The sequence below is a fragment of the Streptomyces sp. NPDC111656 genome, from assembly GCF_055656965.1.
The window spans coordinates 1-115,343 of the sequence record NZ_JBVKCA010000026.1; the positions used below are offsets into that span (position 1 = coordinate 1).

Genomic DNA, 115,343 nt, shown 5'->3' on the forward strand with positions numbered 1-115,343 from the left:
AATCCACACCGAACCGGAAGGCCCTCACCTGTTCAAGATCCCTCAGCCGAGACCTGGCTCACCCGTCCACAACCTCCCGGGGCAATACACCTAGGTCCTGTCGTCACATTCCCGTCGTCCGCCCGGAGGGCGGGCCCTGCGGCGTCATGGGGGTCCCCCCTGCTCGAGCGGAGTCGAGCACTTGGGGGCGCGTGCATGGCGTCGCGGGGCCGACGGGAATGTGACGACAGGGCCTAGCCCAGCGACGTACGTCATTGGGCCGTACGTCGCTGAGGACGCCCCCGCTGCTGGAGGCGCCCCCCGGGCACTCGGCTGAGGCCGCCTCAGACCGCGCCGGCACCCGTCAGCGACCGCACCTCGGTCTCGGCATGCTTGGCCTCGTCCGGCGGCTCCGCGGACGTCACCGTGCCCAGCCAGCCCGACAGGAAGCCGAGCGGAATCGACACCAGGCCGGGGTTCTGCAACGGGAAGTACTGGAAGTCCACGCTCGGGAACAGCGAATCGGGACTCCCCGACACCACCGGCGACAGCAGGACGAGCAGCAGCGCGGGCACCAGGCCGCCGTATACGGCCCACACGGCGCCGCGGGTCGTGAAACTCCGCCAGAACAGCGAGTACAACAGCACCGGCAGGTTCGCGGACGCGGCGACCGCGAAGGCAAGGCCCACCAGGAAGGCCACGTTCAGATCGCGGGCCAGCAGCCCGAGCGCGATCGCGACCACCCCGATACCCACCGCCGCCGTACGCGCCACGGCGACCTCGCTGCGGGGCTTCGCATGCCGGCGGCGCATCGAGGCGTAGAGATCGTGGGCCACGGACGCCGAGGACGCCAAAGTGATCCCGGCGACGACCGCGAGGATCGTAGCGAAGGCGATGGCCGCGACGACGGCAAAAAGAACCGTTCCTCCCGCGGAGTTCGCGCCGCCACCCAGATCAAGCGCGAGCAGCGGAACCGCCGTGTTGCCCGCCGCGTTCGCTCCCCGCACCGCCTCCGGGCCGACGATCGCCGCCGCGCCGAAGCCCAGCACGATCGTCATCAGGTAGAAGCCCCCAATGAGCCCGATCGACCAGACCACCGAGCGCCGCGCTGCCCGTGCCGTGGGCACGGTGTAGAAACGCGACAGGATGTGCGGCAGGCCAGCCGTTCCGAGTACCAGCGCGAGACCGAGGCTGATGAAGTCGAAGCGCGCCGTCCAGTCCCCGCCGTACTTCAACCCGGGTGCGAGAAACGCGTCACCATGGCCGCTACGCTCCGCCGCCGAACGCAGCAACTCGTTCACGTCCCCGTGGAACCGCACCAGGACGAGCACGGTCAAGGCGATGGAACCGCTCAGCAACAGGACCGCCTTGACGATCTGAATCCACGTGGTGGCCCGCATCCCTCCCAGCGACACATAGATCACCATGAGCGCGCCGACGCCGATCACCGTCCAGTTACGCGCGGCCTCGCTCGAGCCTCCCAGCAGTAGCGCGACCAGACTGCCCGCGCCCACCATCTGCGCCACCAGATACAGAACGGACACGGTCACCGAAGAGGTTCCCGCCGCGATCCGCACCGGCCGTTCGTTCATCCGGGCAGCGACGACGTCGGCGAGCGTGAACCGCCCGCAGTTGCGCACCAGTTCGGCGATCAGGAACAGGACGACCAACCAAGCGACGAGAAACCCGACGACGTACAGCAGCCCGTCGTATCCGTAGAGCGAGATGAGCCCCGTGACCCCCAGGAACGACGCCGCCGACATGTAGTCGCCCGAAATGGCAAAACCATTCTCCATCGGCGAGAACAACCGCCCGCCGGCATAGAACTCCTCGGCCGACCCATGCCGGTTTCGACTCACCCACGTCGTGATCCCCAGCGTCACCGCCACGAACGCGCTGAACAGCAGCAACGCCAGTGTCTGATGGTTGCCGGTCACCGCTCACCACCTCTGACGCTCCGGGTCAGCTCCTGGGTGTCCCAGCGCAGATCCAGCGCGGCCCGGTCCCTGCGCAGCCGCGCATGCCGCGCGTACGCCCACGTGAACAGAAACGTGCTGAGGAACTGCCCGAGCCCCGCCACCATCGCCACGTTCACCGCGCCGACGACGGGCCGGGCCATGAACCCGGGCGCCGTCGTCGCGGTCACCACATAGCTCACGTACCAGGTGAAGAACACGGCGACGCCGGGCACCACGAACCTCCGGTACCGGCTGCGCACCTCCTGGAAGGCCGCGCTGCGCTGCACCTCCAGATAGACGTCGGCCGTCCCGCCCGTGCGACCTTCGTGCTCCGGGCGCGCGGACGGTACGGCGGGAGCGGGCGCGCCCGTGCCGTCCAACTCACCCCAGCCGGAGCCGAGCGCGTCGTACCAGGGGTCATCGAACCGGACCTCCCCGGTATCGCGACCGTCGTGCTTCTCCACCGAACTCTCCTTGTCCGCGACCCTTTTTCCGCCGCGTGCCCAAGGATGGACAGATCGGGAAGATCCCGGACTCTTCTCTCCGCGCTCTTCACCCCATCAGGTGACTCATCCCGTCGGTGGCCGTACGAGACCTTTCCCGAAGGCGTAACGCACCGCCTGAGCACGATCCTTGAGGCCCGTCTTGGCGAAGAGGTTGTTGATGTGGGTCTTCACGGTGGCGGGGGAGACATGCAGTCTGCGGGCGATCTCCTGATTGGTGAGTCCCTCGGCGATCAGCAGCAGCACCTCGGTCTCCCGCGTGGTGAGCCCATCGGGCGGCTCCACGGGCGCAACGGCCGCGGGCGCCGGCTCCGACAGCCGCTCCAGCAGGCGTCGTTGGATGCTCGGCGAGAGTCCCGCGTCCCCGGACAGCACGCTTTCCACCGCGCGCACGATCTCGTCGCCACCCGCGTCCTTCGTGAGATAGCCACGGGCTCCCGCTCTGAGCGCGGGGAACAGCGACTCGTCGTCCGCGTACGTGGTGAGCACGACGACCTGTGTCCCCGGATGCTCAGCGCGAATGCGCCGGGTCGCCTCAACGCCGTCGCAGCGCGGCATGCGCAGGTCCATCAGCACGACGTCCGGGGCGAGCTCGGCCACCAGCGCCACGGCCTCATGGCCGTCCCCGGCCGCACCCACGACCTCGATCCCCGGCAGCAGGCCCAGCAGCATCACAATGCCTTCGCGCACCACGGTCTGGTCGTCAGCCACCACGACCCGAGCCGGCTTCCTGGTCTCCTCCTCCGTCATACGGGCACCCTCAGCGTCACCACGAACCCCTCCTCGTCCGGCCCGGCCTCCAACGAGCCGCCCAGCAGCTCAGCACGCTCCCGCATGCCCAGCAGACCGTACCCGGCCCCCGCACCGCTGAGTTCGCCCGGCGGTCCTCCCGAGTCCCGTACGCCGAGGGTCACTTCGTGCTCGCCGTACTCGAGCCGCATGTGGACCTTGGCGCCCGGCGCGTGCTTGCGGACGTTCGTCAGGGCTTCCTGCGCCACCCTGCGCACCGCCTGCGAGGCCTCGGCGGGCAACGGCTGCCGTTCACCCGCGACGGTGATGTCGGCGCCGTCCGCCGTGGCGACCAGCTCGCTCAGGAAGTCCTCCACCGGGGACATCTCCCCGCGAAGGGCGGAGAGCGCCTGCCGGGTCTCGGCGAGCCCCTCACGGGCCATCCCCCGTGCCGCCACGACCCGCTCGAGGATCTGCTCCCGGTCGCCGCCCCGCTCGATCAGCAGCCGGGCCGCCTCCAGATGCACCATCTGCGCCGAGAGACTGTGCGCCAGAACGTCATGGATCTCCCGCGCGATCCTGGCCCGCTCCGCGAGCGCCGCGGATTCCGCCTCGGCCACACGAGCCGCCCGCTCCTGAGCGAGCAACCGCTGGGCGCTGCCGCGGGCCTCAGCGTCGAGGCGCAGCACGTATCCGGCCAGGGCGAGCCCTCCGGCGGTGGCCGCCGTGGTCAGCCAGACGTCGTTGTTGACCACCGCGAACGCGCTCAGTGCCACGGAGGTGGCAGGCAGTGCCGCCACTAGAGGCAGCCTCTCCATGGCGCTGATGGCGCACCCGCACCACAGGACGATGGCCGGCACCCGGAAGCCCGTGCTCACTCCCACCGTCGCTATCGCGAGCAGCAGGGCGAGCAGCGCCAGAGACGGCAGCAGACGGTGTTCGAGCGTGGTCCGCCAGAAGGCCCACGCCGCCAGCCCGCAGACGAGGACCCCCAGAGCGCCCACCGTGATCTTCCAGGCGCCCAGATGGCTGCTCGCGAAGGTCGTCCACAGCAGCAGGCCGAGGGCGAAGAGGCGCACGGTCCAGGCGAGCGCGCGCCTGGACTTGACCATTCCCGCTCGGGACAGCGCCTCACGGGAGGGCCAGCGCTTCAAGGCGTTCTCCGTCACACGCGCTCCTTCCACGACCCCTGGGGCACGTCGTCACCGTACGCCGTCGCCTGCGCGACGGCCGGGTGCAGAGACTGAGAGCGCCAGGCCAGGATCCCGGAGCGGACCAGCAGAGTGGCCGCGAGGGCGAGCAACAGGGCGGAGCTGTCCTGATGGACGTCCAACAGGGTGCCGATGCCGAACAGTCCCAGCCGCAGGGCTATGCCCACGCCCCAGACGGCCGCGCTGGCCTTGGTGCTCTTGCTCCACACCGAGCCGTCCGGCTCCGCCCATATCCGTGTCGTCCACCCCCACGCGGCTCCGGTGGCCAGCCCGATGAACAGCTCTGCTCCCAGCAGCAGAATCGCCTCGGTCCGATGGTGGATGTCGATCAGGCCCGGCTCCCGCAGAGCGATCACGGCCAGGACTACGGGCACGATCCACCAGCGCCTGTCCGTGCTGATCCGGCGCGTACGGCACTGGCGCGCGATGACCAGCACAACAACGGCGAGGATCACCAAGGCATTGACGAGCCCGGACATCACGACCTCCGTGGGCGAGGAAGAGCGGGTTCCGACAGCGAGCGCTGTCGACGCCTTCGACGCTACGGAAATCGGCAGCTCAGCAGATCGGAGCTGGGGTGGATCGCGGGTGGATCCGCACCCACCCCATCCCTCCACCCACGGGTGGAGCCTCCACGGCCCGCACCCACCAACCGCGCTTCTCGCCCCCGCCGCCCCTACCCATCTCAGGGGCTGCGTCCCCAGACCCCCCGTCGGCCTGAAGGGCCTCGTCCTCAAACGCCGGATGGGCTGAAAGACGGGCACCGACGCTTCTCACGGGCGCGGGGAAAAGCACGCCCAGCCCCGCCCACCCGCTGCCGGCCCTCCCACGGAAGGGGCCGTGGCGGTGCGTCGCAAGCCCGTCGCTCACACCCGGATCGAGCAGCGGCTCCCTTGCCCGGCCCACGTCTGATCCAGCGACGAGCCCGACGCACCGCCGGCGCAGCGCCTACGCGTCGATACGCGACCGATCCAGCGTCGCCGCAGAGCTGGAGATGAACTCCTTACGGGGAGCGACATCGTTCCCCATCAGCAGGTCAAACACCTGCTCGGACGCCTCCAGGTCGGAAATGTTGATCCGCCGCAGCGTCCGGTGGCGCGGGTCCATCGTCGTCTCCGCCAGCTGATCGGCGTCCATCTCGCCAAGACCCTTGTAACGCTGGATCGAGTCCTTGTAGCGCACGTTCTTGCGCTGCAGCTCCAGCAGCGTCTCGCGCAGCTCACGGTCCGAGTACGTGTAGATGTACTTGTCCTGGCCCTTCTTGGGCTGGCTCAGCTCGATGCGGTGCAGCGGCGGCACCGCCGCGAACACCCGCCCCGCCTCGACCATCGGCCGCATGTACCGCTGGAACAGCGTCAGCAGCAGAATCCGGATGTGCGCACCGTCGACGTCGGCGTCGACGAGCAGGATGATCTTCCCGTACCGCGCCGCGTCGATGTCGAACGTCCGCCCGGACCCGGCCCCTATGACCTGGATGATCGCGCCGCACTCGGCGTTCTTGAGCATGTCCGTGACGGACGCCTTCTGAACGTTGAGGATCTTGCCGCGAATCGGCAGCAGCGCCTGGAACTCGGAGTTCCTGGCCAGCTTGGCGGTGCCGAGCGCGGAGTCCCCCTCGACGATGAACAGCTCGCTGCGCTCGACGTCGTCGCTGCGGCAGTCCGCGAGCTTGGCGGGCAGCGAGGAGGACTCGAGGGCCGTCTTGCGACGCTGCGCGTCCTTGTGCTGGCGGGCCGCGATCCGCGTACGCGCGGCAGCCACGGCCTTCTCCATCACGACCCGGGCCTGAGCGGCCGCGTCCCGCTTCGTGGTGGTCAGGAAGGCCTTGAGTTCGTTGGAGACCACGTTCGTCACGATCCGGCGGGCCGCCGAGGTGCCGAGGACCTCTTTGGTCTGCCCCTCGAACTGCGGCTCCGCGAGGCGCACGGTGACGACGGCGGTCAGGCCCTCCAATGCGTCGTCCTTGACGATGTCGTCCTCGGCGACCCGCAGCAGCTTCTTGGCCCGCAGCACCTCGTTCATCGTCTTGGCGACGGCCTGCTCGAAGCCGGCGACGTGGGTGCCGCCCTTGGGCGTGGCGATGATGTTCACGAACGACTTGAGGTTCGTGTCGTAGCCGGTGCCCCAGCGCAGCGCCACATCGACGCCGAGCTCACGAGTGACCTCGGTGGGCGTCATCTGCCCGTGGTCGTCAAGGACCGGGACGGTCTCCTTGAAGGTGCCCTGCCCGGAGAAGCGGAGGACGTCGCAGACGGGCTTGTCGGTGGCCAGGTACTCACAGAATTCGCTGATGCCGCCGTCGAAGCGGAAGGACTCCTCGCCCTTGCTGCCGCCCTCGCCGAGCCCGTACTCGTCACGGACGACGATGGTCAGGCCGGGCACCAGGAACGCGGTCTGGCGGGCGCGCTGGTGCAGGTTCTCCAGGGAGAGCTTGGCGTCCTTGAGGAAGATCTGGCGGTCGGCCCAGTAGCGCACGCGTGTGCCGGTGCGGGTCTTGGGGATCCGCTTCAGCTTGCGCAGCCCGCTGGTCGCGTCGAAGGCGGCTTCGGAACCGTCCGCCTTGAACACTCCCGGGGTGCCGCGCCGGAAGCTCACCGCATGGGTGTGGCCACCACGGTCCACCTCGACGTCCAGACGGGCCGAGAGCGCGTTCACCACGGAGGCACCCACGCCGTGCAGACCGCCGGAGGCGGCGTACGAGCCGCCTCCGAACTTGCCGCCCGCGTGCAGCTTGGTCATCACGACCTCGACGCCCGACATGCCGGTCTTGGGCTCCACGTCGACCGGGATGCCGCGGCCGTTGTCCCGCACCTCCACCGAGGCGTCGTCGTGCAGGATCACCTCGATGTGGTCACAGTAGCCCCCAAGGGCCTCGTCGACAGAGTTGTCGATGATCTCCCACAGGCAGTGCATCAGACCGCGGCTGTCGGTCGAGCCGATGTACATGCCGGGGCGCTTGCGTACGGCCTCGAGCCCCTCGAGGACGAGCAGGTGCCGCGCGGTGTAGTTGGAACCGTCCCGGTCTGCTCCGGTCAGCAACGCTGTGGACGGCACGGACGTGTCGGCGGTCACGCGGTTCGCTCCTCGCTGAATTTCAGATGGGACCCTTTTGGGTAAGGGGTCGGCTTCGGTCTCCGCTCAGAGGGTACCGAGGCCTGGTAGAGCCGTTGTAACGCCACCCTCGCATGAACTCAGACTAGTCCAGGCTCGCATGAGTGTTCGATCCCTCGATGGAGTGAAGTACATATCACGTTCCCTTCCAGGCATGAACCATTTAGGCTCCGGGCACGTCCTCATGAACAACCGGCAAGCCAGCCGGGGAGGACTGACCCTGACAGACAGCGCGAACCCGTAAGACACAAAGACACGTAATACGGCTCATTCGCCGCCACCCGGCAGCAGACAGCCGCCCCGGAAGAATTTTTCGAGGAAAAGCCACGAGCGGGAACGTTTTCGGCCTGGTTGGATGTTGACCCTGGTACGACAGCTCGTCGAGCTAGAGAAGAGGCGACGTGACTACTGTTCTGACCCCCGCGAGCCCGCTGACGGCCGCTGACCGCTGCGACCGTTGCGGCGCCCAGGCATATCTGCGCGTCGTCCTCCTCAGCGGCGGTGAACTGCTCTTCTGCGCCCACCACGGGCGCAAGTTTGAGCCGGAACTCAAGAAGATCGCCGCTGAGATACAGGACGAGACGGAGCGACTCACGTCGGTCCCGGCAACGTCCAACGACGAAGAGCGCTGACACTTCGCGTCAACGACGACGAGCCAGCTCTGGCAATAGGCCGGTGTACGGGCGGTCACCCCTGCTACTCGGGGTGGCCGCCCGTATGCGTACCGCTTCCCGGCGGTACGGTGCGCCACCGCCCGGAGCGTCACGGCCCCGTGCGGACGTGACGCGCACCGGGCTCACGCACTTCACCGCGTCACCGGTTCACACCCTTGCCGCGCACCTAGACGCGCCACTGGCCCGTACGGCTCCGGCGCACCTCCACGCACCACCGGCCCGAACGGCCCCGGCGCACCTCCACGCACCACCGGCCCGAACGGCCCCGGCGCACCTCCACACGTCACCGGCCCGAACGGCCCCGGCACACCTCCACACGTCACCGGCCCGAATCACTCCCGCGCACCCCCCACGCGCCGCCTGGTTCACTTCCCCGGCGCCCCGTGATCCGCGACCCGCCACGTTCCGCACCGCTTCCGCCCTTACGCCCTCAGCGGCTCGTGCCGAGCGCCTTGACGACGTCCGAGACCCGTGTGTAGACCCCGGGACTTCCTGCCTGCCCACAGCCGTTACCCCACGACACAAGGCCGATCAGCCGCCCCTGGGCCACCAGCGGGCCACCGCTGTCCCCCTGACAGGCATCCCGCCCACCCGCGACCTCCCCGGCGCACACCATGGAAGTGGCTTGATAGATTCCGTCTTCGCTCCCCGGGTAGGCCTGCGCGCAGACGGAGTCGGACAGTACGTTCACACTCGCGGACCGCAGACCGAGCGGGTAATTACCGGTGCCTGTCGTATCGCCCCAGCCGTAGACCGCGGCGGCCGTGCCGGGCGCGTACGCGGGATCCCCTGAGGGGGCCATACGGATGACCGAGCTCTGGGGCAGCGGGGAGGCGAGGGTGATTACGGCGAAGTCCCCGGCGTTCGTGGCGGCGTCGTACTGCGGATTGACCCAGGTGTCGCGGACCGAGATCTCCTTCCCCTTGCTGGACAGCAGGTCGGTACGGTCCGCGATGACCTTCAAGTCGTGCATCTGCTGCGGTGGCGCCCCCAGCACGAGCGGGCTCAGGCAGTGGGCCGCGGTCAGCACGCGCGTCGGGCCGATCACGGCGCCCCCGCAGAACTGCCCGGCCCGCGTTCCCCCGAACCGGTCACGACTGGACAGTGCCACCGTCCACGGACTCTGAGCGATGTCGACCGGATGGCCCCCGATGACGACGTCGTCGGTCGCGGCCGGGGCGGGGGATGCCAGCGGTATGAGGGCCGCGGCAGCCGCGAGGGCCAGTACTGGGGCGAAAGGACGGCGCATGCGCGTTCCTCACTCTGGGATGGTCATGGAAAACCCAGAGTGATCCAGTGGACGGCGGCGCGCACTCCATGGATGCGCTAAGAGCCCGGCTCCCCATCGGGAGTCGGGCCCTCGGCGACAGTACGGTCGAGACCTAGTCGAGGTAGTCGCGCAGCACCTGCGAACGCGACGGGTGACGCAGCTTCGACATCGTCTTGGACTCGATCTGACGGATCCGCTCACGCGTGACGCCGTACACCTTGCCGATCTCGTCGAGGGTCTTCGGCTGACCGTCGGTGAGACCGAAACGCATGGAGACGACGCCCGCCTCGCGCTCGGACAGGGTGTCGAGGACGGAGTGCAGCTGCTCCTGGAGGAGCGTGAAGCTGACCGCGTCGGCCGGGACGACGGCCTCGGAGTCCTCGATGAGGTCACCGAACTCGCTGTCGCCGTCCTCGCCCAGCGGAGTGTGCAGCGAGATGGGCTCGCGGCCGTACTTCTGGACCTCGATGACCTTCTCAGGGGTCATGTCGAGTTCCTTCGCCAGCTCCTCCGGGGTGGGCTCGCGGCCCAGGTCCTGGAGCATCTGGCGCTGCACGCGCGCGAGCTTGTTGATGACCTCGACCATGTGCACCGGGATACGGATGGTGCGGGCCTGGTCGGCCATCGCGCGGGTGATCGCCTGACGGATCCACCAGGTGGCGTACGTGGAGAACTTGTAGCCCTTGGTGTAGTCGAACTTCTCCACCGCGCGGATCAGACCGAGGTTGCCCTCCTGGATGAGGTCCAGGAAGAGCATGCCGCGGCCGGTGTAGCGCTTGGCCAGGGAGACCACCAGACGGAGGTTGGCCTCCAGGAGGTGGTTCTTGGCCCGACGGCCGTCCTCGGCGATGATCTCCAGCTCGCGCTTGAGCTTCGGGGCGAGCTTGTCGGCGTTGGCCAGCTTGTCCTCGGCGAAGAGGCCCGCCTCGATGCGCTTGGCGAGCTCGACCTCCTGCTCGGCGTTGAGCAGGGGGACCTTGCCGATCTGCTTGAGGTAGTCCTTGACCGGGTCGGCGGTGGCGCCGGCCGCGGCGACCTGCTGCGCGGGCGCGTCGTCCTCGTCCTCGTCGGACAGGACGAAGCCCTGGGCGCCGTCCTCGGCGGGCTCCTCGGCACCGGGCTTGCCCGGAGTCTCCTCGACCGCCTCGTCGTCGATCAGCTCGACGTCGTCCTTCTTGGCGGTGGTCTTCTTCGCGACGGCCTTCTTGGCGACCGTCTTCTTCGCGACGGCCTTCTTGGCGACCGTCTTCTTGGCAGCGACCTTCTTGGCGGACGCGTCCTCAGCCGGATCGTCGGCCATGGGCACCGCCGGGGCGGTGGTGGCGGTGGCCTTCTTGGTGGTCACCGTCTTCGCCGCGACCGTCTTGGTGGCGGTGCGCTTGGCCGGACTCTTCGCTGCGACGCTCTTTCGGGTGCGCTTGGGCTCCGCGGCACTGACCATCAGCGTCACACCCTCTTCCTCGAGGATCTGGTTGAGGCTGCGCAGTACGTTCTTCCACTGAGTGGCCGGAATCTGGTCAGCTTCGAAGGCCCGACGCACGTCATCGCCGGCGATCTGCCCCTCAGCCTTTCCCCGCTCAATGAGCGCCATGACAGAGACGGACTCGGCGATCTCCGGCGGGAGCGTACGGGATGTGCTGGCCGACACGAACAACCTCTCGGAACGTTGGAAAACGGCTTCCGGCCCCGTCCACTGCGGACAGGAGCCGACGACCGCCGACTTGGGGATGGGTCGACGGCGCGGGCGGGAGCCGGGAGGATGCACAGCGCCGTAAACGGCGTCCGTATTCCCTCCTCGGCTGTCACCTCTTAGGTCATCGCGCAGTTCCGAAGAGCGTTACGCCCAATCTGCGTGGCCCGAGTCACACCCCGTAAGTGCCCAAAAGCGGCCAGATGCGGTCAGAGGAGGTCAGCCGATGGACTCATCACCTCAAACCGATGGGTTCATCACCTCAACCGATGGCTTGATCACCTTCATCACATCGCCGGATCCCGCCGGATCCCGGAAGGATCCGACGGGGTCCGGCGGGAGATGCTCCGCCGACCAAGCAATGCCACGAGAGGGCACACGCCCCCCGACCGCGCCGCCCTCGGGGCGCGATCAGTGCTCGCGCGGCGCGGGCACCACGCGCTCCACCTCGGGGTGAACGGCGAGCAACTGCCGCATGGCCGCCTCGGCCGCCGCGCCGTCCGCCTCGGCCAAGGCGTCGACGATCCGGCCGTGGTGCGTCAAGGAGGTCTCGTTCGGTCGGTCACAGCCGGTGACAGGGCCGCCGGAGACCTGGAGCGCGGCCGAGACGATCCCGGAAAGGTGCTCCAGCATGCGATTGCCCGATACCTGGATGAGCAGCGAATGGAACTCCGCGTCGGCCCGCGAGAAGGTGAGCGAGTCACCCTGCGCCATGGCGTGGCCCATGATCTCGACCATGTCTCCGAGACGCTGCTGGACCTCCTCGCGCCCGTGTCCGGCGGCCAGACGCGCGGCGAGCGGCTCGATCGTCCAGCGCAGTTCGCTCAGCTCGCGCCGCTGGTCGTCGCGCTGCGGTCCGAAGGCCCGCCATTCGATGATGTCCGGGTCGAGAAGATTCCAGTCACTGACGGGACGCACGCGCGTGCCGACGTTGGGGCGGGCGCTGACCAGCCCCTTCGCCTCCAGGACGCGGAGCGACTCACGGACGACGGTGCGGGAGACCTCGAACCGCTGTCCGATCTCCTCGGGGACGAGCGGACGGTCCGCGCCCAGGTCGCCGGAGACGATCATCTGACCCAGCTGCTGAACGAGTTGGCCGTGCAGTCCGCGTCCGCGGCTGCCCGCGGCGCGCCGGCCGACGCGGCCCAGTTCCGGGTCCGCGCCCTCCCACGCGGAGGCGCCGACGCGTTCGGCACCAGGGCCCTCGGCGTAGGGGTAGCGGTCGAGTCCGCCCGGGCCGGCCAGGCCGGAGTCTGACGAGCGGGCGGCGGTCATCATGGTGTGCGCAAGGGTACTCACGGATCATTTGTCGGCGCTGTCTCCAACTCCCTTGAGGTCTTTGGTGAAAAGCACACGAAAGGGTGATCGCTCACCGCGTCGCAATTGACGCCTTATCGGAAAGAAATGGGCGTTCTCCGGGGAGTTGTGCGCACGGCGGGAACGGAAGGGTAAGGACGGTCGTCATCGCACTCTGCGTCGCAGGGTCGTGAGCAGATACGCGCAGAGCAGAGCGGTCAGCGACAACATCAGGGCACCGCCCACGGGTTGGGCGACAAGGCGCGCCCCGGCCCCGATATAGCGCGCTCCCCCGAACGGCCATTGCATCAGCAGGAGCTCGCGCAGTCGCTCGGAAAACCCGGCCGCCTTCCGCACGGACGGTCCCGCCAAGGTCTTTTGTACGAGTGGTACGACCACGACCGGGACGGCGAGCACCGCCGCGAGCCCGGCGGTGGTGGACCGGAAGATGCCCGCCGCCAGCACTCCCGCCCAGGCGCAGCCCACCGTGAGGCCGATCCAACTCGCGCTCAGCGAAAGCCAGTCCGCGGGAACTCCGACGAGTTCTCGTCCGTAGACGAGATAGAGCATTTCGAGGTCGCAGCCCACCGTGAGGACGGCCAGCGCCAGCGCGGTGACCGAGGCGACGAGGAGTTTGGCGGCGAGCAGTCCCAGGCGGCGTGGGACGGTGCCGCGGTCCGTGGCCAGGGCGGGGTGGCGGAACTCCTCGCCGAAGGCGAGCGCCCCGAGCAGCCCCGCACCGAGCGCCGCGGGCGGCAGGGGACATTCCCGCGGCCAGGCGGCCAGGAGCCGCGGCTGGGGTGTGTGACCGATTCTGGCCAGGAGTACGGACAGCAGGGCGGAGGTGACCAGCACGGTGATCGCGGTGAGGTAGCCGGTGCCCACTCCGGTGGCGCGCCGCAGTTCGTAACGCAGCGGACGCAGTGGGCTCGGGGCCTGGCGTACGGCGATGGGGGGCGGGAGCTGGGGCAGGTCCCGCGCGCCCGGCAAAGCGGCCGGACGGGTCCGCGCCTCGGTCGCCGGCCCCGGCTCGTCGGGCGTGTGCGCCCCGGTCGCGGCTACGGCGGTGGTGGGTTCGTCGATCGCGGGGGCGTCGTCCGTGGAGGGATCGTCCGTGGAGGCATCGTCCGTGGAGGTGGAGGTGGAGGTCGCGGAGGCAGAGGTCAGGAGGGCAGAGGTGACTACGGCCGCGGAGGCGAGGCCCTCGGCAGGGAGCGTGGCATGTGGCCCCATGTCGCCGGTCTCGTCGGCGAGTCGGTGTACGAGGATGCCGTGCCGGAAGGCGGTCTCGCCGATGTCGGCGCAGGTGCTGCCGTACACCGAGAGCCGGTTGCCGTCCTCGCGGACGACCTCGACGGAACGCTGCGCGGCGCGAGCCTCCTTGGCGAGCAGGTCTCCGAGGCGGGCGGCGTGCGGACTGCGGACGGCGACCCGGGGGCGGAGCCGGGTGCGGGCGAAGTCCGCGGCCTCCTGGTCGGCGACGAGCCGGCCCCCCTCCAGCGTGATGACCCGGTCGGCCGTCCGAGCGGCCTCCTTGGGGTCGTCCGTGCTGAACAGAACGGTACCTCCGTGGGCCGCGTGCGCCCGCAGAATCCCGTGCAGCCAGCGACCTTCGGTGACGGAGAGACCGCCGGCGGGATCGTCGAGGACGAGGGTGTGCGGATCGGACAGCAGCGCACAGGCCAGACCCAGACGGCGATCCATACCGCGCGACAGGGTGCCCAGGCGTTCGTCGCGCAGGCTCACGAGCCCGACGACCTCGATCACTTCGTCGACGCGCCGAATCGGGACGCCGACGGCCGCGCACACCATGCCGAGCTGTCCGCGGATCGTACGCGCGGGATGGCCCGGCACCTCGCTCAGGAGCACTCCGACTTCACGCGAGGGATGGGCGATCCGGTGCAGTGGACGGCCTCTGAAGTAGGTGATTCCACGGCCCCGCTGGAGTTCGAGCATGAGCCTCAGCGTCGTCGTCTTGCCCGCGCCCGGAACTCCGAGGAGCGCAGTGACACGACCTGGGCGCGCCTCGAAGGACACGTCGTCGACGGCGAGGGGAAGCTCCTTGCAGGGGTTGCTGGTCAATCCGATGGCCTGGATCACTCACAGCAAGATAGCGTGAAATTTACGGTTTTTCGGGCATCTTGCGGCTCATCCGAGGCAGCTCTCTCCACCTCTTTCGGCGCGAAGCGTCCCGTGAGTCGATCCGCCCTCGTCAGACTTCAGGGCGCAGCATCGGCGGATTGAGCAACGTGGCGCCGCCGGCGCGGAACAGCTGCGCGGGCCGGCCGCCCTGGCGCGTGGTCGTGCCGCCCGTGGGTACGAGGAACCCCGGAGTACCCGTCACCTTGCGGTGGAAGTTGCGCGGGTCGAGTGCCACCCCCCACACAGCCTCGTACACGCGGCGCAGCTCTCCGACGGTGAACTCGGACGGGCAGAAGGCGGTGGCCAGCGACGAGTACTCGATCTTGGACCGGGCGCGTTCCACCCCGTCCGAGAGGATCTGGGCGTGGTCGAAGGCGAGGGGTGCCGCCTGCTCTCCGTCGCGGCCGTAACCGCCCTGTTGCAGCAGCTCCTCCACGGGCGCCCAGCGCGCACTGTTGGCGTCGCCTCCGGCTCTGGGCGCGGGCAGATCGGGGGCCAGCGCGAGATGGGCGACGCTGACCACCCTCATCCGCGGGTCGCGCTTGGGGTCGCCGTAGGTCGCCAGCTGTTCCAGGTGCGCGCCGTTGTCCTGTGCCGGGGCCGAGGGGTCGTGGGCGCGCAGCCCGGTCTCCTCGACCAGTTCGCGCGCGGCCGCCTGCGCCAGGTCCTCGTCGGGCCGTACGAAGCCGCCCGGGAGCGCCCATCGTCCCTGGAAAGGCTGTTCCCCCCTCCGTACCGCCAGCGCACACAGGGCATGGCGACGCACGGTCAGCACGACCAGGTCCACGGTCACGGCAAAAGGCGGAAAGGCCGACGGGTCGTAGGGCATGCCGCGATCATAGTCGTCTGCCTGACGATAAACACGCCCTTCGTCAGTCGCTTCCACTGATGATCCACTTCCGTCCTGTACGGGTCCCACCGGCCGCTGCCGGTCGCCGTCCGAGGACGCGTCACGCGAGGTCACACTCCCAACTGCAGTCCGTCGGCCGCCTCCTCCACCATCGCGAGACCGAGTCTGCTGACGCGCACGGAGAACGCGGCGCCCGCGATCCGCAGTCCCGTCAGTCCGATCTCACCCAGCGGCGCGCTACTGACCGGGCGCAGTGTCACCGTCCGGGCCGGGGCGTCGGGGCGGATGCCCGCGAGGGAGGTGAGGAGCAGTACCCCGGCGGCCGCCGCCGTGGCCGCAGGCCGACAGGCAGCGGGGTGCGGGAGCGGGGCGCCGCCTTCCGTGCGCTGCTCGCCCGCGTACATCTCGGGCAGCCTGTTTCCGAAGGTCTCGGCGGCCGCCAGCAGCCCCCGGAGCAGAGCGCTCGCCTCCTTCTCGTAGCCGGCGGTGACCAGGCCGATGACGGCGGTCACGGTCTCCTGGACGCGCACGGCGCCGCCGCGATGTCCGAAGGGGTTGTACGCCGCCTCCTTGACACCCAGGCTGCGCAGACCCCAGCCGGAGTCCATGGCCGGGCCGCCGAGCAGCCGTGCGAGCTGCTCGGTCTGCACCTTGTCGAGGAGGCTGGGGGCGAATACGCCGGAGCCGAGCAGTCCCGTGTCGAGGAGGTGGGCGGTGCTCGCGCCGAGGTGGGGTACGAGGCGCCCGTCCGGGGCCCGGGCGGCCGCCGGTCTGCCGCCTCCCCGGTCCTCGGCCCAGAAGTCCCCGCGGAACGCGGTCCGCAGTTCCTGGGCCCACTGCACCAGTCCCTCGCCACCCGGTCGGCCGTACGTGTCGAGCAGATCGGCGCCCAGCAGTGCCGCGCGGTGGGCGTGCGCCTGCGTCTCGCAGCGGAACGGACCGCCGGGGTGCGGGTCGGACAAATAGGTGCCGTCACCGACGGTGGTCCGCAGCCATGCGAGGCACCGCTCGGCCGCGGGCAGCAGCTCCTCGGTCTCCTGCTCCGGAAGTCCCCAGCGCCTGGCCTCCGCGAGCAGTACGGGGAACAGCAGGGTCGCCTCGGTGGCCGTGCAGCCCGGAGGCAGGTGCGGGCCGGCGTCCCGGCGCGGGCCGGGGATCAGGCCGGACTGCGCTCCGGGGCCAGCGATTTGGGTGCGGGCGAGGGTCCGCAGCGTGCCCGCGGCGAGCCGGGTGCCGAGTGGCAGTGTCATCCGGGCCGCGACCAGTGCCTCGGCCGGCGCCAGGCCGCATCGCCACGGCGCCCCCGCCGCGAGGTGCGTGTCCGACGGGTGGGCGGCATCGCGCAGCAGTAGCGCTTGGAGGTCCTCGACGCAGGTGTCCATGAGCGCCTGGACCCTGGGGTCGTCGCCGGTGGCCCGGGCGGCGGAGAGCGGGCTCGTGGCGGCGCGGCCGACGGCTCTGGCCGGCCCCGCACCGCCCGGTCGCACCCTCAACTCCACGCTGCGGGTGCCACCGGGTGGCAGTTCGAGCTCCCAGCGGAGCAGTCCCGCGGAGGCCAGGGCATCGGCAGGTGGTGGGTCGGCGGTGACGATCGAGCTGCCGGTGGCACAGGACCATCGCAGGCCCGAGTCGTGGACGCTGGCGGGCAGTTCGGGCCCGGCTCGGCCCGAGGCGACGGAGCCGAGCTCCGCGAGATCCGTAGCGAGCGCGACCTCGACGGGCACACGCAGGGCGCGGGGGGAGGCGCTGCGCAGCGTGATCCGCTCCGTGCCGTCCGCATCGCGCGTCCGCTCCACGACCACGTCGGGATCCGGGCCACCGTCGGCGGAGGCGCGCACCGTCCCGACAAAGCGGGCTCTGTCGGCGGCGACCATTCGGGCCTGTACGGCGAGCGGTTCGCGACCCGCCACCCGCACCTGGCAGCGGGACAGCGTCCGGCGGCCCGCGCGGTAGAACCCCTCCAGCCCGCGGCCGGTCAGCTGCCCATGGTCCGTGGAGATCACCAGTCCCGGCAGGGCGACGCAGATCAGGGCGTTGTGCACGGGTGGCAGGTCCGTGGTCCGGCGCGGCCCGGGAAGCGGGGTGTGACGAGCCGCCGAACCGCCCAGCCGCGCGAAGGGGCTCAAAGCGCTCTCGACTCCTGCGAACGGGGCCTGCGAACCGGCGCGACGAGGGAAGGGCTGAGCGAGCCCGCGCACCGGCGGGAGGGCGCCGTCGGAATCGGAGGGTGGAATGGGCAGGGGCATGTGGCTTCCTCGGTCAGTGCGCCTGGGGCGCGCTCGGCGCCGGGTTGGGGGCTCCGGAGGGGCGAGGGCGTTCGGCGGCGCGGCCCGGCCACGGGTACCGCCGCACAGGTGAACGGAACGGCCCCGTCCGGGGTCACGCCCTGGGCCGGGCAAGCAGACCGGATGGCGGTGGGACGGTCGGTGGGGCATACCGCGGACGGCTGGTGCGGGTGCGGTGGGGGCCAAGGGTTCGGGCTTGGAGATTGCGGGCGCGCGCCGTCCGCCCGTGCCGCGCGGGCTGGGGCGTGCCGCCGCGTCGGGTGGAGTGGCATCCGGTGCCCGGAGCACCTCACGTGTCACCCGACCCGATAGCCGGCGGTCCGCCCCGCTCCCCACGCTCACGTCTCCTCCCCCACAACCCGCCGACCGCCCTTGCGGCGGGCACGTGCCCTTTCGCTCGCCACCTCAGGCTCGCGCCCAGGTCCCTCCCCGCCGGGCGCGGCCTCATCGGTGGGCCGACGCCGGCGGAGGCTACTCACCCCGGGGTGACGCCCGCTTCCGCGCGGTGTCCCGATCCCCGCTGTGCGTGCCCTGCGCCGACGTCGGTTCGAGGTGCCCGTCGGCTCGGCGACATCGCGCGGCGTCGAGCGATCGGGACCCGATGGCTGTTCCGCTTCCGCCCCGGTCCGGTCGGTGCGCTCCGCGCGCAGGCAGCGGCGGATCGACTCCGGGTCGAGGCCCTCGTTGCACGCCTGGTGCAGGAGACGGGCGAAGAGGTAGTCGGGATCGGCTCCGAGTGCCATCGCCAGGGCCTCGCGAGCCTCCAGTTCGTCACCGGTCGACCAGGCGACCCACCCGGCGAGGGTGAGGGGTGCCGCCGCGTGCTCGCCATAGGGGCCGACGCAGCGGCGGGCCAGCGCCCGCCAGAGGCGCAGGGCAGGGCCGGCCTCGTCGCCCTCCATCCACTCGGCGGCGCGGTCGCGGGTTGCGCGGTCCTGGAGTCCGAGGATCAGGGTGGCGGCCTCGTCGTGCTCCAGGAGGCCGTCGTCGCGCAGGTCCGCCGGGCGTGTGCCGGACACGGGCGGGGCGTCGGCGAACCGCTTCACGATCTGCCGGGCCAGCCCGAGGGTCTCCTCAGCCACCTCCGCACGGCCCTCACTGTCGAGGATCCTGGGAACCAGGGCCATGCTCGCCGTGTCGAGCGCGGTCTGCTGCTCCCGTGCGGCCGCGCCTTCCCACGGAATGAACCGAGCGGTGAATTCCCTCAGCGATCCGCGCACTTGGAGGCCGGCGTAGGTCGCGGCGGCGGCAAGGACGGAGGTGCCGGGCAGTCCCATCGGATGCCCCTCGGACGAACAGCACCCCTGTCCGGGGCAGCAGTACGACCAGAAGCGGCCGTCGGAGATGCAGAGGGCCTCGATGACGGGGACGTCGAGGCGACCGCAGGCCGTGCGCAGAAACTGCGCGAGCGGCCGCAGACGTTCCATGACGTCCCGCCCCGACTCTCCGGTCCCCGGCTCCTGGCAGAGGTAGGCGACCATGCTCTCGGGCCGTGCCCCTCTGCGCTCGCTCCCCTTCACCAGTCCTTGCGCCAGCTGATCGGCGACGGGCGGCCAGTCGTCCGCGTGGGCAGGGATGCCGAGCCGTGCCCGCCCGCCGAAGCGGCCGCGCCTCTCCCCGTCGTGCAGGGCTACCAGCACGATGCTGTCCTCGGGCCGGTAGCCGAGCAGGTAGGGCAGGGCATCGGCCAGTTCGGCCGGTGTGCGCAGGGTCACCTGGTGCTGCCCGGGCAGGTCGTGTCCATCGTGCGCGCCCCGTCCGCTGCGCGCGCTCGGCGCGTGGCCCGCGCCATCTCCCCCGTGCCGACCGCGCCCGCTGATGTCACTGTCACCGGACATGTCGGCTGCTTCGCTGTGATTCGTCATGCCGTGACCATCCCGCGGATCTTGAAATTCCGCTTTGCCCTGTGGATAACCCTGACCATGGCCACGACATGACTTGTCCACAACCCGGCGGCCTCGTTCGCGCGATGTCCGACCCATCGGGTTGCATGGGGCCATGAGCAACGACGACCCACGCCCCCCGACCCACACAGACCTGCCCAACGCCGACCTGCGCGCCGCGGCCGACGCCGTACTCGCCCGCCTTGTCGGTGCCCCGGCGGGCGAGGCCCGGCTGCGCGAGGACCAGTGGCGTGCCATCGAGGCCCTGGTGGCCGACAAGCGCAGAGCCCTCGTCGTGCAGCGCACGGGCTGGGGCAAGTCCGCCGTGTACTTCGTCGCCACCGCGCTGCTTCGCGAGCGGGGCGCCGGGCCCACGGTCATCGTCTCGCCGCTCCTCGCCCTCATGCGCAACCAGGTGGAGGCGGCCGCCCGCGCCGGTATCCACGCGCGGAGCATCAATTCGTCGAACACGGAGGAGTGGGAGACGATCCAGGCCGAGGTGGCCGCGAGCGAGGTCGACGTGCTCCTGGTGAGCCCGGAGCGGCTCAACAACCCCGACTTCCGCGATCAGGTGCTGCCCAAGCTGGCCGCGGCGACCGGCCTGCTCGTGGTCGACGAGGCACACTGCATCTCCGACTGGGGACACGACTTCCGGCCGGACTACCGCAGGCTGCGCACGATGCTCGCCGATCTCCCGCCGGGCGTCCCCGTCCTGGCCACCACCGCGACCGCCAACGCGCGCGTGACGGCCGATGTGGCCGAGCAGCTGGGCACCGGCGCCAGCACCGACGCACTCGTCCTGCGCGGGCCGCTGGACCGGGAGAGCCTGAGCCTCGGTGTGCTGCGGCTGCCGGACGCCGCCCACCGGATGGCCTGGCTCGCCGAGCACCTGAGCGACCTGCCGGGCTCGGGCATCATCTACACGCTCACCGTGGCCGCCGCCGAGGAGGTCACCGCGTTCCTGCGCCAGAGCGGGCACACCGTCACCTCGTACACCGGAAAGACGGAGAACGCGGACCGCCAGCAGGCCGAGGAGGATCTCCTCGCCAACCGCGTCAAGGCCCTGGTCGCCACCTCCGCGCTGGGCATGGGCTTCGACAAGCCCGACCTCGGATTCGTGGTGCACCTGGGCTCCCCCTCCTCCCCCATCGCGTACTACCAGCAGGTGGGGCGCGCGGGCCGCGGCGTGAAGCATGCCGAGGTGCTTCTCCTGCCGGGCAAGGAGGACCAGGCGATCTGGGAGTACTTCGCGTCGATCGCCTTCCCTCCGGAGGAGCAGGTGCGCCGGACCTTGGACGTCCTGGCCCGCGCCGGGAGGCCGCTCTCGCTGCCCGCCCTCGAACCCCTGGTGGAGCTGCGCAGGTCCCGTCTGGAGACGATGCTCAAAGTGCTCGACGTGGACGGCGCCGTGCGGCGTGTCCAGGGCGGCTGGATCTCCACGGGCGCGCCCTGGACGTACGACACCGAGCGCTACGCCTGGGTCGCCAAGCAGCGGGCCGCCGAACAGCAGGCGATGCGCGACTACGTGTCGACCACCGGCTGCCGGATGGAGTTTTTGCGGCGCCAGCTCGACGACGAGCTGGCGAAGCCGTGCGGGCGCTGCGACACCTGTGCGGGAGCCCGGTTCGAGGCGTCCGTGTCCCCCGCCGCGCTCGACGCGGCCAACGGCGAGCTGGGCCGCGCCGGTGTCGACGTCGCCCCCCGCAAGATGTGGCCCACGGGCCTGCCGGCCGTCGGCGTCGACCTGAAGGGGCGAATCCCGGCGGGCGAACAGGCCGCACCGGGGCGCGCCTTGGGGCGGCTCTCGGACATCGGCTGGGGCAACCGGCTGCGGCCGATGCTCACACCCCAGGCACCGGACGGGCCCGTGCCGGACGATGTGGCGAAGGCCGTGGTCGGCGTCCTGACCGACTGGGCGAAGGGGCCCGGCGGCTGGGCCTCCGGGCAGCCCGACGCGCAGCCGCGCCCGGTCGGCGTCGTCACCATGGCCTCGCGCAGGCGTCCACAGTTGATCCAGTCACTGGGCGCGCGGATCGCGGAGGTCGGCCGACTGCCGCTGCTGGGGTCCGTGGAGTACGTTGGCGAGGCCGTCTCACAGGTCTCCCGGAGCAACAGCGCCCAGCGGCTCAAGGCACTTGACGGGGCTCTGGCCGTGCCACCCGCGCTGGCAGCCGCCCTCAAGGAAGCAGGTGGTCCCGTGCTGTTGGTGGACGACGCAACCGAGACGGGCTGGACGCTGGCGGTCGCCGCGCGCATGCTGCGACGATCCGGGGCACAGGCGGTGTTGCCGCTGGTCCTGGCCGTACAGGCGTGACCCATGTGTCGCAAACAAGAACAGTGGGCAGGGATATACACGACGTATAGCCGGAAAACGGTCGGTGGCCCCAATTGCTCGTTGCCGCAACCAAGTTCGACAGGAAGAATTGAGGTCCGCTCCCCGCACGGCTCGCCCGTGATCCGGTAGGGCTCTGCTGCGGCGTGCGCTCCCCCAAGTCCGACCCCGCCCGCTGTGTGGGCGCGTAGCCGAAGGGAGGACCGTGACCTTCGGATTCGCTCCGTCCTCGGCGGCATCCATGTCGACGTCTGCCGATCTGTCCGCCGCTTCCGCCAACCCACTGACCCGTATGCTCGAACCCGCCGAATGGGCCGCTGCGGGGATTCCGCTGTTGCGCAATCCGCGGGAGGTCGTCAGCGGATTGCACGCACGGCACCGGCCGAGACCCACGACCGCCATCGTGGCCGTCCTCGACACGGACGAACGGCTACAGGCGAGCGCCTCGTTCACCCGACGGTCGGCGCCGGCCGACGGCTGGATGTTCCGAAACTCCCTGCTGGCACAGCTGCGCCGGGTGATCCCGCACGACCTGCGGCGCCGCACCCCGGTACGCACGGCGGTGCTGCTCTACTGCCGCGAGGGCGACGCACGGTGGACCGAGGAGGACGGGGCGTGGATGTGGGGGCTGCGGGACGCCTGCACCCTCCACGGGCTGCGCTGCGGGGCCTACATCACGCTGACGCACGACGGCTGGCAGGTACTCGGCGAGGGCCGTGGCGGACGCCGTCCGAGCGCGGACTCCCCACCGGAGTCCCTCGCCCTGACCGAAGCGCCGCCGCTCCCGCGCACCGGGGGCGCCGCGTCGGAGGTGCTGCGCCGGGCGGCCGCCCGCTGAATCGCCCGCGGCCGTGAGGCGTCGGCGCCCACCCAGGTGCCGACCCGCCTTGCAGGCCCCTGAAGAGCACTCGCCCCCGTGGCCCGGGCGCGTCCGCCCGCACCGTCGCGTCCGCCCGCACCGTGGTGGCCCCGCGGGACCGGGAAGAGGCAGTGCCGTAGTGCTTGCGCCCGCTCCAGCGACGCACGCGCACCGCCGCCATCATCGCCTCGGCGAGCAAGCACTCACTACGGGCCACGAACCACAGGCACATGAACCACAAGCACACTTGCTACTGGCACGCCGAAAGGACCGCCGTACAGGTGGTGCCGTAGTGGCACCACCATCACGCCCTGGACATCGCCCCAAGCATTGCCCGAGCGAATCCCGGACGGTGTCCGGGATTCGTTCAGACCCCGGCGCCCAGCACCGAGTTGATCTGCTGCGGGTCGCCGCAGACGATCAGCAGGGCGCCGGCCCGGCCGAGAGCCAGGGGCAGGGCGGTGGCGGCGGCAGCGTCGGGACCGCCGTTGACGGCGACCACGACCACGGGACGGGACGCGGCCCGGCCCGCGACGGAGGCGTCGGCGTAGAAGACGTCGTCGCCCGAGTCGTGCTGCGCCCAGTAGGCGGCTTCGCCGAAGGAGAGTTCGTGCGCGGCCCACGGATGCGGTTCGCCGGTGGTGATCACCAGCACCTCACCGGGGGCTCGGCCCGACTCCAACAGCAGGTCGACCGCTTCTTCGGCGGCGTCCAGCGCGCCCTCGGCCGAGGCCGGGATCAGCTGGATCTGTGGGGTGGCGGCAGCGGGCGCGGCCGCCGGGGCGGATGACCCCGGCGTGGCCACGACCGGCTCACGCGGGGTGCGTTGGGCCGGCATCGGCCGGACAGGCCCCGGACGTCCGGGACGCGGCGGAGCCGCGGGACGGGGACCGGGTACGGGACGGGGGGTCGGCGCGGTGCGGCCACTGGCCGGAGTCGCGCGGGGACCCTGGGCACTCTCGTGAATCTGAGGCTCCTCGGGAATGAGAGGCATGAGCTGATATTTATCAAACGCCGGTGCGACTCGCGTCGGCGGGTGGCACATGAGTGCGAGCGGAACCGTCAGAAATCGAAGCCGAGCTGACCTTCGATCTCCGGACCGCTTCCGTCCGCCCAGCTGCGGACCTTCTTGAGGTGCCGCCACTGGGGCAGCGCATCAAGATACGCCCATGACAGCCGGTGGTACGGAGTGGGGCCCCGCTCCTCCAGTGCGGCCTTGTGCACCGGAGACGGATACCCGGCGTTGGCCGCAAAACCGAAGTCTGCATGGTCGACACCCAGTTCGGCCATCATTTTGTCGCGCTGAACCTTGGCGATCACCGAGGCCGCCGCGACGGCCACACAGGACTGGTCACCCTTGATCACCGTGCGAACCCGCCACGGCGACCCGAGGTAGTCGTGCTTCCCATCGAGGATGACCGCGTCCGGGCGGACGGGCAAGGCCTCCAGGGCCCGCACCGCGGCCAGGCGCAGCGCGGCCGTCATCCCCAGGTCGTCGATCTCCTCAGGAGAGGCATGCCCCAGGGCGTACGACGTCACCCATTTCTCCAACTCCGCGGCCATCATGGTACGGCGCTTGACGGTGAGGAGTTTGGAGTCGGTGAGGCCCTCGGGTGGACGGCGTAGTCCCGTGACGGCGGCGCAGACGGTGACCGGGCCGGCCCACGCACCACGGCCCACCTCGTCGACACCGGCAATGATCTTCGCTCCGGTCGTGGCGCGGAGGGAGCGCTCGACGGTGTGAGTCGGTGGTTCGTACGGCATGGCGCCCTCAGCCTACGCCGCCCCGAGCCCCTCGCGACACCCAGGTTTCCCTGAGCGACCACAGCCCCGCCACCAGCACGAACCAGTCACCCGACGATCCACCCATCAGACACCCGACCACCCCCGAACCAGACACCCGACCAGCCGCCCGACCACGCACGGACCAACGACCCGACGGCCCACGAACCAGCGACGCGACGGTCCACGCAGTCAGGCCCCGGCCGTCCGCGGATCAGCCCCCGCCCGTCGCAGCAGCGGGACCATCAGCTGGTCGATCATCTCCTCCAGATCCCGTTCACTCCATTCGCTCGCGCACACCTTCGAGCGATACATCATCATCGCCGGAATGACGTCGAAGACGTAGGAATTCGCGGCGTCCGGTCGCACCTCTTCCCGCTCGATTCCGCGGTGCACAATCTCTCGCAGCAGATGCTTGGTCGGCTCGACGACCCCTCCGACGATCAGACTCTGAAAGCGTTCCGCCTGCGCCACATCGCATTCGTGAAGCACTGAGCGCAGCGCGAATCCGGGCTGCGAGTACATCGCCTCACGCACCTGCCGGCACAGTTCCAGCAGGTCGTCCCGGACGCTTCCGAGGTCGGGGGCCTCCGTCAGACTCGGCAGTCCGGCCTTCAGCGCGTCCGCGACGAGGTCCTCCTTGGACGGCCAGCGGCGATAGACCGCGGCCTTGCCGGTCTGGGCCCGGGCGGCGACACCCTCCATCGTGAGGCCGTTCCAGCCGACCGTACTGAGCTGCTCGAGCGCGGCGTCGAGGATCGCACGTTCGAGCACGGCACCGCGTCGGCGCAGGGAGGCCGCCTGAGCGGGAGCGGCCGTCCAACGCGAAGTAACCATCTGAGTGTCTCCGTTGTGCATGGGGGAGCGGGGAGTTCGGGGAGGGGGAGCGGTCAAGTGACGACACGCGGGAGCGACTTCAGTGAACGCTTGCGTTCACTGTCGGGGACTCACTACCGTTGCCGCAACAGTGAACGCGAGCGTTCACTAACGCACTTGTGGGGGAACCATAGTGACAACCTCTCAAACCTCTCAGTTGATCCAGGACCCAAAGCCAGGAGCGGCCCGCCGGGAGGGACACCCCGGTATCGCACTCGCCGTCATCGCGGCCTGCCAACTCATGGTGGTACTCGACTCGACGATTGTGAACATCGCCCTCCCGCACATTCAAGACGCGCTCAAATTCAGCACGACCGACCTGACCTGGGTGATCAGCGCGTACACCCTCACCTTCGGTGGCCTGCTCCTTCTCGGCGGCCGCGCAGGTGACATCCTCGGTCGGCGCCGGGTCTTCATGACCGGCATCATGCTGTTCACGCTCGCCTCGCTGCTCGGTGGACTTGCCCAGGAGCCCTGGCAGTTGCTGGCCGCGCGGGCCCTCCAGGGCGTGGGTGGCGCGATAGCGTCGCCCACCGCGCTGGCGCTCATCACCACCACCTTCCCCGAGGGCCCGGAACGGAACCGGGCCTTCGCCGTCTTCGCCGCGGTCTCCGCGGGCGGCGGCGCCATCGGGCTGCTTGCGGGCGGCATGCTCACCGAGTGGCTCGACTGGCGCTGGGTGCTCTTCGTCAACGTGCCCATCGGCGTGCTGATCACCGTGCTCGCCCCGATGTACATCAACGAGTCCGAGCGCCATCCGGGGCGCTTCGACGTCGCTGGCGCGCTCACCTCGACGGCCGGTATGGCCTCCCTGGTCTACGGGTTCATCCGTGCCGCGGAGGAGGGCTGGCGCGACAGCCTCACGATCGGGTCGTTCGCCACGGCACTGGTCCTGTTGCTGGGCTTCGCGTTCATCGAGACCCGGGCGAAGGAACCGATCACCCCGCTGAAGATGTTCGGCGACCGCAACCGCTCCGGCACGTACGTGATCATGCTCAGTCTGGCCGCGGCGATGTTCGGGATGTTCTTCTTCATCGTCCTGTTCGTACAGAACGTGCTGGGTTACAGCCCGATCCAGGCCGGTCTGGCGTTCCTGCCCGTGACGGCGGCGATCGGCATCGGAGCGGGGCTGTCGCAGCGGTTCCTGCCGGTCCTCGGGCCCAAGCCGTTCATGGTCGTCGGCTCCGCCCTCGTCGCGCTCGGGCTCGGCTGGCTGACCTTCATGAGCCCCGACAGCACGTACGTCGGCGGGGTGCTCGGCCCGATGCTGCTCTTCGCCTTCGGCATGGGCCTGAACTTCGTGACACTGACCCTGACCGCGGTCTCCGGCGTCGCCCAGCACGAGGCGGGCGCCGCGTCCGGACTCCTCAACGTCACCCAGCAGGTGGGCGGTTCGCTCGGTCTGTCCATCCTGACCACGGTCTTCGGCTCGGCCAGCCGGGACGAGGCTGAGAAGCAGCTGCCGAAGTTCCTGGCGAACGGCTCGCCCGAGCAGAAGGCGGAGTTCGCCAAGACCCACCAGTTGCCCGCTCCGTGGGGCCACGACGTGCTCGCCCAGGGCATCTCGACCGCCTTCGTCCCGGCCGTCGCGATGGCGGTACTCGCCCTGGCCACCGCCGCGCTGGTGATCCGGGTCCGCAAGAGCGACCTGGAGGCCCTCTCGGGCACGGCGGGGCCCGCCGCGGGCTGAGGCGGGTCCGCCGAAGCTTGGCGGGGCTGCGGAGGCCGGTCCCCGGTCCGGGATACGGACGGCGAGGACCACGGTCCGGCCATCCGCAGCGGAACGGCACCCCGGGGCCTGGCCTTGCAAGCAGCTGTACGGCACCGGGGGCGGCCTTCGAGGACGTACGGCACCGAGGGCGGCCCCTGCCGGAGGTACGGCACTGGGTCCGGGCCTCGCAGCCAGCGGTACGGCAGCATGTCTGTCCCCGCGAGCGGCACCACAGCGCCGGGGTGACCCCTGAGCCCATGGGGCGCGGCGCGGCACCAAGGGCGAGCCGTGCTGCGCGCGGGCCGACACCGAGGAACGTCCATCAGGCCGGGGTACGGCATCGCAGGCGGCCCACCAGCCCACCGCTCTACGGCGCCGACGGCCAACCCGTGCAACGGCCAACCCCGCGCGACGCGCTACCCACGAGCCTCCTGGCGCCCGAAGCCGCACCCGTGCCGCGCGACATCCACCCGGCCCCTGCCCGGGCATCGCGTTCCGCAGCGGACTCCCCCGGCGTCACCGAACCGCCTCGCGGCCTACGCCCCCGCCCGCACCCAACCCGGCAGGCTCTCCGTCCGCTCCACCCACTCCCCCGGCGGCGCGCCCGCCTTACCCGCGGCGATCACACCGCCGACGATGGCGCAGGTCGTGTCCATGTCGCCGCCCACCTGGGCGGTCGACCAGAAGCCCTCTTCGTAGTCGCCCAGAGCCCGGGCCGCGGACCAGAGCGCGAACGGCACCGTGTCGTGCGCCGTCGTACGCCGCCCGCAGCCCAGTACGGCGGCGACCGTCGCGGTGTCCCCGTAGTCGAGCATGTCGCGAGCGCGCCGCAGGCCGGCTCCCACGGCGCTGCGCGGGACGAGCGCGACGACGCCGTCGAGCAGTGCCTCGGCACTCGGCGGGCTCGCCGGGTCGGCCGCCAGGGCGGCGGCCGCGGCGACGGCCATGGCACCCACGACGGCCTCGCGGTGCTGGTGGGTGGTGTACGCCGAGATCTCCGCCTGGTGGACAGCCTGCTCCGGGTCGTCCGCGTACCAGGCCCCCAGGGGGGCGATCCGCATCGCGGCGCCGTTGCCCCACGAGCCCTGTCCCTTGAAGAGGGCGGACGCCAGCGCCCGCCAGTCGCCCCCCTCCCGGATCTGCCCCAGCAACCGGTTGACCGCGGGACCGTAGCCCCGGTCGACGTCGTGGTGCTCGGCGAAGGAGCCGGCCAGCGCGTCCTGGTCGATGCGGCGGTGCCGGGCCAAAACGGCCACTACGGAGGAGGCCATTTCGGTGTCGTCCGTCCACCGCCAGGGGCCGGACGGCAGCTCGCGTCGCTTGAGCAGCGGGTAGTTCACGGGCACGAAGAACCGCGAGCCCAGCGCGTCCCCCACCGCGAGTCCACGCAGGCTGGCCAGGGCGCGGTCAAGGCGTCCGCCGGGAGAGGAATCAGAGGTCATCGCCCTGCCACTCTATCCCGGGGTCCCCGTACGACTCGGGTACACACCAGCGTTCGAACGGACGGTCAAGCGTGTACCTCCCGTCGTCGCCGAGGACGAGCATCCGCATCTCGGCGTTCCCCGGATTCGACAGCGATTCGAACTCCGCGACCGTCCAGTGGAACCAGCGCATGCAGAACAGCCGCATGGCGAGACCATGGGTCACCAGGAGCACGTTCGACGGGTGGTCGGGGGCCTCGAAGCTCCGGTAGAGGCTCTCCAGGAAGCCACCGACCCGGTCGTAGACGTCGGCGCCGGACTCCCCCTGGGCGAAGCGGTAGAAGAAATGCCCGTACGCGTCCCGATAGGCCTTCTGGAGACGCACGTCGTCGCGGTCCTGCCAGTTGCCCCAGTCCTGCTCGCGCAGCCGCGGCTCCTCGCGCACCCGTATGAGCTCGGGGTCGAGGTGGAAGGCGCGGAGCGTCTCGTGCGTACGACGGTACGGCGACACGTAAACGCTTACGCGCTCTCGCCCGAAGATCTCCCGCAACCGTTTGCCCGTCTCCTCCGCCTGCTGCCACCCCTTCTCGGTGAGCGCCAGAGCGTGGTCGGGCTCGCGTTCATAAACGGTGTCATCGGCGTTGCCCGCTGACTCGCCGTGCCGGACAAGGACGATACGCCGTGGTCGAACCATGCCAAGACCCTAAAACGGCTGACGGCCGATCGAGCACTCGTACGGGCTCCATACGGCGTAGGTCACATGTTCTCCGCGCAGATCACACCCGCGGGCGGCACTCCGATCAGACCGTCCACGAGGGCTCCAGCGCCACTATGTCGCCGGTCAGGGCTGCGACATCGGCCTCCGTCTGGGCGCGCAGCGCGAGCCGTTCCACCCGCTCGGCCCGGTATTTACCGTGTTCGGCGGCCGACTGCCACATGGACAGGATCAGGAACTCATGGCCCGGCGCCTCGCCGAAGAGGCCGCGCACCATGCCGGGCGAGCCCGCCATCGCGGGATTCCAGACCTTCTCCTGCATCAGCGCGAAGTGTTCGGCCCGTTCCTCGTGGATGCGGCAGTGGGCCACCCGCAGCAGGTCGGCGTCCGTGAAGCGCGGCTCGAAGCCGGTCTTCACATCGAACCGGTGATCGAAGAGTTTGACCTGCGAGTCCTTGAAGGTCCCCGACTGGGCAGCCGCGAGCCGATCGTGCGAACGGGCCATGAAGGAGTCGTAGAAGGCACGGCTCTCCCAGAAGGCGAAGATGTGCGCCACACCGGGCCGCCCTCGGCTCCAGCCCCCGCCCTGCCCCCGGAATCCCGGCTCACCCAGCAGCCCCGCCCACTTTCGCTGCCCCCGCTCGAAACCGCGGCGGTCCACCACGGTGCAGCGAATCCACTTGACCAGCACCGCGCCATCGTAAGGCCACGGAGCGTGGCGTCGGTCACGCTCCGGCGGAGTGCACCCGCGCGAGCGCCCCCGCGCGCGTGGCACGATGGACAACCGGCCTTGACAACAGAGCAGTTGGGGGCTGGAGAAGATAGGAAACGGGGAGGGGAAGATCCAATGACCGGTCTCAACAAGGGCATCCGCAAGGTCGAGCTCGCGGTGAAGTGGGACCCGAGTCCCGTCGGCGAGCCCGCGACCGACCTCGACATCATCGCGGCGACGTACGTGGCCGCCGATCCGTACGGAAGTCCCGCCTATGTAGTGCACTTCGACAGCCGCTCCCCGGACGGCACCATCTACCTCAACCGGGACAGCAAGGACGGCAAGGGCTTCGGCTGGGACGAGGTCATGACGCTGGAACTCGACCGCCTCAACAGCGGCTACACGCGTGTGGTGGTGGGCGTACTCATCCAGCAGGGTTCCGGCCACAAGTCGTTCGTGGGCGTCCTCAACCCGGGCCTGCGCATGCGGGAGGGCTACACCGTGCTGGCGGAGGACAACTTCGGCGGCGTCCTGGGGGCCACGGCCGCGACCGTCGGCGAGTTCGTACGCGACGTCTCCGGAGAGTGGACCTTCCATCCGGGGATCCACGGCTACGACACCGACCCGGCCGAGTTCCCGCGCGTCATGGGCACGCGCCACAACGCTTGAAACAGCCCTCTCCGTAAGAGACGCCTGAAACAGCTTTCTCCGTAGCAGCGAGAAAACGCCGAAGGGCGGCACGACCGGTGGTCGTGCCGCCCTTCGGCGTTTCAGGTCAGCTGCAACCGCTGGTCGAACCGCAGCCCTCGCAGATGTAGCAGGAACCGGCCCGCTGCATCTTCGTACCGCAGGAGAAGCACAGGGGGGCGTCCGCCTGGATGCCCAGCTGCATCTCCACCAGTTCGGCACTGGTGTGGGCCTGCTTCGGGGCGGGCTTCGCCACCTCGACCTCGGCCTTCGGGGTGACCACGGCCTTCAGCTCCTGCGCACGGGGCGCGGACTGGGCCAGGCCCTCGACGTCCATGTCGACATCGTCGGACGGCTCGTAGGAGCCCGTCTCCAGGTGCCGCTGACGCTCCTCGGCGGAGTGGATGCCGAGCGCGGAGCGCGTCTCGAAGGGCAGGAAGTCCAGCGCCAGGCGACGGAAGATGTAGTCGACGATCGACTGCGCCATCCGCACGTCCGGGTCGTCCGTCATGCCGGCCGGCTCGAAGCGCATGTTCGTGAACTTCGAGACGTACGTCTCGAGGGGCACGCCGTACTGCAGACCCACGGAGACCGCGATCGAGAAGGCGTCCATCATGCCCGCGAGGGTGGAGCCCTGCTTCGACATCTTCAGGAAGACCTCGCCGAGACCGTCGTCCGGGTAGGAGTTGGCGGTCATGTAGCCCTCGGCGCCGCCCACCGTGAAGGAGGTGGTGATGCCGGGACGACCCTTGGGGAGGCGCTTGCGGACCGGGCGGTACTCGACGACCTTCTCGACCGCGGCGCGGATGGTCTCCTCGGCCTTCGCCGTGACCTCGGTCTTCTCCTTGTCCTTGGTCTTGGCCGAGAGGGGCTGGCCGACCTTGCAGTTGTCGCGGTAGATCGCGAGCGCCTTGACGCCCATCTTCCACGCCTCGAAGTAGACCTCTTCGACGTCCTCGACGGTCGCCGTCTCCGGCAGGTTGACCGTCTTGGACAGCGCGCCGGAGATCCAGGGCTGGATCGCGGCCATCATGCGGACGTGGCCCATCGCGGAGATGGAGCGCTCGCCCATGGCGCAGTCGAAGACCTCGTAGTGCTCGTGCTTGAGGCTCGGGGCGTCGACGACATTGCCGTTCTCGGCGATGTGGGCGACGATCGCCTCGATCTGCTCCTCCTGGTAGCCCAGGCGGCGCAGGGCCTGCGGAACGGTGCCGTTGACGATCTGCATCGAGCCGCCGCCGACCAGCTTCTTGAACTTGACCAACGCGAGGTCGGGCTCGAGGCCGGTGGTGTCGCAGGACATCGCGAGACCGATGGTGCCGGTCGGAGCGATGACCGAGGCCTGCGCGTTGCGGAATCCGTTCTTCTCACCGAGGTGCAGCACGTCCTGCCAGGCCTCCGTGGCGGCGGCCCAGATCGGCGTGTCCAGGTCGTCCACACGGACGGCCACGCCGTTGGCGTCGGAGTGCTGCTTCATGACGCGCTGGTGCGGCGCCGCGTTGCGGGCGTAGCCGTCGTACGGGCCGACGACCGCGGCGAGCTCGGCGGAACGCCGGTACGAGGTGCCAGTCATCAGCGAGGTGATGGCACCGGCGAGGGCGCGACCGCCGTCGGAGTCGTACGCGTGACCGGTCGCCATCAGGAGAGCGCCCAGGTTGGCGTAGCCGATGCCCAGCTGACGGAAGGCGCGGGTGTTCTCGCCGATCTTCTGGGTCGGGAAGTCCGCGAAGCAGATCGAGATGTCCATCGCGGTGATGACCAGCTCGACGACCTTGGCGAAGCGCTCGACCTCGAAGGACTGGTGGCCCTTGCCGTCGTCCTTGAGGAACTTCATCAGGTTCAGCGAGGCGAGGTTGCAGGACGTGTTGTCCAGGTGCATGTACTCGCTGCACGGGTTCGAGCCGTTGATACGACCGGACTCCGGGCACGTGTGCCAGTGGTTGATCGTGTCGTCGTACTGGATGCCCGGGTCGGCGCAGGCCCAGGCGGCCTCGGCCATCTTGCGGAAGAGCGTCTTGGCGTCGACCTCCTCGATGACCTCGCCGGTCATACGGGAGGTGAGACCGAACTTGCCGCCCGTCTCGACCGCCTTCATGAACGTGTCGTTCACACGGACCGAGTTGTTGGCGTTCTGGTACTGGACGGACGTGATGTCGTCGCCGCCCAGGTCCATGTCGAAGCCCGCGTCACGGAGGGCGCGGATCTTCTCCTCCTCCTTGACCTTGGTCTCGATGAAGTCCTCGATGTCGGGGTGGTCGACGTCGAGGATGACCATCTTGGCCGCGCGGCGGGTGGCGCCACCCGACTTGATCGTTCCTGCGGAGGCGTCGGCACCGCGCATGAAGGAGACGGGACCCGAGGCGTTGCCGCCCGAGGAGAGGAGCTCCTTGGAGGAGCGGATACGGGAGAGGTTCAGGCCGGCGCCGGAGCCGCCCTTGAAGATCATGCCCTCTTCCTTGTACCAGTCGAGGATCGACTCCATGGAGTCGTCGACGGACAGGATGAAGCAGGCTGAGACCTGCTGGGGCTGAGGCGTCCCGACGTTGAACCAGACCGGGCTGTTGAAGCTGAAGATCTGGTGCAGGAGGGCGTACGCCAGCTCGTGCTCGAAGATCTCGGCGTCGGCGGGCGAGGCGAAGTACTTGTAGTCCTCGCCGGCCTTCCGGTACGTCTTCACGATGCGGTCGATGAGCTGCCTGAGGCTCACCTCGCGCTGCGGGGTGCCCACAGCACCACGGAAGTACTTGCTGGTGACGATGTTGACCGCGTTCACCGACCAGAAGCCGGGGAACTCGACGCCACGCTGCTCGAAATTGATCGAGCCGTCGCGCCAGTTGGTCATGACGACGTCACGGCGCTCCCATTCCACCTCGTCGTACGGGTGCACGCCGGGGGTGGTGTGGATGCGCTCGATGCGCAGTCCCTTGCTGGCCTTGGTTCCGCCCTTGGCGCGGGAACCTCGTGCCGGACCGCTCGCCGTCTCTGTCATGCCGCCTCCCTGTATCGGGCTAAAACGCCCTGAAGTGCCACGTTCTTCCCATGGCAAGGTGTGTGTCTGGTGCTGCGGGCGCCGCCACGCGGCCGCCCGCAACAGGTCCTTGGTCGCCACCGATGGGGGGCCGATCCGAGTCGGCCCTTCCGTCAGTCGGCGGCGTTGGCGGGCACGGGGACCTGGACGGTCGCTCCGGACCCGCGGTCGCTTTCCGGGCGCTCCACGCCCGCATCCGCCACGCCCGCGTCATCCTCGTCCGCGGCGGGGCGCTGCTTCGTCTCTTCCCTGAGTTCCACGATGGCGGCCTCGAAGTCCTCGAGCGAGTCGAACGCCCGGTACACGGACGCGAAGCGCAGATAGGCGACGAGGTCGAGTTCCTGCAACGGGCCGAGTATGGCCAGACCCACGTCGTGGGTGGTCAGCTCGGCGCTCCCGGTGGCCCGCACCGCCTCCTCGACCCGCTGGCCGAGCTGGGCGAGCGCGTCCTCGGTGACCGGCCGCCCCTGGCACGCCTTGCGCACGCCATTGATGACCTTGGTACGACTGAAGGGTTCGGTGACGCCGGACCGCTTGACCACCATCAGCGAGCACGTCTCCACCGTCGTGAAACGACGGGAGCAGTCGGGGCACTGGCGGCGCCTGCGGATCGACGTGCCGTCATCGGTCGTACGGCTGTCGACGACACGGCTGTCGGGGTGCCTGCAGAAGGGGCAGTGCATGGCTCCAACCCTCCTTCACAGCACGACTCATAGACCTCGCGGGACCTCTCGGGCCCCTCGAAGCAGCCCCAAGCATAGGCGATGGCGGGAGGCTCGAAGACCCGGGGGACCACAACTTCTGGGCTGCTGCAGCAATCCAACCACTAGATGTGGGGATCGACCCGTAAATTCACCCAGGACACGCGTGTCGCGCACGTAATGGCATGTGCCGCACGGCCATACCGATCCCGGACACACGGAGATACCGTGGTCAGCGCGCGGAAGGGGGCCGGTACCCGACTTACGGGGTGCCGGATGGCAGACTGGGCTGCGGCCCACATCTGTCGGCACGGTCATCGCCCCGGCGGTGAAGAGTACAGCAATGAGCCCTTTTGTCCGCCGGATGCAGCGTTGGCTATACACCCAGACACATGATCACGACAGACAATCCGCGATTTTTCACTCGAACGTGTGTTTGGCGCAACCTTTCGAAAGCAACTACCGTTGTCCAGCAGGGAGACCATCGAGAGGGGCCGACGTGACCACCACCGCAGACAGTGCCACCATCACTGCCCAGGACCGCTCCCAGGGCCGACTCGAGCCGGTGCATGCGATGAACGAAGCCACGAATCATGAGGGGCCCAAGCGCTCCCTGCCAGGGCGACCTCCAGGCATCCGCGCCGACAGCTCGGGACTCACCGACAGGCAGCGCCGGGTGATCGAGGTCATCCGGGACTCCGTGCAGCGGCGCGGCTACCCGCCGTCGATGCGGGAGATCGGACAGGCGGTCGGCCTTTCCAGCACCTCGTCGGTCGCCCACCAGCTGATGGCACTGGAGCGCAAGGGCTTCCTGCGCCGCGATCCGCACCGGCCGCGCGCGTACGAGGTCCGGGGCTCCGACCAGTCCTCGGCACAGCCCACCGACACGGCGGGCAAGCCGGCCGCGTCGTACGTCCCGCTCGTCGGCCGTATCGCCGCCGGTGGCCCGATCCTGGCCGAGGAGTCGGTGGAGGACGTCTTCCCCCTCCCCCGGCAGCTGGTCGGTGACGGCGAGCTGTTCGTCCTGAAGGTCGTCGGTGACTCGATGATCGAGGCCGCCATCTGCGACGGGGACTGGGTGACGGTCCGGCGCCAGCCGGTCGCGGAGAACGGCGACATCGTGGCCGCGATGCTGGACGGCGAGGCCACGGTGAAGCGGTTCAAGCGCGAGGACGGCCATGTGTGGCTCCTCCCGCACAACGCCGCGTACCAGCCGATTCCCGGCGACGAGGCGACCATCCTGGGCAAGGTGGTGGCGGTGCTGCGGCGCGTGTGACGGCACACGCCGGGCGGGACACCCCGCCCCGCCCTTGACCGGGCCCCGGGACCACCTGCGCCGGTTCCGGGGCCCTGTGCGTTGCCCTCCGGGGGTCAGGCGGGGGGCGTTGGCGGCGTGCGCGGCATCCAGAGATGGCCCGCCTCGACCAGACCCCCCGTCGATGCTTTTGCTCGCGGGGGGCCGGAGGATCGTCCCCAGGCTTCGAGGGAAAGGCGTAGGCGCCGAGCGATATGCGCACGCGCCGGACGACACGTGCGGGCGTCGGGCGACATGCCGGACCACCTGCGCCGGACGCCTACCCGACATGCGGCGGTAGTTTGCCGGACGACATGCGTAGATGCCGGACGACATCCGCAGGCGCCGGACGACGTGCGCGTTGCCGAGAGATATGCGCAGGCGCCCAGAGACGTGCGCTGTCGCCGGACAACATGCCCAGGCTCCCAGCGACATGCACAGGCCCGGGCGACATGCGCGCACGCCCAGCGACATGCTCGGGCGCCGGACGGCATACTCGGGCGCCCAGCGATAGGCGCGGGCGTCGCGCGGCATGCTCGGGTGTCGGGAGGATCAGAGGTGGGCCCGGGACGGAGATCCCGGGCCTGAGAGCACGCACGGCACCTGGGGGTGCCCACAGGGCGGGTGGTTCGCGGGGTCCGCGTGTGGCCGTGTGGGTGATGTTGTTGGGCCGGAGGGGCGTCCGAGGCGGAGCAACTCCGCCCGTGGGGGCACCCGTGCGGGCCCGCCTCGGGCCAGGTGCGCGAGTTCCCTCAGCCCCCCGCACGGAAGTTCTACGCCTCCTGCGTCTCCCCCGCCTCCTCCGTCTTCCGGGCCGTCGCGTCGATCGCGGTGAGCGACCTCCGTACCTGGTTCCGGTCCGTGGTGTACCAGAAGTCGGGGAGGGACGCCTTGAGGTAACTGCCGTAGCGCGCCGTCGCGAGGCGCTGGTCCAGTACGGCCACCACCCCCCGGTCGCCCGTGGCCCGTACGAGGCGGCCGGCGCCCTGGGCCATCAGCAGCGCCGCGTGGGTCGCGGCAACGGCCATGAAGCCATTGCCGCCGTTCTCCTCGACGGCCTTCTGGCGGGCACTCATCAGCGGGTCGTCGGGACGCGGGAAGGGGATCTTGTCCATGACGACGAGCTGGCAGCTGGCCCCGGGGACGTCGACGCCCTGCCAGAGCGAGAGCGTGCCGAAGAGGCAGGTCTTGGGGTCGGCCGCGAAGTTCTTGATCAGCTCGCCGAGCGTCTCCTCGCCCTGCAGCAGGATGGGGTACTCGGGGATGCGCGAGCGCAGCTCCTCCGCCGCGAGCTGGGCGGCCCGCATCGAGGAGAACAACCCCAGCGTGCGACCCCCCGCGGCCTGGATCAGCTCGGTGAGCTCGTCCAGCATGTCCGCACGGTCGCCGTCGCGCGCGGGGCGGGACAGGTGCTTGGCCACGTACAGAATGCCCTGCTTGGGGTAGTCGAAGGGCGAGCCGACGTCCACGCCCTTCCACTGCGGGAGGTCTTCGCCCTCGGTGCCCTCCGGGGCGAGTCCCAGCGACGCCCCCACTCCGTTGAAGTCACCGCCGAGCTTCAGGGTGGCGGACGTCAGGACGACGGAACGGTCCGCGAAGAGCTTCTCCCTGAGGAGGCCGGAGACGGACATGGGGGCGACGCGGAGCGAGGCGCCGAAGCGGTCGTGCCGCTCGTACCAGACGACGTCCCACTCGGAGCCGTTGGTGATCCGCTCCGCCACGTCGTGCACCGACTCCACCGAGGCGAGAGCCTGCTTGCGGACGGAGTCCTCATCCTGGACGGACTTGTCGCGGGTGGAGCCGATCGCCGAGATCACCGTACGAGCGGCGTCGCGCAGTGCCATCAGCGCGTATCCGAGATCCTCCGGGATCTCCTCCAGGCGGCCCGGAAGCGCGAGCTCCATCAGCCGCTCGAAGCCCTCGGCGGCGGTCTGGAGCTGATCGGCCGCCTTCTCGTTGACGAGCTTCGCGGCGCGGCGCACCGCGCGGTTGACCTGGCCGGGCGTGAGCTCGCCGGTCGCGACACCGGTGACCCGGGAGACCAGCTCATGGGCCTCGTCGACGATCAGCACCTCGTGCTGCGGGAGGACCGGCGCGCCCTCGATGGCGTCGATCGCGAGCAGCGCGTGATTGGTGACGACGACCTCGGCGAGCTTGGCGCGCTCGCGGGCCATCTCGGCGAAGCACTCCGCTCCGTAGGCGCATTTGGTGGCGCCCAGGCACTCGCGGGACGAAACGGACACCTGAGCCCACGCGCGGTCGGAGACGCCGGGCGTGAGGTCGTCGCGGTCACCGGTCTCGGTCTCGTCCGACCAGTCCCGCAGTCGCAGCAGGTCCTGGCCCAGCTTGCTGGTGGGCGCGGCCGCCTCGAACTGGTCGAAAAGGCCGTCCTCCTCGTCCTGCGGCACGCCCTCGTGCAGCCGGTGCAGACACAGGTAGTTCGACCGGCCCTTGAGCATCGCGAACTCCGGGCGGCGGCGCAGCAGCGGGTGCAGCGCGTCGACGGTCCGCGGAAGATCGCGCTCCACGAGCTGCCGCTGGAGCGCCAGGGTGGCGGTCGCCACGACGACCCGCTCCCCGTGGGCGAGCGCGGGCACGAGGTAGCCGAGCGACTTTCCGGTGCCGGTGCCCGCCTGGACCAGCAGGTGGGAGCTGTCGTCGATGGCACCCGCGACGGCTTCGGCCATGGTCACCTGGCCAGGGCGCTCCGTGCCGCCGACGGCAGTGACGGCAGCATGCAGGAGTTCGGGGAGTGAGGGCTCTGTCATAGCGTTGCCAGCCTACGGGGCGCCACTGACAATCGGGCGATCAAGGCCCGGCCTGCGGACGCGATCAGGACGAGAACGAGTACGGGGCGGATGATCAAGGCCGGTGGAGGGGGTTCGGGACCGTGCCGTGTACCGCGGCGTGCGGGCGCTCGGGACGGTCGCGGTAGCCGTCGAGGTGCAGTCGGTTGCGGTTGAGGCACAGGCGCTCGATACGCGGAGTGAGCAGGTCGAACATCTCGTAGCGCTCCTTGAGCTCGGGAAAGCGCGCCTGGTGACGGACGATCTCTGCCCGGACGAGCGCCCAGAACTCGGCCTCCGGAACGCCCAGTTGTTCCTCGCAGAGCGGAGCGAGATAGCGGAAGACCCCCACGAAGAGCCCGGAGTGGATGAACTGGGTCAGGAACGCCGGCGGCTCGGTCAGCAGTACGTTCCGTACGTCGTCCGGCATGGTCGTGTGCTCGGGCAGGGGGTCCGCGCTCACGTTGACGTCGTCCACGAAGTCCTTCACCGCGAGGCGGACGGGGACGTCATGGTCGTCGTAGACGACGATCGCGTTCTCTCCGTGGGGGCTGAACACCGTGCCGTACCGATAGAGGAAGTGCAGCAGCGGCGGCAGGAGCGCGGCGAAGAGGCGACGCAGCCAGACGTTGGGGGCGAGGCCCGAGCGGGCGACGAGCTCCGCCGTGAAGGCGCGGCCGTCCGGGTCGGTGTGCAGGAGCGCGGCCAGGGTGCGCGCGCGTTCACCGGGCGCCAGATGGCGCGAGACCGGCTCGCGCCAGATCGCGCCGAGCAACTCCTTGTACTGATAGGGCACTTCGGGGAGGGCGTCGTACACGGGGTGGTTCACCGTCACCGAGGCGACCTCGCCGAGCAGAATCACCCCGCAGGTGTCCCGCAGAAACGGGTCGGCGTCTCTCAGGGCGTGCATCCAGGCGGTGACGGCGGGCGCCGCGAGCGTGCGGTCCGTCGGCAGGCCGCGCCAGACGAGGGTGTTGAGCACGGACAGCGGCAGTTTCACGGTGTGCCGGTCCGGGCGCGAGACATTGAGGAACGTACGGATCGACTGCTGCGGGAGCCGCAGGTCGCCGTCGGAGGGCAGCGGCACGATCGCTCCCGCTGCCACGGAGGGCGCGAACAGCGGCAGCACGACGTCGTCCCACTGCCAGGGGTGCACGGGCAGATAGAGGTACGACTCCGGAGTGAGCCCACGCGCGCGTAGTACCCCCTCGAAGGACTCCCTCGTGGCGGGGGCGAGTTCGCGCGCGTAGAGCTGTTCGGCGGAGTGGAGGCTCGGGACGCCTCGGTAGGTCGCGAGCGTGGTGTGCACCGCGATCCAGGGAATCGGCGTCGCTCTGCGGGCCTCCGGCGCCCAGTCGGCGGCGTCCGTCGCGGAGAAGCCGAGGCGGCCCTTGTTCAGCACGATCCAGGGGTGGCCGGTCTGGTGGCCCTCCAGTTCGGCGTAGCCGAGGTCGGCCAGTTCGGCCGCCGTACGGGCGTCGCGGTGGAGGCGGGCGTCCGCGGCGAGCGTCGTACTCAGTTCACGGACCACGTGGCCGAGCGTCGCGCCGTCGATCTCCAGCGTGCCGCGGGCCCGCGTGAGGAAGCCGAGCGGGTCGGTGAAAGGGCACGGCTCCGCCCCCTCCTCGGTGAGGGTGAGTGAGGTGGGGTCGACGCGCCAGCTGTCGTACGAAGCGCGGCGGGCGCGGAAGGAGAGGCTGCCACCGGCGTCGAGGCGCAGGGCGTAGGGGCGGAGGCTGTCGGTGTGCCCGGTGCCCTCGTGCCCGGTGATCGCGTGTGGGGTGTCCTGGTGCGCGGTGTCGTGGTGGGGGGTGTCGTGGTGGGGGGTGTCGTGGTGGGGGGAGGTGGGGCGTGGTGAGGGTCGCGAGGAGGCCGCTCCGGCGGAGGAATCGAGGCTGGTCGCCGGATTGTGCTCACCGCGGAGGGGGGCGACTTTTCCCTCCGCGCCCCGCCGAGCCTCCGGACCCGGCTCCGACCCCGGATCCAGATCGGACTCCGGTTCCGGTCTGACGATCTCCTCGTGGGCGAACTCGCCGATCATTTTCGCGAGCAGTCGGCGGCCGACCTGGTCCCATCGGTCTTTGCGCAGCTCGGGCGGGTCGTACAAGGCGGGCAGCTCTCCGGATGCCGGGGTGGCGGATGGATGCGGCACGGGGACTCCTTGACAGGGAACCGGATCGGAACGAGCGGTGCGGTGAGGGCAGGGCGCTACAACAGGTCGCGCAGGCTCCGGTCCCGGACCATGAGGGCTGCCCGTTTGCCGGGCAGGTCGACCTCGGCGGAGAACCTGAAGCCCGCGCTCAGGAAGGCGGAGACGGAGGGGGTGTTACGGAGGTCGGGTTCCGCGACGACGCGGGCGCAGGCCGGGCGCTTGTCCAGTACGAGGTCGGCGACGGCGCGGAGCAGGGCGGAGCCGAGGCCTCGTCCGCGGTTGGCGACACCGCCGATGAGCAGGTGCAGGCCGGTGTCGTGCGGGCGGGCGGGATAGTGACGGGCCAGGAGGTCGAGGTCCGCGCGGTAGATCTCCCAGTAGCTCATGGGGGTGCCGTCCAGCACGCCGAGGCAGGGCACACTGCGGCCGTCGCCGTCGAGCTGGCGGCACAGATGTTCTTCTGCGACCGACTCGGGTCCTGCCAGCTCCCAGAACTCCGCGACGGCGGGGTCGTTCATCCAGCGGGAGACGAGTGGGAGATCACGCTCCACACGGACGGGGACCAGGTGGAAGGCGCCCACCGGAGTGGCGATCGGGCCCCAGCCACCGATGCGGTCGAGCAGGTCGTCTCCCCCGGCCGACTCGACCTCGGAGCCCAGGAGCGCGAGGAGCTCGTCGGGCAGGCGCAGGTCGAGGGTGTCCTCGTTGTCCGTGCCCGGCCCGGGGCCCGGGTCGGCTCCGAGGTCGGTGACGGGGGCGGTACCGGCGTCGGTGCTCGCATCGGTGGGAGGCACGGCGACGCTCCTCTCAGGAGACGGGGTGGGACATGTTCCTCAGGGCCGGCAGGGGGTTGGCGAGGATGACTTCGTCAGGAATGGCAGGGGTTGGCGAGGGCGGCTTCGTCAGGAATGGAGCGGGTTGGCGAGGGTGACGTAGACGGACTGGGTGTCGACCGGGCCGACGAGTTCGTCGAGGCCGTGCAGCCGGGTCAGCAGGTTCGCCTTGCAGCGCAGGACGGGCGAGTCGAGGAGGTGCGCGGGCAGGGGCGTACGCAGTCGGGCCGGGCCGTGGGCCACGTCGGTGAGGAAGCGGCGGAAGCCGGCGAGCAGCAGTTGTTCGTCGGCGAGGTGCTGGGAGCCGAACGCACCGATGAGGCCGAGCACGTTGTTGATCGCCAGGTAGTAGGTGAAGCGTTCGTCGGTGACCTCGTCGGAGACGAAGGTGTCGCTGTGTTCGCCGATGCCGGGCAGCCGTGCGTCCAGCTCGGCGCGCCGGGACGCGCGGAAGTAGTAGCCCTGGTTGTCGCGGTAGCGGCCGCCCGTGGGCCAGCCCTCGGGGTCCAGCAGGAGCAGGGTGTTCTGCTGGTGTGCTTCCAGCGCGATTCCCGCCTCGCTGTCGAGCCAGAGCACGGGGCGTACGACGTGCTCGAGGTAGCGCAGGAACCACTCTGCGGCGACGGCGCCACGGGGCCTGCTGGTGCGTCCGGCGAGGCGGGTGACGATCTCGGCGAGCCGGGATCGCATGACGGGCCGGTCCTCGGATCCGCCGCGTGCGCCGGGTCGGGCGTGGGGCCGGGGAGAGACGAGCCCCGCGACACAGCCGGCGTCGTCGGTCGGCCCGAACGGGTTGTGGCGGATCATCGCGTCGAGCCCGGGCAGGGGGGTGCCGTCCGGGGCGTTGACGGCGAGCCAGGCCGGGTCGCGGACGATGTCGAAGCCGGGGTGGGCGGACTGCCACTGCTTGGACAGGCCGCCGCGCAGCAGACGGTGGACCTCCACGCCCCGGTGGAGCTCCTTGCGGAGGTTCTCACGGCGGGAGTTGGTGATGCGCAGGCCCAGCGACAGTTTGAGCATCGCGGGGGCGTCGGAGCGGTAGAGGGTGCGGACGGAGGAGGTCGGGTGCCAGGCGGAGCCGTGCGGGCCGAGGTCCCGGAGCAGTCCGGCGTCGAGCAGGGCCGCGGTCTCGGGCCGGTGCCGGACGTCGGCCAGCTGCCAGGGGTGCAGCGGCAGGGCGGCGTACCCGTCGGGCAGGGACAGCCCGGCTCCGGCCAGCCGCGCGGTGAGCTGCTGCGCGGGGACGGGCCGGCCGCGCTCCGTCCACGCCGAGTCGGCCGCCAGGACCGCGGGGGCGACCGCCATCCAGTGCAGCGGGAAGGAGCCGCGCAACTCGGGTGAGTACAGCCGCGCTTCGGCCTCGGAGAGCCCTTCCCGGCTCTTCGGGGTGGGGTGCCACGGGTGCCCCAGCACCAGTGCTTGTTCGGCGGCCAGGAAGAAGTTGGGGGTGTCGGCGGGCCGTTCCCTGCGGTCGTTGATGAACACGACGGTCCGCCGCACCGAGTCGGCGACACGGCCGACCAGGTCGGCACCGTCCCCGGCGGGGCCGGTATCGGAAACGGGCGTCGACATCGCCTCGGCCGTGCTCGTCGTCCCGTCGCCCGTCGCCGCCTGGCGCGCCAGCAGCGCCGCGACGGTGACGGCGTCGGCGGGCGGTGCTCCGTCGGGAGCGTCGGCGAGGTGCGGGAGGCCGAAGCGGTGCCAGCCGGTCGGGGACCAGTGGTGGACCGGCGTCAGGAGGGAGGTACCGCTTGCCGGGAGGGCGATGCGGAGGGTGCCGTCGGTGGGGGCGGGCAGGTTGTTCTCCCGTACCCAGCAGCGCAACAGGTTCTCGACCGCCGCCGCCTGGGCCGCGGTGTGGGCGGCGGGATGTTCCAGCAGGTCGGCGGTGGCGCCGCGCAGCCGCTCGGTCTCCCGGGCCCCTCTCTTCTGCCGGGGGACCGCGTCGGCTCCCGGAGCCGGCGGGGTCTGCGTGCCACAGGCCGCTCGCTCGTGGGTGTCGGGACGGCCGTCGGGTGTGGGGGTGGCGTTCAAGAGAGTTCCTCGGGGTCGTTCAGGCTCGTGCGGCGACGAACCGGGGCGGTACTGGCGTGCTTGGGGCGTGGGGCGTTCCTGGTCGGTCCGGGTGGGCGGACGGTGGTCCGGGTCGAGGGGGGCGAGTGGGGTGGCCCGAGTGAGGTCTGCGTCCCGACCGGGCGCGGGGGCCCGTCGAGGGGACCGCTGTGCGGGCCGCCCGCGGCGGTTGCGGGTCCTATCCGGCGTGCTCACCGGACGCGGAATCCCGACCGTGCCCGGTCGAGACGCCCAGTCCCGCTCGCGCCGTCGCAGCCACCGCCGCCACCGCGTCCGCCAGTCGATCGAGCACCGCGGTCGCCTGTTCGTCGCTGATCGTCAAGGGCGGCAGGAGTCGCACCACGCTGGCGCGGCGCCCGCCCAGCTCCACGATCAGTCCGCGGCGCAGGCACTCGCGCTGCACGGCGGCGGCGAGTTCGGGGGCGGCGGGTCGGGGGTCGTCGGTGGTGGTGTCCGGGGCCGTCTCGGGATCCACCAGCTCGACGCCGATCATCAGCCCGCGGCCCCGTACGTCACCGATGCACGGGAACTCCTCGGCGAGTCCGCGGAGTTGAGTGAGCATGTGGGAGCCCAGGGTCGCCGCGCGCTCGGCCAGTCCGTTCTCACGGACGTAGGCGAGGGTCGCCGTGCCCGCGGCCATGGCCAGCTGGTTGCCGCGGAACGTGCCCGCGTGGGCGCCCGGTTGCCAGACGTCGAGGTCGTCGCGGTAGACGACGACGGCCAGCGGCAGGCTGCCTCCGATGGCCTTGGACAGGACCATCACGTCCGGGGTGATCCCGCTGTGTTCCACGGCCCAGAAGGCTCCGGTGCGCCCGACGCCGGTCTGGACCTCGTCCGCGATCAGGGGAATGGAGCGCGCCGCGGTGATCTCGCGCATCCGGCGCATCCAGTCGTCGGGCGCGGGAATCACCCCGCCCTCGCCCTGGACGGGTTCGAGGATCATCCCGGCGGGGCGTGGCACGCCGGACTTGGTGTCGTCGAGCAGCGACTCGGTCCAGCGCGCGGCGAGTTCGGCACCCCGCTCACCGCCGATGCCGAACGGGCAACGGTAGTCCTGGGGGTAGGGCAGGCGCGCGACTCGTACCTCGGTCGCGCCCCCGGATGCTTCGAGCGCCCCCGCGGTCATCCCGTGATAGGCACCGGTGAACGCGAGCATTCCGGTGCGTCCGGTCGCCGCGCGCACCAGTTTGAACGCGGCCTCGACGGCGTCCGTCCCGGCGGGTCCGCAGAACTGCACCCGCGCGCGGGCGGCGAACTCCGGAGGCAGCGTGCCGAACAGCTCGGTGGTGAAGGCGTCCTTGACGGGTGTGGCCAGGTCGAGGACGTGCAGTGGCGCCCCTGAGTCGAGGACTTTTCTGATCGCTTCCAGGACCACCGGATGGTTGTGTCCCAGGGCCAGGGTGCCCGCGCCGGAGAGACAGTCGAGGTAACGGCGCCCGTCCGCGCCCTCGATGGTCAGCCCCCGCGCCCGCACGGGGACGATCGGCAGGGCGCGCGCGTAGGTGCGGGCCGCCGACTCGCGCGCCGACTGACGCCGCAGAATCCCCTCGTGCGCCGCGCGCGCCCCCTCGGACACTCCGGGCACCCTCTCCCGCGACTCCTCGGGCTCGCGCCCCACCGGTACCACCGCAGACTCGGTCACGGCCACGACTTCAGGTCCTCCCGCTGTCCAGGGGCGAGTTGGCGGGGAGCTCCGAGCACAGGCGGCAGGCCCCCCGTACGTACCAACGACGTGACCGGCTCGGGGAAGCGGGTGAGTCGAAGATCCTTGCCGTGACGGAACCGTTGCCGTTCCGTGGGATGTCCCCCACAGCGAGCGCATAGTGTGTGGTGCCGTTCAGAGACACCGAACGATGCACCTGTGTCCCGTACCCAGGGACTCCGGATCGGCGGATCCTGACAGGTTCTCTTACGTCCAGGGGGAGTTACACCATGCGATCCATACGCCCGCCCTTCGCCGCTCGTCGAGGGAGGAACGCGCGCCGCACAACCTCCCCCGTACTGGCCGCCGTCGGCCTGACGGCGGTGCTGGCGCTGACCGCCACCGGCTGCGACTCGGGCGACAGCAACGCTGGCGGCCAGGCCGGCGCGTCGGCGTCCCAGAGCGCCGACGGCAAGATCAAGATCCCGGACGACATCAAGAACAAGCTCAAAGAGCACGGGATCGACATCGACAAGTGGAAGAACGGCGCCTGGAAGAACTGGAACAAGGACGACTGGCTGCGCGAGGCCAACGACTTCGTCAACCCCATCATCAAGGGGCTGTGGGACCCGGACCGGATGCGCGGCGCCGACGACCCGGACAAGAACAAGGGCGTCGACGAGAACGACCTCTCCGGTGACCAGGGTGTCACCGACGCCACTCCGGCGCCCGTGGCGGCGAAGGCCGTGAGCGCCGCCTACCACGACAGCGTGCCCGAGGCGGGCAAGGTCTTCTTCGACTCCCCCGAGGGCACGATGGTCTGCTCGGCGACCGTGGTCGAGGACCCCGCGCACCCGGGCAAGTCGAACCTCGTGTGGACCGCGGGCCACTGCGTGCACGCCGGCAAGAAGGGCGGCTGGTACCGCAACATCGCCTTCGTGCCCTCGTACAACAACGCCGGCAGGACGTCCGCCCAGCTGCAGAACGCCGCGCGGACGGAGGTCGCTCCGTACGGTGTCTGGTGGAGCGACTGGGCGCAGACCTCGGACCAGTGGATCGCGCAGGGCGGCTCCACCGGCGGTCAGGGCGCGTCGTACGACTACGCGGTCCTGCATGTGACGCCGGAGAAGGGCAGCAACGGCAAGTCTCTTGAGGAGACGGTCGGTTCGGCGCTCCCGGTGAACTTCGACGCTCCGGCCGTACCCAAGGTCGCGAGCATCACGGCGACCGGTTACCCGGCGGCGGCGCCGTTCGACGGGCAGAAGCTGTACCAGTGCACCGACAGGCCCGGCCGTCTGTCGATCGCCGAGGCGGACCCGACGATGTACCGCATCGGGTGCACCATGACCGGTGGTTCGTCCGGCGGCGGCTGGGTGGCGACCGGGTCGGACGGCAAGCCCGCCCTGGTGTCCAACACCTCGATCGGTCCGGTCAGCGCGGGCTGGCTGGCGGGTCCGCACCTGGGTGCGGTCGCCAAGGGTGTGTACGACTCGGTGAGCAAGAAGTTCGCGAGCCAGTGAGACAAGGGACAGGGGACAGGAGTCAGTGGGACAACGGCCCCGTGAGACGACGATGCGCAGGCCGGTGACCCGACGGGCCTGACAGGAATCGCACACGGGCCGCACGGGCGGCGGTGGGGTGGCACACAGAAACCTTCACCACTCCACCGCCGTTCGCCCCCGATGGCCCGGGCATGGTGAGGTGTCAGCACTTAACGGGGGTTACACCAGCATGCGTTCCATAGACGAGACGGGCGGGTCCAGCGCCTCCTCGTCGCGGAACGGCGACGACAAGATCAGGATCCCGGACGCCGTCAAGAGCAAGCTCGAAGAGCACGGCATCGACGTCGACCAGTGGAAGAACGGCGGCTGGAAGAACTGGGACAAGGACAAGTGGCTCAGTGAGGCCAAGGACTTCGTCAACCCGGTGATCGCGGGGCTGTGGCAGCCCGAGCGCATGAAGTCCGCCAAGGGCCCGGACAAGACGATCTCGGCGAAGGACGCGGCCGCCGACCAGGGCGTCGGCGACCCGGATCCGGCGCCGGTCGAGGCCACGGCGGAGAAGACCCCGTATCACGACCACGCCGCCCCGGCTCCGGGACCGTCGTCAAGGACGTCAACCACCCGGGCACGTCCAACCTGGTGTGGACGGCGAGCAACTGTGTGCACGCCGGCGGCAACGGCGGCTGGTACCGCAACATCGCCTTCGTGCCCGCGTACAACGACCAGGGCAGGTCCGAGTCCGAGCTGAGGAACGCCTCCGCCGCGCAGATCGCCCCGTACGGCGAGTGGTGGGCCGACTGGGCCTCCACCTCGAACGAGTGGATCGCGGGCGTCGATGAGACGGGCGGCGCGGGCGCCCCGTACGACTACGCGCTCCTGCACGCTAAGCCGGCGCAGGGCTCGAAGTCCCTGGAGGAGACGGTCGGCAACGCGCTGGACGTGGACTTCTCGGCGCCCTCCGCCCGGGACGTCAGCACGATGGGCGCCTGGGGCTACCCGGCCGCGCCGCCGTACAACGGTCTGAAGATGTTCAAGTGCGTCGACCGGCCGGGGCGGCTGTCGCTGAGCCCGAGTCTGCCGACGATGTACCGCATCGGCTGCACGATGACCGGCGGTTCCTCCGGCGGCGGCTGGTTCCGGGTCGTCGGTGGCAAGACCGAGCTGGTCTCGAACACCTCGATCGGCCCGGTCGGCAACACGTAGCTCGCGGGGCCGCAGCTCGGCAGGGGCGCGCAGTCGCTCTACGAGAACATGAGCAAGCGGTACGGCGGACAGTAGGCGCCGCGCTCACCCGGCCACGGCGAAGGCCCGCCCCCTGCGAGAGGGTGCGGGCCTTCGTACGTCGTCCCTGCGGAAGCGGGCGGCTAGGGCCTGCCCGGCGGATCATGCCGCAGACGCGGGGCTTGGCAGCGTCGATGAGGCACCGCCCGTTTCCTGCGACCTGATCCGCCGGACCGGCCCTAGAGCGCGACGGGCGCCGGAACGTACGGCGCGAGGTCGGCCGCCAGTTCCTCGTGCACCCGCACCTTGAGCAGGGTGCCCTCCGGGGTGTGCTCCTCGGAGATCACCTCGCCCTCGGAGTGGGCGCGCGCGACCAGCCTGCCGTGCGTGTACGGCACGAGCGCCTCGATCTCGACCGAGGGGCGGGGCAGCTCGTTGTCGATGAGCGCGAGCAGCTGGTCGATGTTCATCCCGGTGCGGGCCGAGACCGCGATGGAGCGCTTCTCGATCCGCATCAGCCGCTGGAGGACCAGCGGGTCGGCCGCGTCCGCCTTGTTGATCACCACGATCTCGGGCACGTCGGTCGCGCCGACTTCGCGGATGACCTCGCGCACGGCGGCCAGCTGCTCCTCCGGCGCCGGGTGCGAGCCGTCCACCACGTGCAGGATCAGGTCGGAGTCGCCGACCTCTTCCATCGTGGAGCGGAACGCCTCGACGAGGTGGTGCGGGAGGTGGCGCACGAACCCGACCGTGTCGGCCAGGGTGTACAGCCGCCCGCTCGGGGTCTCGGCCCGGCGCACAGTCGGGTCGAGGGTCGCGAACAGCGCGTTCTCGACGAGCACGCCAGCACCGGTGAGGCGGTTGAGCAGGGAGGACTTGCCCGCGTTGGTGTAGCCGGCGATGGCGACCGAGGGCACCTTGTTCCTGCGGCGCTCCTGGCGCTTGATCTCGCGGCCGGTCTTCATGTCCGCGATCTCCCGGCGCATCTTCGCCATCTTCTCGCGGATACGACGCCGGTCCGTCTCGATCTTGGTCTCACCGGGACCACGGGTGGCGAGGCCGCCGCCCTTGCCGCCGCCCATCTGACGGGACAGCGACTGACCCCAGCCGCGCAGCCTCGGCAGCATGTACTGCATCTGCGCGAGCGCGACCTGCGCCTTGCCCTCTCGGGACTTGGCGTGCTGGGCGAAGATGTCGAGGATCAGGGCCGTACGGTCGATGACCTTGACCTTGACGACGTCCTCGAGGTGGATCAGCTGGCCGGGGCTCAGCTCACCGTCGCAGATCACGGTGTCGGCGCCGGTCTCCAGGACGATGTCCCGCAGCTCGTTGGCCTTGCCGGATCCGATGTACGTGGCCGCGTCGGGCTTGTCCCGGCGCTGGACGACGCCGTCGAGCACGAGCGCGCCCGCGGTCTCCGCGAGGGCTGCCAGCTCGGCGAGCGAGTTGTCCGCGTCCTGAATCGTTCCCGTGGTCCACACGCCGACGAGGACGACGCGCTCCAGACGGAGCTGTCGGTACTCGACCTCGGTGACGTCCTCGAGCTCGGTGGAGAGGCCCGCCACGCGGCGCAGGGCCGCGCGCTCGGAGCGATCGAACTGTTCGCCGTCCCGCTCTCCGTCGATCTCGTGGCTCCAGGCGACGTCCTCTTCCATCAGGGCATCGGCCCGAAGACCTTCGGGGTAGTTCTGCGCGAGGCTCTGCGCGTCCTGGGAAGGGGAAGAAGAGGAGGTCATTGGATCCTTACGTCGATGGGGACACCGATACGTCACTGGTGGTATCGATGGCGTCACTGGTGAAGCCTGATCGGCGACGGACACCGCCCGTCACAAGGGAGAACGTCCGGGACCACCGGGAGATTCCCGGATTCCGCCGGGCCAACCCTCCGCGGGGCCGCGCCGCCGACCTGATGATGGTCGCACGGCACGTCCCGTCTCGTCATCCGAGTTCTCAGGCGCCCTTGCGTGCCTTCGGGGCGTCGCTCTTCCAGTCCGGGTGCCCGGGCATCGGCGGCGTCTTCGTGCCGTAGAGCCAGGCCTGGAAGAACGCGCTCAGGTCACGGTTCGCGAGGGCGGACGCGAGCCGCTCGAAGTCCGCGGTCGTGGCCGTGCCGTCCCGATGAAGGGCGACCCAGGTGCGCTCCAGGCGCTCGAAGGCGGAGTGCCCGATCTCCTGGCGCAGCGCGTACAGGACGAGCGCGGCACCGTCGTAGACGCTCGGCCGGAAGATGCTGATCTTCTGTCCCGGGGCGGGCTCCTTGGGGGCCGCGGGCGGCCCTCCGGCGGCCCGCCAGGAGTCGGAGGCGCGGTAGGCCGTCTTCATCCGGGTCTCCATGGGCTTGTCCGCCTTCTCCTCGGCGTACAGGGCCTCGTACCAGGTCGCGTGGCCCTCGTTGAGCCACAGGTCGGACCAGACGCGGGGGCTGACGCTGTCGCCGAACCACTGGTGCGACAGCTCGTGCACCATGATCGACTCGACGTACCACTTGGGCAGCGCGGGCTCCGTGAAGAGCTCTCTCTCGAAGAGAGAGAGTGTCTGTGTCTCCAGTTCGAAGCCGGTCTGCGCCTGGGCCATCAGCAGCCCGTAGGTCTCGAAGGGGTACGGACCGACCTTGCTCTCCATCCAGGCGATCTGGTCGGGCGTCTTCTTGAGCCACGGTTCGAGCAACTCGCGGTCCTTGGTGGGCACGACGTCACGGAGCGGCAGGCCGTGCGGACCCTCGCGGTGCACCACGCTGGAGCGGCCGATGGACACCTGGGTGAGTTCCGTGGCCATGGGGTGCGTGGTGCGGTACGTCCACGTGGTGGACTTGCCGACCAGGTCGACCTCGGTGGGCAGGCCGTTGGCCACAGCGGTGTACCCGTCGGGCGCGGTGACGTGGATGGTGAACATCGCCTTGTCCGAGGGGTGGTCGTTGCACGGGAAGACCATGTGCCCGGCGTCGGCCTGGTTGGCCATGGCGAGGCCGTCCTTCGTCCGCACCCAGCCGCCGTCCCCCTTCCCGGTGGTGACCGGATCGCTCGAGTGCCGCACGGTGATCCGCATCCAGCCGCCCGCGGGCACCGGCTCCCCGGGCGTCACCACCAGGTCCTCCCCGGCGCTCGTGAACGTCGCCGGCGCGCCGTTGACCTCGACCGATTCCACCGTGCCGTGCGTGTAGTCCAGATTGACGCGCTCGAGCCGCTCGGACGTCACGGCGTCGATCGTGGTGACGGCCGCCAGCGGTTTGTCGTTGACGCCCGGGTAGGTGAAGGAGAGGTCGTAGGACTTGACGTCGTACCCGGGATTGCCCAGGTGCGGGAAGAGGCGGTCACCGATGCCGAGGGGTGCGTCCGGGGACGGGGCGCTCGCGGCGACGAGACAGACCGAGACGGCGGAGGCGAGGAGCGCCCCCTGGATACGACGGTTCCTGGTGTGGGGGGTGAGCAGCATGGACCACGGCTACCAGCGTGCACCCGTCCGGCGGCGACGACTCGCGCCGGGCCCACCCGATCGGGTGCTACTGCGTGGCAGCCGCCGCGTGCTGCGCCCGGCTCACGTCGTACACCCCCGGCACGTTGCGCATCGCGCGCATCAGTCCGGGAAGGTGCGCCGCGTCCGGGAGTTGCAGCGTGTACGTGTGGCGTACCCGCTGCTGGCTGGGGGGTTCGACGGTCGCCGAGACGATCGCGACGCCCTCCAGGGCGATGGCTTCGGTGAGGTCGGCGAGCAGATGCGGGCGTCCGAAGGACTCGGCGACCAGCGTGACCCGGCACTCGGTGGTGTCGCCCCAGCGCACCTCCACCTCCGCGCGCCCCGAGCTCTTCATGCGCGCCACTCCGGCGCACTCCACGCGGTGGACGGTCACCACTCCCCCGCGTACGGCGAACCCGGTCACCTCGTCGGGCGGTACGGGCGTACAGCAGCCCGCGAGGCGTACGGAAGCGCCGGGCTGGTCGACGACGGCGTTCGCGGCGGCGGGGCGGGCGGAAGGGCCGTCGGTGGGGCGGGCGGCGGACGCGTCCGTGGGGCGGGCCGCGGGTGTCTCGGCGGACGGCCTGCGGGCCGCGGCCGGGGTCTCGGCGGTTTCCGGGGCTTCCCGGGCCGCCGGGTCCTGCGCGGCGACGGGTGAGGGGTGTGCGGCCAGCCAGCGCTGGATGGCGATCCGCGCGGCGGGCGTGTGCGCGTGCTCCAGCCACTCTCTGGAGGGCTCCGAGGCGGGGTCCTGGCCCATGAGGAGCTGCACGGTGTCGCCGTCCTTCAGGACCGTACTGAGGGTCGCCAGGCGGCCGTTGACGCGGGCGCCGATGCAGGCGTGCGCGTCCTCGCCGTACTGCGCGTACGCGGCGTCCACACAACTGGCGCCCTCCGGAAGGCCCAGCGAGCCGCCGTCGGCGCGGAAGACGGTGATCTCGCGGTCCTGGGCGAGGTCTTCGCGCAGCGTGGACCAGAACGTGTCCGGATCCGGGGCGCCCTCCTGCCAGTCGAGGAGCCGGGAGAGCCAGCCGGGGCGGGTGGGGTCCACCCGCTCGCCGTCCACCGGGCGTCCGCCGCCCCCCGGCCGGCCCTCGGACTGCTCGTCCGACTGCTCCTCCGAAGGAGGAGCGTAGGGATTGCCGAGTGCGATGACCCCGGCCTCGGCGACCTTGTGCATCTGGTGGGTGCGGATGAGGACTTCGGCGATCTCGCCGTCGCCGCTCGCGACGGCCGTGTGCAGCGACTGGTACAGGTTGAACTTGGGGACCGCGATGAAGTCCTTGAACTCCGAGACGACCGGGGTCAGACAGGTGTGCAGTTCGCCGAGGACCCCGTAGCAGTCCGCGTCCTCGTTCACGAGCACCAGGAGACGTCCGAAGTCGGCGCCGCGCATGGGCCCACGTTTGCGTGACACGCGATGCACGGAGACGAAGTGCCGTGGTCTGATGAGGACTTCGGCCGGGATCCCGGCCTCGCGCAGGACCGTGCGCACCTCCTCGGCGATCTCGGCGAGCGGGTCGCTCGCGCGCGAGGCGTTGTCGACGATCAGTTCCCTGGTGTGCTCGTACTCCTCGGGGTGCAGGATCGCGAAGACGAGGTCCTCCAGCTCGGTCTTGAGTGCCTGGACGCCGAGCCGTTCGGCGAGCGGGATCAGCACGTCCCTGGTGACCTTGGCGATGCGCGCCTGTTTCTCGGGGCGCATGACGCCGAGCGTGCGCATGTTGTGCAGCCGGTCGGCGAGTTTGATCGACATCACGCGGACGTCGTTGCCGGTGGCGACGAGCATCTTGCGGAACGTCTCGGGTTCGGCGGCCGCCCCGTAGTCCACCTTTTCCAGCTTGGTGACGCCGTCGACGAGATAGCAGACCTCGTCGCCGAACTCCTCGCGCACCTGATCGAGCGTCACTTCCGTGTCCTCGACGGTGTCGTGGAGCAGGGAGGCGGTCAACGTCGTGGTCTCCGCGCCGAGTTCGGCGAGGATCAGGGTCACGGCGAGCGGGTGGGTGATGTACGGCTCACCGCTCTTGCGCATCTGGCCGCGGTGCGAGGACTCCGCCAGCACATAGGCCCGGCGCAGCGGTTCCATGTTCGCGTCGGGGTGGTGCGCGCGATGCGCCTCGGCCACGTGACCGATCGCGTCGGGCAGCCGGTCGCGGGACGTCGTGCCGAGCAGCGCGGCGCGGCCGAGGCGGCGCAGATCGATCCGAGGACGGCTCTTCCTGCGGTGCGATGGGGGTACCCCCTGCTCATGGGGGTCCCCCCGCTCGAGCGAAGTCGAGAGTGGGGGAGAGGCCGAGAGCTCGGGGGAGGGCGTTGCAGGGGCTGGCGTCGCGGGGTTCGTCGCCTCCGCACTCATGGGCACCTCCGGCTGCGTAGACCGGCGGACGGGGCGCCCCATGGCGTACACGGCTCAGGGGTTGGTCCCGATTCCCCCGTCCGGGCCGGTGCTTGATGCTACCGAGCCCACCACGCCCGGCTGACCGCCTCTCGCCGAGCGTGAAACGGATCACCCATTCGAGCGAAGGTTCAGGGGGTTTACGGACGCGAGGTTTTGGAAGGAACCAGGGTTACGACATCGCCCGGGTCGTCCGTTCAGAAGACGTCCGTTCAGAACTTCACGGTGTCCAGCCACTCCGCGTCGAGCTCGCCCTCGGCGACGATCACCGCGGGGCCGGTCATCTCGATCTCGCCGTCCGGGTGCTCGGTGATCACCAGGCGGCCGCCGGGCACGTCGACGGTGTATGTCGACGGAGTCCGCGTCACGGCCGGGTCGGCGCCGTCACGGCGCGCCGCCGCGACGGCCACGGCGCACGCGCCCGTACCGCACGAACGGGTCTCCCCGGAGCCGCGCTCGTGGACGCGCAGGGCGACGTGCCGCGGTCCCCGGTCGACCACGAATTCGACGTTGACCCCGTCCGGGTAGGCCGCGGCCGGAGCGAACGGCGGCGGCGTGAACAGGTTGCCGGCGTGTGCGAGGTCGTCCACGAAGGCGACGGCGTGCGGGTTGCCCATATTGACGTTGCGCGCGGGCCAGCTGCGCTCGCCGACGCTCACGGTGACATCCCCTTCGGGGAGGACCGCCTTGCCCATGCCGACCGTGACGGCGCCGTCCTTGGAGAGGTGCACGCTCTTCACACCCCCGCGTGTGGCGATCGCGACGTCTCCCTCGGCCACGTGTCCGGCACGCTGGAGGTAGCGCGCGAACACCCGCACTCCGTTGCCGCACATCTCCGCGATCGAGCCGTCGCCGTTGCGGTAGTCCATGAACCACTCCGCTTCGGCCGCCATCTCCTTGGCCTCGGGGTGCGCGGCGGACCGAACGACATGCAGCAGACCGTCGCCGCCGATGCCCGCGCGGCGGTCGCACAGGGCGGCCACGGCGGTCGGGGGCAGGTCGATGGCGTTCTCCGGGTCCGGGACGATCACGAAGTCGTTCTCGGTCCCGTGCCCCTTGAGGAAGGCGATCCGCGTGCTCATTCCTCGATCCTACGGGGTCGGTCCGACACCCCGCTCCGGGCAGGGGCCCAGGTGAAGGGGGCCTCAGCGGAGGCGGGCGACGCGCCAGACGGCGAGTACCGCCACCGCCGCGACCACCACGACGTACGCGAGCACGACGCGCCAGTCCAGACGGCGGCCGGTGCCCCGCGGCGGCAGGCCCGGCCACACGTAGCCGACCCGGCGGGCGGCCATCATGCCCCAGCCCGCGGCGCACGAGCAGATCAGCAGGCCGAGCATGGCGACCACCGCACCGCCGTCACCGAACTCGAAGGCGAGCGGAAAGGCGAACATCAGGGAGCCCGTCGCGGCCAGGATCACGATCGGCGCGAGCTGCCAGATCCGCAGTCGACGCTGCGGGCGCAGCTCGACCTCGACCTCGGCCGGCACCATCTCGTCCGGGGCCGGCCCGTCGGCGCTCACACCGCCGGAAGTCTCGTCGGGCCCGTCGGAGCTCAGCGGAACACCGTCGACACCGAGTCGCTCACCGTCGCCGCCCAGCAGGTCCCCGTCAAGGCCCGGTCGATCTCCGACGAAATCCTGACGTTCCAGCGGTTCCAGCCGTTCCTGCGGTTTCTGCTGCTCCTGCGCGGTGTCGTGCTCCGCGTCCTGTGCGGTGTCGCGAGGGCCGGCCTCCATCGCCACGCGCCCTCCCAACTCGGACTCCACTTGGTCGATCGAAGCTCGATGATGGCACGGCGCCGAAGGCCCGGACGGCGGCCGGAGCGTCCCGATGCCATGACGTGATCAGGCTGTGACCGGTCGTTCGACCAACGCCAGGGCGAGCTGCGGGAGTTCTGTGAGATCCGCCGCAGCGCCGCTCAGCCAGTGCACCCGGGGATCGCGCCGGAACCAGGAGTCCTGACGCCGCGCGAAGCGTTTGGTGGCGCGTACGGTCTCGGCGCGTGCCTCGGCGTCGGTGCACTCCCCGGCGAGCGCCGCGAGCACCTGCTGGTACCCGAGCGCACGCGATGCCGTACGCCCCTCACGCAATCCGTGCGCCTCCAGCGCACGCACCTCGTCGACGAGCCCCGCCTCCCACATCCGGTCGACGCGGCGCGCGATGCGGTCGTCGAGCTCGGGGCGCGTGACGTCGACGCCGATCTGCAGGGTGTCGTAGACGGAGTCGTGGCCGGGGAGGTTGGCGGTGAAGGGCTTCCCGGTGATCTCGATGACCTCGAGGGCGCGGACGATACGGCGGCCGTTGCTGGGCAGGATCGCGTGCGCGGCCTCCGGATCGGCCGTGGCCAGACGCGCGTGCAGCGCTCCGGAGCCACGCAGCGTGAGCTCCTCCTCCAGCCGGGCCCGCACCTCGGGGTCGGTGCCGGGGAACTCCAGATTGTCGACGGCCCCACGGACGTACAGTCCGGAGCCGCCCACCAGGATCGGCCAGCGGCCGTCGGCGAGCAGCGCGTCGATGCGGGCGCGGGCGAGCCGCTGGTACTCGGCGACGCTGGCCGTGACGGTCACGTCCCAGATGTCCAGGAGGTGGTGCGGGATCCCGCCGCGCTCCTGCGGCGTCAGTTTGGCGGTACCGATGTCCATCCCTCGGTACAACTGCATGGAGTCGGAGTTGACGACCTCGCCGCCGAGCCGTTGGGCGAGGTACACGCCCAGATCGGACTTTCCTGCGGCGGTCGGTCCTACGACGGCGATGACCCGGGGGGCGGGGGGTGCGCTACTCACTGCCCCAGTCTCGCAAACCTCGGGGCCTCTTCTCGAACGAGCTACGTGACGCCACGGGCCCGGGGTCGTTGCCTGTTGCGAGGTTCCAGCCGCCGGTTTTCGAGAGCCGGTGACCCGTGCGACGCAATGGGACGCACCGGGTGACGCGGAATTTCGCCCTCACGAGTAACGTATGGAGTGGATATGGGCATTTTTGCACGAATTCTTGGAAGGTCGAAGGCTACGGAGGAGGCGTCAACCGCCGCGGTGCAGACCGACACGCAAACGGCCGATACCGAGGCGGAGGTGACGGAGGAGGCGAAGGGTTCGTCCGAGAAGTCCGAAGGCTCCGAGAGCGAAGGCGGGGCCGCGGCGAGCGAGCCCGCGGAGGCCACCGCCAAGGATGACGTCGAGATCCCCCAGCAGCAGACCGCCGAAAAGGCCGCGGACAACGAGGCCGGCGAAAGCGCCCGCACGTAACTGTCCCGCGAGGGAAGGTGGACCATGAGTCTCCTGGACAATTTGAAAGCCAAGCTGGCACCCGCCAAGGACAAGGTCTCGGACCTCGCGCAACAGCACGGGGACAAGGTCACTCACGGTCTCGACAAGGCCGCGAAGGTGGTCGACGAAAAGACCAAGGGCAAGTACAGCGACAAGATCCAGACGGGCACGGGCAAGGCCAAGGGCGCCATGGACCGACTCGCGCACAAGGAAACCGACGGCGTCACGCCGCCGCCGGACGTGCCTCCACCGCCCCCGACGCCCTGACGGGTACGCATCAGTACATATCAGTACACATCGGCGGACGGCCGCGGAGCACACCTGGCTCCCGGCCGTCCGCCGTGTCCGGGCCGCCATGTCCGCGCCGTCAGGTCCGGGCCACCGTGTCCAGCCGGCCGTATCGAGGCTCGGCCCTGTCGGCCGACGGCCTTCTCGGGCGGAGCCCCAGGACCGCCAGGACGCCCAGGATCCCCAGGGCCTACAGGCCCCCCTAGGACCAGGCCGCCACCATGTACCCCACCCCGTACGGCGCGTCCTCGTACAGCAGGGCGCCGCCCAGGTCCGCGCTCTCCGCCGCGCCCGCGAGGACCTGCCAGGGGGCCCGCCCAGAGACCTTCAGTTCGTACGCCAGCTCGGCGTCCAGCGCCTTCAGGGCCGCCACGTCCGCCGCACCCAGCGCCCGCGCGACCTCCGCGTCGAAGCCCGCCGCGCGTTCGTCGAGATAGCCGGGCGCCTTGAGCGTCCGGCACGCGCTGGCGTCGCCCATCACCAGCAGGGCCACCCGATCGGCCCGCGCGACGATCCCCGCCCCGGTCCGGACGCAGCGCTCCGCTTCGAGAGGTTCTCCCACCCCAAGGCCTTCGACGGGGGCGTCGGACCAGCCCGTGCGCTCCAGCAGCCAGGCGGCGACGGCGAGCGAGGGCGGAAGCGGACGCTCCGGCGCCCCGGAGAGCGACGCCCCTCCCCCGAGGCGTACGTCGAGGTCCACACCGAACCCGCGGAACGAGCCCGGCGCCCCCTCCGGGAACGACCCGCGCCCGCTCTCTTCGGCGGGGCCGACGACGACCAGCAGGTCGGGGCGCGAGGCGGCCAGCACCCCCAGTGCGTCCGTGCAGGCCGCGCGCGCGGCGGCCAGTTCCGGTGCCGCACCAGCGGCGACCTCGGGGACGAGCAGCGGCGGACAGGGGCAGACTGCGGCGGCTACAAGCATGATCGGCAGCGTAACCCCGCGCGACCGGTCCAGGAGCCCCCCGGCCCGGGGTCAGTCGCAGCCGCACCCGCTGCCGGTGGCGACCGGCAGCGGCTCCGGGGCACCGATCTTCGGCAGCCCCAGCATCACGCCGGCGGGCTTCGGCGCCTCGGCCGCGTTGCGCTTCTCCCAGGCGTCCCCCGCGCGCGTGCGACGCACGTCCAGGACGGCGCCCTCGGCGAGCAGGTGGTGCGGGGCGGCGTAGGTGACCTCGACGGTGACCACGTCACCGGGCCGTACTTCCTGGTCGGGCTTGGTGAAGTGGACCAGGCGGTTGTCGGGGGCACGGCCGGAGAGGCGGTGGGTGGCACCGTCCTTGCGGCCCTCGCCCTCGGCGACCATCAGCTCCAGGGTGCGGCCGACCTGCTTCTTGTTCTCGTCCCAGGAAATCTGCTCCTGGAGGGCGACGAGACGCTCGTAGCGCGCCTGGACGACCTCCTTGGGGACCTGGTTCTCCATGGTGGCGGCCGGGGTGCCGGGACGCTTGGAGTACTGGAACGTGAACGCCGCCGAGAAGCGGGCCTCCCGCGCCACGTGCATGGTCTGCTCGAAGTCCTCCTCGGTCTCGCCGGGGAAGCCCACGATGATGTCGGTCGTGATGGCGGCGTGCGGAATGGCGGCGCGCACCTTCTCGATGATCCCGAGGTAGCGGTCCTGCCGGTAGGACCGGCGCATCGCCTTCAGGACCGGGTCCGAACCGGACTGCAGCGGCATGTGCAGCTGCGGCATCACGTTCGGAGTCTCGGCCATGGCGGCGATGACGTCGTCGGTGAAGTCACGGGGGTGCGGGGAGGTGAACCGGACCCGCTCCAGGCCCTCGATCTGCCCGCAGGCCCGCAGCAGCTTGCTGAACGCCTCGCGGTCGCCGATGTCGCTGCCGTACGCGTTGACGTTCTGCCCGAGCAGTGTGATCTCGGAGACGCCCTCGCCGACCAGTGCCTCGATCTCGGCGAGGATGTCGCCGGTCCTGCGGTCCTTCTCCTTGCCGCGCAGCGCCGGGACGATGCAGAAGGTGCAGGTGTTGTTGCAGCCCACGGAGATGGAGACCCAGGCCGCGTACGCGCTCTCGCGGCGGGTCGGCAGCGTGGACGGGAACGCCTCCAGCGACTCGGCGATCTCGACCTGCGCCTCTTCCTGCACGCGGGCGCGCTCCAGGAGGACCGGCAGCTTGCCGATGTTGTGCGTACCGAAGACGACGTCCACCCAGGGCGCCTTCTTCACGATGGTGTCGCGGTCCTTCTGGGCCAGGCAGCCGCCGACGGCGATCTGCATCCCGGGGCGCTTCGTCTTCATCGGCGCGAGGCGGCCGAGGTTGCCGTACAGCCTGTTGTCGGCGTTCTCCCGGACGGCGCAGGTGTTGAAGACGACGACGTCCGCGTCGCCGTCGGACCCTTCGGGCGCGCGCACGTAACCGGCGCCTTCGAGGAGCCCGGAGAGCCGTTCGGAGTCGTGGACGTTCATCTGGCACCCGTAGGTGCGCACCTCGTAGGTCTTGTGTTCCTGAACGTCCACTGCCTGACTCCGGTCGCTGCTGCTGGTCATGCCTCCAAGGGTAGGCGGTTCCGGGAGAGCCCCCGTCCGAGGGTTTCGAGGAGCGGGCGGGGCCCGACCACGAGGTGGGCGGCCGTCCCCACCGGGCCGAGGGAGCCCGTGATGCAATGGGGCACCACAGAACGGATCTCGGGGTGGAGTGGGGCGTGTTGAGCGACGGTGGGGCCGATATGGAGAGCTTCCAGCCTCTGGAGGACGGCGATCCTCGGGTCGTCGGCGGCTACCGGCTGGTGGCACGGCTCGGGTCCGGGGGCATGGGACGGGTCTATCTCTCGCACACGCCGGGCGGGCGGGCCGTCGCGGTCAAGGTGATCCGGCCGGAGCTGGCCGAGAACGCCGAGTTCCGGAAGCGGTTCCAGGCCGAGGTGGCCGCCGCGAGCCGGGTGCACGGGCTCTACACGGCTCCGGTCGTCGACAGCGACACCGGGGGGTCGATGCCGTGGTGCGCGACCGCCTATGTGCCGGGGCCTTCCCTCGCCGACGCGGTACGCGATCACGGGCCGCTGCCCCTCGACACCGTGCTGCGGCTGATCGCCGGAGTCGCGGAGGCCCTGCAGGCGGTGCACCGCGAGGGCATCGTGCACCGGGACCTCAAGCCGTCGAACGTACTGCTCGCCGCCGACGGCCCGCGGGTCATCGACTTCGGTGTCGCACGGGCCGCGGACGCCACGTCGGTGACGATGAGCGGCACGGCCCTCGGAACCGTCGCCTACATGGCGCCGGAGCAGGTGCTCGGCGGGGACGCCATGCCGTCGGCCGACGTGTTCGCGCTCGGGCAGACCGCGGTGTTCGCGGCGACGGGCCACGCCGCCTTCGGGGACGGGGATCCGCACGCGGTGCTCTACCGGGTGGTGCACGAGGAACCCGATCTCAGCCGCGTGCCGGGGGAGATACGGGAGCTGGTGGCACGGTGTCTGCGCAAGCCCGCCGCCGAGCGGCCTTCCGTCGAGGAGGTCATACGCTCCGTCCAGACGATCCAGGCGGATCTCGGCGCCGAAGCGCGGTCCGCGTCCGGGGCGTGGCTGTCGGGTGAGCTGGCGGCGGGTATCGCGGCTCGGGCCGAAGACGCCGATCGGGCCCGGGCGGAAGCGGTTCCGGACGCCCACGCTTCGGGGCCTTCGGGGACCTCCGGGGCTTCGGGGGCTTTCGGACCTGCTGGATCCGGCGCCTTTGGTCACGCCGGTCACGCCGGTCCCGGCGGTCCCGGCGCTTTCGGGCCTCCGATGGCCTACTCCCCCACCGCGCCGTCCCATGCCTCGCTGCCCGGGCCCTTCGTGATGGGGCCAGGGGCCGCGCCCGGTCCGTACGCTCCGCATCCCTGGCCGCAACCGCAGGAGCCGGACGCCGCGCAGACCTCCTCGGTGGGCACGGGCGGTAAGGGCCGCGGGGCCCGGGGCTGGGTATTGGCGGCAGCCGCGGTCGTACTCGTCGCCGGTGGGGCGGCCGCCGCGCTGCTGCTCGTCCCCGGGGACGGCGACAAGAAGGACAACCGGGCACAGGACGTGGCCGCGTCGGAGTCGGCCACGTCCGCCAAGGCTTCGCCCTCGGCGTCCGGCTCCCCGTCGCCCCGGGCCTCGGAGAAGCCCAAGACCGCCAAGTCCGCTCTGCCGCCCAGCCCTTCGGGGCCCCCGACGCCCACGCGGACCGCCACCTCGGCTCCCCCGACCGCCGCGTCCAGCAAGCCCGCGGCCCCGACGGCCCCCGTCCCGGTGACGTACTCCGGGATCCGGATGACCGCGAGCCACGACCTGTACCTCGCGGACACTCCGGTGCGGTCCAAGGCGGACACCGGGACCTCCGACGAGGATCTGACGTACGCCGTCTACTCCTCGGGGGCGGTCCTCGCCCCCGGCACCGACTCCGGCAGCTCCCTCGCCCTGCTGCCCGCGGGGCGGCAGGGAAGCCTGGACGCGTGCAAGGCGGCGACCGGCTACAAGAGCTACATCTGGGTCAAGGACCTCACCGTCGGCCAGCAGATGTGCGTGGTCAGCGGGACGGGGCACGTGGGGCTCGTGACGTATCGGGGTTCGTCCGGGACGACGTACGCCACCTTGGACGTGAAGGTCTGGCGCAACGCGGCCTAGGAACAGACCTCTTCGTCCCTCAGGGGCCTCTGCTCCCGGGCCTCTCCGCTCCTGGGCCTCTCCCCTCACGGGGCGAGGATGCCCGCACCCGGTCGTCGCACCATGAAGACGTCGACCGGGTCCTGAACCTCCACGGTGAACCCGTGGCGCTCGTACAGTCGCCGGGCGGCGCTGCCCTGCAGGACGTTCAGACGGACGGGCAGACCGTCGGCGTCGGTGCGCTCCAGCAGGGTGCGCAGAACCGCCGAACCGAGCCCCCGGCCCTGCAGGTCCGGGACGAGATAGAAGTGCTCCAGCCACAGCCCGTCCTCGGCCGGCCTCAGCGTGACGCAGCCCGCGAAGTCGCCGTCGGCGATGACGACCGACGTGTGCCCCGGGGAGAAGGACTCCCGCAGCCGTCGGCGGACCCGACGCTCGTCGAACCGGCCCAACCGCTCCAGGTCCGGGCGCATCACCGTCGCCCGCAGCTCGGCGATCACCTCGACATCCACCTGCTCCGCGGAGCGCAGCGCCCATTCCATGGATCGGCCCGCCCCTCGGCCCGGCCCTCGACCCGACCCGTTCCCGGGCAGCGTCCGCCCCGGCGTTGTCCGGTCCACCCCCGCACTCGTCTCCATGGTGGGAGTCTCTCAGTGGCCTGCCGAGACGTTGAATCCCCATCCCGAAGGGGCCGAAGTGACCGAAATGCCTGAAGTGCCCGAGGTACGTGAAGTACGCGAAGTTCCCGAAGAGACCGGCGACTGTGACGCGTCCCGGTGGTCGCGTGCCGAAGCCTTCCTGCGTGCGCGGGGAACCGCCGAGATGTCGCATCCGGGAGGCACACTGCTGGAGCACCTCGGCCGTGTCCGGCGACTCCTGGCCGACTGGGGCGGTGACCCCACGGTCCAGGCGGCGGGGCTGTGCCATGCCGCGTACGGGACCGACGGCTTCGACCCGTACCTGCTGCCGGTCGCCGAGCGGGCGACCCTGGCGGAACTGATCGGCGACCGGGCCGAGGCGCTGGTGTACCTGTACGCGAGTTGCGACCGCGGCACCGTCCTTCCCCGGATCGGGGGCGATCGGCCCGTGGTCTTCCGTGATCGCTTCACCGGCCGCGAGCACACCCCCGCGGACGACGACCTGCGCGCGTTCTTGGAGATCACCGCCGCCAACGAACTCGACGTACTGGCCCACAACGCGGAACTGGCCGAGCGGTACGGCCCGTCCCTGTACCGGCTGTTCACCGGAGCGGGCGACCTGCTGTCCTCTCCGGCCCGGGACGCCTGCGCCCGGCAACTCGGCCCGCACGCCACGATCACTGATCACTGATCACTGATCACTCAGCACCCGGCACTGATCACCGAGTTCGACCGACTCGTACCGACCACGCCCGCGGGCGGAGCCCGAACCCTTCAGGTCAGCGAACACTTTTACCCGTCACTGATGGCATGCCCCGGTCAAATCTGCCAGGCTTCCCGCAGCCGTAACCCTGACCACAGGGAGACGCAACGGAAATCTCACCCCAGCGATCGCGCAAGCGATGCGCGCAGCCCCCGGCTGCCCCCGGCGCACCCCGGCCGTCAGGGCGGCCACCGAGCAGGCCGGAATCCCGGCCGCCTCAAAGGAGTTTCGTGTGAGACCGACCCCCCACAAGGCCCTCGCCGCGAGCGCACTGGGCATCGCCGCGTTGGCCGCCGCCCTGCTCCCCGTCACCCCGGCGGCAGCCGCGCCGCCCACGGCACCACTGGCCGCCGACTGCACTCCGGCCCAGGTGGTCACCAACGGTGGTTTCGAGAGCGGGACTTCGCCCTGGACCCAGTCGTCGTCGACCGTGATCACCAGCCGTTCCGGTCAGAGCGCCCACGGCGGCACCAGCTTCGCCTGGCTGAACGGTGTCGGCAGTACGCACACCGACACCCTCTCGCAGAGCGTCACGATCCCGTCCGGGTGCAGCAGCGCCACGCTCACCTTCTGGCTGCACATCGACACCGCCGAGACGACCTCGTCGACCGCGTACGACAAGCTGACGGCGAAGATCGGCAGTACGACACTGGCGACGTACTCGAACCTCAACAAGGCCACCGGCTACGTACAGAAGTCGTTCGACGTGTCGGCGTTCGCGGGCCAGACCGTGAGCCTCGCCTTCACCGGGACCGAGGACTCCAGCCTCCAGACGAGCTTCGTCCTCGACGACATCGCCCTCGACACCTCCGGCGGCACGACCCCGCCGGCGGACTCCACGCGCACGCCGGCCGCCCCCTCGTACACCGTCAGCCTGAGCAGCAACACGAGCGGCACGGTCTGGACGGGCCACGAGAGCGCGACGTTCACCAACGCCTCCTCCACCGCGCTCAGCGAGGTGTACCTGAGGCTGTGGGACAACTACCACGGCACCTGCTCCGCGATGCCGATCGCGGTCAGCAACGTCACCGGGGGCACCGCGGGTGCCCTGTCGGTCGGCTGCACGGCCCTCCGGATCGCCCTCCCGACCCCGCTGGCGCAGGGTCAGTCGACCACGATCGGCTTCGACCTGGGGATCACCGTCCCCAGCGGTGCCGACCGCTTCGGCTACGACGGCGCGTTCAGCATGATCGGCAACGCGCTGCCGGTTCTCGCCATCAAGGACGGCTCGGGCTGGCACCTGGACCCGTACACCAACAACGGCGAGTCGTTCTACTCCCTGGCGGCCGACTTCAAGGTGACCCTCGACCACCCGACCACCCTGCTGGTCCCGGCCACGGGCGCCTCGGTGGACACCCCCGGCTCCAGCGGACGCACGGTCACCACGGCCGCCGCCTCCAAGGTCCGTGACTTCGCGTGGGCGGCGGGCCCGTTCACCAAGATCTCGGGTACGTCGACGGCGGGCACTCCGATCAACATCTACTCGGTCTCGGGGATCAGTTCGTCCAGCGCACAGTCCATGCTCACCACCGCGAAGACCGCGGTGGACGCCCACGCGGGCCGCTTCGGCGCCTACCCGTACGGCGAGTTGGACGCCGTCATCGACAACAACTTCTGGTTCGGCGGCATGGAGTACCCGGGGTTCGTCCTCGACCTGGTCTCCACCACGGCGCTCACCCATGAGATCGGGCACCAGTGGTTCTACGGGATCGTCGGCGACGACGAGTACAACAGCCCGTGGCTGGACGAGGCGTTCACCGACTACGCCACCGACCTGGCGCTGGGCAGTACCGGCACGAACTGCTGGAACAGCGTCTCCTGGGCCTCGACGGCGGAGAAGATCACCAACTCGATGGCCTACTGGGACGCCCACTCGTCCCGGTACTCCACCGTCGTCTACGGCTACGGCAAGTGCGCCCTGCACGATCTGCGGCGCGTCCTCGGTGACACCGCCATGACGAAGTTGCTGAAGGACTACGCCACTTCGCACTGGTACGGCGTCTCGACCACGGCCGAGTTCAAGGCGGCCGCCCAGGCCGCCACGACCACGGACCTGACCTCGTTCTGGACCCAGCACCGCATCGACGGCTGATTCGGCGCCGGTTCGCCGCGGTCGACCCCTCGGGATGTCATCCGCGGCGAACCGACGACCGGGCGTGCGCGCGTGATCAGCGTCGTGACATCGACCCACGCCCAGCGGTCGACCCACGCCTACTGGCCGAAGCCCTCGCCGTACACGACCGACCACGGGCGGGTCGGTCCGTCCACCGGGCGGGCCCCGTCCGCACTCCCCGCTGCCGCGGGGCGCGCCCGGTCGTCTCGGCTCGGGGTCGCGGTGCGGTCGCGGGTCAGTACGTCGGCCGCGAGTTCCGCGAAGGGGCGCGCAGCCGGGTGGACGGCGCGACCGGCGGGCCACGCGCCGCTCAGCCGCTGGGTGAGGGGACGGCCCGCCAGGGGGCGCCAGGCGACGCGGGGCTCCTTGCGGGCCACCGGCCCCTGGTCGAAGGCGATTCCGTGCCCCGCCGTCACCAGAGCCAGCAGGAACTCGGAGTTCGACGCGTGCCGCAATCGACCGGGCACGAAGCCCGCGCCGCGGCAGACGTCGAGAATCCGGTCGTACCAACCGGGGGCGTGGGCCCGCGGAAAGAGCACGAGATCGTGGCCGGCCAGCTCGCCGAGCGCCACCTCGGGCAGCCCGGCCAGCGGTGAGGTGCGGGGCAGCACGACTCCGAGATCCATCGGGACCTCGGGACCGAGCCACAGTTCGGTGGCGTCCACGGGCTGATGGACGAGCCCGACGTCGAGTCCGCCGGAGGCCAGCAGCCGCACCTGCTCCTCCGTGGTGACCTCCTGCAGGTCGACGGACAGCCCCGGAGAGCGCTCCGCACAGGCGGCGAGCAGCGCGGACAGCACGGCGGCCGTGGTGTCGGGCGGCACGCCCGCGCGCAGGGTCCCCAGGGCGCCGTCCCCGGCACGCCGGGCCAGCACCCGCAACCGCTCCTCACGGGCGAGGAGTTCACGGGCCTCGTCCAGGAGCACCGCCCCGGCGGCGGTCAGCCGGATCCGGCGGTGCGCCCGGTCGAACAGCTCGGCACCGAGCTCCTTCTCCAGCCTCCGTACGGCCTGGCTGAGTGGCGGCTGGGCCATGCCCAGCCGGTCGGCGGCCCGGCTGAAGTGCAGCTCCTCGGCTACGGTGACGAAAAGACGCAGGTGGCGCAAGAGATCCACGGTGAGGGACCTTACGCGAGGGGGCGGGCGAACGAGTGGTCGAGGAGCGGATCCGCGAGGTTTTCGCGAGAGCGGGCGCCGAGGGTCTCCTGCACGCGGTGCCCGTCGGCACCTGGCCACCGGGGGAGGCGCGGGAGGTGGCCGTCGGCGCGGACGAGCCCGTCGTGATCGCGTCGATCTTCAAGGTGTTGCTGGTCCTGGAGTTCGCCCGGCAGGCGGCGGCCGGGCAGCTCGACCCCCGGGAACGGGTACGGGTGACGGCGGCCGACCGGCTCGGCGGCTGGGGCACGGCGGGCTGCGCGGACGACGTCGAGCTGTCGCTGCGCGATCTGGCCTTCTTCGCGATGTCGGTCAGTGACAACGCGGCGGCGGATCTGCTGCTGGACCGGGTCGGGCTGGACACCGTACGGCTGCTCGCCAAGGAGCTCGGGCTCGACCGGACCAGGATCGTGGGCGGCCCGCGTGACGTGCTCGAGTCGATGCTCGCCGAGGTCGGGGCGGGCGACGAGCGGGAGTTCGCCGTCCGATACCCCGCCCTGCCGGACGACCGCAAGAGACGGCTGGCCGTGCTGGATCCCCTGCGCACCAACGCGAGCACGCCCCGGGAGACCAGCGAACTGCTGCGTCTGATCTGGCGCGACGAAGCGGGCGCTCCGGAAGCCTGTTCCCACGTACGCGACTTGATGAGTCGTCAGGTCTTCCGTCATCGGCTGGTTTCGGGGTTCCCGGACGACGTGACGATCGCGGCCAAGACCGGGACCCTGCCGGGGCTGCACATGGAGACGGGAGTCGTCCGGTATCCCGACGGCGGGTGCTACGCGGTGTCCGTCTTCGCCCGTACCCGTGAGCTGACCGCCACCCGGCCGAGGGTGGACGCCGCGATCGGCGCCGCGGCCGCGATGGCCGTCGACTTCCTGCGGAGCGAGGGCCTCTGACCGGGTCTCATATGCCCTCACGTATCGCGAGGACACCGTTTCGATCTTGGACGTGGGAGGTAGATCCCTGATCTGCTGACGCCATGAGCGACACCGCAGACACGCAGAGGGACCCGATGCTCGGCCGACGCAGCCTGCTGCGAGGTGCCGCGCTCGGCGCGGCCGCCCCACTCCTTCCCGCCGCCACCGGCACCGCCACCGCATCGACGTCGATATCGGCGTCGGCGTCGGCGTCTTTACGCTGGCTCGGCACCTCCGGCTGGCGCATCGACGTCGACGGCCGGACCGTGCTCTTCGACCCGTACCTCACCCGGTTCAAGACCGGCCTGTTCGACGGCGCCTTCCGCGCGGACACGGAGCTGAGCGCCGACCCCGAGGTGGTCCGGGAACACATCGGAGCCCCCGAACTCGTCCTGGTCAGCCACTCCCACTGGGACCACCTCGCCGACGTGCCGTACATCGCCAAGTCCACCGGCGCCCGCGTCGTCGGCACGGAGACCACCTACCACCTGCTGGTCGCGTTCGGCGTCGACCCTGGCCAGATCTCCGTGGTGAAGGGGGGCGAGGTGCTGGACTTCGACGGCATCATCGTCGAGGTCGCGGCCGGGCTGCACAGCCGCAACAAGAAGTACGCCTACTTCGCCCCCGGCACGCTCGACACCCCGCCCGCGGCGCCTCCGAGGACCATCGCGGAGCTGCCGGAGGGCGACACGCTCGCCTTCCAGGTGACGGCCGGCAGCGGTGGACCCTCGGCGTTCCTCATGGGGGCCAGCGACTTCTCCGAGCGGGCGGTGCAGGGACTCCGCCCCGATCTCGCCATGGTCGCCGTGCCCTCCAGCACCGCCACCCACCACTACGTACCCCGGCTGCTGCGCGCCCTGGGCAGCCCCGGCGTGGTCGTACCCGTCCACTGGGACAACTTCGAGGAGCCCCTGAGCGAGCCACCGCGCCGCGACCCGTCGATGGACCTGGACGGCTTCCTCGCCCAGGTGCACCGGGAGTCCCCGGCGAGCCGGATCGTCGTCCCGGACTACCGCACGGTGTACGGCGCGGACATGCGCCCTCGCCTCCAGACCTCCTGACCTCCGCGGACCGCGACGACGCGATGGACGCTGGGTAAGAAGTCGGTAACCCTCCGCGAGTCCCGCCGACCAGGCGTTTTTGTCCGGTAGTGAGGGTTTTTTGATGCTTTTCGCACAGGGACGGAACACTCGTCCGGTCGCAGGCTCGGCCCTCACGTGGATAACCTCAAAAGCGAACATTTCGCCCATATGGGCGTGATCCGTTTGTGGGGGGACCCGTCACGTCAGGAGTCACACGTGAATTCCACACTCCGCAGCCGCTGTGCCAAGGCGATCGGCGCCGGCGCGCTCTCCGTCGCTCTGCTGTCGGCCGGGACGGCGGGCGCTTTCGCCGCGTCCCCGAGCGCGGCCTCACCGAGTCCGAAGCCGAGCATGACCGGCAGCGCGAAGCCGACCAAGACCGGAACCGCGAAGCCCACCAGGACCAGCACCGCGAAGCCGACCAAGTCCGGCACGCCCATGGCCGGCGGTTCGATCACTACCAGGGTGAACAAGGCTCAGGTGAAGGCCGGCCAGTCGGTGACTTTCACCGGACGCGCCAAGGGAGTGAAGGTCGGCACCAAGGTGGTGCTGCTGCACATGCACAACGGCAAGTGGACTGCTCTGAAGTCCAGCACCGTGCTCAAGAACGGCAGCAGCTACTCCCTGGTCACCAAGTTCAACCACAAGGGCAAGGAGCAGCTTCGGGTCATGGCGGGCAAGATCGTCTCGCCCACCGTCGTCGTGACGGTGAAGTGATCCGGCGGCACCGCCGAGAGAGGGCCGACCCGTGCACGGGTCGGCCCTGTCCCTGTCCGGTTCCCTGTCCGGTTCTCTGTCCGGCCCGGGTCACGGCTCGATGAGCCCGGCCCGGATCGCGTACCGGGTGAGTTCGAGGCGGTCGCGCAGGCCGAGCTTCTGCAGCAGGTTCGCCCGGTGGCTCTCCACGGTCTTGGCGCTGATGTAGAGCAGTTCGGCGATCTCCTTCGTCGTATGGCCCTCGGCGACCAGCTTGAGCACCTCCTCCTCGCGGTCGGTGACGGTCCGCACGGGCAGTGCCTCGCCGCGCCGCATCCGCTCCAGGTAGGTGCGTACGAGCGCGGTCTCGGCGCCGGGATAGATGAACGGCTCGTCGCGCATCGCCGCCCGGCACGCCTCGACCAGGTCGCGGTCGGCGACCGACTTCAGTACGTAACCGCAGGCCCCCGCCTTGAGCGCCTCGAAGAAGTACTGCTCGTTGTCGTACATCGTCAGGATGAGGATGCGCAGGTCGGGAAGGCGGCGGGAGAGTTCGCGGGCCGCCTGGAGCCCGGTCATCCGGGGCATCGCGATGTCGAGGACGGCGAGGTCCACGTCCGTGTCGCGGGCCCGCGCGACCGCTTCGGCACCGTCCCCGGCCTCGGCCACGACGCTCAGGTCCGGTTCGCCGTCCAGGATGAGCCGTACGCCACGGCGCACGAGTGTGTGGTCGTCGGCGAGCAGAACCCGGGTGGGCCGGCCCCCGCCGGGCTGCCGGTCGGGCACGGACGACGTGGACGGAACGGACGACCTGGGCGGCACGGACGACGTCATCGGTCTCCCTCGAAAGCGGTCGCGGCGCGGAGCTGCGGCGGTACGTCGGTCTCCGACGCGCCTGTCGTCGATACGCCAGTCTCCGACCCGCCTGTCATCGATACGCCAGTCTCCGACGCGCCCGTCTTCGTCGAGATGCGCAGCCGTACGTCGGTGCCCGCGCCCGGCCCGGCCCCGACCGAGAGCGCGGCGCCGATCAGCAGGGCGCGTTCCCGCATACCGCTGATCCCCGCCCCCTCCCGCAGTCGGCCGGGGCCTTTGCCGTTGTCCCGTACGAGGAGTTCGACGCCGTCGCCGCCGTCATCACCGTCCACGGCGACGACCCGCCGCAACCGCAGTTCGGCGCGATCGGCGCCCGCGTGCCGGGCCGTGTTGGTGAGCCCTTCCTGAGCCACCCGGTAGACCACGAATTCCGTCTCCTCGGTCAGCGGCGGCAGATCTCCGTCGAGGTGGTGGCGTACGGACAGGCCGTGCGTGGTGAACTCGGCCGCCAGCGACCGCAGCGCACTGTGCAGACCGAGTTCCTCCAGGACCCCGGGGCGCAGCCGGCGGGCGATACGGCGGATCTCGTCCAGGCTGCCGCGGGTCGCCTCCTGTGCCTGCCGCACCTCCTCCCGCAGTTCCCCGGGCGCCTGGTCGGCGACCCGTTTGAGCTGCAGCAGCACGGCGGTCAGGGTCTGGCCCACCTCGTCGTGGAGCTCCTGGGAGATGCGCCGGCGCTCGCCCTCCTGCGCGGAGAGCGCGCGGGCCGAACTGGTGGCGCGCTCGGTCTCCAGCCGATCGAGCATGGTGTTGTACGTGGTGATCAGTCCGGCGACCTCCGCGGGCCCGGTGACGGGTGCCCGGGCCCCGGGGTGCAGCAGGTCGGCGGTGGCCATGGCCCGGCCGAGCCGTTGCAGCGGCGCCAGTCCTATCCGCAGCACGAGCGCGTTGACGACGAGCAGCACCGCGAGTCCCGCGACGACGACCAGCACCTCGCCCGGCAGTATCGGCGTCGACACGGTGACCGGGCCCAGCAGCAGCGCGGTGGCCACGGTCAGGCCCGCGGCATTGAGCAGGAAGATCCGCCGGAACAGCGACACGTTCTTCTGTCCGTCCCTTCCTGTCCCTCCGGCCCTTCCGAGCTGCGGCGACGCCGCTGTCCCGGTCAGCTTCGCGCCTGCCGAGCGGTCGTGTCCATCCGTGCCAACACCCATGTCGCCACCGTACGGGGGATGGCAGCATGACCGTTTTGCACGGGAACGCAGGACCGCGACTCGACGAGCGACACGACGCGATGACCAACCGACTCGATGAACAAGATGAACAAGGGGAGACCATGTCCACGCCACGCCTTCGGGCGACGCCACTGCCGGGCATCGGGGTCCAGTACGACCTCATGACGCGCGAACAGCGCCACCTGTCGGTGGTGGCGCACCGCGACGGCGCCCGCACCGTGAGCGTGTACCGCGCCGACGACCCCGACTCCTGCGCCCAGTCGCTGCGGCTGACGAGCGGCGAGGCGGCCTCGCTGATCGACGCGCTGAAGCCCTCCCACCACAGCCCGAGCCTGCTCTACACCACCGACCTCGGGCTGATCGCCGAGCGCATCGAGATCGCCGCGACCTCCCGCTGGAACGGCCGGTTGCTGGGCGAGACCCGGATGCGGACCGAGACCGGCGCTTCGGTGGTGGCGGTGCTGCGCCGCGCCGAGGCCATCCCCTCGCCGACCCCGGACTTCCGGCTGGCGGGCGGGGACACCCTGATCGTCGTCGGCACCCGCGAAGGCGTCGACGGCGCCGCGGCGATACTCGGACGGGAGTGAGCGCGTGCACTCTGCTGTTCTGCTGATCGAGTTCGGCGCCATCATCCTCTGTCTCGGCCTGCTGGGGCGGGCCGCCGCCCGACTGCGGTTCTCCCCCATCCCGCTGTATCTGCTGGCCGGTCTCGCCTTCGGCGAGGGCGGGCTGCTCCCGCTCGGCGCGAGCGAGGAGTTCGTCGCCACCGGCGCCGAGATCGGCGTCATCCTGCTCCTGCTGATGCTCGGCCTGGAGTACACGGCCAGCGATCTGGTCTCCAACCTCAAGGCCCACTACCCCTCGGGTCTGGTCGACTGCGCCCTCAACGCCCTGCCCGGCGCGGCCGCCGCGCTGCTGCTCGGCTGGGGTCCGGTGGCCGCCGTGGTCCTGGCGGGCGTCACCTGGATCTCCTCGTCCGGTGTCATCGCCAAGGTGCTGGGCGACCTGGGGCGGGTGGGCAACCGGGAGACACCGGTGATCCTCAGCATCCTCGTCCTGGAGGACCTGGCGATGGCGGTCTACCTGCCCATCGTCACCGCGCTGGTGGCCGGGGTCGGGCTGGCCGCGGGCAGTGTGACGCTCGCGATCGCCCTGGGAGCCGCCGGACTCGTCCTGTTCGTGGCCGTCCGCTACGGCCGTGTCATCTCCCGCTTCGTCTCCAGCGACGACCCCGAGAAGCTGCTGCTCGTCGTGCTGGGCCTGACGATCCTCGTCGCGGGCATCGCACAGCAGCTCCAGGTCTCCGCCGCCGTCGGGGCGTTCCTGGTCGGCATCGCCCTGTCCGGGGAGGTCGCGGAGGGCGCGCACACGCTGCTCAGCCCGTTGCGGGATCTCTTCGCGGCGATCTTCTTCGTCTTCTTCGGGCTGCACACCGACCCGGCGAGCATTCCGCCGGTGCTGCTGCCCGCGCTCGCGCTCGCCGTCGTCACGGCTCTGACGAAGATCGCCACCGGGTACTGGGCGGCGCTCCGTGCCGGTATCTCCGTGGGTGGCCGGTGGCGAGCGGGCGGCGCGCTGGTCGCGCGCGGCGAGTTCTCCATCGTCATCGCCGGGCTCGCGGTCACGGCCGGCATCGAACCCTCACTCGGCCCGCTGGCCACGGCGTACGTGCTGATCCTGGTCGTACTCGGCCCGCTCACCGCCCGCTCCACCCAGCCGCTGGCCGAACGGCTCACGGCCCGGTTCGGTCTCCCCGAGCGCCGGGGCCCCGCGGCACGGCCCGAGGGGGCGGAACCGGAACAGCCCGAGGCGGAGGGCGAGGCACGACAGCAGACCGCCGTCGGGGACTGAGTCAGGCCGATCGAGCAGGGGGCTACGCGTCCGCGCCTCTCCACCCCTGCCTCCGCAGTACCTCCGACACGTCCGGCGCCCGGTAGTGCTCCCCCTTGAGGACCTTGCCGTCGGCCCGGCGGGCGACGCGGCCGTCGGGGCCCAGCTTCGTCATGTTGGAGCGGTGGATCTCGGCGATCACCGCGTCGAGGTCGATGCCGTGGACGAGCGCGGTGCCGTACGCCACGTACACGACGTCGGCCAGCTCGTGCGCCAGCCGGTCCAGCGGGCCCGAGACCGAGACCTCGGCGACTTCGGCGGCCTCCTCGGCGAGCAGTTCACCACGGTGGGCGGCGAGCGCCGGAGAGACCTCCGTCGGTGTGCTGCGCGCGTCGAGCCCGAAGGCGAGGTGAAACTCACGGACCAGGGAAGCGGGGGAAGGAGATGCGAGGGAAGGAGATGCGGGGGAGAGATCGGGAGACACGGAAGAAGTGACCGGGGAGTCGGGCGAGGTCTGCATCCGCCGACCATACCGAGCCCGATTCCCTGCCCACGTCGAGCATTCCGGGCCCGATTCCCTGCCCTCGTCGAGCATTCCGGGCCCGATTCCCTGCCCTCACCGACCATACCGAGCCCGATTCCCTGCCCACGTCGACCGTGCCGAGCCCGGTGCCCCGCCCCCGCCGACCCGCTGCCGCACCTCTCCCGCCCCCCTCTCGGCCTCGCTCGCCCTCTCTCGGCCCCGCCCTGGTCAGGACAGCCCCCCGGCTGGCAGGATCGCGCGCATGTTCCTGCCACTCCCCCGTATCGGCCGACGCCGCGCGCTGTTCGGCTCGGCCGCCGCGCTCATGGTGTTCGGGCTGCTCTTGTGGTGGCTGCTGCCGCTGGGCGAGGAGTCGCCGGGCGGCAGGATCACGTTCAGCACGGGCACCCCGACCGGGGTGTACCAGAAGTACGGCACGCTCCTGCAGACCGCGCTCGCCAAGGACATGCCGCGCCTGGACGTCCGGCTGAAGAACAGCGACGGCTCGCAGGAGAACGTCCGCCGGGTGGCCACGGGCCAGGCCGACTTCACCATCGCGGCGGCCGACGCGGTGGAGACGTACATCCTGGAGAACAAGCCGGGATCGGGCCAACTGCGCGGCTGCGCCCGGCTGTACGACGACTATGTGCACCTGGTCGTCCCGCGCTCCTCGTCCGTGCAGTCGGTGGCGGACCTGCGGGGCAAGAGGGTCGCCGTGGGGCCGGACGGTTCCGGGGTACGGCTGATAGCGGAGCATGTCCTGCAGGCGGCCGGGCTCGACTCCGCGAAGGACATCAAGCCGTTTCCGGACGGCATCGGCACCATGCCGGACCTGCTCGTACACCACAAGATCGACGCCTTCTTCTGGTCGGGCGGCCTGCCGACGAGCGCGGTGCAGCAGCTCTCGAAGCGCTTCGCGGTCAGGCTCGTGCCGATCGACGGCGACCTCGTCGCGAAGCTGCACGAGCAGGGCGGCGCGGCCCGCTACTACCGGTCCGCGGTGATGCCCGCCGACGCCTACCCCGAGGCCCAGCAGGGCTCGTCCGTGCAGACGCTGGCGGTGGCGAACTTCCTGATCACCCGGGAGGACTCGGACGCCCGGCTCACCGAGGAACTCACCCGTACGGTGATCAACAGCCGCGACGGCATCGGCCGTCAGGTGCACGCGGCCCAGCTGGTGGACCTGCGCACGGCCATCTACACGGACCCGCTGCCCCTGCACGAGGGCGCTCGGCGCTACTACCGCTCGGTCAAGCCGTAGCGCGGGCCGCCTCCCGGCCGCGCCACCCTGCCGCGCCCCGGCCACAACCCCCGGTCGTGGCCGCCCCGTTCACGACTCGGGCCGCGACCTCGGCACCGTCACCGTCACCTTGAGGCCGTGCGGCTCGTGACGGGCGTACGCGATGGAGCCGCCGCCCGCCGACAGCAGCACCCGCGAGATGGACAGGCCGAGGCCCGAGCCCTTGATGTTCTGGTGCACCGCGCTGCGCCAGAAGCGGTCGCCGATGCGGGCCAGTTCCTCGTCGCTGAGGCCCGGACCGCGGTCGGTGACGACCACCGTCGAGACCTCGCCGTTCGACGCGACCGCCACCTCGACGTCCTCGCCCTCGGGCGTGAACTTCAGCGCGTTGTCGATCACCGCGTCCAGAGCGCTGGACAGGGTGACCGGGTCGGCCCAGGCGGTGGTGGCCGGGCAGGTGCCGGTGAGGCGTACTCCCCTGCTGTCGGCCAGTGGTGACCAGGACGCGACGCGCTCGGCCGCCAGCTCACCGATGTCGGTCAGCCGCAGGTCCGCCTCGGCGTGCTCCGCGAGCGCCAGGTCGAGCAGGTCGTCCAGGACCTCGGCGAGGCGCTTGCCCTCGGTGCGGACCGAAGCGATCTCCTCATTGTCCTCCGGCAGTTCGAGCGCGAGCAGTTCGATGCGCAGCAGCAGCGCCGAGAGCGGGTTGCGCAACTGGTGCGAGGCGTCGGCGACGAAGGCGCGCTGCTGCTCCAGGACGTCTTCGACGTTGTCCGCCATCTCGTTGAACGACCGGGCCAGGCGCCTGAGTTCCGGCGGACCGCCCGCGACCGCGACCCGCGACTTCAGCCGCCCGGTCGCGATGTCGTGGGTGGTGGCGTCGAGGACGCGTACGGGCTTGAGCACCCAGCCGGTCAGCCGCAGCGCCGCGCCGAGGGCGAGGAGCATCGCGGCGACCTCGCCCGCGCCGATGATCACCCAGCCGTGCAGGATCTTCGAACGCATCTGTCCGGTAGGCGAGTCGGTGACCACGACCGCGATGACGTCACCGTCCCGGATCACCGGGGACGCGACGACGAGCCGGTCGCGCTGCCACGGCCAGACCTGCTCCGGGTCGTGGCTGCGGCGGCCCAGGAGGGCCTCGTTGAAGGCCTCGCGCCCCTCGCCCTTCGCGACCACGTACCAGTTCTCGGGCGCGTTGGCCATGGGGGCGAGGTCGCGGTAGAAGACGCCGACACGGATGCCGTACACCTCGTAGTACGCGACGAGTTCCTTGCGCAGGGTCTCCCCGCGCTCGTCCGTCGTGCCCACTCGGGAGCCGCCGGCCGGCTGCTCGGTGACGAACTGCGCGAGGGCGGCGAAGCGTGCCGTGTCATCGATGCGGTCGACGACCACACGCTGTTGCTCGGCGGCCGCGACGCTCACGGCGAGCGGAATGCCGAGCGCGAGCAGCACGGCTGCCATCAGGACGATGAGCAGCGGAAGGAGGCGGGTGCGCACCGGTGCACGCTACGCCGTGGGAGCGACGAGCCGGTACCCCACGCCGCGCACGGTCTCGATCAGCGCCGGCATGCGCAGCTTGGAACGCAGGGACGCGACATGCACCTCCAGGGTGCGCCCGGTCCCCTCCCAACTGGTCCGCCACACCTCGCTGATGATCTGTTCCCGGCGGAAGACCACCCCGGGCCGCTGGGCGAGCAGCGCGAGCAGGTCGAACTCCTTGCGGGTCAGTTGGACCACCGAACCGTCGACGCTGACCTGCCGGGTGGGCAGTTCGATGCGGACAGGCCCGAGCCGCAGCGCGGTGTCCCCGGAGCCGGCGGTGTCGTCGGGGACGCTGCGTCGGCTGACGGCGTGGATACGGGCGAGCAGTTCCCCGGTGTCGTAGGGCTTCACCACGTAGTCGTCGGCGCCGAGGTTGAGGCCGTGGATCCGGGACCGTACGTCGGAGCGGGCGGTGACCATGATCACTGGAGTGCTGGTGCGTTTGCGGATCTTGCCGCAGACCTCGTAGCCGTCCTGGTCGGGCAGGCCCAGGTCGAGCAGGACCACACCGAAGCCGTCGCTCTCCGGAACCAGCGCCTGCAGGGCCTCCTCGCCGCTGCGGGCGTGCGTGACGTCGAAGCCGTGTCGCGCCAGCACCGCGGACAGGGCCGCCGCGACGTGGTTGTCGTCCTCGACGAGCAGCAGTCTCATTCCGGCCCCCTCCGGTTCATCGGTCGTACGGTCCGATCCTGTTGGATCGCGGCGCACACGCGTGTGCACCAAGGAAGTCACGCCGATGGATCACGACCGCGTCAAGAGGCTTCGGGTCGCGGAGGGCTTCCGTTACCCAGCCGGTACGCGGTCGGCACGCGGCCGCGCACCAACTGCTACGACACGTGTCCGATTGCTACCGGATCGTGATGCTCAAGTTCCGCTCAGATGTAATGACGCTGGTCGCACGGGGTCACTACTGTCCACCGAAACCGAGGAGGACGGAGCCCCAGAGCGATGACCGAAGTATCGGTGGCCAAGGATGCCGTGGCCGCGACCGAGGACCTGGTCGTCCTGAAGAGCGTCAACAAGCACTTCGGCGCGTTGCACGTGCTCCAGGACATCGACCTGACGATCGCGCGCGGCGAGGTCGTCGTGGTCATCGGGCCCTCAGGGTCCGGGAAGTCCACCCTGTGCCGCACCATCAACCGCCTGGAGACGATCGATTCGGGCGACATCACCATCGACGGCAAGCCGCTGCCCGACGAGGGCAAGGCACTGGCCCGGTTGCGGGCCGACGTGGGCATGGTCTTCCAGTCCTTCAACCTCTTCGCGCACAAGACGGTGCTCGAGAACGTGATGCTGGGTCAGATCAAGGTCCGCAAGGCCGACAAGAAGGCGGCCGAGGAGAAGGCCCGCGGACTGCTCGACCGGGTGGGCGTGGGCACCCAGGCGGACAAGTACCCGGCGCAGTTGTCGGGCGGTCAGCAGCAGCGGGTCGCGATCGCGCGGGCGCTGGCGATGGACCCCAAGGTCATGCTCTTCGACGAGCCGACCTCGGCGCTCGACCCCGAGATGATCAACGAGGTCCTGGAGGTCATGCAGCAGCTCGCGCGCGACGGCATGACGATGATCGTCGTCACCCATGAGATGGGCTTCGCTCGTTCGGCTGCCAACCGGGTGGTCTTCATGGCCGACGGTCGCATCGTCGAAGAGGCCGTGCCGGACCAGTTCTTCAGCAATCCCCGCAGCGACCGCGCCAAGGACTTCCTGTCGAAGATCCTTCACCACTGACGGCCTGCGCTTCTTCATCACTGAGGTTCGTTCCTGAACCGACGTTCATCGCTGACGTTCATCGCTTGCGTTCATCGCTGAAGCCCATGCCTGAAGACCTGCATCTCCTCCCCACCCAAAGGATGTTCACCATGAAGCTCCGTAAGGTCACCGCCGCCTCGGCCGTCGTGCTCGCACTCGCCGTGACCGCCACGGCGTGCGGTTCGGACGACAAGAAGGACAGCGACTCCTCCGGCGGCGGCAAGAAGATCACCATCGGTATCAAGTTCGACCAGCCGGGCATCGGCCAGAAGACGCCGCAGGGTTACTCGGGCTTCGACGTCGACGTCGCCACGTACGTCGCCGGGAAGCTCGGCTACAAGGCCGACCAGATCCAGTGGAAGGAGACGAAGAGCGCCGACCGCGAGAACGCGCTCTCGCGCGGTGACGTCGACTTCATCGCCGCCTCCTACTCGATCACCCCCGAGCGCCAGCAGAAGGTCGACTTCGCCGGCCCCTACCTGCTCGCCCACCAGGACGTGCTGATCCGCACCGACGACACCGCCATCAAGTCGCCGTCGGACCTCAACAGCAAGAAGCTGTGTTCCGTGACCGGTTCGACCTCGGCGCAGAACGTGCACGACAAGCTGGCGCCCAAGGCCCAGCTCCAGCAGTACCCGACGTACTCGGCCTGCCTGACGGGTCTGCAGAGCAAGGCGATCGACGCCCTGACGACGGACGACTCGATCCTCGCCGGCTACGCCTCGCAGGCCGCCTTCAAGGGCAAGTTCAAGCTCGGCGGCCTCAAGATGACCAACGAGAACTACGGCATCGGCATCAAGAAGGGCAGCGACCTCAAGGCCAAGATCAACACGGCTCTCGAGGCGATGGTGTCCGACGGTTCCTGGCAGAAGGCCGTGGACAAGAACTTCGGTCCGGCGGGCTACAAGAACGAGCCCGCCCCGAAGATCGGCAACATCGTCAGCTGATGTCGGGCCCGCCGGTGCGCCGCCCTCGGGGGCGGCGCACCCGGGCATCACCACACGCGGAAGCGCGGGAAATCGTGTTCGACTTTCTTCAAGGTTACGACCTGCTGGGAGCGTTCTGGATGACGGTGAAACTCACCGTCCTCTCAGCCGTCGGCTCCCTGATATGGGGAACCCTGCTGGCCGGCATGCGGGTCGGTCCGGTGCCTCTCATGCGCGGTTTCGGCACCGCCTACGTGAACATCGTGCGGAACATCCCGCTGACCGTGATCATCCTGTTCACCTCGCTGGGCCTCGACCAGACCCTGCGGGTGAGTCTCGGCTCGGACCAGGTCGACACGGTCAACTTCCGGCTGGCCGTGCTCGGTCTGATCGCCTACACCTCGGCCTTCGTCTGCGAGGCGCTGCGCTCCGGCATCAACACCGTGCCCGTCGGTCAGGCGGAGGCGGCCCGCGCCATCGGTCTGAACTTCACCCAGGTCCTGACCCTGGTCGTGCTTCCCCAGGCGTTCCGTTCGGTCGTCGGTCCGCTGACGAACGTGCTGATCGCCCTGACGAAGAACACCACGGTGGCGGCCGCGATCGGTGTCGCCGAAGCGGCCACCCTGATGAAGTCCATGATCGAGAACGAGGCCCAACTCATCGCGATCTCGGCCGTCTTCGCCTTCGGGTTCATGTGTCTGACGCTGCCGACCGGCCTCCTCCTCGGCTGGGTGGGCAAGAAGGTGGCGGTGAAGCGATGACGTCCGTCCTGTACGACACCCAGGGCCCCCGCGCCAAGCGGCGCAACATCCTCTACTCGGCGCTGTTCCTGGTCGCCTTCGCGGCCCTGTTGTGGTGGGTGATCACCAGCCTCAACGACAAGGACCAGCTCGCCTGGGAGAAGTGGAAGCCCTTCGTCCATGGCGAGGCCTGGAGCACGTACCTCTGGCCGGGGCTGCAGAACACCCTGAAGGCCGCGGCCCTCGCCATGGTCATCGCCCTGCCGCTCGGGGCCTTCTTCGGCATAGCCCGGCTCTCCGACCACGCCTGGATACGCATCCCGGCGGCCGCGATCGTGGAGTTCTTCCGCGCCATCCCGGTGCTGGTCCTCATGATCTTCGCCGACGCCGCGTACTCCGCGTACACGAACACCAGCTCGGACGACCGTCCGCTCTACGCGGTCATCACGGGACTGGTGCTCTACAACTCCTCGGTCCTCGCGGAAATCGTCCGCGCGGGCATCCTGTCGCTGCCCAAGGGGCAGTCCGAGGCGGCCATGGCCGTCGGTCTGCGCAAGAACCAGGTCATGCGGTTCATCCTGCTGCCGCAGGCGGTCACCGCGATGCTGCCGGCGATCGTCAGCCAGCTCGTCGTGATCGTGAAGGACACCGCGCTCGGCGGCGCGGTCCTCACCTTCCCCGAGCTGCTCGCCTCCGTCAGCCCGATGAGCGCGTACTACGGCGCGAACACCATCGCCAGCTTCACCGTCGTGGCCCTGATCTACATCGCGCTCAACTTCAGCCTCACGAGCTTCGCGAGCTGGCTGGAGGGTCGACTGCGGCGCGGCAAGAAGTCGACGGGCGTGGTGCTCGCGCCTGCCGCGGTCGGGGGCACGGAGTCGACCGGCGCGGGCGGCGTGGGCGGCGGCATCTCCATCTGACGGATCCTCACCCTTGGTCGGCGTCAACGGGGGCAGTGGCATGATCGCCACTGCCCTCGTCACTTGACGCAAGCACCGGCAATGGGTTGCATACGTTCTGTGATCGTGCACCCCGTTCCAACTGCCTGTTCCCGACCGTTCCTCAGGACACCGCTCCGGGCAGGGGGCCGCGCGCCGTGGACCCGGTGATCATCGTCGGCGCGGGGCCCGTGGGCCTCACGCTGGCCCTTGCGCTGGCCCGTCAGGAGGTCCCCTGCGTGGTCCTCGACGAGGGGCCGGGCAAGGACGAACAACGGCTCGCGCGGACGGTGGTGCTGCGCGAGGACACGGCCGCGCTCGTCGAGCGTCTGACGGGCCTGCCCCTCACCGATGCCGGTTTCCGTTGGGCCGGATGGCGGTCGATGCGGCGCAAGCAGGTGATGCGCGAGATCGACTTCGCCGCCCGGGCGTCCGACACGGACTCGCCGGACTTCAAAGCCGATGCGCACGGCGCGGTGAGCGGCGCCCGGGCCTTTGGGGGCGGCGCGGTAGGCGGCGCGCAGGCCTCTGGAGGCGGCGCGCACGGCTCGGGGATCGGCGCTCAGCGCTCCGAGGGGAGCGCTCGGGGCCCGAAGGGGAGCGCGCAGAACCTGAAAAGCGCCGGGCTCGGCCCGACCGCGGACGCGCAGGACTCCGAGGGCGCCGTCGCGCCCGCCCCGCTGCACCTCGCCCAGCACGCGCTGACCGGCGCTCTGCGCGAGGCCATCATCCACGAGCGGCTGATCAAGGTCGCCGTGGGCAGCCGCCTCGACTCGATCGAGCAGGAGTCCTCGGGCGTCACGGCACACACCCGCGGCCCCAACGGCACATGGTGGCGCGGCAGTTACCTGGTCGGCTGCGACGGACCGCGCTCGACCGTGCGCAAGCTCCAGGACATCCGCTTCCCCGGACGTACAGCCGTCGAACGATACGCCGTGGCGGCGCTGCGTACGGAACTTCCCTGGCCCGGCCAGGCGTTGCTGCACCGGATGCCTCCGTGGCGGACGTCGGGCCCCTCGAGCGGGGAGGTGACCGCGCGCCCCCTCGCCGACGACGTGTGGCGGCTGGACTGGCTGCTGCCGCCCGGCAAGGACCTGGTCACGCCCGACCTGCTGGTGGCGCGCATCCGCGAGACCCTCGCGGGCTGGAACGCGGGCTCCACACCCCCGTACGAGCTGCTCGACACCGGAGTCCACACCGTCCACCATCGCCTCGCCCGCCGCTGGCGGGCCGGCCGGGTCTTCCTCGCTGGGGATGCCGCGCACCTGCTCGGCGCGCTCGGCACCCAGGGCCTCGACGAGGGCCTGCGGGACGCCGACAACCTCGCCTGGAAGCTGGCGCTCGCCTGGCACCACGGCCCGCACGAGGCGCTGCTCGACAGTTACCAGGCGGAGCGGCGGGCCGTCGTCGCCGCCCGGCTGCGCGCCGCCGACCAGGCGCTGCCGCTGCTGCGCAGCGGCGGAGGCCTGCGCTCGTACGTCCCCGGGTCGGGCCGTGGCCACGACGCGCTGCTCACGGACGGCCACCTGGGACGCGGCCCGCTGGGTGCGCCGGGGACGTACGCCGACTCGCCGCTCGCGCCCGCGCACACCGAGTCGGAGACCCCGGTGGACACGGCACCCGGTGCGCCGGTCGTCGACGTACGCGTGACCGCGGAGGACGGCTCGTTCGTACAGCTGCGGGAGCGACTCGGTCGCGGGGTGCTGCTCGTCGTACTGATCGCTCCGGGTACGGGCGTGTGGGCGCGCAAGCACTGGGTGACGGCCGGGATCATGCCCCGGCTCGCGGCCGCCGTGACCGCGCTGCCGCACCGCGCCGAGCTGCTGGTCGCCGAGAGCTATCCCGGCGCGGCGGCACACACCGTGCTCCTGGTGCGCCCCGACGGCCACCTGGTCACCGCGCTGAGCGGGGTGCGCCCGGCCGACCTGTACGCGGCGGCCGAGACGACACTGGGCGGACCCGCCACGGCGGATGCGGAAGCGGAGACCGCGGCGAGTACGACCTGACGATCCTGGTGGTCCGGCCCGCCCCGGACCACCGGGCCCAGGTCGCCGAACCCGTCCGGAGGGGCGGAGCCAGGGCCATCACGGCACCCTCGGTCACCGGATGGTCCACATAGTGACAGTGAGTTGACCGGCCCGGACCGCCATGGTGTACTCCGGATCGTGACCGACACCTGTGTGCGCCTGTGGCGGAGGGTCCATATGGACCTCGTCCGCTATGCGGGCTGCGTGTGTCGCCCGTCCTGCTGAATTCGCAGCTCTTCTCTCCCCGCGCGCCGCCTCTGCCTGTCGGCTGCCGCGCGCGCCCACGCGAACGCCCAGGACGGTACCCGTGTCTGTGTCCACCCCCTCCACCACGCCTTCCTCCTCCGCATCGGTCCAGGCCCCCACCCAGGCCGACCTGTTCGACTTCGTGCGCCGCACCGCCGCCGACGCCGAGCTGATCGCTTCCCTCCCCCTCGATCCCGAGGGCCGCACCTGGGTGCGCCTGGAGGGCCCCGGTGGCAGCGAGGCCTGGCTCATCGGCTGGCCCCCCGGCACCGGGACCGGCTGGCACGACCACGCCGACTCGGTCGGCGCCTTCGTCGCCGCCGCGGGCGAGCTCAAGGAGTACTCGCTCGCCGCCCGCCTGCCCACCGACGGCTGGAGGACCCTCGAACTCTCCGAGGACGTCGACCGCGAACGTCGACTGCCGGCCGGCGAGGGTCGCTCCTTCGGCCGGCACCACGTGCACGAGGTGCTCAACGAGTCCACCGAGGAGCACGCGATCTCCGTCCACGCGTACTACCCGCCGTTGCCTCGGATCCGCCGCTACAGCCGCACGGGACAGGTGCTGCGCCTGGAGCACGTCGAGCGTCCGGAGGACTGGCAGTGAGCGCACCCCGCCCGGTGGGCATCGACACGTTGCTGGAACGGGTCCGCGAGGGACTCGACCGGGTGGAGGCCGAGGAGGCGTACTCCGCCGCGCAGGCCTGCGAAGCCCTCCTCGTCGACATCCGGTACGCCGCCCTGCGCGAGCGCGACGGACTGATCCCCGGCGCCCTCGTCGTCGAGCGCAACGAACTGGAGTGGCGGCTCGACCCCCAGGGCAGCCACCGCGTCCCGGAGGCCACGAGCCACGATCTGCGGGTCGTGGTGATCTGCAACGAGGGGTACGCATCCAGCCTCGCCGCCGTCTCCCTCCACCAGCTCGGACTGCACCGGGCGACCGACCTGGTCGGCGGCTTCCAGGCGTGGAAGGCGGCCGGTCTCCCGGTGATGGCCTAGCTGTGGGGCTCACGATCGCCGTGCGGCGGTACGTAACTCGGTCGCGGTACGTACTTGATGGGCGCCCCCTGATGTAAGGGGCGCCCACCATTGCGTACCGCCCCTTACTCCTTGGCCGTGGCCACCGTGACCGGGCGCACCCGCAACGCCACCCGGCCCGGCAACGCGGTGGCGACGAGCGCGAGCAGCCCGGCGAGCGCGACCACGGCGACGTACACCAGGGGCGTGACCGTCGGAGCCGCCTCGCCCGTCATGCCGACGCTGAACGCGGTGAGGACGGCGAGCGCGATTCCGCTGCCGAGCGCGGTGGCGAGCAGCAGGACCGAGAGCGCCTCCGTGCGCAGCATCCCCAGCACCTGGCGCCGGGTCGCCCCGGCGAGGCGCAGCAGCGCGAACTCGCGGACACGCTCCGAGACCGACATGGCCTGCGTGTTGACGACGGCGATGGCGGTGAAGGCCAGGACGAGCCCCATGGCGAGGTAGTTGACCTCGGCGTTCGCCTGCTGCCGTGCGGCCTGGATCGAGTCGGCGGCGGCCGGGGCGAGGACGTGGATCCCCGGGAACTCACGGAGGGTAGTCGCGAGTTGTGTCTGTGTACGGGCGGTGCTGACGAGGACGGAGGTCGCGAGCGGGTTGTCCACATGGCGGGCGATCAGGTCATGGGCGAAGGTGAGGTCGCCGAAGCCGAGGCCCTTGGCGTAGACGGCCACCACGGTCGGCGTGGCGGGTGTTCCGTCGCCGAGCGTGAGTTTCAGGGGACTGCCGGGCTTCAGGTGGAGCTGGTCGGCGGCGAGTTCGCTGACGGCGACGGTGTCCTCGGTGAGCTTCTTCAGGGAGCCGGCGGTGACGTCCGGGTCCCAGGTGCGGGTGAGGCCCCCGGGTGTGACGCCCTGCGCCGCGTACTTGTCGAGTCCCACCCGGACGGTCGTACGGACCACTTCGGTGACGGTGTCGTGATGCGCACGCAGCCGCCGTGCGGCCTCGGCCGGTACGCCGGGGCCCTGGGCGGCCACCACCCAGTCGGCGCGGATGCCCTCGCGGGCCTGGGCGCGGGCCGCGTTGCCCAGGGTCGGCTGGACGAAGAGAACGGTGCAGGTCATGCCGATGAGGAGGGTCAGAGGAGTGACGACGGAGGCCATCCGGGCGGCATGGCCACGGAGGTTGGCACGCGCCAGCCGACTGCTGGGTCCGGTCAGCGCGAGCGGACCTCCGAGTACGGCCACGGCCGCCCTGACCAGCAGCGGACCGAGCAGCGCGACGGAGGAGGCGAGGACCACGACGGCCAGGAAGGTCACGGGAGTCGAGGCGGGTTCCGTGCGCAGGACACTGAGCACGGCGACGAGGACGGCACCACCGGCGAGCAGGGCGACACCCGCGAGGATCCGTCCCCACGCCGGGCGGGTGCGCTCGGCCCTGGCTTCGGCGAGCGCCTCGGCCGGGCGGATCCGGGCGATCCGGCGCGAGGAGATACGGGCGGCGGCCCAGGCGCCGAGCAGTGTCGCGGCGAGCGCGGCGAACGGCGGGAAGACGCTCACGGTGTGCTGAAGCGTGGCCGGCACGGCGCCCATGGCCACGAACCGGCCGTGCAGCCAACTGCCCAGTGGCAGCCCCGCGAGCGCGCCGGTGGTACCCGCGGCGGCCCCGACGATCAGTGCCTCACGGCCGAGGAGCGCCCGGATCTGGCCCGACGTGGCGGCGATGGCGCGCAGCAGGGCGAGTTCGCGATGGCGCTGCTGCACGGAGAGTGCGAAGGTCCCGACCACCACGAGGACGGCCACGAGCAGTGAGGTGCCGCCCATCGCACCGCCCATGCTCACCAGCTTCGTACGCGCGGCGGCCGCGTCCAGGAACTCCACGGGCCCTCGGCCGTCACCGGCGCTGACCTGCGCGGTCGTACCGTGCGACGCCTTGGTTCCGTGCAGCGCCGTGCTGACCGATCGCTTCAGCGCGGCCGCGTCCGTGCCCTTGGCGGGAAGCACCCCGAAGGCGGTGACCTGTCCGGGGTGGGCGGCGAGGCGGCGGGCCTCGGCGGTGGAGAAGAAGAGGGCGGTCTGATGCCGCACCTCCTGGGCGGGGGCGGCTATTCCGGTCACCCGGTAGGTCCGCGGGCTCTGCGTCGACTGGACGGTGAGCCGGTCGCCGGGCTCGAGATGGGCGCGCTCGGCGAGACGGCGGTCGACGACGAGATCACCGTCGGCCTTGGGGGCGGTGCCGGTGGTGAGGGTGTACGGGGTCAGCGCGGCGGAGTCCCAGGCGTGCCCGTAGGCGGGCCGGTCCTTGTCGACGGCTCCGCCGGGTGCCAAGGGCTCGGCCAGGAAGGTCAGTTCGGGGATGACCTCATGTACGCCGGGCGCTTTCCGGAGCTCGGTGGCGAGGTCGCCCGGGAGCCAGGCCCGTTCGGCGATCGGCTTGGCCTTGTGTTTGACCTTGGTCTTGCCCTTCTTGTGTTTGACGGTGGTCTGGTGGACGTTCTGGTCGGCGGAGACCACGACGGGCGTGGCGGCATACCGTTCGGTGGCGATCGTGCCGCGCAGGCCCGTCTCCAGGAGGGTGCCGCAGGCGGTGATGAGAGCGGCCGCGCACATCAGGGCGAAGAAGGCACCGAGGAAGCCGCCTTTGCGGGCTCGGACGGTCTGCAGGGCGTAACGCAGCATCATGAGGGTTCGCTCCCTGGTCTGTCGTGGGGTGCCGGGCGGTTCTCGGGCACGGCGTCGGGGGCCGGGAAGGCGAGGAACCGGGTGAGCACGGTGCGGGCGCCGGGCGGGGTATCGGCCTCGGGGCGCTTGTAGCGGTTGAGGAGCGCGATGTACTCCTCGAAGAACGCGCGGAGTTCGGGGAGCGTCAGCCGGATGCTGCCGCGCGAGTAGGGGAAGGCGTCGACCCAGGGATCGGCTTCGCCCACCTCCCCGTCCACGCCCCGCGTCCGTAGCTGCCTCTGCGCCTGCATCTGCAGCTGCATCTGCTCGAAGAGTTCGAGGTCGGCGGCGTACGCGTGGTGGTTCAGCTCGTCCATGACGAGCCGCATCTCGGGGCTCTGCCGACTGCGCGGCGGGAAGCGGCGGTCCCCGGGGACGGCCCGCCACCAGCGCTCCCTGCCGTGGACGCCCGCCTCAGCCGGTCGGTCCACTTCCTCCACGAAGCCGTACCGAGCGAGCTCACGCAGGTGGTAGCTGGTGGCTCCGGTGTTGAGCCCGAGCGCCCGGGCCAGCGTTGCCGAGGTGGCGGGGCCGCGCACGGTGAGGTGCTGAAGCATGCGCTGCCGACGGGGCTGCGCGAGGGCCTTGAGCGTGGCGAGGTCGGAGAGCTCGGTGGGGCCACGCGAAGTCTCCTCGCCCCGCCTCACCAAGGGTTCCGCGCCGGGTTCCTGTGCCATGCGTACACAATCCTCTGTGCACAGACACCTGTGCATTGCGGCAACCCGGCGTCTCCCTCCGGGGGGTAACCCCACCCTCACGAAGGGGAGTTGGACAATCCTGGGTCGGGCGGGGGTGGGGAGACGGGAGAAGGGGAGAGTCAGAGGTCGGGTTCAGGGCCGGGTTCCAGACCGGCGCCGGGGCCGGGGAGAAACCGGGGGCGGATCGAGGCCGGGCCGGTTCGACGCCGGGGTCGAAGTCGGGGCGACACCGCGGGCGGATCGAGGCCGAGCCAGGTTCGAGGCCGGAGTCGGGATCAGGGCCGAAGTCGGGATCGGAATCGCGTTCGAGGGTGCAGGCGAAGACAGGAGACACCTAGCCCGGGGACCCGGATCAACATCGAGACCTGGGGCCGGACGCACGCACAGGTCATCGCCCCGAACAGATGCCGCTCTGCTACCGAGCCGCCCCTCGATCCCCCCTGAGTTCTCCCATCCACGGCCTTACGGACTCAGCCCCTCGGACCGCGCCCCCTCGACCTCGGAGACCCGTCGCCCCCTCAACGCGATCGGCACCCCGCGCGCCCACCGCAGTCAGTCCCCGTGTCCCCTCTGAGCCCAACCGTCAGGCCGCCCACCCGCGTACACCGAGTTCAGATCCCAGCTACCAGGCCCGCCCCCGACCCAGGCCCCAAGGCTCAAAACCCCTCGTCCCCCAAGCCCTCCGTGTCCTCCCCCTCTTCCTCCAGCGCCTGGCGAACCACGCGCAGCGCCATGCCCTCGGAGTAGCCCTTGCGGGCGAGCATGCCCGCAAGGCGTCGCAGCCGCTTGTCGCGGTCTAGGCCTCGCGTGGAGCGGAGCTTGCGCGCGACGAGCTCACGCGCCGTCGTCTCTTCCTGCTCGGAGTCGAGCTGCCCGACGGCCTCGTCGATCAGTGTCGAGTCCACGCCCTTGGTCCGCAGCTCCCGCGCGAGCGCCCGCCTGGCCAGACCCCGGCCGTGGTGCCGGGACTCCACCCAAGCGTCCGCGAAGGCACCGTCGTTGATCAGCCCGACCTCCTCGAACCGTGACAGCACCTCGTCCGCCACATCGTCGGGGATCTCACGCTTGCGCAACGCGTCCGCGAGCTGTTTCCGCGTGCGCGGGGTCCCGGTGAGCAGGCGCAGACAGATCGCCCGCGCCCGCTCAGCCGGGTCCCCTGGGGGCTCCCCCTTCTCGGCCCTCGACGAGGAAGGAGTGCCTCCGTCCTGTGGGTCGTCGGACGGCTCACCGAAACCGCCGCGCCTCCGACGTCCTCGTCCCCCTCGCGGCCCCCCGTCGCCGCGCCGCCCACCGCCACGGCGCGATCCACCGCCCGGAGAATCGTGACCGTCCGTCAGACCGTCGCCTTCGCCGTAGCCCGTCGGACCGTCACCGCCGTACGGATCCCCGCCGTGGAACCCCTCGGGGCCATACGTGTCACCGGAGTACGCGGAGGAGCCGCCATACGTCTCGTCCCCGTACGGCCCGTCCCCGCCGTGCGCTCTTTCACCGTCTCCGGCCGAGTCGCCGTTCCCCCCGTGCCCCTGCCCCCGCGGGGGGACGGGGTAGGCGTACTCGGCCCAGTCGGTTCGTCGCGTCATGGACTAGCTCTTGGCCGCCGCGGCCTTGGACTTGGTGGTCTTGGCCGCCGGAGCGGGCACCGTCTTCGCGGCCTCGTCCGATGCGGTCGAGACCGCCGCGTCCGCGCCCGGCTCGGCGGTGGGCTCCACCGGCCTCACACCGACGCCCAGCTTCTCCAGGATCTTCTTCTCGATCTCGTTGGCGAGGTCGGGGTTGTCCTTCAGGAAGTTGCGCGCGTTCTCCTTGCCCTGGCCGAGCTGGTCGCCCTCGTACGTGTACCAGGCACCGGCCTTGCGGACGAAGCCGTGCTCCACGCCCATGTCGATCAGGCCGCCCTCGCGGCTGATGCCGTGCCCGTAGAGGATGTCGAACTCGGCCTGCTTGAAGGGTGGCGCGACCTTGTTCTTGACGACCTTGACGCGGGTGCGGTTGCCGACCGCGTCGGTGCCGTCCTTCAGCGTCTCGATGCGGCGGATGTCGAGTCGCACCGAGGCGTAGAACTTCAGCGCCCGGCCACCCGTCGTGGTCTCCGGGGAGCCGAACATCACGCCGATCTTCTCGCGCAGCTGGTTGATGAAGATCGCGGTGGTCTTCGACTGGTTGAGCGCGCTGGTGATCTTCCGCAGGGCCTGGCTCATCAGACGGGCCTGCAGACCCACGTGCGAGTCGCCCATCTCGCCCTCGATCTCCGCGCGCGGCACCAGGGCGGCGACGGAGTCGATGACGATCAGGTCGAGCGCGCCTGAGCGGACGAGCATGTCCACGATTTCCAGCGCCTGCTCGCCGTTGTCCGGCTGGGACAGGATCAGGTTGTCGATGTCGACACCGAGCTTCTTCGCGTACTCGGGGTCGAGGGCGTGCTCGGCGTCCACGAAGGCCACCTGGCCGCCGGCCTTCTGCGCGTTCGCCACCGCGTGCAGCGTCAGCGTCGTCTTACCGGAGGACTCCGGGCCGTACACCTCCACCACTCGGCCGCGCGGCAGGCCGCCGACACCGAGGGCCACGTCGAGCGCGGTCGACCCGGTGGGGATGACCTCGATGGGCTCGTTCGGCCGCTCACCCAGGCGCATCACCGCGCCCTTGCCGAATTGCCGTTCAATCTGTGCGAGCGCGGCGTCGAGCGCCTTCTCGCGGTCCGTACCTGCCATGGGTTCCACCCGGTTTGCTTGAGTCGATCGCTTCACGTCAAAGACGCTAACGCCTGCCACTGACAATGCGCCTCGACGCCCGTCCAGCCTGTGGATAACTCGGGTACATCTCTGTGAAAACCCTGCCGAAATCCCCGCCGAGAGCCCAGCCGGAGATTCCATAAGAATGGATGTTCGATTTTGGTGTCAAGCGCACCACGCGGGCACCACGCGGCACCTCCGAGCCTACGTTCGCGGACCGACAACGGCCGGGGTCCCCGCCTACTCCACGGGGCGTACCACCGGATTCTTCGGCCGTACGACGACCTCGGGGCCCTGGCCGTCGAAGCTTGGACCTCATGGAGAGCCGCAGCGGAACCCCCGCTCCCGCCGTGACCACCGCCGTCGCCCCACCGGCACGACCGTCTCCGGTGCGCCCCGTGTGGCGTGGGGCGTGGCGCGGAGTGCGTCCCACCGAACGGCTCTGCCACATGACCGGCGCCGTGCTGGTGCTCTCCGGGCTGGCGCACCTGGTCGTCTTCACCGTGGACGGCGGCCCCTGGGACGGCCCCGTCTCCTGGCGCAAGCCCGTCACGTTCGGGCTCTCCTTCGGACTGACACTGATCGCGATCACGTGGGTCACGTCGTATCTGCGGGCCGGAACGCGTCTGCGCTCGGCGCTGCTCGTCGTGTTCGCCGCCGACTGTGTCGTGGAGGTGGGCGGAATCACCCTTCAGGCGTGGCGCCGGGTGCCCTCGCACCTCAACATGGAGACCGGCTTCGACACGGCGGTGTCGATGACGCTCGCGGTGGGCGGCGGGGTTCTCGTGATGCTGCTCACCGTGTTCGCGGTGGCCTCCTTCCGGAACCGGCCCACGGGCCCCCTGGGGATGCCGCTCGCGCTGCGCTCCGGGTTCGCGATCCTGCTCGTCGCGCTGGCGTCGGGCGCCGCGATGATCGCGCGCGGGGTCGTCCTCACCCGCACCGGTCACCAGGAGGCGGCGTACCACTCGACGGCCCCGCTCAAGCCGTTGCACGGAGTGAGCCTGCACGCCGTGCTGGTCCTGCCCGCGCTGGCCTGGCTGCTGTCGCACACTCCATGGAGCGACCGGACACGGCGGCGGGTCGTCCACGCGGCGGTCGGCTGCTACGCGGCGGCGGTCCTGGGCGCCGGAGTGTGGGCGGCCCTCACCTGGTGAACCCTGGTGAACCTCATCGACCTCAGCGGCCGAGCAGCCCCCGCAGGCGGGCGCGGAAGGAGGGCGACCTCCTGGTCCGGTGACCGTGCACCCGGGGGTCGTCCGTGACGTCGTACCGCTTCACATAGGCCCCCAGGAAGGCCTGGAGGGTGGCGACCGCGGGGATGGCGATCAGGGCGCCGACGGCCCCGAGGAGGGCGGTGCCCGCGATGACCGAGCCGAAGGCGACCGCGGGGTGGATGTCCACGGTCTTGGCGGTCAGCTTGGGCTGCAGCACGTAGTTCTCGAACTGCTGGTAGACCACGACGAAGATCAGTACCCACAACGCGTACCAGGGGTCGATGGTGAAGGCGATCAGCATCGGCAGGGCGCCGGCGAGATACGTGCCGATGGTGGGGATGAACTGCGAGACCAGACCCACCCAGACCGCGAGCACGGGAGCGTAGGGCACGCCCAGGGCCTGCAGCAGGATGTAGTGCGCGATGCCCGAGATCAGCGCCATCAGACCGCGCGAGTACAGATAGCCACCGGTCTTGTCGACGGCTATCTCCCACGCGCGCAGCACCTCGGCCTGTCGCGCGGGCGGCAGCACGGAGCACAACGCGCGCCGCAGCCGGGGCCCGTCGGCCGCGAAGTAGAACGAGAACAGCGTGATCGTCAGCAGCTTGAAGAGACCGCCGAGCACCTGCGCGGACACGTCCAGGACGCCGGTCGCGCTGTTCTGCACGTACTTCCGCAGCCAGTCGGAGTGCACCAGGCTGTCCTGGACGTCCACCCGTCTCACGTGGGTGTGGAAACTCGAGTTGATCCAGTTGATCACCGAGTCCAGGTACTCGGGAAAGCCCTCGATCATCTTGATGATCTGACCCGCGAGCATCGAGCCGAGCAACGTGATGAACCCGGCTGTCGCGATCAGCAGACCGAAGAAGACGAGGAAGGTGGCCAGCCCCCGGCGCATACCGTACGAGGCCATCCAGCTCACCGCGGGCTCGATGGCGAGCGCCAGGAAGAACGCGATCAGAATGTTGATCAACAGCCCGATGAGCTGGTGGAACGCCCAACTGCCCAGTTGGAACAGGGCGACGAGGGTGAGCGCTAGCACCATCGCGCGCGGCAGCCAGCGCGGCATGCGCGCGCCCTGCCCGGGGGCGTCCCCGCCCGGGGGCGGAGTGGGCGGCGTCGTGCCGAAGGGGGATGTCTGCTGGTCGACCTGCGCGGTCTCGTCTGTCGGGGCCACGGGGCAAGTCTCGCCCACTCCACCGACAATCTGTGCCCGGCCCCGGATCTTCGGGGTCCGTCAGCGGTTTTCGTACGGAACGTTCATGGTCGCGCACACCACGCGCCACACGTCCTTGGCCTCCCAGCCGGCGTTCAGCGCCTCGTGCACGGTCCGTCCACCGAGGTCCGTCATCACATGATCGCGCGCGAAGGTGTCGGCGTACGCCTCACCGAAGTGATCCGCCATCCGCTGCCAGAAGACCGTCAACCGCATGACTCCAGTATCCCGCCCCTGAGAGTGGGCCCGAGCCGGGACCCCTTGCCGAGACCGCTTTCCGTCCTACGGTCTGAGACATGGCCGAATCAGGAGCATCCCCACTCCCCCCGACGCCCCCGGCGCACACCCCGCTCTCGCGCGCCGAGCACTTCATCTGGCTCACCGCACGCGTGCTGGAGCAGCGCCGTTTCGCGTACCACTTCCTGAACAGCGACGTCGGCGCCGCCGACGCGGTGGAGACCGCGCTGGCCGCCTACCACAACGACGACGAGGGATACGGTCACGCGCTCGAACCCGATCTCCGCGGCCCGGTCAGCCAGCCGCTGCACACCGAGCACGCGCTGCGCGTCCTCGACTCGATCGGGCGGTGCGGCGGACAGCGCGTGGAGCGCGTGTGCCGCTACTTGACCTCGGTGTCGACGGCAGACGGCGCACTGCCGGCGATCCATCCCAGTCAGCGTGGCTATCCGCACGCTCCTTTCGTGCCCGTCGTCGACGACCCACCGAGTGAACTCCTTGCCACCGGGCCCGTGGTGGGCCTGCTGCACCGCAACGAGGTGTGGCACGCCTGGCTGTTCCGGGCCACCGACTTCTGCTGGCGGGCGGTCGAGTCCCTGGACAAGTCCCACCCGTACGAGATCGAGGCGGCCGTGGCCTTCCTGGACTCCGCCCCCGACCGCCCGCGCGCGGAGGCCGCCGCCGACCGGCTGGGCCGCCTGGTGCGCGAGCACCGGCTCGCGGCACTGGACCCGGCGCACCTGGAGGCGTTTCCGGTGGCACCCGGATACGCGCCGGACGAGCACCACTTCCCGCACGACTACGCGAAGACCCCGGGGTCGCTCGCGCGCGCATGGTTCACCGACGAGGAGATGGCGCGCTCGCTCGACTTCCTGGCGGGCGAGCAGCGTGAGGACGGCGGCTGGCCGATCCGCTGGCGCCAGTGGGCACCGGGTACCGCCCTGGAGTGCCGCCCCATGGTGACGATCGAGGCCCTGCGCACCTTACGGGCGTACGGGCGGCCCATCGGCTGAGCGACCGCGCCGGTTCCCGGCCCGCACACACGTGTGCGGGCCGTCCGTGTACCGGGCGTCAGCCTGTCAGCGCCCGCGCTCCCGCCGTCACGACCACGGCCGCGCCGATCACGAGCAGGAAGGGGGCGCGCAGGAGCAGGGCGACGGCGGCCGCGGCGAGTCCTGCGACCTTCGCGTCCACGACCAGGACGCGCCCGTCGGCGAAGGTCTGCTGAGCCGTGAGCGCGGCCAGGAGGGCGACGGGCAGCAGGGCGGCGAGGCGCTTGACGAGCGGCCGCTCCAGGACGCCGACGGGGACCAGCAGGCCGATGAGCTTGACGGCGTAGCAGCCGACGGCGGTCGCCCCGATCGCGATCCAGATGTTCAACGGTCGTCCCTTGGTGCGTCGTTGTCGGCCTTCATACGACCGGCGGGCTTCGGAGCGCGTCGCCCCTCTACGTAGAGGGCGGCGGGAGCGGCCAGCGCCGCCACCAGGACGGGGACTCCGGCGGGCAGCACAGGCAGCAGACCGAGCCCCAGAAGAACCGCGGCACCGGCGACCGCGCGCTCCGTGGTGGTCTTCAGCATCGGTGCGAGCAGCGCGAGGAAGACGGCGGGCCCGGCGGCGTCCAGCCCCCACGCGTCGGTGTCCCCGATGGCCTCGGCCCCCACGGCGCCCAGCAGCGTGGTGAGGTTCCACAGCACGTACAGGGTGAGCCCGGTGACGGTGAAGCCGATCCGGACACTGCGGCGGGTGGGCTGGGCGAGCGCGACGGCCGTGGTCTCGTCGATGACCCACTGCGCGGCGAACGGGCGTACCGCGCGCGGGAGGGCCAGCAGTTGTGACAGCCGCAGTCCGTAGAACGCGTTGCGCACACCGAGGAAGAATGCGCCCGCGGCCGCCGTGAGCGGATTGCCGCCGCCTGCGAGCGCGCCCACGAGCGCGAACTGCGAGGCACCGGTGAACACCAGGAGGCTGAGCGCGCAGGTCTGCAGCACGGTGAGCCCGCTGCCGGCCGAGGTCACTCCGAAGGCGAAACCGGACAATCCGACGGCGACCCCGACTCCCAGGGCGTCCCGGACGACGGCCGCGTCGGGTTTTCCGCCGCCTTCTTCACTGCGTATGTCTGCGAGAGCTGTCTGTTCTGCCACACCCCGGACGGTAGGTACGGCCGCCCGTCGCCGTCTTGTACGTTCTTGCGCTCGCGCTGGTAGGCGCCCGGAGGCACGCCCACGATCCGGGTGAAGTGACGGTTGAGGTGGGGCTGGTCGGTGAAGCCGACAGCGACGGCCGCCTCGGCGGGCGCGGAACCGGCGTCCAGGAGGTGGCGTGCCCGGCGTACCCGGGCGTCGGTCAGCCAGGTGTGGGGCGGCATGCCGTAGGTCTCACGGAACGCGCGCAGCAGGGCGAACGAGCTGGTGCCGAGGTCGGCGGCGAGCCGTTCCAGGGTCGGAGGCTCGGCCATCCGCTCCTCCAGCACGGCACGCGCGCGTGCGGCGACACGGGCGCCCGCGGTGTGCACACCCCGCTGCGGCAGCGGACCCCCGTTCAGACGCAGCAGCCGGGTCACCGCGACCCGTAGCAGCGTGTCGGCCGCGAGCGCGTTGCCCTCCTCGGCAGCCCGAAGCACTTCGTGAACCAGACCCGCCGCGTACGGATCGTCGAGCACGGGGCTGACGAATCCGGGGGTTCCACGCATCGTGGTGGTCTCCGCGGCGATCTCCGCCACCAGCTCGGGCGAGGGGTACACCGCCCCGTACCGCCAGCCCTCGGGAACACCCGCCCGCCCCGTGTGCGGGGTGTCGGGGTTGACCAGCGCGAGCGCCCCCGGACCCGCGTACTGGTCGGCGCCGCCGTGGTGGAAGACCTCGACACCGTCGGATATGGCGGCGATCACGAAGTTCTCATGGGTGTGCCGCACAAAGATCTTCTCGACGAACCGCGCCCGCAACAGATCGACACCCGGCAGCTCCGCGTACCGCCAGTGCCGCGCCCGCTCCTGCCCTGAACCTGTCACGCCTCCATTCTCCGCCACTTCTCCGCCACGCCCTCGCCGAGGGGCCACGGAAGGCACTCCCACCAGCCCGCGGCCGCGCACTCGCGGAAGGGGACGGGGACGGGGCGGGGGTGTCCGCCCGCAGCGGCTGGCGCGTCAACGCCGCCAAGTCGGTGATCGACCGATTCCGCGCCCGACCGAGGACGGATACCCCCGGCCCGGCCCCGACCCACCACCGCCAGAAGGCGCATCGCCCCCAGCGGACGCGTTCTCGCAGGTCAAAGCGATTGTCAGTGGCCGGGTGCAGGATGGACGCATGGTCAGCTCCGCACACCGAGCCCTGGACGGCTTCTCACCCGCGACCCGCGGCTGGTTCACGGGGGCCTTCTCCGCGCCCACTGCGGCACAGGCCGGCGCGTGGAAGGCCATCGGCGAGGGCTCGGACGTGCTGGTGGTCGCCCCGACCGGCTCCGGCAAGACCCTGGCCGCGTTCCTCGCCGCGCTCGACCAGCTGGCCTCGACCCCGCCCCCGGCCGACCCCAGGAAGCGCTGCCGGGTGCTGTACGTATCACCGCTCAAGGCCCTCGCGGTGGACGTGGAGCGGAATCTGCGCAGCCCGCTGACCGGCATCCGGCAGGAGTCGGTGCGCCTCGGGCTGCCCGAGCCCGAGGTGAAGGTCGGCATCCGCTCCGGCGACACCCCCGCCGCCGAGCGCCGCGCGCTGGCCACCCGCCCCCCGGACATCCTGATCACGACCCCCGAGTCGCTGTTCCTGATGCTGACGTCGGCGACGCGCGACGCGCTGACCGGTATCGAGACGGTGATCCTGGACGAGGTGCACGCGGTCGCGGGCACCAAGCGCGGCGCCCATCTCGCGCTCACCCTGGAGCGCCTGGACGAGCTGCTGCCCAAGCCTGCGCGCCGCATCGGCCTCTCCGCGACGGTGCGTCCGGTGGACGAGGTGGCGCGCTATCTCTCGCCCCGCCGCAAGGTGGAGATCGTCCAACCGCCGTCGGGCAAGGAATTCGACCTCTCCGTGGTCGTCCCGGTCGAGGACCTGGGCGAGTTGGGCGGCTCCCCGGTCGCCGACGGCAACGAGGGCGCGGAGAAGCCCTCCATCTGGCCTCATGTCGAGGAGCGGATCGCCGACCTCGTCCAGTCCCACCGCTCCACGATCGTGTTCGCCAACTCCCGCCGCCTGGCGGAGCGCCTGTGCAACCGGCTGAACGAGATCGCGTACGAGCGGGCGACGGGTGAGCCCCTGGCAGAGGCGCACGCCCCGGCCCAGCTGATGGGGGGCTCCGGCGCGGCCCAGGGGGCGCCGCCCGTCATCGCGCGGGCCCACCACGGCTCGGTGTCCAAGGAGCAGCGGGCGCTGGTCGAGGAGGACCTGAAGGCGGGGCGCCTGCCCGCCGTGGTCGCCACCTCCAGCCTCGAACTCGGCATCGACATGGGCGCGGTCGACCTCGTCGTCCAGGTCGAGTCACCGCCCTCCGTGGCGTCCGGCCTCCAGCGCGTGGGCCGCGCGGGCCACCAGGTCGGCGCGGTGTCCACCGGCGTCGTCTTCCCCAAGTACCGCGGCGACCTGGTCCAGGCGGCGGTGGTCACCGAGCGGATGCGCACCGGCTCCATCGAGTCCCTGCGGGTCCCCGCCAACCCCTTGGACGTGCTGGCGCAGCAGCTCGTGGCCATGACCGCACTCGACGCCTGGCAGGTCGACGACCTGCTCGCCACGGTCCGCCGGGCGGCGCCCTTCGCCTCGCTGCCCGAGTCGGCGTTCACGGCCGTGCTCGACATGCTCGCGGGCCGCTATCCGTCCGACGCCTTCGCGGAGCTCAGGCCCCGCGTGGTGTGGGACCGCGTCGCGGGTACGATCACGGGCCGCCCCGGCGCTCAGCGCCTCGCCGTCACCTCCGGCGGGACCATCCCCGACCGCGGGCTGTTCGGGGTCTTCCTCGCGGGATCCGACCCCAAGAAGGGCGGCGGCCGGGTCGGTGAGCTCGACGAGGAGATGGTCTACGAGTCCCGCGTCGGGGACGTCTTCACGCTCGGCACGAGTTCCTGGCGCATCGAGGACATCACCCGCGACCGCGTCCTGGTCTCCCCCGCCCCCGGTGTCCCGGGCCGGCTCCCCTTCTGGAAGGGCGACCAGCTCGGCCGCCCTCTCGAGCTCGGCCGGGCGGTCGGCGCGTTCCTCCGCGAGGTGGGGTCGCTCCCCAAGGACGACGCCCGTCTGCGGCTGCTGGCCGCGGGACTGGACGCCTGGGCCGCCGACAACGTGCTGTCGTACCTCACCGAGCAGCGCGAGGCGTGCGGGCACGTCCCGGACGACCGCACGATCGTCGTCGAGCGGTTCCGTGACGAGCTGGGCGACTGGCGGGTGGTCGTGCACTCCCCCTTCGGCGCCCAGGTGCACGCCCCCTGGGCGCTCGCGCTGGGCGCCCGGCTCGCCGAGCGCTACGGCATGGACGCCCAGGTCATGCACGCCGACGACGGCATCGTCCTGCGCCTGCCCGACGCCGACGTGATGGGCCTGGACCTGCTCGACCAGGAGCCCATGAAGCTGGGCACGGAGTACGACACGGAGCAGGCGCCCGTCGGCGCGGCGGACGTCGCCTTCGACAAGGGCGAGGTCGACCAGATCGTCACCGACCAGGTGGGCGGTTCGGCGCTGTTCGCGGCCCGGTTCCGCGAGTGCGCGGCCCGCGCGCTGCTGCTGCCGCGCCGCAGCCCGGGAAAGCGCACCCCGCTGTGGCAGCAGCGGCAGCGCGCCGCCCAACTGCTCCAGGTGGCCAGCGAGTTCGGATCGTTCCCGATCGTCCTGGAGGCGGTCCGCGAATGCCTCCAGGACGTCTTCGACGTCCCCGGGCTCACCGAGCTGATGGGCGACATCGAGTCCCGCAAGGTGCGGCTCGTCGAGGTCACCACGCCCGAGCCCTCCCCCTTCGCCCGCTCCCTCCTGTTCGGATACGTCGCCCAGTTCCTGTACGAGGGCGACTCCCCGCTCGCCGAGCGGCGCGCCGCCGCCCTGTCCCTGGACTCCCGCCTGCTGGCCGAGCTCCTGGGCCAGGCCGAGCTGCGCGAGCTGCTCGACGCCGAGGTCCTGGCCGAGCTGGAGCGGGAGCTCCAGTGGCTCACCGAGGACCGCCGGGTCAAGGACGCCGAAGGCGTCGCCGACCTGCTGCGCCTGCTGGGCCCGCTCACGGATGCCGACCTGGCCGAGCGCGGCGCCGAACCGCGGTGGGCCGAGGAGCTGGCGGCCGCCCGCCGCGCCATCAAGGTCCGTATCGCCGGCGCCGACCACTGGGCGGCCATCGAGGACGCCGGCCGCCTGCGGGACGCTTTGGGCACGGCGCTGCCCGTCGGCGTCCCCGAGGCCTTCACGGAGCCGGTCAAGGACCCGCTCGGCGACCTCCTCGCACGCTACGCACGCACCCACGGCCCGTTCACCTCCACCACCGCCGCCGCCCGCTTCGGTCTCGGCACGGCCGTCACGGACGGAGCACTGCAACGCCTCGCGGCGAACGGTCGCGTCGTCCAGGGGGAGTTCCATCCGGCGGGCATCGGCCAGGAGTGGTGCGACGCGGCCGTGCTGCGCAGACTGCGGCGGCGTTCGCTCGCGGCCCTGCGCCACGAGTTGGAGCCGGTGCCGCCCGCCGCGCTCGCACAGTTCCTGCCGCAGTGGCAGCACGTCGACAGCGGGCACGGGCTGCGCGGCATCGACGGACTGGTGCGCGCCATCGAGCAGTTGCAGGGCGCCTCGGTGCCCGCCTCGGCCCTGGAGAAGCTGGTGCTGCCCTCCCGCGTCTCCGGTTACGCCCCCGCGCTGCTCGACGAACTCACGGCCGCCGGAGAGGTGGTCTGGGCCGGGGCCGGCGCGCTGCCGGGCAAGGACGGCTGGGTCTCGCTCTATCTCGCGGACGCGGCTCCGCTGCTCCTCCCGCACCCGCGCCCCCTGGAGCTGACCGCCCTGCACCAGTCGGTGCTGGACGCCCTCTCCGGGGGCTACGGCCTGTTCTTCCGTCAGATCGCCGACCAGGTCCGCGCCACCACCCACCCCGACGCCACCGATCCCCAACTCGCCGACACGATCTGGGACCTGGCCTGGTCCGGTCGGCTCACGAACGACACGCTCGCACCGATGCGCGCGCTCCTGGGTTCGGGTCGCACCGCCGGGTCCACGGCACACCGCGCCAAACGCACGGTCCCGCGCGGCCGCTACGGCTCCCTGACCGGCGCCGCACGCCCCCAGTCCCGTACGGGCCCGCCGACGGTGGCCGGCCGCTGGTCGCTGCTGCCCGCCCGTGAGCCCGACGCCACCGTGCGCGCCCACGCCCTGGCCCGCACACTGCTCGACCGGCACGGCGTGGTGACCCGGGGCGCCGTCGCCGCGGAAGGGGTCGAGGGCGGCTTCTCCGCCGTCTACCGCATCCTGTCCGCGTTCGAGGACAGCGGCCAGGCCCGCCGGGGTTACGTGGTGGAAGGACTGGGCGCCGCCCAGTTCGCGATGGACGGAGCGGTGGACCGCCTGCGCGCGGCGGCGAACGCACGGGACCGGGGCGAATCCCTGACCGCCCAGGACCCCCGGGGCTTCCCGGGGGACACCTTCCCGGGGCCGCCCGGTTTCCGAGCCACCCCCGGTTTTCCGAACACCCCCGACCGCCCCCGCACCAACGGTTTCCCCGACGGCCGCGACCCCGCGCACACCCACGCCTTCCCCGACGACCTCGACCTCGACCTCGACGCGACGAGTCCCCTGGGTTTCCCCGAGACCGAGGACTCCGCCTTCGCCGACGGCCACGGCTTCGCGAGCGACCCCGCGCTCTCCCCCAACCGGTTCCGCGCCCGTTCCTCGTCCCGGGCCACCTCCCAAGCCGTGATCCTGGCCGCCGCCGACCCCGCGAACGCGTACGGCGCGGCCCTTTCCTGGCCCGAGCCCCCCACCGGCGCCGGGCACAAGCCGGGCCGTAAGGCGGGCTCCCTGGTGGTGCTCGTCGACGGCGAGCTGACGCTGTACATGGAGCGCGGCGGCAAGACCCTGCTGGCCTGGCCCTCGGACCCGGACGGCTCGGTCATGGAGGACGCCCGTCTGCGTGCCGCCGCCGAAGCCCTCGCCGCGGCCGCCCGCGCGGGCTCCCTCGGCACGGTCACGGTGGAGCGCGTCAACGGCGCCTCCGCCCTGACATCCCCGTTCGGCACCCTCCTGGAAGGCGCCGGCTTCATCGCGACCCCCCGCGGCCTGCGCCTGCGCGCCTGAGCACCCCACCCACTCGACCCCCACGTACCCGCACCCCACCCCGCCCCGCCGCACCCCCACCCCCACCCCCACTCGTGCCACCCTGGAACCCATGCCCGAAGGAGACACCGTCTGGCAAGCCGCGAGGCGGCTGCACACCGCCCTCGCGGGCAAGGTGCTGACCCGCTCCGATCTACGGGTGCCCAAGTACGCCACCGCCGACCTCACCGGCCGCACCGTCCTGGACGTCACCCCGCGCGGCAAGCACCTCCTCACCCGGATCGAGGGCGGCCTGACCCTGCACTCGCATCTGCGGATGGACGGCTCCTGGAAGGTGTACGCGAACGGCCGGCGCTGGAGCGGCGGCCCCGCCCACCAGATCCGGGCCATCCTCGGCACCGCGGACCGCACGGCCGTCGGCTACCGGCTCCCCGTCCTGGAGTTGCTCCGCACCACGGACGAGGACCGCGCCGTCGGCCACCTCGGCCCCGACCTCCTCGGCCCGGACTGGAACCCCGACAGCGCCTTGGATAACCTCCTCCAAGACCCCGCCCGCCCCCTCGGCGAGGCCCTCCTCGACCAGCGCAACCTCGCCGGGATCGGCAATGTCTACAAGAGCGAGCTGTGCTTCCTCCTCAAGGTCACCCCCTGGCTGCCCGTCGGTGAGCTTCCCGCCGATCGCGCCACCCTGCTCCCGGCCCTGGCCAAGAAGCTCCTGGAGACCAACCGCGACCGCCCGACCCGCATCACCACCGGCCGCCGCGACCAGAACCTCTTCGTGTACGGCCGCGCGCCCCGCCCCTGTCTGCGCTGCGGCACCTCGATCCGCCGGGGCGACCAGGGCGACGGCTCCCGAGAGCGCCCCACGTACTGGTGCCCGGCGTGCCAGACGGGCCCGACTCCGCCCCCGGGCCGTATCCCGCCCTCCGAGCGCCGGCCCCTCCCGTAACTCTCCCCGCCGTACAACTCCTCGCCCTGCAACTCCTCGCCGTACGACTAATTGACGACCCGTCAGAAACCCTCGTACCGTCCCTACATGCCCGTCAAGGCGTACGACCTCACCGGACGCACCGCATTCGTCACCGGCGCCGCCAGCGGGATCGGCCGCGCGTCAGCCGTCCTGCTGGCGGAGGCGGGGGCCGCCGTCCACTGCGCGGACCGGGACCCGCAGGGCCTGCACGAGACGGCGACTCTCATCAAGGCCCAGGGCGGTACGGCCCACACACATCCGCTCGACGTCAGCGACCGTGCGCAGCTCCGGCAGGCCGTCGCGTCCTGCGAACGGCTCGACGTCATGGCGGCGGTCGCCGGGATCATGCACAGCAGCCCGGTCCTGGAGACCCGCGACGAGGACCTCGACCGCGTGCTGGGAGTCAACTTCAAGGGCGTGCTGTACGCCTGCCAGGAGGCCGCCCGCCTCATGATCGCGAAGAGCGTCCGCGGGAGCATCATCACGATGGCGTCCGGCGCCATCGACACCGGCGGCCCCGGCCTGCTCTGCTACGGCGCGTCGAAGGCGGCCGTCGTGCAGCTGACGAAGACCCTGGCGACCGAGATCGGCCCGCACGGCATCCGTGTCAATGCGGTCGCGCCCGGCTGGACACGTACACCGATGACCGACCGTCACGGGGACGCCCAGGCACGCACCGAAGCGGTCATGGCCCGGCTGTCGCCGCTCGGCCGGGTCGGCGAACCCGAGGACATCGCCCACGCCGTGCTGCATCTGGCCTCCGACGCCTCGGCGTTCACGACGGGGCAGATCCTGCGCCCGAACGGCGGCGTAGCGATGCCTTGGTAGCCCCAGCAGCACCCCCACGCCGCCCCCAGCAACCCAGCAGCACCCCCACACCGCCACCCCCGGACATCCGCCCTGCGGCATCTCCCCCCTGCACCCGCCCCCTCTAAAAGCTCAGCCCCCTCCCGCGCCGAGCCCCAGGCACCACGCGTCCCCAAACGCGCCGTACCCGTCCCCCACCCCCTCCACCACCGAGCGCCCCGCCCCTACGAAGCCCCCGGCTCGCGCCCCCCACGCGCCCCACGCCGTAGCCACCCCTCCCGCCGCCCGTGCGCCCCGGCGCAAACGACCCCCGCCTTCGGCACGCAGTGCACCGGCAGCAGGCTCAACCCCCACCCCCCGGCCGCGACCGCCCCTTCCAGCGCCCCGGCGTCGGGCGCCAGCGCGAGCCGGAGGACGCCCCACCACCACAGCGCACCGAGCCCCAGCGCTGCCCCCCAGCGCGCTATCCGCCCTGCCATGGTGTCCACCTCCAGCCCGAAGCTAGACCCGCGCTCTCACCCACCGGCAGGGCGCACCAACGGCACAGAGGCGCACCCAAGGCACATCCGAAGCCGGCCATGGCGCCCCGCGGCCACCACCGTGAGCCGCCCGCCTCCGGGCGTCACCCGTTCTCCGCCTGGAACATCCAGTGATGCTTCTCGAGGTCGGCGGTGATCTGGATGAAGATGTCCTGACTCACCGGATCGGCTTCGCCCGTCGCATCCACCCGCACCCGCATCCGGCTGATCACCGCGCTCAGCGCGTCCACGAGCTCCCCCACGGCGTCGGTGTCCTTGATCCAGCCCTCGGGCGTCACGCCGATACCGCTGGTGGTGGCCACGGTCGCGGCCCGTCCGTCGGGCGGGACTCCGAGTGTCGCGGCGCGCTCCGCCACCGTGTCGGAGTGCAGCCGCGCGGTGTCCACGACCTCGTCGAGCTGGAGGTGGATGGAGCGGAAACGCGGTCCGACCACGTTCCAGTGGACCTGCTTCGCCACCAAGGAGAGATCCACCAGGTCGACCAGCGCTCCCTGGAGGGCGCCGGACACGGTCCTAAGATCCGCGTCGGACAACGGGCTCTTCACGACGTACATCGGGATTCTCCGATCCACTCGGCCTCATCAACAACAACGGCCTCATCCATCACGATCTCATCAACCATGGCATATACGCACAATTCGGGTCACCTGGAGCGAGTGGACCCGGAGACAGCGAAAGCCCCGGCCGAAACCGCTCCAGGCTTCCCCTGGAGCAGCCCCGGCCGGGGCTTTCACAAGCGTGCTCAGCTCATGAGCGTGAACTCGTGAGCGTCAGGCGGCGACGACGTCGACCGCCTCGGCTGGCGCCTTGATGGTGACCCGTTCCGGTGGTACGCCGGTGACCGATACGGAATTCAGCATCGGACGGCGCACCGGTGTGGGCACCGGCTCGGTGGCCGCTGCAGACTGGGCCAGCTCGGCGAGAGCGAGCTCGTCGCTCACTTCCCGCATGAGCTCGGACATCCGTACGTCCAGCGCGTCGCAGATGGCGGAGAGCAGCTCGGAGGATGCCTCCTTCTGCCCCCGCTCCACCTCGGAGAGATAGCCGAGTGAAACTCGGGCGGACGAGGAGACTTCGCGCAGAGTACGGCCCTGGCGCTGGCGCTGCCGACGCAGCACGTCACCAAGCAGGCGACGGAGCAGAATCATCGGTGGCTCCCTCCTCGGACCGCGTAGCCGCATCCTTCACGCCCCACCGTACCGCCTTGCGCCGCGGCCGTGCGGGGAGCGATGTCGTGTTCACTCAGGGCTGCAAACATCAAAACCCCCCGTTCTGTTCCGTATCCTGTGCCCGCTCATTCCCGGTCTGTTCGCCCGCCAGCTCCTTCAGGAGCAGTGCGAGTACGCTCCGTACACTCTCCATACGGATTTCCGCCCGGTCGCCGTTCAACCGCAGCGGTATCACTTTCCCGCCGCCAGCAGTACGAAAAGATGCTCGGGACGGCCCGTCGACGGCCACGAAAACCGTCCCGACCGGCTGCCCGTCCTGGGGTTCGGGTCCCGCGACACCAGTGGTCGCGATCCCCCAGTCCGCGCCCAGCGCCTTGCGCACCCCGGCCGCCATCTGGGCCGCGACCTGCGGATCCACCGCACCACGCTCGGCCAACAGAGTGGCGTCGACACCCAGCAGTTCGCGCTTGAGTTCGGTGGCATACGCCGTCACGGAGCCCCGGAAGGCCTGGGAGGCCCCGGGCGTCGCGGTGATCTCCGCCGCCACCAGACCACCGGTCAGCGACTCGGCGACGGCGAGCGTCTCGCCCCTCACCTTGAGTAGTCGCAGCACTTCGGCGGCCGCAGAACTCACCGTTCTGCCTCCTCGACCGCCGCCTGCCGCTCGGCGATCCCGCTCCTGCGCAGCACAATGGCCTGTCTCACGTAGTCGAGTCCGGTGACGACGGTCAGGACGACCGCCACGGCCATCACCCAGAACCTCAGGGTGGCCAGCGGCCCCGTCAGCGCCAGGACGTACATCCCGACCGCGGTTCCCTGTGCGAGGGTCTTCAGCTTGCCGCCGCGGCTGGCCGGAATGACCCCGTAGCGGATCACCAGGAAGCGCATCAGGGTGATCCCGAGCTCGCGCCCGAGGATCACTCCCGTCACCCACCACGGCAGATCACCGAGGTAGGACAGGCAGACCAGCGCCGCACCCATGATCGCCTTGTCGGCGATGGGGTCGGCGATCTTCCCGAAGTCGGTGACCAGGTCGTACGTACGCGCCAGGTGCCCGTCGAAGATGTCGGTGATCATGGCGACGGCGAAGGCCGCCCACGCCCAGGCACGCCACGCGGGGTCGTACCCGCCGTCGGCCAGCATCAGCGCCACGAAACCCGGCACCAGGACGAGCCGGATCATGGTCAGGATGTTCGCGATGTTCCAGAGGCTGGCCTGATTGACGGCCACAGCGCCCAGCTTCCCGCCCCGCGCCGGCTTGGAGCCCCCGGGAACGCCGGGAGCGCCCGCCGCGCCGTTCGCGCTGGGGGAGCCGCCCGCCGCGGACGCCGGGGCTCCGGTCATCTGGCCGCCTCCTCAGTACACGGGAGCGAGCCCAGGAGCGGCTCGGCCACCAGGTCGACACCTTCCGTACCGACCACCTTGGCCTCGACGATACGGCCCACCGTCAGACCTTCGCCGCTTGTGAACTGCACCTGCCCGTCGGTCTCGGGCGCCTGGTGCGCGGCACGGCCGACCGCACCCCACTCCTCCCCGTCGGCGGAGCCGACCGACTCGACGAGCACGTGGAGGGTCTCACCGACGCGCTCCTCGGCGCGCTGCGCGACCAGCTCCTCGGCGAGCCGGGACACGCGCGCGAGGCGCTCGTCGACCACGTCCTGGTCGAGCTTGTTCTCGTACGTCGCCGCTTCCGTGCCGTCCTCGTCGGAGTAGCCGAAGACGCCGATGGCGTCGAGGCGTGCACCCGTGAGGAAGCGCTCCAGCTCCGCGAGGTCGGCCTCGGTCTCGCCGGGGAAGCCCACGATGAAGTTGGACCGCACGCCGGCCTGCGGGGCCTTGGAGCGGATGGTGTCGAGCAGCTCCAGGAAGCGGTCCGTGTCGCCGAAGCGTCGCATCGCGCGCAGCACGTCGGGGGCGGAGTGCTGGAAGGACAGGTCGAAGTAGGGCGCGATGTTCGGCGTGGAGGTCAGCACGTCGATGAGCCCGGGGCGCATCTCGGCGGGCTGGAGGTAGCTCACGCGCACGCGCTCGATGCCGTCGATCTCGGCGAGCTCGGGCAGCATGGTCTCCAGGAGGCGGATGTCGCCCAGGTCCTTGCCGTACGAGGTGTTGTTCTCGGAGACCAGCATGATCTCCTTGACGCCCTGCTCGGCCAGCCAGCGGGTCTCGTTCAGTACGTCGCTGGGGCGGCGCGAGATGAAGGAGCCGCGGAAGGACGGGATGGCGCAGAAGGAGCAGCGCCGGTCGCAGCCGGAGGCGAGCTTCACCGAGGCCACCGGGGAGCCGTCCAGGCGGCGACGCAGAGGCGCACGCGGGCCGGAGACCGGGGCGACGCCCTCCGGGAGGTCCGAGGGCGCGCCGTGGCCGGGAAGGGCCACCTCCTCGCCCGCGCTCTGCCGCTCGGCGGGGCTGATCGGCAGCAGCTTGCGCCGGTCACGGGGGGTGTGGGAGGCGTGGATGCCGCCGTTCAGGATGGTCTGGAGGCGGTCCGAGATGTCCGCGTAGTCATCGAAGCCGAGCACGCCGTCGGCCTCGGGGAGGGCCTCGGCGAGCTCCTTGCCGTACCGCTCGGCCATGCAGCCCACCGCCACGACGGCCTGGGTTCTGCCATGCCCCTTGAGGTCATTGGCTTCCAGGAGGGCGTCGACGGAGTCCTTCTTGGCGGCTTCGACGAAGCCACAGGTGTTGACGACGGCGACGTCCGCTTCTTCGGCGTCCTCCACGAGTTGCCAGCCGTCCGCCTCCAAGCGGCCTGCGAGCTCCTCCGAGTCCACCTCGTTACGGGCGCAGCCAAGGGTGACGAGTGCGACGGTACGGCGTTCAGGCATGGGCTCAAGACTACTTTGTCTCACTGACAGCCCACGTCGACGGGGTTGGCCGATCTTGGCCAACCCCGTACCCGCCTGTGCGGTGCGCCCTTGGTGCGCCCGTTTCGTGAGCCCTTTGTGCGACCCTCACGGCCGTCCGAAGTCATCCGACGACGGGGTCGCCCTTCGTGTACGTCAGTCGCTCGACCTGGCCGGGCTGGAACTGGTCGTCGATCTTCTTGCCGTTCACGTACAGCTTGATGGCGCCCGCGTCGCCGAGAACCAGGTCGATCTTCGTCTTGTCCTGGAAGGTCTTGGACTCGCCCTGCTTGAGCAGACCGTCGAAGAGGAGCCGACCGTTGTGGTCCTTGGCGGAGATCCAGCTGCGCCCGTCGGGGGCGCTCACCTGGACGGTCACCTTGTCCTGCGGGGCCGCCGCGATGGCGCTGTCGGTGGGCTCGGGCTTCGGGTCGGCGGGCTTGCTGATCTTGGGACTGGCCGAGGTGGTGGACGTACTGGCGGTCGGTGTGGAGCCCTCGGCGACCGACGACTTCGCGTCGCTCCCACCGCTGCCCTTGACCACGGTGAACCCGACGAAGCCGATCACGGCGACGATCGCCGCGACCATGGCGGCGGTCCAGTTCGGCCCGCGGCGCTCGGGACGGATCCGTTCCGCCTCGAACATCGGGGCGGCGGGGGTGGGCGCGGGTCGCCCGCCGTGTTCGGCGTCGTAGCGGGCGAGCAGCGGGGCCGGATCGATGTGCACGGCCCGGGCCAGCGTCCGGATGTGGCCGCGCGCGTACACGTCACCGCCGCAGGGGGCGAAGTCGTCCTGCTCGATCGCTTGCACGATGGCGATACGGACCCGGGTGGCGTTGCTGACGTCGTCAACGGTCAGTCCTGCCTCGATGCGAGCCTGCCGCAGGGAACGACCGACCGAGAGGCCTTCTTCGCGATATTCGTCGAACGGGCGCTCGTCTTCGGGGGAGTTGCCGTCAGGGAAGTTGCCGATGGACACGGGGGCGCCTTTCGAGCGTGTAGCCACCTGTGCTGGAGGTTCAGTTTAGGGGGGGTATGAAAGGGTGGGGCAACCGGGCGGTGGGACTTTGTACGCCATCAGAATGGCCGGTCACCCTGATGTTGGGACAGGGACCTGTCCCCTCGCTCAACTTGACGTACGACGAAGGGAAACGGTTGCCCGTCTTTCCCTTACGGGTGAGTCACGTTCGAATATCCACATGTCACGGAGCGAACCGTCCGCGCCATGACCGAGCCACCGAGATCTCACCCGTACGGTGACCGACCTGTCCTGTTTTCCTCCGCCAAAAGCTCTACGCTTCAGCTTCCCCACGAATCACGGCGAGCACTCCATCCAGCTCGTCGGCCTTCACGAGAACATCACGCGCCTTGGAGCCCTCGCTGGGCCCGACGATGCCGCGGGACTCCATGAGGTCCATCAGCCGCCCGGCCTTGGCGAAGCCGACCCGCAGCTTGCGCTGGAGCATCGAGGTGGACCCGAACTGCGAGGTGACGACCAGTTCGGCGGCGGCGCACAGCAGGTCGAGGTCGTCACCGATGTCCTCGTCGATCTCCTTCTTCTGCTTGGTGCCCACGGTGACGTCGTCCCGGAAGACCGGCGCCATCTGGTCCTTGCAGTGCTGCACGATGGCCGCGACCTCGTCCTCGGTGACGAAGGCACCCTGCATACGGGTGGGCTTGTTGGCCCCCATCGGCAGGAAGAGCCCGTCGCCCTTGCCGATCAGCTTTTCGGCACCCGGCTGGTCGAGGATGACGCGCGAGTCCGCCAGCGACGACGTGGCGAAGGCGAGTCTGGACGGCACGTTCGCCTTGATCAGACCGGTGACGACGTCCACGGACGGCCGCTGGGTGGCGAGCACCAGGTGGATGCCGGCCGCACGCGCGAGCTGCGTGATGCGCACGATCGCGTCCTCGACGTCGCGCGGGGCGACCATCATCAGGTCGGCGAGCTCGTCGACGATCACCAGCAGATACGGGTACGGCGTCAGCTCGCGCTCGCTGCCCTCGGGCAGCTTCACCTTGCCGTTCCTGATGGCCTCGTTGAAGTCGTCGATGTGCCGGTAGCCGAACGCCGCGAGGTCGTCGTAGCGCAGATCCATCTCCCGTACGACCCACTGCAGCGCCTCGGCGGCCCGCTTCGGGTTGGTGATGATCGGCGTGATCAGGTGCGGGATGCCCTCGTACGCCGTCAACTCGACCCGCTTGGGGTCGACGAGGACCATCCGGACGTCCTCGGGGGTCGCCCGGACCATGACGGACGTAATCAGGCAGTTAATGCACGAGGACTTACCGGAACCGGTGGCTCCGGCGACGAGCACGTGCGGCATCTTCGCCAGGTTGGCCATCACATAGCCGCCCTCGACGTCCTTGCCGAGCGCGACCAGCATCGGGTGGTCGTCCTCGGCCGCGTCCGCGAGGCGCAGCACGTCCCCGAGGTTGACCATCTCGCGGTCGGTGTTGGGGATCTCGATGCCGACCGCCGACTTGCCGGGGATCGGACTGATGATCCGCACGTCGGGGCTTGCGACGGCGTACGCGATGTTCTTGGTGAGCGCCGTGATCCGCTCGACCTTCACGGCGGGGCCGAGCTCGACCTCGTAGCGCGTGACCGTCGGACCACGCGTGAAGCCGGTGACTGCGGCGTCGACCTTGAACTCCATGAAGACGTTCTGGAGCGAGGCGACCACCGCGTCATTGGCGGCGCTGCGCGTCTTGCCGGGCCCGCCACGCTCCAGGAGGTCGAGCGACGGCAAGGAGTAGGTGATGTCGCCGGACAACTGGAGCTGCTCCGCGCGCGGGGGCAGGTCGCGGGGCGCGTCGGGCGCGGACTTGGTGAGGTCGGGCACGACGGACTCGACGGACAGGGCCTCCTGCTTGGGCCGCTTGGCGCCCGGGACGGCCTTGGCGCGCGCGGCCGGCACCGGGGTCGTCTCCTCGTAGCCGTCACGCTCCGCCGTGACGCCCTGCGTCAGATCGGCGACCAGCGGGGAGGGCGGCATCCCGTGCAGCACGGCGCCGTCGAGCGCGGCGGCGGCGGCCGCGGCGACGTCCACCGCGTCCATGGGCCGGCTCATGTCGGGCTGTTGGACACCGGGCCGCCGGGGACGGCCGCGGCGCCTGGTGAGCGCCTCCTCCTCGGCGCTCTCCGCGTCGTGTCCCTCAGGGGCGCGTGAACGCCGCCGGGAGCGGGCGGGAAGCGCCTCACGCCACTGCTCGTCGTAGCGCTCGTCGTCCTCGCCGTAGGCGTCCTCGTCGGGATCGGCCTGGACGACGCCCAGCTTCTGCCCGAGCAGCCGCAGCCGCTGCGGGATCGCGTTGACGGGGGTCGCCGTGACGACCAGCAGGCCGAAGATCGTGAGCAGCACGAGCAGCGGCACCGCGAGGACGTCGCCCATCATGTACGTCAGCGGCGTCGACGCCGCCCAGCCGATGAGCCCGCCCGCGTCCCTTATCGCCTGCATGCCGTCGCTGCGCGCGGGCGCCCCGCAGGCGATGTGGACCTGGCCGAGCACGCCGATGACGAGCGCGGACAGGCCGATCACGATGCGCCCGTTGGCCTCCGGCCTCTCGGGATGCAGGATGAAGCGGGCGGCGATGACCGCGAGCAGTACCGGCACCAGCAGGTCGAGGCGGCCGAAGGCACCCGTCACCAGCATCTCGACGAGGTCACCGACGGGACCGTGCAGGTTGGACCACGTGCCCGCCGCGACGATCAGCGCGATCCCGATCAGCAGCAGCGCGAGCCCGTCCTTGCGATGCGCCGGGTCGAGCCCCTTCGCGCCCCGACCTATGCCGCGGAACATCGCGCCGACGGCGTGCGCGAGGCCCAGCCACACGGCGCGTACGAGCTTGTACACGCCCGCGGTGGGGTTGGGCGCCGACGCGGGTGGGGCCTTCTTCGCCGCGACCTTCTTGGCGGGCGCCTTCTTGGTGGCTGCCTTTTTCGCGGGGGCCTTCTTCGCCGCAGCCTTCGTCGGAGCGGCCGCCTTCTTCGCGGGCGGCTTCTTGGCTGCGGACTGACGTGAGGCCATGAGTGTGAGGTTACCGGTGGAGACGACAGCGGACACGTGTGCCTACTGCTTCACCCGTTCGTGTCGCCCGCACCAGGGACCAGAACTGACGCGCGCTCACCGCGAACGACGGCCTCCTCGGAGGTCAGTTCTGCGACGGCACCGACGGTGCGCCGCTTCCCGTGCCCGGCTCGAGCGCGTCCAGCGCCCGGCGCAGTCCCGTGAGTTTGCGTTCGAGATGGGCCGCGGTCGCCACCGCCGCCGCGTCCGCCGAGTCGTCGTCGAGCTGTTTGGACAGCGCCTCGGCCTGCTCCTCAACGGCCGCGAGCCGCGCGGAGAGTTCGGCGAGGAGACCGGCCGGCTCCTTGGCCGAGCCGAGCGCCGTCTTGCCGCCGCCCTCCAGCTGCAGCCGCAGCAGCGCTGCCTGCTCGCGCAGTTGGCAGTTCTTCATGTAGAGCTCGACGAAGACCGAGACCTTCGCGCGCAGCACCCATGGGTCGAACGGCTTGGAGATGTAATCCACCGCACCCGCCGCGTACCCCCGGAAGGTGTGGTGCGGGCCGTGGTTGATCGCCGTGAGGAAGATGATCGGGATGTCCCGAGTCCGTTCACGCCGCTTGATGTGCGCCGCGGTTTCGAAACCGTCCATTCCAGGCATCTGGACGTCCAGCAGAATGACCGCGAAGTCGTCGGTCAGTAGCGCTTTGAGCGCTTCCTCTCCGGACGATGCCCGTACCAGTGTCTGATCGAGCGCGGAGAGGATCGCCTCCAGCGCCAGCAGATTCTCCGGCCGGTCATCGACCAGAAGGATCTTGGCCTTCTGCACCATGGCCCGCCCTCCTCGCCCCGGCAGTGCACCGGGCGCCGCCCCAGAGGACGACTCCCTTGCGTCGCCCGTCCTTGTGCCGGTCATGGTAGCCGCACCCCGCCTGTCGCCACACCCTGTCACCGCGATGTCACTGTGCACGTAGCAGAAACGTAGCGGGAGACCAGAAGGTTCCCCGAATCCCGCACTTCTACACGGCTTCGGCCACCGTCAGTTATACGACGTCGGGCGCCCCGCGCCGCCGACTCGGCACGCACAGCCCGGCTTCCCGGCCGCCCGCACCACCCGGCGACACCCATCCCGCTCACTCCTCGCGCATCCACTGCTCCATCACGGAGAGCAGATGGTCGGGATCGACCGGCTTGGTGACGTAGTCGGACGCGCCGGACTCGATGGCCTTCTCCCGGTCGCCCTTCATCGCCTTGGCCGTGAGCGCGATGATCGGCAGCCCGGCGAACTGCGGCATCCGGCGAATCGCCGTCGTCGTGGCGTAGCCGTCCATCTCGGGCATCATGATGTCCATCAGGACGACCGTCACGTCGTCGTGCTGCTCCAGCACCTCGATACCCTCACGGCCGTTCTCGGCGTACAGCACCGACAGGCCGTGCTGCTCCAGGACGCTGGTGAGCGCGAACACGTTGCGGATGTCGTCGTCGACGATCAGTACCTTCTCGCCCTCGAACCGGATGCCTCGGCGCGGCTGCGGCGCCGCCTCCTGCTGACCCCCACTCGCCCACTGCTCCTGAGAGGCACCGGCGGCCCCGTTCAGCCCCGGCAGCCCCGGGCGCTGCTCGGTCACGGGCAGCGCCCTGCGGCGCCGCCTGAAGAGCGCGGCGGGCCCGTTCTGCGTGTCCTGGTACGACTTCACCTCGGCCGGCGTCTCGATGTCGACCCCGGACAGCTCCGCCTCCGAGGCAAGCAGCTCCCCGGCCTCCAGAGCGGGCGCGAGCTGCCCGTAGCCCTGCGGGGGCAATTCGCTCGGGTGCAGCGGCAAATACAGCGTGAACGTCGAACCGCGTCCTGGCTCGCTCTGGGCGTGGATCTCACCGCCGAGCAGACGCGCGATCTCCCGCGAGATGGACAGCCCCAGACCCGTACCGCCGTACTTCCTGCTCGTCGTACCGTCCGCCTGCTTGAAGGCCTCGAAAATCACCCGCATCTTGCTGGCGGCGATCCCGATGCCGGTGTCGGTCACCGAGAACGCGATCAGACCGGCGTCCGCGTCCCGCAGCGAACCCGTCTCCAGGAGCTGCTCCCGGATCGCCACCGGGACATCCGCGCCGGCGGGCCTGATCACCAACTCGACCGCTCCGGAGTCGGTGAACTTCACCGCGTTGGAGAGCAGGTTGCGCAGCACCTGAAGGAGGCGCTGCTCGTCGGTGTGCAGCGTGGCGGGCAGTTCCGGCGACACCCGGACGGAGAAGTCGAGGCCCTTCTCCGCGGTCAGCGGACGGAAAGTGGCCTCTACGTAGTCCACGAGTTGGACCAGCGCGATGCGGGTCGGCGAGACGTCCATCTTGCCCGCCTCGACCTTCGACAGATCGAGGATGTCGTTGATCAGCTGGAGCAGGTCGGAACCCGCACCGTGGATCGTTTCCGCGAACTCGACCTGCTTGGGAGTCAGGTTCGACTCGGCGTTGTCGGCGAGCAACTTCGCGAGGATCAGCAGGGAGTTGAGCGGCGTCCGCAGCTCGTGCGACATGTTCGCCAGGAACTCGCTCTTGTAGCGCATGGAGACCGCGAGCTGCTCGGCACGCTCCTCCAGGACCTGCCGCGCCTCCTCGATCTCGGTGTTCTTGACCTCGATGTCGCGGTTCTGCTGGGCGAGCTGTTCGGCCTTCTCCTCCAGCTGGGCGTTGGAGTCCTGGAGGGCCTTCTGCCGGTTCTCCAACTCGGCTGACCGCTCCTGGAGTTGCTCGGTCAGCTCCTGCGACTGCTTCAGCAGCACCTCCGTCTTGGTGTTGACGGAGATGGTGTTGACGCTCGTCGCGATCATCTCGGCGATCTGGTTCAGGAAGTCCTTCTGGATCTGCGTGAACGGCGTGAAGGACGCCAGCTCGATCACGCCCAGCACGGTCCCCTCGAAGAGCACCGGAAGAACGATCACCTGCGCCGGGGGCGCCTCGCCGAGCCCGGACGAGATCTTCAGATAACCGCTCGGCGCGTTCTCCACCAGGATCGTGCGCTTCTCCTGCGCCGCCGTCCCGATCAGCGCCTCACCGGGCCGGAACGACGTCGGCATGGAGCCCATCGAGTAGCCGTACGAGCCGAGCATGCGCAGCTCGTACGCGTCCTCGTCGTTGCCCGCCTCCTTGCCGTCGACCAGCGGCATGGAGAGGAAGAACGCGCCGTGCTGGGCGGAGACCACCGGCGTCAGCTCACTCATGATCAGCGAGGCCACGTCGTCGAGGTCGCGGCGCCCCTGCATCAGCGCGGAGATACGGGCGAGGTTGCCCTTGAGCCAGTCCTGCTCCTTGTTGGCGATGGTGGTGTCGCGCAGGTTGGCGATCATCTTGTTGATGTAGTCCTGAAGTTCCTGGATCTCGCCCGAGGCGTCCACGTCGATCTTCAGGTTCAGGTCGCCGCGGGTCACCGCGGTCGCCACGCGCGCGATGGCACGCACCTGCCGGGTCAGGTTCCCGGCCATCTCGTTCACCGACTCGGTGAGGTCGCGCCAGGTGCCGTCGACGTCACGTACGCGTGCCTGGCCGCCCAGTTGCCCCTCGGTACCCACCTCGCGGGCGACTCGGGTGACCTCCTCGGCGAAGGACGACAGCTGGTCGACCATCGTGTTGATGGTGGTCTTCAGCTCCAGGATCTCGCCGCGCGCGTCGATGTCGATCTTCTTGGTGAGGTCGCCCTTGGCGATGGCCGTGGTGACCATCGCGATGTTGCGCACCTGACCGGTCAGGTTGGACGCCATCCCGTTCACGGACTCGGTGAGGTCCTTCCACGTACCGGCCACACCCGGGACGTGCGCCTGCCCGCCGAGGATGCCGTCCGTGCCCACCTCGCGGGCCACCTTGGTGACCTGGTCGGCGAACGAACTCAGCGTCTTCACCATGGTGTTGAAGGTGTCGGCGAGCTGCGCGACCTCGC

The 115,343-nt window shown here is 70.6% G+C and carries 90 protein-coding genes and 1 pseudogene (1 of these 91 running past the window's edge); 32 read left to right on the forward strand and 59 right to left on the reverse strand.

Features of this window, described 5'->3' with window-relative positions; genetic code table 11:
- Positions 1 to 323 precede the first annotated feature (323 nt).
- From ACZ7M3_RS44800 to ACZ7M3_RS44825, 6 genes are all read right to left on the reverse strand, one after another.
- Positions 324 to 1,916, reverse strand: a complete 1,593-nt coding sequence (locus ACZ7M3_RS44800; protein WP_095852204.1) for a solute symporter family protein — start codon at positions 1,914 to 1,916, stop codon at positions 324 to 326.
- Positions 1,913 to 2,401 carry a DUF485 domain-containing protein gene (locus ACZ7M3_RS44805; protein ID WP_472071572.1) on the reverse strand — a complete coding sequence of 163 codons (489 nt, stop codon included), beginning with the start codon at positions 2,399 to 2,401 and terminating at the stop codon, positions 1,913 to 1,915. Before ACZ7M3_RS44805 ends, ACZ7M3_RS44800 begins: the two co-directional genes overlap by 4 nt.
- A gap of 105 nt (positions 2,402 to 2,506) precedes the next feature.
- Positions 2,507 to 3,190, reverse strand: coding sequence for a response regulator transcription factor (locus ACZ7M3_RS44810; RefSeq protein ID WP_097224585.1), 684 nt, complete (start codon positions 3,188 to 3,190; stop codon positions 2,507 to 2,509).
- Positions 3,187 to 4,338 (reverse strand): sensor histidine kinase, encoded by a 1,152-nt coding sequence (locus ACZ7M3_RS44815; protein ID WP_472071574.1) that lies wholly within the window; start codon positions 4,336 to 4,338, stop codon positions 3,187 to 3,189. Before ACZ7M3_RS44815 ends, ACZ7M3_RS44810 begins: the two co-directional genes overlap by 4 nt.
- Positions 4,335 to 4,859 (reverse strand): DUF1453 domain-containing protein, encoded by a 525-nt coding sequence (locus ACZ7M3_RS44820; RefSeq protein ID WP_472071576.1) that lies wholly within the window; start codon positions 4,857 to 4,859, stop codon positions 4,335 to 4,337. The genes ACZ7M3_RS44815 and ACZ7M3_RS44820 overlap by 4 nt, the downstream gene beginning before the upstream one ends.
- Before the next feature lie 469 nt (positions 4,860 to 5,328).
- Positions 5,329 to 7,452: a DNA gyrase/topoisomerase IV subunit B gene (locus ACZ7M3_RS44825; RefSeq protein WP_095852209.1), complete on the reverse strand. Its 2,124-nt coding sequence runs from the start codon at positions 7,450 to 7,452 to the stop codon at positions 5,329 to 5,331.
- Between the two features lie 440 nt (positions 7,453 to 7,892).
- Between ACZ7M3_RS44825 and ACZ7M3_RS44830 the strand changes: the two genes are divergently transcribed.
- Positions 7,893 to 8,123 carry a DUF7455 domain-containing protein gene (locus tag ACZ7M3_RS44830; RefSeq protein ID WP_075030622.1) on the forward strand — a complete coding sequence of 77 codons (231 nt, stop codon included), beginning with the start codon at positions 7,893 to 7,895 and terminating at the stop codon, positions 8,121 to 8,123.
- 472 nt (positions 8,124 to 8,595) lie between these two features.
- Here ACZ7M3_RS44830 and ACZ7M3_RS44835 read toward each other — a convergent pair whose 3' ends face one another.
- From ACZ7M3_RS44835 to ACZ7M3_RS44865, 7 genes are all read right to left on the reverse strand, one after another.
- Positions 8,596 to 9,414: a serine protease gene (locus ACZ7M3_RS44835; protein ID WP_472071579.1), complete on the reverse strand. Its 819-nt coding sequence runs from the start codon at positions 9,412 to 9,414 to the stop codon at positions 8,596 to 8,598.
- A gap of 133 nt (positions 9,415 to 9,547) precedes the next feature.
- Positions 9,548 to 11,083 carry an RNA polymerase sigma factor gene (locus ACZ7M3_RS44840; protein WP_060894398.1) on the reverse strand — a complete coding sequence of 512 codons (1,536 nt, stop codon included), beginning with the start codon at positions 11,081 to 11,083 and terminating at the stop codon, positions 9,548 to 9,550.
- Between the two features lie 453 nt (positions 11,084 to 11,536).
- A complete protein-coding gene (locus ACZ7M3_RS44845; protein WP_159064415.1) occupies positions 11,537 to 12,424 on the reverse strand; it encodes a FadR/GntR family transcriptional regulator in 888 nt (295 codons plus the stop codon).
- A gap of 162 nt (positions 12,425 to 12,586) precedes the next feature.
- On the reverse strand, positions 12,587 to 14,521 hold the full coding sequence (locus ACZ7M3_RS44850) for an ABC transporter ATP-binding protein (protein ID WP_472071582.1): 1,935 nt from the start codon (positions 14,519 to 14,521) through the stop codon (positions 12,587 to 12,589).
- A 112-nt stretch (positions 14,522 to 14,633) separates the two neighbouring features.
- Positions 14,634 to 15,392, reverse strand: a complete 759-nt coding sequence (locus tag ACZ7M3_RS44855; protein WP_054229890.1) for an NUDIX hydrolase — start codon at positions 15,390 to 15,392, stop codon at positions 14,634 to 14,636.
- 131 nt (positions 15,393 to 15,523) lie between these two features.
- Positions 15,524 to 17,539 carry a glycogen debranching N-terminal domain-containing protein gene (locus ACZ7M3_RS44860; RefSeq protein WP_472071584.1) on the reverse strand — a complete coding sequence of 672 codons (2,016 nt, stop codon included), beginning with the start codon at positions 17,537 to 17,539 and terminating at the stop codon, positions 15,524 to 15,526.
- Positions 17,540 to 18,036: 497 nt separating this feature from the next.
- Complete coding sequence (locus ACZ7M3_RS44865; RefSeq protein WP_472071586.1) at positions 18,037 to 19,563, reverse strand: DUF4192 domain-containing protein; 1,527 nt, start codon at positions 19,561 to 19,563, stop codon at positions 18,037 to 18,039.
- A gap of 133 nt (positions 19,564 to 19,696) precedes the next feature.
- On the opposite strand from ACZ7M3_RS44865, the gene ACZ7M3_RS44870 reads away from it, so the two are divergent.
- Positions 19,697 to 21,895: a RecQ family ATP-dependent DNA helicase gene (locus tag ACZ7M3_RS44870; protein ID WP_472071588.1), complete on the forward strand. Its 2,199-nt coding sequence runs from the start codon at positions 19,697 to 19,699 to the stop codon at positions 21,893 to 21,895.
- A gap of 223 nt (positions 21,896 to 22,118) precedes the next feature.
- A complete protein-coding gene (locus tag ACZ7M3_RS44875; protein ID WP_472071590.1) occupies positions 22,119 to 22,751 on the forward strand; it encodes a hypothetical protein in 633 nt (210 codons plus the stop codon).
- Between the two features lie 388 nt (positions 22,752 to 23,139).
- On the opposite strand, the gene ACZ7M3_RS44880 is transcribed toward ACZ7M3_RS44875, so the two are convergent.
- From ACZ7M3_RS44880 to ACZ7M3_RS44890, 3 genes are all read right to left on the reverse strand, one after another.
- Positions 23,140 to 23,766, reverse strand: a complete 627-nt coding sequence (locus ACZ7M3_RS44880) for a hypothetical protein (protein ID WP_351312633.1) — start codon at positions 23,764 to 23,766, stop codon at positions 23,140 to 23,142.
- A gap of 68 nt (positions 23,767 to 23,834) precedes the next feature.
- Entirely contained in the window at positions 23,835 to 24,536 is a 702-nt protein-coding gene (locus tag ACZ7M3_RS44885) for a ribonuclease HII (RefSeq protein WP_472071592.1), read from the reverse strand.
- 210 nt (positions 24,537 to 24,746) lie between these two features.
- A complete protein-coding gene (locus ACZ7M3_RS44890) occupies positions 24,747 to 25,391 on the reverse strand; it encodes a TetR/AcrR family transcriptional regulator (RefSeq protein WP_472071594.1) in 645 nt (214 codons plus the stop codon).
- Positions 25,392 to 25,587: 196 nt separating this feature from the next.
- On the opposite strand from ACZ7M3_RS44890, the gene ACZ7M3_RS44895 reads away from it, so the two are divergent.
- On the forward strand, positions 25,588 to 27,120 hold the full coding sequence (locus ACZ7M3_RS44895) for an MFS transporter (RefSeq protein WP_472071596.1): 1,533 nt from the start codon (positions 25,588 to 25,590) through the stop codon (positions 27,118 to 27,120).
- 557 nt (positions 27,121 to 27,677) lie between these two features.
- Here the strand turns inward: ACZ7M3_RS44895 and ACZ7M3_RS44900 are convergent.
- The 3 genes from ACZ7M3_RS44900 to ACZ7M3_RS44910 form a co-directional block, all read right to left on the reverse strand.
- The gene (locus ACZ7M3_RS44900; protein WP_054229882.1) at positions 27,678 to 28,583 is read right to left on the reverse strand and encodes an ADP-ribosylglycohydrolase family protein; all 906 of its coding nucleotides are present in this window, start codon (positions 28,581 to 28,583) and stop codon (positions 27,678 to 27,680) included.
- Complete coding sequence (locus tag ACZ7M3_RS44905) at positions 28,573 to 29,256, reverse strand: histidine phosphatase family protein (protein ID WP_095852218.1); 684 nt, start codon at positions 29,254 to 29,256, stop codon at positions 28,573 to 28,575. The genes ACZ7M3_RS44900 and ACZ7M3_RS44905 overlap by 11 nt, the downstream gene beginning before the upstream one ends.
- Positions 29,257 to 29,362: 106 nt before the next feature.
- Positions 29,363 to 29,968: a YdbC family protein gene (locus ACZ7M3_RS44910; RefSeq protein WP_351312623.1), complete on the reverse strand. Its 606-nt coding sequence runs from the start codon at positions 29,966 to 29,968 to the stop codon at positions 29,363 to 29,365.
- A gap of 24 nt (positions 29,969 to 29,992) precedes the next feature.
- On the opposite strand from ACZ7M3_RS44910, the gene ACZ7M3_RS44915 reads away from it, so the two are divergent.
- A complete protein-coding gene (locus tag ACZ7M3_RS44915) occupies positions 29,993 to 30,658 on the forward strand; it encodes a TerD family protein (RefSeq protein ID WP_472071598.1) in 666 nt (221 codons plus the stop codon).
- A 106-nt stretch (positions 30,659 to 30,764) separates the two neighbouring features.
- Here ACZ7M3_RS44915 and ACZ7M3_RS44920 read toward each other — a convergent pair whose 3' ends face one another.
- Entirely contained in the window at positions 30,765 to 33,665 is a 2,901-nt protein-coding gene (locus ACZ7M3_RS44920) for a vitamin B12-dependent ribonucleotide reductase (RefSeq protein WP_472071600.1), read from the reverse strand.
- A gap of 152 nt (positions 33,666 to 33,817) precedes the next feature.
- Positions 33,818 to 34,387, reverse strand: a complete 570-nt coding sequence (gene nrdR, locus ACZ7M3_RS44925) for a transcriptional regulator NrdR (RefSeq protein ID WP_472071602.1) — start codon at positions 34,385 to 34,387, stop codon at positions 33,818 to 33,820.
- Between the two features lie 517 nt (positions 34,388 to 34,904).
- Between nrdR and lexA the strand changes: the two genes are divergently transcribed.
- Positions 34,905 to 35,681: a transcriptional repressor LexA gene (gene lexA, locus ACZ7M3_RS44930; RefSeq protein WP_054229877.1), complete on the forward strand. Its 777-nt coding sequence runs from the start codon at positions 34,905 to 34,907 to the stop codon at positions 35,679 to 35,681.
- Positions 35,682 to 36,472: 791 nt separating this feature from the next.
- Here lexA and ACZ7M3_RS44935 read toward each other — a convergent pair.
- The 5 genes from ACZ7M3_RS44935 to ACZ7M3_RS44955 form a co-directional block, all read right to left on the reverse strand.
- Positions 36,473 to 38,467, reverse strand: a complete 1,995-nt coding sequence (locus ACZ7M3_RS44935; RefSeq protein WP_472071604.1) for an ATP-dependent DNA helicase — start codon at positions 38,465 to 38,467, stop codon at positions 36,473 to 36,475.
- A gap of 94 nt (positions 38,468 to 38,561) precedes the next feature.
- The gene (locus ACZ7M3_RS44940; RefSeq protein ID WP_472071606.1) at positions 38,562 to 40,637 is read right to left on the reverse strand and encodes an IucA/IucC family protein; all 2,076 of its coding nucleotides are present in this window, start codon (positions 40,635 to 40,637) and stop codon (positions 38,562 to 38,564) included.
- 56 nt (positions 40,638 to 40,693) lie between these two features.
- Positions 40,694 to 41,431, reverse strand: a complete 738-nt coding sequence (locus ACZ7M3_RS44945; protein WP_351312230.1) for a GNAT family N-acetyltransferase — start codon at positions 41,429 to 41,431, stop codon at positions 40,694 to 40,696.
- Between the two features lie 108 nt (positions 41,432 to 41,539).
- Positions 41,540 to 43,504: an IucA/IucC family protein gene (locus tag ACZ7M3_RS44950; protein WP_472071608.1), complete on the reverse strand. Its 1,965-nt coding sequence runs from the start codon at positions 43,502 to 43,504 to the stop codon at positions 41,540 to 41,542.
- Positions 43,505 to 43,721: 217 nt separating this feature from the next.
- Positions 43,722 to 45,191 (reverse strand): diaminobutyrate--2-oxoglutarate transaminase family protein, encoded by a 1,470-nt coding sequence (locus ACZ7M3_RS44955; RefSeq protein WP_472071610.1) that lies wholly within the window; start codon positions 45,189 to 45,191, stop codon positions 43,722 to 43,724.
- A gap of 284 nt (positions 45,192 to 45,475) precedes the next feature.
- Here ACZ7M3_RS44955 and ACZ7M3_RS44960 point away from each other — a divergent pair, with 284 nt between their 5' ends.
- Together ACZ7M3_RS44960 and ACZ7M3_RS44965 are read left to right on the forward strand one after the other, a co-directional pair.
- Positions 45,476 to 46,705: a trypsin-like serine peptidase gene (locus tag ACZ7M3_RS44960; protein ID WP_472071612.1), complete on the forward strand. Its 1,230-nt coding sequence runs from the start codon at positions 45,476 to 45,478 to the stop codon at positions 46,703 to 46,705.
- Positions 46,706 to 46,916: 211 nt separating this feature from the next.
- Positions 46,917 to 47,965 (forward strand): annotated as a pseudogene (locus ACZ7M3_RS44965) (trypsin-like serine peptidase).
- Between the two features lie 182 nt (positions 47,966 to 48,147).
- On the opposite strand, the gene hflX reads toward ACZ7M3_RS44965, so the two are convergent.
- From hflX to miaA, 6 genes are all read right to left on the reverse strand, one after another.
- Complete coding sequence (gene hflX, locus ACZ7M3_RS44970; RefSeq protein WP_097224597.1) at positions 48,148 to 49,644, reverse strand: GTPase HflX; 1,497 nt, start codon at positions 49,642 to 49,644, stop codon at positions 48,148 to 48,150.
- 214 nt (positions 49,645 to 49,858) lie between these two features.
- Positions 49,859 to 51,340, reverse strand: coding sequence for a M1 family metallopeptidase (locus ACZ7M3_RS44975; RefSeq protein ID WP_472071614.1), 1,482 nt, complete (start codon positions 51,338 to 51,340; stop codon positions 49,859 to 49,861).
- 67 nt (positions 51,341 to 51,407) lie between these two features.
- Positions 51,408 to 53,720 carry a RelA/SpoT family protein gene (locus ACZ7M3_RS44980; RefSeq protein WP_472071616.1) on the reverse strand — a complete coding sequence of 771 codons (2,313 nt, stop codon included), beginning with the start codon at positions 53,718 to 53,720 and terminating at the stop codon, positions 51,408 to 51,410.
- A gap of 251 nt (positions 53,721 to 53,971) precedes the next feature.
- Positions 53,972 to 54,841, reverse strand: coding sequence for a diaminopimelate epimerase (dapF, locus tag ACZ7M3_RS44985; protein WP_472071618.1), 870 nt, complete (start codon positions 54,839 to 54,841; stop codon positions 53,972 to 53,974).
- 63 nt (positions 54,842 to 54,904) lie between these two features.
- Positions 54,905 to 55,498, reverse strand: a complete 594-nt coding sequence (locus tag ACZ7M3_RS44990; RefSeq protein ID WP_472071683.1) for a hypothetical protein — start codon at positions 55,496 to 55,498, stop codon at positions 54,905 to 54,907.
- Between the two features lie 108 nt (positions 55,499 to 55,606).
- Positions 55,607 to 56,545 carry a tRNA (adenosine(37)-N6)-dimethylallyltransferase MiaA gene (gene miaA / locus ACZ7M3_RS44995; RefSeq protein WP_099920312.1) on the reverse strand — a complete coding sequence of 313 codons (939 nt, stop codon included), beginning with the start codon at positions 56,543 to 56,545 and terminating at the stop codon, positions 55,607 to 55,609.
- A 183-nt stretch (positions 56,546 to 56,728) separates the two neighbouring features.
- Here miaA and ACZ7M3_RS45000 point away from each other — a divergent pair, with 183 nt between their 5' ends.
- Together ACZ7M3_RS45000 and ACZ7M3_RS45005 are read left to right on the forward strand one after the other, a co-directional pair.
- The gene (locus tag ACZ7M3_RS45000) at positions 56,729 to 57,004 is read left to right on the forward strand and encodes a hypothetical protein (protein ID WP_472071620.1); all 276 of its coding nucleotides are present in this window, start codon (positions 56,729 to 56,731) and stop codon (positions 57,002 to 57,004) included.
- A gap of 24 nt (positions 57,005 to 57,028) precedes the next feature.
- Positions 57,029 to 57,292, forward strand: a complete 264-nt coding sequence (locus tag ACZ7M3_RS45005) for an antitoxin (RefSeq protein WP_355309410.1) — start codon at positions 57,029 to 57,031, stop codon at positions 57,290 to 57,292.
- 223 nt (positions 57,293 to 57,515) lie between these two features.
- Here ACZ7M3_RS45005 and ACZ7M3_RS45010 read toward each other — a convergent pair whose 3' ends face one another.
- Together ACZ7M3_RS45010 and miaB are read right to left on the reverse strand one after the other, a co-directional pair.
- A complete protein-coding gene (locus ACZ7M3_RS45010; RefSeq protein WP_450431434.1) occupies positions 57,516 to 58,235 on the reverse strand; it encodes a class III extradiol dioxygenase subunit B-like domain-containing protein in 720 nt (239 codons plus the stop codon).
- A gap of 51 nt (positions 58,236 to 58,286) precedes the next feature.
- Positions 58,287 to 59,816: a tRNA (N6-isopentenyl adenosine(37)-C2)-methylthiotransferase MiaB gene (miaB, locus tag ACZ7M3_RS45015; protein WP_472071622.1), complete on the reverse strand. Its 1,530-nt coding sequence runs from the start codon at positions 59,814 to 59,816 to the stop codon at positions 58,287 to 58,289.
- Positions 59,817 to 59,932: 116 nt separating this feature from the next.
- Between miaB and ACZ7M3_RS45020 the strand changes: the two genes are divergently transcribed.
- Positions 59,933 to 61,909 carry a serine/threonine-protein kinase gene (locus ACZ7M3_RS45020; protein WP_472071624.1) on the forward strand — a complete coding sequence of 659 codons (1,977 nt, stop codon included), beginning with the start codon at positions 59,933 to 59,935 and terminating at the stop codon, positions 61,907 to 61,909.
- 65 nt (positions 61,910 to 61,974) lie between these two features.
- Here ACZ7M3_RS45020 and ACZ7M3_RS45025 read toward each other — a convergent pair whose 3' ends face one another.
- Complete coding sequence (locus ACZ7M3_RS45025) at positions 61,975 to 62,430, reverse strand: GNAT family N-acetyltransferase (RefSeq protein ID WP_472071626.1); 456 nt, start codon at positions 62,428 to 62,430, stop codon at positions 61,975 to 61,977.
- A gap of 256 nt (positions 62,431 to 62,686) precedes the next feature.
- Here ACZ7M3_RS45025 and ACZ7M3_RS45030 point away from each other — a divergent pair, with 256 nt between their 5' ends.
- Positions 62,687 to 63,217, forward strand: coding sequence for a DUF6817 domain-containing protein (locus ACZ7M3_RS45030; RefSeq protein WP_472071685.1), 531 nt, complete (start codon positions 62,687 to 62,689; stop codon positions 63,215 to 63,217).
- Between the two features lie 304 nt (positions 63,218 to 63,521).
- Positions 63,522 to 65,381, forward strand: coding sequence for a M1 family metallopeptidase (locus ACZ7M3_RS45035; protein ID WP_472071628.1), 1,860 nt, complete (start codon positions 63,522 to 63,524; stop codon positions 65,379 to 65,381).
- A 119-nt stretch (positions 65,382 to 65,500) separates the two neighbouring features.
- Here the strand turns inward: ACZ7M3_RS45035 and ACZ7M3_RS45040 are convergent, their stop codons facing one another.
- Entirely contained in the window at positions 65,501 to 66,508 is a 1,008-nt protein-coding gene (locus tag ACZ7M3_RS45040) for a LysR family transcriptional regulator (RefSeq protein ID WP_472071687.1), read from the reverse strand.
- A 44-nt stretch (positions 66,509 to 66,552) separates the two neighbouring features.
- Here ACZ7M3_RS45040 and ACZ7M3_RS45045 point away from each other — a divergent pair, with 44 nt between their 5' ends.
- From ACZ7M3_RS45045 to ACZ7M3_RS45055, 3 genes are all read left to right on the forward strand, one after another.
- Positions 66,553 to 67,452, forward strand: a complete 900-nt coding sequence (locus ACZ7M3_RS45045; RefSeq protein WP_472071630.1) for a serine hydrolase — start codon at positions 66,553 to 66,555, stop codon at positions 67,450 to 67,452.
- 83 nt (positions 67,453 to 67,535) lie between these two features.
- Positions 67,536 to 68,534, forward strand: coding sequence for an MBL fold metallo-hydrolase (locus tag ACZ7M3_RS45050; protein ID WP_472071632.1), 999 nt, complete (start codon positions 67,536 to 67,538; stop codon positions 68,532 to 68,534).
- Positions 68,535 to 68,771: 237 nt separating this feature from the next.
- Positions 68,772 to 69,272 carry a hypothetical protein gene (locus tag ACZ7M3_RS45055; RefSeq protein WP_472071634.1) on the forward strand — a complete coding sequence of 167 codons (501 nt, stop codon included), beginning with the start codon at positions 68,772 to 68,774 and terminating at the stop codon, positions 69,270 to 69,272.
- Between the two features lie 90 nt (positions 69,273 to 69,362).
- Here ACZ7M3_RS45055 and ACZ7M3_RS45060 read toward each other — a convergent pair whose 3' ends face one another.
- Both ACZ7M3_RS45060 and ACZ7M3_RS45065 read right to left on the reverse strand, forming a co-directional pair.
- Entirely contained in the window at positions 69,363 to 70,085 is a 723-nt protein-coding gene (locus tag ACZ7M3_RS45060; RefSeq protein WP_472071636.1) for a response regulator, read from the reverse strand.
- Entirely contained in the window at positions 70,082 to 71,167 is a 1,086-nt protein-coding gene (locus tag ACZ7M3_RS45065; protein ID WP_472071638.1) for a HAMP domain-containing sensor histidine kinase, read from the reverse strand. The genes ACZ7M3_RS45060 and ACZ7M3_RS45065 overlap by 4 nt, the downstream gene beginning before the upstream one ends.
- A 236-nt stretch (positions 71,168 to 71,403) precedes the next feature.
- Between ACZ7M3_RS45065 and ACZ7M3_RS45070 the strand changes: the two genes are divergently transcribed.
- Together ACZ7M3_RS45070 and ACZ7M3_RS45075 are read left to right on the forward strand one after the other, a co-directional pair.
- Positions 71,404 to 71,889, forward strand: coding sequence for a cation:proton antiporter regulatory subunit (locus ACZ7M3_RS45070; protein WP_472071640.1), 486 nt, complete (start codon positions 71,404 to 71,406; stop codon positions 71,887 to 71,889).
- 4 nt (positions 71,890 to 71,893) lie between these two features.
- Positions 71,894 to 73,153: a cation:proton antiporter gene (locus ACZ7M3_RS45075; protein ID WP_472071642.1), complete on the forward strand. Its 1,260-nt coding sequence runs from the start codon at positions 71,894 to 71,896 to the stop codon at positions 73,151 to 73,153.
- Between the two features lie 22 nt (positions 73,154 to 73,175).
- On the opposite strand, the gene ACZ7M3_RS45080 is transcribed toward ACZ7M3_RS45075, so the two are convergent.
- On the reverse strand, positions 73,176 to 73,652 hold the full coding sequence (locus ACZ7M3_RS45080; RefSeq protein ID WP_472071644.1) for a pyrophosphohydrolase domain-containing protein: 477 nt from the start codon (positions 73,650 to 73,652) through the stop codon (positions 73,176 to 73,178).
- Positions 73,653 to 73,917: 265 nt separating this feature from the next.
- Between ACZ7M3_RS45080 and ACZ7M3_RS45085 the strand changes: the two genes are divergently transcribed.
- Positions 73,918 to 74,916, forward strand: a complete 999-nt coding sequence (locus ACZ7M3_RS45085; protein ID WP_472071646.1) for a TAXI family TRAP transporter solute-binding subunit — start codon at positions 73,918 to 73,920, stop codon at positions 74,914 to 74,916.
- Positions 74,917 to 74,985: 69 nt separating this feature from the next.
- On the opposite strand, the gene ACZ7M3_RS45090 is transcribed toward ACZ7M3_RS45085, so the two are convergent.
- A complete protein-coding gene (locus ACZ7M3_RS45090; protein ID WP_472071648.1) occupies positions 74,986 to 76,395 on the reverse strand; it encodes a sensor histidine kinase in 1,410 nt (469 codons plus the stop codon).
- 9 nt (positions 76,396 to 76,404) lie between these two features.
- Complete coding sequence (locus ACZ7M3_RS45095; RefSeq protein WP_095852248.1) at positions 76,405 to 77,091, reverse strand: response regulator transcription factor; 687 nt, start codon at positions 77,089 to 77,091, stop codon at positions 76,405 to 76,407.
- A gap of 297 nt (positions 77,092 to 77,388) precedes the next feature.
- Between ACZ7M3_RS45095 and ACZ7M3_RS45100 the strand changes: the two genes are divergently transcribed.
- From ACZ7M3_RS45100 to ACZ7M3_RS45135, 8 genes are all read left to right on the forward strand, one after another.
- Positions 77,389 to 78,165 (forward strand): amino acid ABC transporter ATP-binding protein, encoded by a 777-nt coding sequence (locus tag ACZ7M3_RS45100; RefSeq protein WP_261688864.1) that lies wholly within the window; start codon positions 77,389 to 77,391, stop codon positions 78,163 to 78,165.
- Between the two features lie 131 nt (positions 78,166 to 78,296).
- Positions 78,297 to 79,133, forward strand: coding sequence for a glutamate ABC transporter substrate-binding protein (locus ACZ7M3_RS45105; protein WP_472071650.1), 837 nt, complete (start codon positions 78,297 to 78,299; stop codon positions 79,131 to 79,133).
- A gap of 74 nt (positions 79,134 to 79,207) precedes the next feature.
- Positions 79,208 to 79,873 carry an amino acid ABC transporter permease gene (locus ACZ7M3_RS45110; protein WP_355309396.1) on the forward strand — a complete coding sequence of 222 codons (666 nt, stop codon included), beginning with the start codon at positions 79,208 to 79,210 and terminating at the stop codon, positions 79,871 to 79,873.
- Entirely contained in the window at positions 79,870 to 80,772 is a 903-nt protein-coding gene (locus ACZ7M3_RS45115) for an amino acid ABC transporter permease (RefSeq protein ID WP_472071652.1), read from the forward strand. Before ACZ7M3_RS45110 ends, ACZ7M3_RS45115 begins: the two co-directional genes overlap by 4 nt.
- A gap of 176 nt (positions 80,773 to 80,948) precedes the next feature.
- The gene (locus ACZ7M3_RS45120) at positions 80,949 to 82,796 is read left to right on the forward strand and encodes an FAD-dependent monooxygenase (protein WP_472071654.1); all 1,848 of its coding nucleotides are present in this window, start codon (positions 80,949 to 80,951) and stop codon (positions 82,794 to 82,796) included.
- Positions 82,797 to 82,970: 174 nt separating this feature from the next.
- Positions 82,971 to 83,042: a putative leader peptide gene (locus ACZ7M3_RS45125; protein ID WP_309544753.1), complete on the forward strand. Its 72-nt coding sequence runs from the start codon at positions 82,971 to 82,973 to the stop codon at positions 83,040 to 83,042.
- 88 nt (positions 83,043 to 83,130) lie between these two features.
- Positions 83,131 to 83,667 carry a cupin domain-containing protein gene (locus ACZ7M3_RS45130; protein WP_472071689.1) on the forward strand — a complete coding sequence of 179 codons (537 nt, stop codon included), beginning with the start codon at positions 83,131 to 83,133 and terminating at the stop codon, positions 83,665 to 83,667.
- A complete protein-coding gene (locus tag ACZ7M3_RS45135) occupies positions 83,664 to 84,059 on the forward strand; it encodes a rhodanese-like domain-containing protein (protein WP_472071656.1) in 396 nt (131 codons plus the stop codon). Before ACZ7M3_RS45130 ends, ACZ7M3_RS45135 begins: the two co-directional genes overlap by 4 nt.
- 104 nt (positions 84,060 to 84,163) lie before the next feature.
- Here ACZ7M3_RS45135 and ACZ7M3_RS45140 read toward each other — a convergent pair whose 3' ends face one another.
- From ACZ7M3_RS45140 to recA, 4 genes are all read right to left on the reverse strand, one after another.
- Positions 84,164 to 86,716: an FtsX-like permease family protein gene (locus ACZ7M3_RS45140; protein ID WP_472071658.1), complete on the reverse strand. Its 2,553-nt coding sequence runs from the start codon at positions 86,714 to 86,716 to the stop codon at positions 84,164 to 84,166.
- Positions 86,713 to 87,432 carry a helix-turn-helix domain-containing protein gene (locus tag ACZ7M3_RS45145; protein ID WP_472071660.1) on the reverse strand — a complete coding sequence of 240 codons (720 nt, stop codon included), beginning with the start codon at positions 87,430 to 87,432 and terminating at the stop codon, positions 86,713 to 86,715. The genes ACZ7M3_RS45140 and ACZ7M3_RS45145 overlap by 4 nt, the downstream gene beginning before the upstream one ends.
- A 677-nt stretch (positions 87,433 to 88,109) precedes the next feature.
- A complete protein-coding gene (gene recX / locus ACZ7M3_RS45150; protein ID WP_472071662.1) occupies positions 88,110 to 89,033 on the reverse strand; it encodes a recombination regulator RecX in 924 nt (307 codons plus the stop codon).
- Positions 89,034 to 89,036: 3 nt separating this feature from the next.
- Positions 89,037 to 90,161, reverse strand: coding sequence for a recombinase RecA (gene recA, locus ACZ7M3_RS45155; protein WP_075030673.1), 1,125 nt, complete (start codon positions 90,159 to 90,161; stop codon positions 89,037 to 89,039).
- Positions 90,162 to 90,499: 338 nt separating this feature from the next.
- Here recA and ACZ7M3_RS45160 point away from each other — a divergent pair, with 338 nt between their 5' ends.
- The gene (locus tag ACZ7M3_RS45160) at positions 90,500 to 91,339 is read left to right on the forward strand and encodes a hypothetical protein (protein ID WP_472071664.1); all 840 of its coding nucleotides are present in this window, start codon (positions 90,500 to 90,502) and stop codon (positions 91,337 to 91,339) included.
- Between the two features lie 22 nt (positions 91,340 to 91,361).
- On the opposite strand, the gene ACZ7M3_RS45165 is transcribed toward ACZ7M3_RS45160, so the two are convergent.
- Together ACZ7M3_RS45165 and ACZ7M3_RS45170 are read right to left on the reverse strand one after the other, a co-directional pair.
- Positions 91,362 to 92,576 (reverse strand): AI-2E family transporter, encoded by a 1,215-nt coding sequence (locus tag ACZ7M3_RS45165; protein WP_261688872.1) that lies wholly within the window; start codon positions 92,574 to 92,576, stop codon positions 91,362 to 91,364.
- Between the two features lie 60 nt (positions 92,577 to 92,636).
- Positions 92,637 to 92,831, reverse strand: coding sequence for a DUF3046 domain-containing protein (locus tag ACZ7M3_RS45170; protein ID WP_095852261.1), 195 nt, complete (start codon positions 92,829 to 92,831; stop codon positions 92,637 to 92,639).
- Positions 92,832 to 92,911: 80 nt separating this feature from the next.
- Between ACZ7M3_RS45170 and ACZ7M3_RS45175 the strand changes: the two genes are divergently transcribed.
- On the forward strand, positions 92,912 to 93,865 hold the full coding sequence (locus ACZ7M3_RS45175) for a hypothetical protein (protein WP_472071666.1): 954 nt from the start codon (positions 92,912 to 92,914) through the stop codon (positions 93,863 to 93,865).
- Between the two features lie 58 nt (positions 93,866 to 93,923).
- On the opposite strand, the gene ACZ7M3_RS45180 is transcribed toward ACZ7M3_RS45175, so the two are convergent.
- From ACZ7M3_RS45180 to ACZ7M3_RS45190, 3 genes are read right to left on the reverse strand one after another with little or no spacing between them, the layout of a single operon-like run.
- The gene (locus ACZ7M3_RS45180; RefSeq protein ID WP_095852263.1) at positions 93,924 to 94,232 is read right to left on the reverse strand and encodes an AzlD domain-containing protein; all 309 of its coding nucleotides are present in this window, start codon (positions 94,230 to 94,232) and stop codon (positions 93,924 to 93,926) included.
- Positions 94,229 to 94,969 (reverse strand): AzlC family ABC transporter permease, encoded by a 741-nt coding sequence (locus ACZ7M3_RS45185; protein WP_472071691.1) that lies wholly within the window; start codon positions 94,967 to 94,969, stop codon positions 94,229 to 94,231. The genes ACZ7M3_RS45180 and ACZ7M3_RS45185 overlap by 4 nt, the downstream gene beginning before the upstream one ends.
- Positions 94,867 to 95,862 (reverse strand): AraC family transcriptional regulator, encoded by a 996-nt coding sequence (locus tag ACZ7M3_RS45190; RefSeq protein ID WP_472071668.1) that lies wholly within the window; start codon positions 95,860 to 95,862, stop codon positions 94,867 to 94,869. Before ACZ7M3_RS45190 ends, ACZ7M3_RS45185 begins: the two co-directional genes overlap by 103 nt.
- A 295-nt stretch (positions 95,863 to 96,157) precedes the next feature.
- Between ACZ7M3_RS45190 and ACZ7M3_RS45195 the strand changes: the two genes are divergently transcribed.
- The 3 genes from ACZ7M3_RS45195 (at position 96,158) to ACZ7M3_RS45205 (ending at position 102,875) form a co-directional block, all read left to right on the forward strand.
- Positions 96,158 to 101,098 carry an ATP-dependent helicase gene (locus ACZ7M3_RS45195; RefSeq protein WP_472071670.1) on the forward strand — a complete coding sequence of 1,647 codons (4,941 nt, stop codon included), beginning with the start codon at positions 96,158 to 96,160 and terminating at the stop codon, positions 101,096 to 101,098.
- Between the two features lie 91 nt (positions 101,099 to 101,189).
- Positions 101,190 to 102,026, forward strand: a complete 837-nt coding sequence (locus ACZ7M3_RS45200) for a DNA-formamidopyrimidine glycosylase family protein (protein ID WP_472071672.1) — start codon at positions 101,190 to 101,192, stop codon at positions 102,024 to 102,026.
- Positions 102,027 to 102,113: 87 nt separating this feature from the next.
- Positions 102,114 to 102,875: an SDR family NAD(P)-dependent oxidoreductase gene (locus tag ACZ7M3_RS45205; RefSeq protein ID WP_095852267.1), complete on the forward strand. Its 762-nt coding sequence runs from the start codon at positions 102,114 to 102,116 to the stop codon at positions 102,873 to 102,875.
- Positions 102,876 to 103,476: 601 nt separating this feature from the next.
- Here ACZ7M3_RS45205 and ACZ7M3_RS45210 read toward each other — a convergent pair.
- From ACZ7M3_RS45210 to ACZ7M3_RS45250, 9 genes are all read right to left on the reverse strand, one after another.
- Positions 103,477 to 103,947 carry a Dps family protein gene (locus ACZ7M3_RS45210; RefSeq protein WP_351312148.1) on the reverse strand — a complete coding sequence of 157 codons (471 nt, stop codon included), beginning with the start codon at positions 103,945 to 103,947 and terminating at the stop codon, positions 103,477 to 103,479.
- Between the two features lie 216 nt (positions 103,948 to 104,163).
- Entirely contained in the window at positions 104,164 to 104,541 is a 378-nt protein-coding gene (locus ACZ7M3_RS45215; protein ID WP_054228608.1) for a helix-turn-helix domain-containing protein, read from the reverse strand.
- Positions 104,542 to 104,650: 109 nt separating this feature from the next.
- The gene (locus ACZ7M3_RS45220; RefSeq protein WP_472071674.1) at positions 104,651 to 105,196 is read right to left on the reverse strand and encodes a CinA family protein; all 546 of its coding nucleotides are present in this window, start codon (positions 105,194 to 105,196) and stop codon (positions 104,651 to 104,653) included.
- A complete protein-coding gene (pgsA, locus tag ACZ7M3_RS45225; protein ID WP_472071676.1) occupies positions 105,193 to 105,906 on the reverse strand; it encodes a CDP-diacylglycerol--glycerol-3-phosphate 3-phosphatidyltransferase in 714 nt (237 codons plus the stop codon). The genes ACZ7M3_RS45220 and pgsA overlap by 4 nt, the downstream gene beginning before the upstream one ends.
- A complete protein-coding gene (gene rimO, locus ACZ7M3_RS45230; protein ID WP_452969113.1) occupies positions 105,903 to 107,390 on the reverse strand; it encodes a 30S ribosomal protein S12 methylthiotransferase RimO in 1,488 nt (495 codons plus the stop codon). Before rimO ends, pgsA begins: the two co-directional genes overlap by 4 nt.
- Positions 107,391 to 107,532: 142 nt before the next feature.
- On the reverse strand, positions 107,533 to 108,387 hold the full coding sequence (locus tag ACZ7M3_RS45235; RefSeq protein WP_355623678.1) for a helix-turn-helix domain-containing protein: 855 nt from the start codon (positions 108,385 to 108,387) through the stop codon (positions 107,533 to 107,535).
- Between the two features lie 313 nt (positions 108,388 to 108,700).
- Positions 108,701 to 111,439, reverse strand: coding sequence for a DNA translocase FtsK (locus ACZ7M3_RS45240; protein WP_472071678.1), 2,739 nt, complete (start codon positions 111,437 to 111,439; stop codon positions 108,701 to 108,703).
- A 124-nt stretch (positions 111,440 to 111,563) separates the two neighbouring features.
- Positions 111,564 to 112,247 carry a response regulator gene (locus ACZ7M3_RS45245; protein WP_054228614.1) on the reverse strand — a complete coding sequence of 228 codons (684 nt, stop codon included), beginning with the start codon at positions 112,245 to 112,247 and terminating at the stop codon, positions 111,564 to 111,566.
- 301 nt (positions 112,248 to 112,548) lie between these two features.
- Positions 112,549 to 115,343, reverse strand: the 3' portion of a protein-coding gene (locus ACZ7M3_RS45250) for a HAMP domain-containing protein (protein WP_472071679.1). 2,701 nt of this gene lie beyond the right edge of the window; only the last 2,795 of its 5,496 coding nucleotides appear in the window; its start codon lies beyond the right edge, outside the window — the gene reads right to left on this strand; its stop codon occupies positions 112,549 to 112,551.

Coding starts and splice junctions, on each gene's coding strand:
- ACZ7M3_RS44810 (WP_097224585.1), bottom strand. CDS start 3,190: ATGACGGAGGAGGAGACCAGGAAGCCGGCTCGGGTCGTGGTGGCTGAC.
- ACZ7M3_RS44820 (WP_472071576.1), bottom strand. CDS start 4,859: ATGTCCGGGCTCGTCAATGCCTTGGTGATCCTCGCCGTTGTTGTGCTG.
- ACZ7M3_RS44835 (WP_472071579.1), bottom strand. CDS start 9,414: ATGCGCCGTCCTTTCGCCCCAGTACTGGCCCTCGCGGCTGCCGCGGCC.
- ACZ7M3_RS44855 (WP_054229890.1), bottom strand. CDS start 15,392: ATGCCCTACGACCCGTCGGCCTTTCCGCCTTTTGCCGTGACCGTGGAC.
- ACZ7M3_RS44865 (WP_472071586.1), bottom strand. CDS start 19,563: ATGACGAATCACAGCGAAGCAGCCGACATGTCCGGTGACAGTGACATC.
- ACZ7M3_RS44870 (WP_472071588.1), top strand. CDS start 19,697: ATGAGCAACGACGACCCACGCCCCCCGACCCACACAGACCTGCCCAAC.
- ACZ7M3_RS44880 (WP_351312633.1), bottom strand. CDS start 23,766: ATGCCTCTCATTCCCGAGGAGCCTCAGATTCACGAGAGTGCCCAGGGT.
- ACZ7M3_RS44885 (WP_472071592.1), bottom strand. CDS start 24,536: ATGCCGTACGAACCACCGACTCACACCGTCGAGCGCTCCCTCCGCGCC.
- ACZ7M3_RS44890 (WP_472071594.1), bottom strand. CDS start 25,391: ATGGTTACTTCGCGTTGGACGGCCGCTCCCGCTCAGGCGGCCTCCCTG.
- ACZ7M3_RS44900 (WP_054229882.1), bottom strand. CDS start 28,583: ATGACCTCTGATTCCTCTCCCGGCGGACGCCTTGACCGCGCCCTGGCC.
- ACZ7M3_RS44905 (WP_095852218.1), bottom strand. CDS start 29,256: ATGGTTCGACCACGGCGTATCGTCCTTGTCCGGCACGGCGAGTCAGCG.
- ACZ7M3_RS44920 (WP_472071600.1), bottom strand. CDS start 33,665: ATGACAGAGACGGCGAGCGGTCCGGCACGAGGTTCCCGCGCCAAGGGC.
- nrdR (WP_472071602.1), bottom strand. CDS start 34,387: ATGCACTGCCCCTTCTGCAGGCACCCCGACAGCCGTGTCGTCGACAGC.
- ACZ7M3_RS44935 (WP_472071604.1), bottom strand. CDS start 38,467: ATGACAGAGCCCTCACTCCCCGAACTCCTGCATGCTGCCGTCACTGCC.
- ACZ7M3_RS44960 (WP_472071612.1), top strand. CDS start 45,476: ATGCGATCCATACGCCCGCCCTTCGCCGCTCGTCGAGGGAGGAACGCG.
- hflX (WP_097224597.1), bottom strand. CDS start 49,644: ATGACCTCCTCTTCTTCCCCTTCCCAGGACGCGCAGAGCCTCGCGCAG.
- ACZ7M3_RS44975 (WP_472071614.1), bottom strand. CDS start 51,340: ATGCTGCTCACCCCCCACACCAGGAACCGTCGTATCCAGGGGGCGCTC.
- ACZ7M3_RS44980 (WP_472071616.1), bottom strand. CDS start 53,720: ATGAGTGCGGAGGCGACGAACCCCGCGACGCCAGCCCCTGCAACGCCC.
- dapF (WP_472071618.1), bottom strand. CDS start 54,841: ATGAGCACGCGGATCGCCTTCCTCAAGGGGCACGGGACCGAGAACGAC.
- ACZ7M3_RS44990 (WP_472071683.1), bottom strand. CDS start 55,498: ATGGAGGCCGGCCCTCGCGACACCGCACAGGACGCGGAGCACGACACC.
- ACZ7M3_RS45000 (WP_472071620.1), top strand. CDS start 56,729: ATGGGCATTTTTGCACGAATTCTTGGAAGGTCGAAGGCTACGGAGGAG.
- ACZ7M3_RS45005 (WP_355309410.1), top strand. CDS start 57,029: ATGAGTCTCCTGGACAATTTGAAAGCCAAGCTGGCACCCGCCAAGGAC.
- ACZ7M3_RS45010 (WP_450431434.1), bottom strand. CDS start 58,235: ATGCTTGTAGCCGCCGCAGTCTGCCCCTGTCCGCCGCTGCTCGTCCCC.
- miaB (WP_472071622.1), bottom strand. CDS start 59,816: ATGACCAGCAGCAGCGACCGGAGTCAGGCAGTGGACGTTCAGGAACAC.
- ACZ7M3_RS45020 (WP_472071624.1), top strand. CDS start 59,933: ATGGGGCACCACAGAACGGATCTCGGGGTGGAGTGGGGCGTGTTGAGC.
- ACZ7M3_RS45025 (WP_472071626.1), bottom strand. CDS start 62,430: ATGGAATGGGCGCTGCGCTCCGCGGAGCAGGTGGATGTCGAGGTGATC.
- ACZ7M3_RS45050 (WP_472071632.1), top strand. CDS start 67,536: ATGAGCGACACCGCAGACACGCAGAGGGACCCGATGCTCGGCCGACGC.
- ACZ7M3_RS45060 (WP_472071636.1), bottom strand. CDS start 70,085: ATGACGTCGTCCGTGCCGCCCAGGTCGTCCGTTCCGTCCACGTCGTCC.
- ACZ7M3_RS45070 (WP_472071640.1), top strand. CDS start 71,404: ATGTCCACGCCACGCCTTCGGGCGACGCCACTGCCGGGCATCGGGGTC.
- ACZ7M3_RS45080 (WP_472071644.1), bottom strand. CDS start 73,652: ATGCAGACCTCGCCCGACTCCCCGGTCACTTCTTCCGTGTCTCCCGAT.
- ACZ7M3_RS45085 (WP_472071646.1), top strand. CDS start 73,918: ATGTTCCTGCCACTCCCCCGTATCGGCCGACGCCGCGCGCTGTTCGGC.
- ACZ7M3_RS45095 (WP_095852248.1), bottom strand. CDS start 77,091: ATGAGACTGCTGCTCGTCGAGGACGACAACCACGTCGCGGCGGCCCTG.
- ACZ7M3_RS45100 (WP_261688864.1), top strand. CDS start 77,389: ATGACCGAAGTATCGGTGGCCAAGGATGCCGTGGCCGCGACCGAGGAC.
- ACZ7M3_RS45105 (WP_472071650.1), top strand. CDS start 78,297: ATGAAGCTCCGTAAGGTCACCGCCGCCTCGGCCGTCGTGCTCGCACTC.
- ACZ7M3_RS45115 (WP_472071652.1), top strand. CDS start 79,870: ATGACGTCCGTCCTGTACGACACCCAGGGCCCCCGCGCCAAGCGGCGC.
- ACZ7M3_RS45140 (WP_472071658.1), bottom strand. CDS start 86,716: ATGATGCTGCGTTACGCCCTGCAGACCGTCCGAGCCCGCAAAGGCGGC.
- ACZ7M3_RS45145 (WP_472071660.1), bottom strand. CDS start 87,432: ATGGCACAGGAACCCGGCGCGGAACCCTTGGTGAGGCGGGGCGAGGAG.
- recX (WP_472071662.1), bottom strand. CDS start 89,033: ATGACGCGACGAACCGACTGGGCCGAGTACGCCTACCCCGTCCCCCCG.
- recA (WP_075030673.1), bottom strand. CDS start 90,161: ATGGCAGGTACGGACCGCGAGAAGGCGCTCGACGCCGCGCTCGCACAG.
- ACZ7M3_RS45160 (WP_472071664.1), top strand. CDS start 90,500: ATGGAGAGCCGCAGCGGAACCCCCGCTCCCGCCGTGACCACCGCCGTC.
- ACZ7M3_RS45170 (WP_095852261.1), bottom strand. CDS start 92,831: ATGCGGTTGACGGTCTTCTGGCAGCGGATGGCGGATCACTTCGGTGAG.
- ACZ7M3_RS45175 (WP_472071666.1), top strand. CDS start 92,912: ATGGCCGAATCAGGAGCATCCCCACTCCCCCCGACGCCCCCGGCGCAC.
- ACZ7M3_RS45195 (WP_472071670.1), top strand. CDS start 96,158: ATGGTCAGCTCCGCACACCGAGCCCTGGACGGCTTCTCACCCGCGACC.
- ACZ7M3_RS45200 (WP_472071672.1), top strand. CDS start 101,190: ATGCCCGAAGGAGACACCGTCTGGCAAGCCGCGAGGCGGCTGCACACC.
- ACZ7M3_RS45205 (WP_095852267.1), top strand. CDS start 102,114: ATGCCCGTCAAGGCGTACGACCTCACCGGACGCACCGCATTCGTCACC.
- ACZ7M3_RS45210 (WP_351312148.1), bottom strand. CDS start 103,947: ATGTACGTCGTGAAGAGCCCGTTGTCCGACGCGGATCTTAGGACCGTG.
- ACZ7M3_RS45215 (WP_054228608.1), bottom strand. CDS start 104,541: ATGATTCTGCTCCGTCGCCTGCTTGGTGACGTGCTGCGTCGGCAGCGC.
- pgsA (WP_472071676.1), bottom strand. CDS start 105,906: ATGACCGGAGCCCCGGCGTCCGCGGCGGGCGGCTCCCCCAGCGCGAAC.
- rimO (WP_452969113.1), bottom strand. CDS start 107,390: ATGCCTGAACGCCGTACCGTCGCACTCGTCACCCTTGGCTGCGCCCGT.
- ACZ7M3_RS45240 (WP_472071678.1), bottom strand. CDS start 111,439: ATGGCCTCACGTCAGTCCGCAGCCAAGAAGCCGCCCGCGAAGAAGGCG.
- ACZ7M3_RS45245 (WP_054228614.1), bottom strand. CDS start 112,247: ATGGTGCAGAAGGCCAAGATCCTTCTGGTCGATGACCGGCCGGAGAAT.